This is a genomic window from Actinomyces timonensis DSM 23838 (assembly GCF_000295095.1).
GTDB lineage: Bacteria > Actinomycetota > Actinomycetes > Actinomycetales > Actinomycetaceae > Actinomyces > Actinomyces timonensis.
Genome location: NZ_JH806633.1, coordinates 409,424 through 523,043, shown reverse-complemented (window position 1 = coordinate 523,043; position 113,620 = coordinate 409,424). Strand labels below are relative to the sequence as shown.

Sequence of the window (113,620 nt, the reverse complement as noted above, 5' to 3'; positions counted from 1 at the left end):
TCATGATCGAGGCGCGCCTCGATCACCCGGGAGTCTCACTCCCCCGCGCGCGCCTGCCCGAGCCGGGTGCGCGCGAGCCGGGGCCGCGCGAGGTGCACGGCCTCCATGCCCGCGATGACGATCGCGGCCATCGCCGCCACGATGAGCCACGTCGTGCTCGTGGGCCAGGCGAGGAGGAAGAAGCGCCTCACCGGCGGCACGACGACTCCGAGCACGGCGAGCACGCCCATGAGGATGACGAGGCCGAGCCTCCAGCCGAGCAGCGGCCTGGCCGTGAGGGTGAGCAGGGCGAGTCCCGCGGCGACGAGCACGAGGGTCGCGCCGGTTGTGATCTGCTCGTCCGCGAGCCCTGCCCCCCACAGCCAGGCGCGGGCGGCGAGCGTCCCCACGCCGGCGACGAGGCCAGCGGGGACGGCGAGGGTGAGCACGCGCCCGAGGAAGCCCTCGCGGTAGCGGCGGGCAGACGGCGCCAGGGCGAGGATGAGCGCGGGCACGCCGATCGTCAGCGAGGAGACGATGGTGAGCTGACGGGGCAGGAAGGGGTACGGGATCGCCGTGATCGCCACGACGACGGCGATAAGCGAGGCGTACACGGTCTTGGACAGGAACAGGGAGGCGATGCGCTCCGTGTTCGCCATGACGCGCCGCCCCTCGGCCACCACCCCGGGAAGCGCGGAGAACATACCGGTGAGCAGGACGAGGCGCGCGACGGCCTTGGTGGCGGGCGCGCCGTTGCCCATGGCGATACCGAGGTCGGCGTGCTTGAGGGCCAGGGCGTCGTTGACGCCGTCGCCGGTCATCGCGACGGTCCGCCCGCGCGACTGGAGGGCGGCGACGAGGGCCTTTTTCTGCTCGGGGACGACGCGGCCGAGCACCTGGGCGTCGGCGACGGCGTCGGCGAGGCGCTCCAGGTCGGCGGGGTCGTCGGCGGTGGTGGGCAGCTCGCGGGCGTCGCGGACGGTCAGCTCGGCGCCGTCGGGGCGGGTGATGCCGGCCGCCCGGGCGACGGCCGCGACGGTGACGGGGTTGTCCCCGCTGATGACCTTGACGTCGACGCCCTGGGCCCGGAAGTAGGAGAGGGTCTCGGGGGCGTCGGGGCGGACCTGCTCGGCGAGCATGACGAGCGCGGCTGGGCGCAGCCCCGCGGGGAGGGGGTGGTCGGTGCCTTCAGCGCCGCCCCCGCCGCAGGGCTGCTCGGAGCGCGCCAGGGCGACGACGCGGGCGCCCGTCGAGGCCTCCTCGCGGACCTGGCCGAGGGCGCGATCGCGCTCGGGCGCGTGCTCGTGGCAGGCGCCGAGGACGATCTCGGGGGCGCCCATGACCCACGTGGTCCCACCCACCGTGACGGCCGACCACTTGCGGCGCGAGGAGAAGGGCACGCGCGCCTCGACCGCGGGGGCTCCGGGGCGGGCGGGCTCAATGGTGGGCAGGCCCTCCTGGAGGGCGAGGGCGGTGGCATTGGCGTCACCGCCGGCGGCGAGGGCGTCGAGCGCGGCCAGGGCGTCGGCGTCGGGGCTGGCGCCATCGGGGGCCGTGACCTCGCGCAGGACGATGCGGCCAGTGGTGATCGTGCCGGTCTTGTCCAAGCAGAGGGTGTCGACGCGGGCGAGGACCTCCACGGCGGGGAGCTCCTGGACGAGGACCTTCTGGCGGGCCAGCTTGAGGGAAGCGGTGGCGAAGTTGACGCTGGTGAGGAGGACGAGCCCCTGGGGGACCATGCCGACGACGCCGGCGATGCCCGCGACCATGGCGGTGCGCCAGGCGCCGGAGTCGATGGCGGTGGAGATGCCGCCGGCCTGGCGCATCTGGGACCAGATGAGCACGAGCGCCACAGGAACGATGACCCAGGAGATCCAGGTGAGGACCCGGTTGGTGCCGTCCTGGAGCTCGGAGCGGACGGTGGAGAACTGGCGGGCCTCGCGGGCGAGCCGGTGGGCGTAGGCCTCCGCCCCCACCGCGGTGGTGCGCATGAGCGCTGTGCCCGCGGTGACGGTGGTGCCGGACAGGACCCGGCCGCCCTCCTTCGGCCTGACCGGGTCGGATTCCCCAGTGAGGATCGATTCGTCGACCTCGAGCCCGTCGGTGTCCAGGATGGTGCCGTCGGCGGGGATCTGCTCGCCCGAGCGCAGGCGGAGGACGTCGTCGAGGACGACATCGGCGACGTCGATCTCGCCCTCGGCGCCGTCGCGCAGGGCATGGGCCCGGGGCGCCTCCAGGACGGCGAGGCGGTCGAGGGCGCGCTTGGCGCGGATCTCGGCGATGGTGCCGGTGGAGGTGTTGAGGATGAGGACGAAGCCGAACAGGGCGTCGGCCCAGTGCCCGATGAGGAGGATGAGGACGAGCGCGGCGCCGAGGATCGCGTTGAAGATCGTGAGCACGTTGGCGCGCAGGATGTCCAGCGCCGAGCGCGAGGTGGTCTCCTCGTAGGCGTTGGTGAGGCCGTCGCGGACACGGGCGGCGACCTCCTGGGAGGTGAGGCCCTGGGGGGCGCTGGCGGTGGGCGCCTGGGTCGGCGTCGTCGTCTCGCTCATGCCCGAAGGCTAATCATTCCGCGGGCCTTGATTCCACGCGGCTCTGCCTGCGCGCCTGGACGACGGAAACGAGGGCGACGGTCAGGAGGCTGACGACGATGACGGCGAGGGAGACCACCGTGGAGGGCTCGGGGATGGCCTCCACCGGGCGGCCCCCGTTGATGAAGCCGAGCTCGTTCTCGTGCAGGGCGTGGTTGATGAGCTTGAAGCCGATGAAGCCGAGGATGACGGCCAGGCCGTAGGAGAGGTAGGCCATGCGGTCGAGCAGCCCGTCGATGAGGAAGAAGAGCTGGCGCAGGCCGAGCAGGGAGAACGCGGTGGCGCTGAAGACGAGGAAGGGGTCTTGGGTGATGCCGAAGATCGCGGGGATGGAGTCGAGGGCGAACATGACGTCGGCGCTGCCCAGGGCGACGACGACGATGAGGAGCGGGGTGATGAAGGTGCGGCCGGCGTGGCGGTGGATGAGCTTGTTGCCCACGAAGCCGTCGGTGGTGGGCATGAGCCGGCGCACGAGGCGCGTCATCCGGTTGTCGACGAACTCCTCGGCCTCCTCGGCGGCGTCGTCCTCATCGCCGCGGGCCTCGATGACCTGCTTGATGGCGGTGTAGATGAGGAAGGCGCCGAAAAGGTAGAACACGGCGCTGAAGCGGTTGATGATGGCGATTCCCGCGAGGATGAAGAGGAATCGCATGACGAGGGCGATGACGATGCCGAGCAGCAGCGCTTTCTGCTGGAAGTCGCGCGGGACGCGGAACGTAGTGAGGATGATGATGAAGACGAAGAGGTTGTCCAGGCTCAGCGACCATTCGAGCGCCCAGCCCGAGTAGAAGCTCAGCGCGGCCTCTCCCCCGCCGAAGACGAGCAGGCCGAGGCCGAAGAGCGCGGCGAGGGCCATGTAGCCGACCGTCCAGGTGGCGGCCTCGCGGATGCTGGGCGGGTGGGGGTTGCGGGCGTGGCCGACGAAGTCGACGGTGATCAGGCCGATGACGACGACGATAAGGCCGGCCCAGGCGAGGGCGTGGACTTCCATGGGGACTCCTCCGGTACGGAACGGGTACCGAAGGTCTCCTCCCGCCAGGTTCCCGCCCGGGGTTCAGGCGGCTGGCCCGCGGCGCCGGGGGCCAGCGGCGAGGTGCCGCGGGTCCTCCGTGATGACGACGCCGCTGTTCGTGGGAGTACTCCCCTCCGACAAGCGCGGTTGCGCGTCGCAGTCTAACCGCCGCCCCGCCGCTGATCGCGCTCCGCCCGCCTATCGGCACTGTGATCCGCGCCGGGTGCGTTCTCCCCCGACAGGTGCCTCCAGCACCGACCGGTGCGGCGAGAACGCACTTCTCGGTGCTAGCGGCAGCCGTCGGTGGTGGAGGCAGCCGTCACGCTCCTTCGGGTGGGGCGCAGCCGTCACGCTGCCCGCTACGCGCCCGCCTCAGGCGGCGTCGTCGAAGCGGTAGAGGCGCCAGGTGAGGCCCCGGCCGTCCTTCCACTCCTTGACCAGCGTGGCGACCCCACCGCCGTCGTCCCAGATACCCGGGTAGCGCAGCTCGATCGCATCCGCGGGCGAGATATCCGGCGAGGTGATGAGGGCGTGCGTGACCCGTCCCGCGCGCGGGGCCGCGAGTCGGTCCTTGAAGTCCCGATCCGTCGTGATCGTGTAGACGTCGGGGTTGTCGGCCATGAGGACGATCGGGAAGGAGTAGGCGACGTCTGTGACGACGGCGCCCTTCCCCAGATCCATATCGCTGATCTCCCGCGCGACGTCATCCTCCATCGCGTACTGGCCGCCGGCGGCCGAGGCGCGGGCGAGCGCCTCCTCGCGCGCGAGCCTCGGGTCGCCCTCCGTCGCCCATGCGAGCGGGATCGTCAGCACCCCGAGCGCCACGAGAAGCGCGACGGCCGACTGGCGGATATGGGGAGCCCACTGCGCCCTCGACGCGGAGGCCACGAGATAGCCGACGGCGATGACGCTCAGCGGCACTGCGGCGATCTGGAAGCGGAGCCAGCCGAAGGACATGCTCCGCAGGAAGGTGAGGTTCTGGAAGAGCAGGACCGATCCGAGGACGAACATCGGCGCGAGGAAGGCCGGCTCCCGGCGCCACCAGGCGACCAGCAGCGCCAGGACCGCCAGCGGGATCGCCAGCGGCGCGGTGCGGGCGAGCTGCTCGGCGAGGTAGACGGCCTGCGCGTGCGGCCCCGTGCCCACGATCCCGTCGATGGTCGCCAGGAAGTTCCCGACCTGGGCCGAGTTGCCGTACTGGGAGCTGAAGGTCTCCAGCCAGGACCCGACGACGATCTTGCTCGCGAGCGCCCACAGCCCGAAGGCGGCCACGATGGGCGCGGTCACGAGGGCCACATCGAGCGAAACGATGCCGATCGCGCCATCGCGCCCGCGCGACCTCCACCATGAGGCCCCCGCCACGAGCACGGCGATCGCGGCGCCCGCCGCCAGCGCCTCATAGCGCACGAGGTAGGCGAGCCCGGCGCCCACCCCCACCTGGACCAGCGGCCAGGGCTTGGGGTCGTTCAGCCACTGCGCCAGCCGCACGGCGATGAAGACGCAGGCAAGGAGGAGCATGGCCTCGCTGGCTCCCGTCGTCGCGCCGAGCAGCACGAGGGGGTGGAGGGCGAAAGCCGCCGTGAGCAGCAGGCGAGCCGTGCCACGGGTCCCCAGGATCCCCAGGAGGCGGTGCGTGAGCCCCACCGCGATCGCGCCGCAGAGCGCGGACACGAGGCATCCCGCCACGGCCTTGGAGGCGAGCGCGGGCCAGATGGGCGTCAGCAGGAGCAGGGGGATAACGGCCAGCGAGGGCAGCGGGTTCCAGACGAAGCCGATCGCCGCAAGGTGGGGATCGCGGCTGTGCATCGTGTAGTACCCGTTGGCGACGCGGCTCATGGCGTCGGGGAAGATGAGGTCGTGGGCGCTCAACCACCATCCCGCCCCGAGGTAGACGACGAGCGCCGCGGCGACGACGCCCAGTTCGATCCTCCGCTGCCTCGTCCTGTCAGGATCACGGCGCCGCCGGCTCATGCCGCCACTCCTGACGGCTGCTCCCCTGCCTGGGATTCTTGCGGTTTGTGGAGGCCGTGCGCGGTTTTCTCCCAGTAGGACGGCGCTGTGATGAGCTGGAGCACCGCCTTGACCGCTGCTAGCCACATGAGGATCCAGTACAGCGGCATGAGCAGCGAGGGGATGAGGAGCCCCGGGCGCTCCATCTGGCGGGCGGTGAACAGCCCCATGTAGAGCACGGCGAGATTGCCGACGATGAGGCTGACCATGCCCACGTAGTAGACGGCCGGTGGGAACAGGGCGGCCACCGCCGGGTTGTGGGAGGTGAACCAGACGATCGTCAGCGCCCAGAAGAACCCGTTGAGCGCGGAGAGCAGGGGCGTGCCCGCGATGAAGATGATGAGGCCGGTCATGCCCCTCACACCGAGCTGGCGGCGCACGAGCCCGGGTGCGCGCATATGGACGAGGAAGGTCTGAAGGTAGCCCTTGTACCAGCGGCTGCGCTGGCGCACCCAGTTGATCGCGTCGGGGTTGGCCTCCTCCCCCGTGTCCGAGTCGAGGACGCCCACCTGGTACCCGGCACGCGCCAGGCGCAGGCCCAGGTCCGCGTCCTCGGTGACGTTCCAGGGGTCCCAGGCCCCGACCTGCCGCAGCACGTCGGAGCGGAAGTGGTTGGAGGTGCCGCCCAGCGGGATCGGCGCGCCGAGCGCCACGAGCCCGGGCAGGAGGTTGCCGAACCATGAGCCGTAGTCCAGGGCGAACCAGCGGGTGAGGAGGTTCTGATCGGCGTTGTAGAAGCCGAGCCGCGCCTGCACGCAGGCGTAGCGGGGCCCGAGCCTCCTCATCGCGACGACGGCGCGGAGCAGTTGGAGGGGGTCGGGCGAGTCCTCGGCGTCGTAGATCGTGCACATGCCGCCCTCGGAAGTGAGGAAGCCGTAGTTGCAGGCCTTCGGCTTCGTGCGCGGCTCGTGGGCGGGCACCCGCACGATCGTCACATGCCGCCCGAGGACGAGCCCGGCGGCAGCGGCGTTGGTCTCCTCGTCGTCGGCCTCCAGGAGCAGGCGGATGTCGAGGAGGTGGCGCGGGTACTCCAGGCGCTCCAGCCTCGCCACGAGCTCGCCGAGCAGCGGCTCGTGGAAGACGGGGACGAGGACGGTGTAGCGGGGCAGCTCGCCGTCGGGCATGGACCGCGCCTCCTCGTCACTCACCGTGACCACGTTGCCGCCCTTGGCGCCCAGCTGGAACAGGGCGAGCCGGTAGACGAGCGCGATGGCGTAGACGGCGGTGACGATGGCGACGACGGCGATCCCCGTGGCCCGCGGGATGAGGGCGAGGCCGAGGATGAGGAGGACGGCGGCGGCGATGAGCGCCACCCGCTGCCAGACCACGAGCACTCCCCTGGCGGAGTACGCGGGCGCCGCCTCGGACAGGCCGTAGCAGGCCAGCTCGAGCTGCCGCTCCTGCTGCCCGGCGAGCTCGAGTGGCTCGGGCAGGTCGAGGATGCGCCTGTCCCTCCTCGGCAGGAGGCTCACGTTGCTCACGCGATCCACCCCCTGGCGACGGCGGCGAGGGCAACGGCGGCGAGCGCGGGGATGATGAGCCGCGCGGGCACGATCCGCTGGAACTGCCCCCGTGGGGCGAGGCCGTTGGCCACGAGCAGCGCCAGGGCGGCCAAGGAGCACAGCGCCAGGGCGATCATCCCGAGCATCACCGAGCACAGTGAGGGGACGAGGCTGAGGCACAGGGGGAGGATCGCGGGGGCGAGCCAGGAGATCTCCCTGGTTCCCACGATCCACAGCGCCAGGCCCAGGCTGAGTGAGACGGCGGCGAATACCGCGGCGGCGGGGTGCGCCGAGGTGTCCCATTGCCTGATGATCCATAAGGCGGTCACGAGGCCGCCGACGGCGAGAATATGGTCCAGGTCCCGGTCATCAATGCGGGGCTGCTTGCGGCGCGTGATCACGAGGGCCAGCGCGAGGACGGCGGCGCCGATCCGCCACATTCGCGCCCCCGCGGTGACGACCGGCCCGGGAATGAGAAGAATCGCTGTCAGGGCGATCGCGGCGAGGATGAGGAGATGCGGCACGAGCCGCGGGATCCTGAAAGCGCGTGAGGGCGGGCGCACTGCCGCCAGCGCGGGACTGCTCATAGGAGGGGTTTGCTCTTCCGTAGGTGGGGGAAGCCGTCAGGGAGCAGCAGGTGAGGGGCGGTCAGGGCCCACGCCCAGATGGAGAGTACCCGACGAACCCGCATATGGCGAGCATTCTGTTATCGTCTTTTGATTCCTCCGCCTTCCCCGTGGAAATCCGTCTCCCAGACACGGTCCCCGGGCCGCGGCGGTCTCATCATCGGCGGCGCCTCAGCTCGTTTCCCGCATGGCGCGCAGTTCCTTCTTCAAATCCTGGATCTCATCGCGCAATCGGGCGGCGAGCTCGAACTGGAGATCAACGGCGGCGGCGTGCATCTGCTCAGTGAGCTCGGTGATGAGCTCGGCGAGATCGCCCTGCGCGGCGCCGGCCAGGCGCTCCCGGACGGTCGCCTCGGCGGCCTTCTTCCGGCCCTTGCGCACGGAAGTCTCCTCATGGCCGCGGTACCCGCCGGCGAGCAGTTCCTCGGTGTCGATGTCCTCGCGCGCGAGCATGTCGGTGACGTCCGCGATCCTCTTGCGCAGGGGCTGGGGGTCGATGCCGTTGGCCTCGTTGTAGGCGAGCTGGAGGGCGCGGCGGCGCTCGGTCTCACCGATGGCCTGGGCCATGGCGGGGGTGGTCGTGTCGGCGTACATGTGGACCTCGCCGGAGACGTTGCGCGCGGCGCGGCCGATGGTCTGGATGAGGGACCTCGTCGAGCGCAGGAACCCCTCCTTGTCCGCGTCGAGGATGGACACGAGGGAGACCTCGGGAAGGTCCAGGCCCTCGCGCAGGAGGTTGATGCCGACGAGGACGTCGAAGCGCCCCTGCCGCAGCTCGCGCAGCAGCTCGACCCGCCGCAGCGTGTCGACGTCGGAGTGCAGGTACTCCACGCGCACGCCCCGCTCGGCGAGGTAGGTGGTGAGATCCTCGGCCATGCGCTTGGTGAGCGTGGTGACGAGGACGCGCTCGTCCTTGTCCACCCGCAGGCGCACCTCCTCCAGGAGGTCGTCGATCTGCCCCTGGGTGGGCTTGACGACGATCTTGGGGTCCACGAGCCCGGTGGGGCGGATGATCTGCTCGACGACGCCGTCGGAGCGCTCCATCTCGTAGTCGCCGGGAGTGGCGGACAGGTAGACGGTCTGGCCGATGCGGCTCTCGAACTCCGTGAAGGTCAGCGGCCGGTTGTCCAGGGCACTGGGCAGTCGGAAGCCGTGGTCGACGAGGGTGCGCTTGCGGGAGGCGTCCCCCTCGTGCATGGCGCCGATCTGGGGGACGGTCACGTGGGACTCGTCGATGACGAGGAGGAAGTCCTCGGGGAAGTAGTCGAGCAGCGTGTTGGGCGGGGTGCCGGGGCTGCGCCCGTCGATGTGCATCGAGTAGTTCTCGATGCCCGAGCACATGCCGATCTGGCGCATCATCTCCAGGTCGTAGGTGGTGCGCATGCGCAGGCGCTGGGCCTCCAGGAGCTTGCCGTCGCGCTCGAAGACGGCCAGGCGCTCGGCGAGCTCGGCCTCGATGCCCTCGATGGCGCGGTTCATGCGCTCGGGCCCGGCCACGTAGTGGGAGGCCGGGAAGACGAAGACCTGCTCGGCGGGGGCGATGACGTCCCCGGTGACGGGGTGGAGGGTTGCCAGGGACTCGATCTCGTCGCCGAAGAACTCGATGCGGATGGCGAGCTCCTCGTACATGGGGATGATCTCGACGGTGTCCCCGCGCACGCGGAAGGTGCCGCGGGTGAAGTCGATGTCGTTGCGGGTGTACTGCATGCCGACGAAGCGGCGCAGGAGCTCGTCGCGGTCGATCTGGTCCCCCACGGCCAGGGGCGTCATGCGGTCGACGTACTCCTGGGGCGTGCCCAGGCCGTAGATGCAGGACACCGAGGAGACGACGACGACGTCCCGGCGTGTGAGCAGGGAGTTCGTGGCGCTGTGGCGCAGCCGCTCGACCTCGTCGTTGATGGAGGAGTCCTTCTCGATGAAGGTGTCCGTCTGGGGGACATAGGCCTCGGGCTGGTAGTAGTCGTAGTAGGAGACGAAGTACTCCACCGCGTTGTTCGGCAGGAGCTCGCGGAACTCGGCGGCCATCTGCGCGGCCAGCGTCTTGTTGGGCTCCAGGATGAGGGTGGGGCGCTGTGCCTTCTCCACGAGCCAGGCGGTGGTGGCGGACTTCCCGGTTCCGGTGGCGCCGAGGAGGACGATGTCCTTCTCCCCCGCGTTCAGGCGCTCGGCGAGCTCGTTGATGGCGGTGGGCTGGTCGCCGCTGGGCGTGTACTGGCTGACGACCTCGAAGGGCTTGTCGGTTCGACGCAGGTCGGTGACGGGGCGCATGGGCGCTAGGCTACGCCGCCTCGATCTCCGGGTCCTCGGCCCGCGCCTGCTCCAGGACCTCGCCCGCCGCCCGCAGGTTGACCACGGCCATGACGGCGCCCACGACGACGTCGGGCCAGACGCTGGGGCGCGCCAGCGTGAGCAGGCCAGCGCCGATGATGAGGGCGTTGCCCAGGACGTCGTTGCGGGCGGCGAGCCACGCCCCGCGCACGAGGGAGCCTCCCGTCCTGCGCAGCCCCATGAGGAGGAGCGCGCACAGGGCGTTGAGGATGAGGGCGAGCCCCGCCGTGAGCGAGAGGCTGATGGGCTCGGGGGGCTGACCGGTGGCGAGCCGCCAGACGGCGGTGGCCAGGGCAGCCAGGGCGGGGATGAGGATGAGGGCGGCGAGCCATCTGGCGGCCCGGCGCCGGGAGGCCACCGGCCAGCCGAGGGCGAGGACGACGAGCGCGTTGATGAGAAAGTCCTCGAGGAAGTCGGCGGCGTCGGCGAGGAGGGAGGCCGAGCCGATGCGGGCCCCCACGGCGATCTCGATGACCATGCCGGCCAGGTTGATGAGCGCCACCCAGGCGACGACGCGCCTCGCGCGGGAGCCGAGGCTGGAGGCGGTCAGCTCCTCGTCGGCCTCCCTCTCCTGGTCGTCCTGTGGCTCAGTGGCGCTCATGGCTTCTCTCCTTGGGAGGCGGGGCGCAGGCGATCGTCCCACAGGCGCCCGACGGCGTCAGCGAGGTCCCGCTCGCTCCCACTGTTGGGCAGGATGAAGTCCGCCAGGCGGCGGCGGTCGTCGTCGCCGGCCTGGACGGCGATCCGGCGCCGCGCGTCGGCCTCGTCCACGCCGCGCCGGGCGAGGCGGGCGAGCCGGGTCGCCAGGGGCGCCTCGACGACGATGACGCAGTCGAAGAGGTCGGCGATGCCGCTCTCGGCGAGGAGGGGGACGTCGTAGACGGCGATCCCTCCCGCCGGGACCGCCTCGAGGCGGCGGGCGGCGAGCTCGGCGATCCGAGGCAGGGTGATGGCGTCGAGCCGGGCCCGGGCGGCGGGGTCCCCGAAGACACGGGATGCCAGCGCCGCCCTGTTGAGGGAGTCGTCGGCGCCCAGGACATCGCGTCCGAAGGCCGCGGCCACGGCCGCCAGGCCCTCGCTTCCGGGTGCGAGGACCTCCCTGGCGACGGCGTCGGCATCGACGACGCTCGCGCCGCGCTCGGCGAGGCGGCGGGCGGCTGTCGACTTGCCGGTGCCGATGCCCCCAGTGAGCCCCACGCGCAGGGCGCGCCGGCCCCGTGGGACGGCGAGCCGGCCCGCGCCGTCGGCGAAGGAACGGCGGCGGGCGATGATCCCGGTCATCTCACCGATGAGGGTGAGCAGGGCGCGCTCGGGAGCGCCGGGCGGAAGGGAGCCGGGTGCGGGGAGACTGAGGGCGAGGCCAGGGGCAGCGGGCACGGGAGGCGCAGCGGATGCCGGGCGCGCCGCGGGATCAGCGAGGGCGAAGGGGTGTCCGTGGGCTCTCAGCCGGCCCACGAGGGAGGCCGCGATCTGGCCCTCCCCCAGCCTGATCGCCCCCTCAGGCCGGTGAGTCATCGGTGGCCGCTGATCCGGCGGCGCGGTGGCGGCCTCCCCGGCCGCGGCCATACGGGGCGATCCTCTCCTCGACGGCCGTCAGGCGGGCCTCGACGCCGTCGGGGACGCGGCCGACCTTGCCGAGCTCGGAGCGGGCTTTCCGGCAGACCTCGCGCGTGGGCGCGGCGAGGGTGTTGTCCTCCTCGACGTTCTGGGAGGTCCGCTCGGCGAGGTCGGTGAGGAGGAGGACCGAGCTGGCGTGGTCGCCGATGGCCTCGACGAGGATCGTGAGCCGCTCGCTCATACGGCTGGTGCCCCAGTCGGCCAGGATGGCGGTCACCTGGCCCGTGTGCTCACGGGCGGCAAAGATCTCGTGGCGCTCGGAGGCCGCCCGTCCGGCCGTCACGAAGGAGGCGCAGGCGATCTCCTGCCAGCCCTGGGACAGGCACAACTCCGCCGTGCGCAGCGCCTCGCCCTCAGCGCGCTCGGAGGCGCCCAGGGCGAGGAGGAGACGGGCGAAGACGACGCGGAGCTCGATGATGACCTCGAGCTGGGTCTCATCAATGCCCGCCGACAGGGAGTCGCTCACCATCTCCGCGGTGCGCATGGCCCGCTCGCGCACCGCGCCGAGGCCGTAGCCGCGCGCCAGGACGAGCAGTTCCTGGGTCTCCTGGACGAGGGCGGCGCGGTTGGCAGCGGTCTCCGCCTGCATGCCGAAGCCGCCGGTCATGGTGCCGTAGGAGCGGTTGCGCAGGCTGGAGGCCTCGGCGGCCATCCGCGTCTCGATCCGCTCCGAGACGCCGTTGCCGCCGTTGCGCTCGTCGAAGATCCGGGCGAGGACCCGCGCGAAGGTGGTGGCCATGTCATAGGCGTGGGCGACCGTGTCCCAGCCCGTCAGAGCGAGCTCGGGGCCGAGCTCCGAGCGCAGCTGCACGGCGGCGCCGAGGGCGTTCTGGCCATAGCCGGCGCGCACGGCCTCCCGCAGGACGAGCGCCATGCAGGCCGCCGTGTTCATGAGCGTCCAGGCGGTGGACTGGCTGCCGTCCTTGAGATCGGTGTGCCGCATGACGGCCATGGCCCGCTCCCACTGCCCGGCGAGCGCCATGTACTCCAGGCGCCGGCCGAGCACGCGCAGGCGCTGCCAGGCGGGGGGCTCGATGGTGTCGAGCGTGGCGAGGGCGTCCTCCCCCTCGACCCGCCGCTCCTGGGCGAGGTAGGGCAGGAGGCTGGAGGACAGTCCCTCCGAGACCGCGGAGGGGTCGGCGATCTTGCGCAGCGTGGCCGAGGAGGCCGTGCGGATGACACCGGAGAAGTCGTCATTGAAGGTGGCCGCCGCGAGGGTCACTCGCGGGTCGATGTCCCCCATGGAGAAGAGCCTGGCCTCGCGCAGCTCGCTGAGGGCCTCGGCGCGCTGGCCGAGCGCCGCGCACATCTCGATGCGGGCGTAGCGGGTGGGGACCTCGGAGACGCCCGCCGCGCGGCGGATACCGATGCAGTGGCTGATGGCGGCCTCGATCTCGTCGCGGCTCAGGCGGGGGTCCTCGGCGAGGGCCACGAGCGCGTCCCGGTCGACCTCGGCCAGGGCCTCGCCCAGACCGGAGCGGCGCAGCTCCTCGTGGCTGCCGGGATCCGCGGGGTCGGAGCCGTCGAAGGCCGAGGTGACCGCGGCGAGGAACGCGGCGGCCCCCGCGGGGGATCTCGGCTCCTCGATGCCGCGCAGGGCCTCGGAGTCGTCGGACCAGCTCATCATCCTGCCTCTCAGGGGTCGACTGCGGCGGCAGGGCACCGCCCTGGTTCAGCCTCGCATAGAGACTAGAGCATTCGCGATGGGGAGCACTGCCAGACATGACACGCTCCTGACGTGGGGCGCCCCCGGCCGGTGTGGGCCGGGGGCGCCGTCGGAGTGCTACACGCGGTGGCCGATCAGTTGCCGGTCAGCTTCTCGCGCAGGGCGGCAAGGGCCTCGTCGGAGGCGAGGGTGCCGGTGGCCTCCGTGGAGGTCGAGGAGTAGGAGGTGGAGCCAGCGGGGACGGTCTCGCCGGAGTCCTGGTCCTCCTCCTGGGCCTTGGCGACCTGGGCCTTGTGGGCCTCCCAACGGGCGTGGGCGGCCGCGTACTCGGCCTCCCAGGCCTCGCGCTGCGCCTCGAAGCCCTCGAGCCACTCGTTGGTCTCCGGGTCGAAGCCCTCGGGGTACTTGTAGTTGCCGTTCTCGTCGTACTCGGCGGCCATGCCGTAGAGCGAGGGGTCGAAGTCCTCGCTGGCGGGGTCGACGCCCTCGTTGGCCTGCTTGAGGGACAGGGAGATGCGGCGGCGCTCGAGGTCGATGTCGATGACCTTGACGAAGACGTCCTCACCGACCTTGACGACCTGCTCGGGCACCTCGACGTGGCGCTGGGCGAGCTCGGAGATGTGGACGAGGCCCTCGATGCCGTCCTCGACGCGGACGAAGGCGCCGAAGGGTACGAGCTTGGTGACCTTGCCGGGGACGACCTGGCCGATGGCGTGGGTGCGGGCGAAGGCCTGCCACGGGTCCTCCTGCGTGGACTTCAGCGACAGGGAGACGCGCTCGCGGTCGAAGTCGACGTCGAGGACCTCGACGGTGACCTCCTGGCCGACCTCGACGACCTCGGACGGGTGGTCGATGTGCTTCCAGGACAGCTCGGAGACGTGGACGAGGCCGTCGACGCCGCCCAGGTCCACGAAGGCGCCGAAGTTGACGATGGAGGAGACCACACCGGTGCGGACCTGGCTCTTGCCGAGGGTCTGCAGGAAGTTGGTGCGGACCTCGGACTGGGTCTGCTCGAGGAAGGCGCGGCGGGAGAGGACCACGTTGTTGCGGTTCTTGTCCAGCTCGATGATCTTGGCCTCGAGCTCGCGGCCCACGTAGGGCTGGAGGTCGCGCACGCGGCGCATCTCGACCAGGGAGGCGGGCAGGAAGCCGCGCAGGCCGATGTCGAGGATGAGCCCGCCCTTGACGACCTCGATGACGGAGCCGGTGACGACGCCGTCCTCCTCCTTGACGCGCTCGATGGTGCCCCAGGCGCGCTCGTACTGGGCGCGCTTCTTGCTCAGGAGCAGACGACCCTCCTTGTCCTCCTTCTGGAGCACAAGGGCCTCGATCTCGTCGCCGACGGAGACGATCTCGTCGGGGTCGACGTCGTGCTTGATGGACAGCTCACGAGCGAGGATGACGCCCTCGGTCTTGTAGCCGATGTCGAGGAGGACCTCGTCGTGGTCGACCTTGACGACAGTGCCCTCGACGATGTCGCCGTCATCGAAGTACTTGATGGTCTCGTCGACGGCGGCGAGAATCTCCTCGGTCGAGCCGATGTCGTTGACGGCGACCGGGGCAGGGCTGGGCGTGTTGTTGGTCATGTAGGGGTTGCTCCGAAACGGACTTGGGGGTCGGGACGATAGATGCCATGCGTCCCCCGCAAGACGGGCCAGCCCGGACTGGCACGGCGTGCGGTTGGTCAGATCATCGAATGTCACCGAATGTTTCACAATCGTGATCCGCCCGCGGGGCGCACGCATCGAACTCTACCAGCCAGTGGCCGTTTCGGAACCCTGAGGTTCCCACAGCCCTGGCGCGCGCCTCGTCATGGAATCCCTCACAGACGGGGCTCAGTGAGCGGCGTCGCGCCAGGTGCTGCCGCGCCCCACGGAGACGTCAAGGGGCACGGACAGTGAGACGGCCCGGCCCATGCGCTCCCTGACGAGGGCCTCGACGGCGTCGCCCTCCCCCGGCGCGATCTCCAGGAGGAGCTCGTCGTGGATCTGCAGGAGGATGCGGCTGGCCAGGCCCTGGGCGGTGAGCGCCTCGGCGACGTCCACCATGGCGCGCTTGACAATGTCGGCGGCCGAGCCCTGGATGGGGGCGTTGAGGGCGGCGCGCTCGGCCATCTCGCGGCGCTGGCGGTTGTCGCTGCCCAGGTCCGGCAGGTAGCGGCGGCGCCCGAGCATCGTCTGGGTGTAGCCGTCGCGGCGCGCCTGGTCGACGACGGCCTCGAGGTAGTCGTGGACGCGACCGAAGCGGGCGAAGTAGGCGTCGCGCAGGGCCATGGCCTCGGCGTTCTCGATGCCGAGCTGCTTGGCCAGGCCGTAGGTGGACAGCCCGTAGGCCAGGCCGTAGCTCATGGCCTTGACGTGGCCGCGCTGCTCGGGGGTGACGTCGTCGACGTCGATGCGGTGGACGAGGGCGGCCACGTAGCGGTGCAGGTCCTCCCCGGAGCGGAAGGCCTCGATGAGGGCCTCGTCCCCGGACAGGTGCGCCATGATGCGCATCTCGATCTGGGAGTAGTCGGCCGTCATGAGGCACTCGTAGCCCTCGCCGACGGTGAAGGCCTCGCGGATGCGGCGCCCCTCCTCGGTACGGGCGGGGATGTTCTGCAGGTTGGGGTCGATGGAGGACAGGCGGCCGGTGGCGGCGATGGTCTGCTGGAAGGTGGTGCGGATGCGGCCGTCGGGCTGGATGGCCTTGCGCAGTCCCTCGACGGTCTGGCGCAGTTTGATGGCGTCGCGGTGCTCCAGGAGCTGGGCGAGGAAGGGGTGCCCGGTCTTGGCGTAGAGCTCGGCCAGAGCGCCCGCGTCCGTGGTGTACCCGGTCTTGGTCTTGCGGGTCTTGGGCATGCCGAGCTCGTCGAAGAGGACGGTCTGGAGCTGCTTGGGGCTGGAGAGGTTGAGCTCGTGGCCGGCGGCCTCGAAGGCGGCGGCCTGGGCGTGGTTGACCCGCCCGTCGAGCTCGGCCTCGCGGGCGGCCAGGACGTCGTCGTCGACGGCGATGCCCAGGGCCTCCATCCTGCCCAGGCACTCCGAGACGGGCATCTCGAGGCCGGTGAAGAGGGCGGAGGCCCCGCGCTGCTCCATCTGGGCGTCGAGGGCGTCCTGGAGGGGCAGGAGCGCGGCGGCGCGGCGCGCGGCGCGCAGGGCCTCGGTGGGAACCGCATCCGCGGCGAGGGCGTCGAGGTCGAAGCCCTGCTGGCCGCCGTCGGCGCTGGCATCGTCCTCCATGCCGGCCAGGTCGATGCCGAGCCAGCGCTGGACGAGGCTGTCGACGTCGTAGCTGCGCTGCTCGGGGCGGCACAGGTAGCCGGCCAGGGAGGGGTCGGCGGCGACGCCCCGCAGCTCGAAGCCCCGGGCGGCCAGGGCGTGGGAGGAGCCCTTGGCGTCGGCGACGACGAGGCGGCGCGCGGGATCGGCCAGGAGGGCGCCGAGGGCCCGCTCGTCGCCCGGCAGCAGGAGGGAGGGGTCGGCGACGACGGCCCGCTCGCCGTCGGACAGGGCGACGAGTCGCGGGTCGCCGAGGCCCGGGCGCAGGTCCCCGATGATGTGGAGGCCGAGGGCGCCGTCGGCGAGCTCCTGGATCGCCTCGGCGAGGCGGCCGGGCTCGATGCAGTGGCCGAGGACCGCGGGCGCGAGGGCCTCCAGGGCGGCGGCGGGGCCCTCGGGGGCGGCCGAGCCCTGTGGGCCGTGGTCGGAGGTGTCGGCGAAGGGCAGGACGCGCTGGGCGCGCTGGAGGATCGTGCGGAACTCCAGGGCCTCCATGACGCGGGTGAGGGCGGCGCGGTGGGCGCCCAGGTACTCCAGGTCCCGGGCGGGGTCGATGCCGAGGTCGAGGTCGGTGAGGAGCCGGTTGAGACGGCGGTTGCGCAGGACGTCGTCGAGGTGGTCACGCAGGGACTGGCCGGCCTTTCCCTTGATCTGGTCGGCGCTGGCGACGATGCCGTCGAGGCCGTCGTACTGGGCGATCCACTTGGCGGCGGTCTTGGGGCCGACCCCGGGCACGCCGGGCAGGTTGTCGCTCGTCTCGCCGACGAGGGCGGCCAGGTGCGGGTAGCGCTCGGGGGTGACGCCGTAGCGCTCCTCGACCTCGGCCGGCGTCATCCGGCGCAGGGTGGACACGCCCTTGATGGGGTAGAGCACGGTGCAGCGCTCGGTGACGGTCTGGAAGGAGTCGCGGTCGCCGGAGCACAGGAGGACCTCCATGCCCGCCCCCTGGCCGGTGGCGGCCAGTGTGGCGAGGATGTCGTCGGCCTCGTAGCGGTCCTTGGTGAGCCAGCGGATGCCCATCGCGTCGAGGACCTCTTGGATGAGCTCGACCTGGCCGATGAAGGGCTCGGGCGTGGCGTCGCGGGTGCCCTTGTACTCGGAGTACTCCTCGGTGCGGAAGGTGCCGCCCGCGAGGTCGAAGGCCACGGCCACATGCGTGGGGGCCTCCTGCTCGATGAGGGAGAGCAGCATGGAGGCGAAGCCGTGGACGGCGTTGGTGGCCTGGCCGGTGGAGGTCGTGAAGTTCTCCACGGGCAGGGCGTAGTAGGCCCTGAAGGCCATGGAGTGGCCGTCGATGAGGAGCAGGCGGCGAGGGGCTCCGTCCGTGGATGACGGCGCGGGTCTGGTCGTGGAGGTGCTCACCGTGCCAGCCTACGGGGTATGAGCGACATGAGCCCCAGCGCCCTCCCGACCGACCGCCCCTCCTCCGACGCGGAGACGGCTCCCAGCCCGGTCAGCCCCGACGCGCCCGCATGGCCGGGTGAGACCGGTGGTGCGGGCGCCAGTGGGGAGTCGGCGGAGTCGCCCGAGGTGACGGCGGCCTTCCCTCCTCGCCGGGTGAGGCAGTTCCCCGTGCCCATGCCGGCTGGCTCGGCGGTGTCGGCGGCCTCGGCCGTGGGCACGGCGATGGAGGACCGCGAGGCGGGCACTCTCATGGCGACGCTGGGGATGCAGGTGGTCATGCTGGGCGCCCAGCGCACGGTCATGCGGATGCCCGTCGAGGGGGCCCGCCAGGTCTCGGGGGTGCTGCACGGTGGCGCGAGCGCCTCGCTCATCGAGACGGCGGCGTCGTTCGCGGCACGGCGGGCGGCTCCGGAGGGGATGCTCCCGATGGGCGCCGAGCTGCAGGTCAGCCACCTCCGCCCGGTGCGCCAGGGCTGGGTGACGGCGGTGGCGCAGCCGGTCCACGTGGGCAGGAAGACCTGCGTCTACGAGGTCGTCGTCAGTGACGACGAGGGCAGGACGACCGCCCGGGGGACGCTGCGGAGCATGTTCGTCTGAGCGCCCGGGGCGGTTGGGCGCCTGGGGCAGGCTGGCGCCCCCGCCGCTCAGGCGTCTGGGGCGGGCGTCCGCTCAGGCGTCGGCGTCCTCGCTCTTGGCGCTCTTGCCCGCCTTGGGGGCCTTGGCCGTCTTCCCGCCGCTCTTGGCCGTTGAGCCGACCTGCTCGATGACGGCGTCGGCGACCTCGCGCATGGTCAGGCGGCGGTTCATGGAGGTCTTCTGCATCCAGCGGAAGGCCTCGGGCTCGGACAGGCCCATGCGCTCCATGAGGAGGCCCTTGGCGCGGTCGACCCGCTTGCGGGTCTCGAAGCGCTCGTTGAGGTCGGCGATCTCGGACTCGAGGGAGGCGATCTCCTCGTGGCGGGAGAAGGCGATCTCGAGGGCGGGGAGGAGGTCGGCCGGGGTGAAGGGCTTGACGACGTAGGCCATGGCGCCGGCGGCGCTGGCGCGCTCGACGAGCTCGGCCTGGGAGAAGGCGGTGAGCATGACGACGGCGCAGCCGTGCTTCTCGATGATCTGCTCGGCGGCGGTGATGCCGTCCATGACGGGCATCTTGACGTCCATGACGCAGAGGTCGGGCTCATGCTCGCCTGCGAGGCGGACGGCTTCCTCGCCGTCAGCGGCCTCGGCGACGACCTCGTAGCCGGCCTCGGTGAGGGTCTCGACGATGTCGAGTCGGATGAGGGTCTCGTCCTCGGCGACGAGAACCCGACGGGCGCTAGTGCTGGACTCGGTACTCACGGGGGCGAGTCTAGTATGATCGCCGTACGTAGTGGGCCAAACGCGGCCAGACACGAACACTGCGTCGCATCACCGTGTGGCGGCCGCGCGCCGCCCGCGCCTCCGTAGCCCAACTGGCAGAGGCATCCGACTCAAAATCGGAGTGTTGTGGGTTCGAGTCCCACCGGAGGTACTCCCTCATCAGCCCAACGATGCGCGCCCGGCGGCTGTTTGCGGCCCTGCCCGGCGGGGAAGGTCGAGCGATGGCGCCTACTGGAAACACGAAACTGAGCGAGGCGATCGGCGACCTCACGACCATCGCGGTGGCGGCGCTCGTTGGAGGAGCAGGTCCCGCTGCCACTGCGGCGACAGCGGCAGGCGTCAAGCGGCTCAAAGCCATGATCGACAGCCAGGCAGAGCGTAAGCGCCTGCAGTCTGAGGTGGAGAGCACCATCTCCGCATGGGGCCATGGCGAGGGTTTCTCCGACGACGAGCTGATTACGGGGCTCGCCATCGCGCGCGATGTAGTGGAACAGCATGGGCCGAGCGACCGTGAACTCGGGCAGTCGCGACTGAATGCGACCACGGTGGCTGATCGGATCGTTGGCAAGGCCAAGCAGCGCGCGGCCGATGCCGGTTCCTCGTGGGCGGACGCGGACTGGGGCGACAGCGAGCACGCCATCGCCCGCGAGGCTTTGCGCGCCACATATGAATATCTGATCCAACGGTACTACACCTCTCATCAGGTATTTGTCGGGGCGTCTGAGGCGGCATTGAGAGAAGAGGTCACGCCGTCGCTCAATTGCCTTGAGGCTGGCAACGCTGCAATCGAGCGCTATGCCCATGGCTTGCATGCGCGTCTCGTTGCCCAGGCGACCCGGAAGGACCTCATCGTCTACTTGGAGGCCCGAGTAGACGACTGGGACCGCTCGTCATTCGTTGGGGACAGGCAGACTGTTCTGGAGCAGCGGCTCTCCTTAGAGCAGGGCGATGGCGGATCGGACAGCCACCGTCAGGCCTCGGCCACACCGACGATCGTCTCCTCTGAGGAGGCTCTGGCGGGCGCCTCCTCGCTTGTCATCCTTGGCGGCCCAGGATCGGGGAAGTCATGGCTGGCCAGGAGGTACGCCCGTGAGGCGGCCCAGGCCGCACTGGAGTCGCTTCGGAACGGCGCCGATCCTACAGAGGTCGAGATCCCGATCCTGACGACGTGGAGCTTCTGGGCGCCCGACACCTCAGGCGACCCCCGAACGTCTTTGGTGGAGGCGTCCTTCGATTCCCGCCTTGGTCTCAGCGATCTTGGTGGCGCGGAGAGGATTGATGGCTCTTCCGGTTTGTGGGTGTAGGCGGGGTGGTGGGCGCGCGGGGGTAGACGGCGGGGCGTCGGGGCCCTTGGTGGGCATGATGGGTGTCGCTGAACTATCCATCGCCTGCCGGAGGACCCCGACGCCATGTTGAAGCCTACCGCGCGCCCTGGCCGGGGAGCGCTTCGAGCCGATCGATCCCGACGCCGTGCTGGGCCTGGGGCCCCTGGGCCTGCGCGCCACGGGCCAGCGCCTCGCCGATGGCGGCGAGCTGGTCGTCGAGGCCCGCCCCGTCATCGCCCCTGTTGACGAGCGGCTGTTCTGCGCCTCGTGCGCGGCGATGGGGCGGCGGGCCGGCACGGTGGCGCGCTTACTGGCCCACGCCCCCACCGCGGGCAGGGTCACGCGCCTGCTGGTGAGGGTCCCCAGGATCGCCTGCCAGCTCGGCCGCCGGACCTGGAGGGTCGACATCAGCGCCGCGGCCGAGCCCCGGAGCATCCTGACGCGCTCGGCCGCCGCCTGGGCGCTGGAGGCGGTCGCGGTCGACAATATGGCCGTCTCGCGGGTCGCGGCGCGCCTGGGCGTGGGGTGGGACGCCGCCAACGACGCCGTCCTGAAAGCCGGCATAAAGGCCCTGAGGCCCCTGGAGGACCGCCCGACGGGGGCTCGCGTGATCGGGATAGACGAGCATGTGTGGCGCCACCGGGGTCGCCAGCGGTGCGTGACGGTCATCATCGACCTGACCCCCGCGCGCGACGGCGCCGGGCCGGCACGCCTGGTCGACATGATTCCCGGCCGATCCAAGAAGGCCCTGGCCTGCTGGCTGGCCGACCGGCCCCCCGCCTGGCGCCAGCAGATCGAGATCGTGGCGATGAACGGCTTCACCGGCTAACAAGACCACCACAACCGAGCAACTACCAGACGCCAGGGCAGTCATGGACCCCTTCCACGTGGTGCGCCTGGCCGCCGACGCCCTCGATGAGACCCGCCGCAGAGTCCAGCAGGCCACCACAGGGCGGCGCGGGAGAGCCAGCGACGCCCTGTACGCGGCGCGCCGAGCCCTGCTGACCAGGGAGGGCCTGCTCACCGAGAAGCAGGCCGGGCGCCTGGAGGCGCTGTTCGCCGACGAGAGGAACACTGCTGTGGAGGTGACCTGGGCGGTCTACCAGAAGATGATCGACGCCTACCAGCACCCCGACAAGGCCCACGGCCGAGGCCTCATGAGCGCCCTGATCAGATCCATCTCCTCTGGGGTGCCAGCCGGGATCCAGGAGATCGCCCGCCTGGGGAGGACCCTGAAGCGCAGGAGCGAGGACACCCCTGGCCTGCTTCGACCACCCCGGCTCATCCAACGCCCCCACCGAAGCCACGGGCGGCAGGCTCGAGCACCTACGAGGCATCGCCCAAGGATTGCGCAACCCCACCCACTACATCACCCGATCCCTCATCCACACCGGAGGCCTCAGGCACCGACTGAGCACCTGACCACACCCCCAAACCGGAAGAGCCCGCAAACCCCAGGTACGTCCGCAACGGGTCCAGTCCTGCGCAGTTGCGCGGTGACGCTCGTGGAGACTGCGTCGAAAGCACCTGGAGACCGATTGGAGCATCCCCAGACCGTCGCATCCCATAGCAGGGTGCTCAAGACGGCTTGGGGATGCTTTCAACGGTCTGGGGATGCTCTCGACGACGAGTCCGCAGGCGTCACCGCCCCGCACCACGAAGCGGAGGTTGGGTTCGGGCGCCTCTGGTGCGTTGAAAGCAGCGCTCCCCGCGATGCTCAGGACGGCCCAGCGCTGCCCAGGACCTCCCAGGGTTGCTCTGGACAACTTGCAGGTGCTTTGGACGCGAGCTCCAGGCCGTGGCGCATACGAGAACGGCGCGGCCCCAGCGAATCCTGGGGTCGCGCCGTCGTCCGTCTCCTTGCCGAGGCGCGGGTTCTCCCTCAGCCGAGGTAGTCGGCCGTCTCGCCCACGGTGTGGACGCGGATGGAGTTCGTGGAGCCCGGGGTTCCCGGGGGCATGCCCGCGACGATGACGACGACGTCGCCGACCTGCGCGAGGTGCTTCTCCTGGAGGGTCTTGTCCACCTGGGTCACCATCTCATCGGTGTGCTGGACCTCGGGAACCTCGAAGGTCTGCACGCCCCAGGACACCGAGAGCTGGTTGCGCGTCGTCGACAGCGGCGTGAAGGCCAGCAGCGGGATGGGCGAGCGCAGGCGGGACAGGCGGCGGGCCGTGTCACCGGACTGGGTGAAGGTGACGAGGTAGTCGGCGGCGAGCTGCTCGCCCATCTCCGCGGCGGCGCGGGTGAGCGCCCCACCGCGCGTCTGCGGGAAGGAGCCCAGGGGCGCGATGCGCTCCCCGCCGTTCTCCTCGACGTTCTCAATGATGTTGGCCATCGTGCGCACGGCCTCGATCGGGTACGCGCCCACCGAGGTCTCCCCCGACAGCATGACCGCGTCGGCGCCGTCGAGAATCGCGTTGGCGCAGTCCGAGGCCTCCGCGCGCGTCGGACGCGGGTTCTGGATCATCGACTCCAGCACCTGGGTTGCCACGATGACGGGCTTGGCGTTGCGGCGGGCCAACTCGATCGCGCGCTTCTGCACCAGCGGCACCGCCTCCAGGGGCATCTCCACGCCGAGGTCGCCGCGGGCCACCATGATGCCGTCGAAAGCGTCCACGATCTCCAGGAGGTGCTCGACCGCCTGCGGCTTCTCGATCTTCGCGATGACGGGGATGCGCGTGCCGACCTCGTCCATGATCTCGTGGACGTCCTTGACGTCATTCGCGTCGCGCACGAAGGACAGCGCGATGACGTCGGCGCCAACCTTGAGGGCCCACCGCAGGTCCTCGCGGTCCTTCTCGCTCAGCGCCGGCACAGAGACGGCCACGCCCGGCAGGTTGATGCCCTTGTTGTTGGAGACGTACCCGGGGACCTCGACCTTCGTGACCACATCCGTGTCCGTGACGGCGGTGACGCGCACGGCCACGTTGCCGTCGTCGATGAGGAGGCGGTCGCCGGGGCGGCAGTCACCCGGCAGGCCCTTGAACGTCGTCGAGGAGCGCTTGACAGTGCCCAGGACGTCATCGGTGGTGATGGTGAACTCATCGCCCTTGTTGAGCATGACCTTCTGGTCGCCCACGAAGCGGCCGAGGCGGATCTTGGGGCCCTGGAGGTCCACGAGGATGGCGATGGAGCGGCCCGAGGCCTCCGCCGCCTCGCGCACGCGCGCGATGACCTTCTCGTGGTCCTCGGCGCTGCCGTGGGAGCGGTTGATGCGGGCGACGTTCATGCCCGCGTCCACGAGCGCCTGTACCTGCTCGGGGGAATCTGTGGCGGGACCGAGGGTGCAGACAATCTTGGCTCTACGCATGGCCCATATTCTAGCCGAGTTCAGTTCCCGCCACGGTGAGGATCACGCGGATCGTCAGCCTTCTCACGGGACGGCGCGTCAGGTCCACCGGCGGGCTTCTCGGCTCCACCGGCCTCTCCCCCGGCCTGCCCGCCGTCGGCGCGGATCGCGTCACTGGGGCCGCGGCGGGTGACGATGATGAAGCCGATGAGCCCGACGGCGAAGACCACGAGCGAGGTCCACTCGTTGAGGCGCAGGCCGAGGATCCGCTGGGCGTCATCGATCCTCAGGTGCTCGATCCAGGCGCGCCCCAAGGTGTAGACCATGAGGTAGGCCCACAGGAGCCGCCCACCGCTCGCTCCCCCGCGGCGCAGGCGCCGCTCGAGCCAGAGCAGGGCGCACACGCCCGCGGCGGACCACAGCGCCTCGTAGAGGAAGGTCGGGTGGAAGAGGGTCCCGGGCGCGTAGCCGGCGGGCAGGTGGGCGCGGTCGATCTCGAGTCCCCAGGGCAGGGTGGTGGGGCCGCCGAAGAGCTCCTGGTTGAACCAGTTGCCCAGCCTGCCGATGGCCTGCGCCGCGAGGATCGCGGGGGCGACGGCGTCGGCGAAGGGGGCCAGGCGCACGCCCCGGTGGTGCAGGAAGAGGGCGCCGCTGATGAGGCCCCCGGCCACGCCGCCCCAGATGCCGATGCCGCCCTCCCAGATGCGCGGGATGCGCGCCAGGTCGCCGTTCGGCCCGAAGTAGGCGTCCGGGGAGGTGATGACGTGGTAGAGGCGAGCGCAGATGATGCCGATGGGCACGGTGAGCATCGCGGTGTCGAGGGCGAACTCGGCCTGGCCGCCGCGGGCCCGGTAGCGCCGATCCGTCCACCACACGGCCAGGGCGACCCCGGCGAGGATGCAGAACGCGTAGGCGCGGATCGGGAGCGGGCCCAGGTGCCAGACGGACTGCGAGGGGCTGGGGATCGACGCGGGGGCGAGCGCTGCGCCGACGGCGGCGGCGATGGTGGGCGGCACTCAGCTGACCTCTCGGTTGGTGGCGTTCTGGAGCGCGGGGTGGTTGCCCGCGGCGACGAGCTCGGCAACGAACTGCTGGGGGTCCTGCGAGCGGATGATGGCCTCCCCCACGAGCACCACGTCCGCGCCCCGGCGCGCGTAGGACATGACGTCCCTCGGGCCGGCGACGCCGCCCGTGGCCACGCGCAGCACGGAGGAGGGAAGGACCTCGGCGACCTGCTCGAAGCGGCAGTGGTCCACCTGGCCGGTGAGGGGGTCGCGGGCGTCGGCGGCCACGCACAGCGCGCCGGTCTCCACGGCGGTGATCGCCTCCCTGCGGGAGTGGGCCTCGACGACGGCGAGCATCCCCAGCGAGTGCGTGCGCTCGATGAGGGCCTCCAGGACGAGGGGCTCGAGGCGGGCGTCGAGGAGGAGGAGGTCGCCCCCGTGGACCCTCGCCTCGTGGACCTGGTAGGGGGTGACGACGAGATCGTTGACGAGGATGGGGATATCGACGGCGGCGCGCGCGGCGTCGAGATCCGCCAGGCAGCCGTGGGAGCGCACGGGCTCGGTGACCACGGAGACGCAGGCGGCGCCGCCGGCGGCGTAGAAGCGGGCCAGCACGGCCACGTCCCCCACCCCGCTGAGGTCGGCGAAGGTGGCGGTGACGCGCTTGACCTCCGCGATGACGGAGATCGAGCCGCTGCGGGGGCGCAGGGCGTCGAGGGCGTTGGTGGGGCTGTCCGCCTCACGGACCCGGTCGCGCATCTCCTCCAGGGGCACCTGCGACTCGCGCTCCGCGACGACGGCGCGGGCCGATGCCACCATCTCCTCGAAGGATGTCACCGCGCACCTCCTCGCGCCTGAGTGGGGCCCGCTGCGCCGGTTCCCATTTCGTTACCTGCTCCCATGGTCCCTAAGGCGGCGCCCGGCGCGCAAATCCTCAGCGCATGCTGGGATTCGCGCGCCGGGCGGGCGTGTGCGCGTGAGTCGGGCGACGGGCCGATCAGGCCCGGCGGGCCGCCTTGCGGGAGTACCAGTACATGGCGGCGGTCACGGCGGCGAACACCACCGGGCCGAGCCAGTAGGCGATGCTCTCGAAGCTGTCGGGCACGAAGGCCAGCGGCGACTCCTCGCCCGAGAAGCCAACGATCCCGGCGTAGACGACGCCCCACAGGGACTCGCCGACGATGAGGCCCGTGGCCGCCAGGGTGCCCATGCGCTTGGCGCCCTCCGGGTCCGCCTGCTTGGCGGCCCAGCGGTCGTGGACGACGCCCAGGAGCGCGCCGATCGGGATCATGATGGTGACGGCCATGGGCAGGTACATGCCCATGCCGACGGCCAGGCCGGGCAGGGACATGCGCTTGGTGGTGCGCTTGAGGACCTCGTCGATGATGACGACGACGACGCCGATCCCCGCGCCCAGGCCCAGGAGGCCCCAGTTGAGGCCTCCTCCGAAGACGCCCTTGATGAGCTGGGAGATGAGCGAGGCCTGCGGGGCGGCGAGGGCGTTCTCCCCCGCGCCGGGGGTTCCGGCGAATCCGAAGGCCTTCTGCATGAGGTTGAGGACCGGCGGGATGACGATCGCGCCGAAGACGACGCCGATGATGAGGGCGACCTGCTGCTTCCACGGCGTCGCCTTGACCAGTTGGCCCGTCTTGAGGTCCTGGAGGTTGTCGTTCGAGATCGTGGCGATGCCGAAGACGACGGCCGCGGTGAGCAGCGTGTAGGCGATGAGCGCGTCGATCTGGTCGCCCTGGACGCTGCCGTGGACGACCTTGACGACGAGCGCCGCGGTGATCGCCACGATGATGCCGACGCCGGAGATCGGCGAGTTGGAGGCGCCGATGAGACCGGCCATGTAGCCGCAGACCGAGGCGACGGCCAGGCCGGTCAGCAGCACGAAGACGATCGAGACGAGGACCAGGCCGATGACGGAGTGGGCGATGCTCGTGCCCTGGACGAAGAGCCACAGGAGCACGCCGATGGGCAGCATGGAGGCGAGCGTTACGCCGATGACGACCTTGGCGGACAGGTCGCGCTCGGTGAGGTCGACCTCCTCGCCGGCCTGGCGCTGGGAGGTGGAGCGGATGGAGTCGCGGATACCGGCGACGATCGGGCCGATGAGCTTGATGAGGGTCCACACGGCGGCGATGGCGATGGTGCCCGCCCCGATGAGGCGCACATCCTGCTTGAAGATGGTGCCGACGACGTCGGCGAGGTCGCCGTCGATGTTGCCCCAGGTGCGCATCGGCAGGAGCACGCCGTAGGAGATGACGAGTCCGACGACCATGGCGATGCCGACGCCGATGCCGACCAGGTGGCCCACGCCGATGAGGGCGAGGGAGAGGGAGCCGGCCGCCGTCGTGCCGCCCGAGCCGATCCGGAAGACCCCGGACAGCTCGGTGGACACGGCCTTGAGCGAGCCCAGGATGGCGAAGCCCGCGGAGGAAAGACCGCCCCAGATGATGGCCATGAGCCCGCGGCGGGACTCCTCGGCGCCCTCGTGGGTGTCACCGACCTTGAGGACCTCGGCCGCGGCCACGCCCTCGGGGTAGGGCAGGTCGGAGTGGGTGACCAGCGCGCGGCGCAGGGGGATGGAGTACATGACGCCCAGCAGGCCGCCCAGCGCGATGACGAAGACCGACTGCCAGTAGGGGAAGCCCTGCCACCAGCCGATCATGACCAGGCCCGGCAGGACGAAGATGATCGCGGACAGCGTTCCCGCCGCGGACGCGATGGTCTGGACGATGTTGTTCTCCTGGACCGTGTGGTCCTTGAAGTAGCGCAGGATGGCCATCGAGATGACGGCCGCGGGGATCGATGTGGCGAATGTCAGGCCGACCTTGAGGCCGAGGTAGACGTTCGCGGCGGTGAAGACGATCGTGATGATCCCGCCGATGACGATGCCGCGGAGCGTGAGCTCCTTGATGGGATGGGATGCGGAGGGCTGGGCGCCCGCCGCCGCGCCCGTAGTGGACGAGGGGGACATGCGATTCTCTCGTTGCTCGGTAGACAGTGGAGCATTCCCGTGCCGCGCGAGCGCGCGGAAGATGGAGATGCCGTCGCACCGTAGCACTGGCGCCTGGAAACGCGCGCCTCCGGCTCAGTGGGGCCTCAGTGGACCGGGCGGCTTCCGACGACGGCGCGCAGGTCGCCGCCGGTGGCGAAGCATGTCCGCTCGCCGGTGTGACAGGCGGCACCCACCTGGTCCACCTCGACGAGGAGGGCGTCGCCGTCGCAGTCCAGGCTGACGGCCTTGACGTACTGGGCGTGCCCGGAGGTGTCCCCCTTGCGCCAGTACTCCTGACGGGAACGGGACCAGAAGGTGACGCGCCCCTCGGCGAGGGTGCGCCGCAGCGCCTCGTCGTCCATCCAGCCGACCATGAGCACCTCGCGGGAGTCCCACTGCTGGACGACGGCGCACACGAGGCCCCGCTCGTCCCGCTTGAGGCGAGCGGCGATGCCCTCATCGAGGACGGACGGGAGGGCCGGGGACGCGTCGTGGCTCATGGGCGCATCCTGCCACGGGCGGCGGGCGGTCGGCCGCGCTCGATCGAAGGTGAGCGCCAGTGCGAAGGGGACGATCCCGCCTAGTTCATCTCATCGGGCCGCCTGTAGCCCGGCGGGTAGACGATCACGGGCACGACGGGCTGGGCGTGGGGCAGCGCGGATTGATCGGATCCTGGGGCGGGTGCGCCCCGCGCACCGGTCTCAGCGAACGGGGTGTCCCGCGGCGCGCAGGGCGTCCTTGGCCTGGCCGATGGTCATCGTGCCGTAGTGGAAGACGCTGGCGGCCAGCACGGCGTCGGCGCCGTGGTCGGCGGCGGCGGCGAAGTCCTCGGGCTTGCCGGCGCCGCCCGAGGCGATGAGGGGCACGCGCACCGCTCGGCGGACGTCGTCGAGCATCTCCAGGTCGAAGCCTCCGGTGACGCCGTCGGCGTCCATGGAGTTGAGCAGGATCTCGCCAGCGCCGAGCTCGGCGGCGCGCACCGCCCACTCGATGGCGTCAATGCCGGTGGAGCGGGTTCCGCCGTGGGTGGTGACCTCGTAGCCGGAGGGCGTGCTCACGCCGTCGGGGCAGCGGCGGGCGTCCACGGACAGGACGATCACCTGGTTGCCGAAGCGCTCGGCGACCTCGGAGAGGAGCTCGGGGCGGGCGATGGCGGCGGTGTTGATGCCGACCTTGTCCGCGCCGGCGCGAAGGAGGCGGGCGACGTCGTCGGCGCTGCGCACGCCCCCGCCGACGGTCAGCGGCACGAAGACCTGCTCGGCGGTGGCCGAGACGACCTCCATCATGGTGGCCCTGCCCTCGGAGGAGGCGGAGACGTCGAGGAAGGTGATCTCGTCGGCGCCCTGGGCGTCGTAGCGGCGGGCGAGCTCGACGGGGTCGCCGGCGTCGCGCAGGCCCTGGAAGTTGACGCCCTTGACGACGCGCCCGTCCTTGACGTCGAGGCACGGGATGACGCGGACGGCGACGCTCATGGGATGACTGCTCCTGGGTTCGGGTGGGTGGATGGCCGTGTCAGTTCCCGGCCGCGGCGGTCGTGGGCGCGGCGCTCGATATCTCGGGATCGGTGCCGACGGTCGGCGTGGCGCCCGGGCTCGCGCCTGAGGCACTGGCCTTGGGATCCTCGATGGCGAGGATATCGACGACGACGGCGACGGGCCTGTCACCCCGGGCCTGGTCGGCGGGCAGGGCGAGGACCATCCGGCTGCCCACCGGTACATCCACGAGGTGGTTCCTCAGTCCTGCGTAGGTCTTGGCGTTGCTCATGTCGACGGCGATCGGCAGGGCCGTGGCGCCGTAGTCGTCGGTGATGACGCTCCCGTCGGCCCAGGAGACGGCCTGGACGCGGGCGATGATGCGGCTGTCGGAGTGGACCTGCTCCCCTGTGCCCTGGATGAGCATGGCGGCGGTGGAGCGCGTGGGGGCGGGGAGCCCGGAGGTGGAGAGCGTGAGCGCTCCGGCGTCGCCCGGGGTGACGGTGGGCATGCCCGCCGCGGGCGCGACCTCGGTGCCCGAGGCGGTGGTCGGCAGGACGTCGATGACGGTGATCTCCGTCGACGGCGTGCCATCGACGACGAGCGGGCCGCGCAGGACGAGCCGGGTGCCCTCGGTGGTGCCGGTGATGATGTCGGTGAGGTCGTTGAGGGAGGCCTGGTCGACGCTCACGCTCACCAGGCGGCGGCCGGTGTGCTCATCGCCCGAGGAATCGGCGCCGGGCGAGGTCGTGTTCGTCCCGTCCGTGCCGGAGAAGGTCGCGATGGAGAGCAGCGCGGCGTCCCCGGCTTGGAGGGTGCGGCCCTCGCCGGTGATGAGTGTGTCCGTGATGAGGGAGGACGGCGCGCTGAGCGGCGCCGTCAGCTTGACCACCGGTGTGGCGCCGACGCGCCCGGACACGCTCATCGCCTGGTCCAGCGGGGTGTCCGCCGGGAGCATAGTGGAGGCGACGGAGCTCGCCGCTCCCCTGCTGGCTGGCGACTTGCCGTTCATGGTGGACAGGGCGAGCGGGATGATGATGATCGCGGCCACCGCGAGGCTGATGAGGATGAGGGCCGCGCGGCCCCTGGGCCGGGACCGGTTGAGCGCTGCGCCGAGCGCCCGCTGCCCTCCTGTGGTGGGGGGCGGCTCCGAGGCCCCTGCGGAGTCCGTGGACTCAATGGGCTCCATGGGCCGCAAGGGCGCCGAGGAGTAGTCCTCCGCCCCCGCGTCCGCCGGGGCGCCGTCGGAGGCGCTGCGCCAGCGGCCAGCCAGGCTCCGGGGGTGCTGGCCCTCGGAAGCCGGAGGCATGGAGTAGTGGGGGGCGGATGACGGGGGCTCAGGGGCTTGGGCCTCGGCGGCCAGGCGCGCGGCCTCGATCCTGGCGGCCTGCGCGCGGGACTCCTCCCGGCGCTGGGCCTCGAGTCGCTGCGCCTCCAGGCGCGCGGCCTCGGCGCGGGCCGCCTCCGCCCGCTCAGCCTCACGGCGTTGGGCCTCCTGCGCGACCCGGCGCTGCGTCGCGAGGCGCTCGGCCTGCAGCCTCTCGGCCTCCCGGCGCTGGGCCTCGAGTCGTTGAGCCTCCCGGCGCTCGGCTTCTCGGCGCTGCGCCTCCAGGCGCGCGGCCTCGGCGCGGGCCGCCTCCGCCCGCGCGGCCTCCAGACGACGGGCCTCTTCAGCGGCACGCCGCTGGGCAGCGAGGCGCTGCGCGGCCAGCCTCTCGGCCTCCTGGCGCTGTGCCTCCTGGCGCGCGGCCTCGGCGCGGGCCTCCTCGATGCGGGCGGCCTCAGCGCGCTGGGCCCTCAGGCGGGCCTCCTCGGCGGCTCGCCGCTCCGCGGTCTTCCTCTGCTGCTCAGCGCGGAACTCCGCCGCACGGCGCTCGGCCTGCGCCTCGCCCAGCCGCTCCAGTCCCCGGCGCTCACGGCGGGTCAGCGGGCGGGTGCTCTCGAGCCCGTCGTTGTCATCGTGGTTCGTCATAGGGGGACCTCTCGGGCGCCCGGGAGGGAATCCGCCACGGGACGGCGCCTCATCGCGTTCAAGGAGGAGATGAGGGTATCGACTCTCTCGTCGTGGGTGGCGAAGGGATCGCGAAGCGCGATCGCCGGCACGGGCTGCCCGCCGGAGCCAGCGTCGAGGCGGAGGTTGACCCAGTCGGCGGCGAGGTCGGCGCGCAGGTCCTCGGCCAGGCCGATCGCCGCGCCCCGCAGGGCGGCCCGCGTGGTGGCTGGCGGCGTGGTGATCGCGGCGCGGCAGGCGTCGTCGTCGACGTAGCGGCGCAGCATCCCGGCGGCCTCGAGGCGCGGGCGCAGTCCCTCCTCGGGGCTGACATCGTGGTAGGCCAGGACGAGGCGGGTGACGCGCGGGTCGTCGAGCCCGGTGCCCGCGCGCTCGGCGTAGCGGGTGAGGAGCTGGTGCTTGGCGGCCCAGTCAAGCTCGGTGGCCACGGCGCCCGGGTCCTGGGCGCGCAGGGCCTCCAGGCCGCGCTCCCACAGGTCGAGGACGGCGGCCTGGAGGGGGCTGAGGTCGAGCTCGGCGTCGGCGTGGGCGCGAACCCGCGCCAGGTGCTCGCCCTGCAGGTCGAGGGCGGTGATGGTGCGGCCGTCCTTGCGCTCCAGCAGCGCGGTCCCGGTGAGGTCGTGGCAGGTGTCCCGGATGGCGCGCATGGGCTCGGCGAGCTCGAGGTCCGCCAGGTCTCCCCCGGACTCGAGGTAGTCCAGGAGGAGGTCCATGGCCCCGGTCTTGAGGAGGGTGGAGCCCTGGGCGATGTTGGAGTCCCCGACGATCACGTGCATGCGCCGGTAGAGCTCGGCGTCGGCGTGGGGCTCGTCGCGGGTGTTGATGAGGGGGCGGGTGCGGGTGGTGGCCGAGGAGACGGCGTCGTGCATCTGGTCGGCGCGCTGGGAGAAGACGTAGCGGGCGGGAGCGCCGGTAGCCGGATCGGCGGGGAGGATATGCCCGGCGCCGACGAGGATCTGGCGGGTGACCAGGTGCGGGACGAGGGTGCGGGCGTCGTTCCAGAAGTCGCCGCGGCGGTGGACGAGGTAGTTCTCGTGGCAGCCGAAGCCGCTCCCCTCGGCGTCGAGGTTGTTCTTCAGCAGGTGGATGCGCCCGGGGACGCCAGCGGCTTCGAGGCGGGCGTTGGCCTGGGAGGCCAGGTCCGCCATGGTGAGCTCGCCGGCGCGGTCCTGGGCGAGGAGGTCGGCGAGGCGGTCGCACTCGGCGGTGGCGAACTCGGGGTGGGAGCCGACGTCGAGGTAGAGGCGCGCGCCTCCCCGGGTGAAGACGTTGGAGGAGCGGTGGGAGGCGATGACGGGGGCGAAGAGCTCGCGCGCGGCGTGATCGGCGTCGAGCGGCGCCGCGCCGCCGGTGGTGGAGGCGCAGGTGATGCCGTACTCGGTCTCGATGCCGATGATCCGCCGGGATGGCGGGCGGCGCTCGCTGTCAGCCGCCGGGTCCACTCACTGACCGCCCTTCTGGACGAATCCCTGGACGAAGGCCGCGGCGTTGGTCTCCAGGACGGAGTCGATCTCGTCGAGGATCGCGTCGACCCCGCTGGTCTGGACCTGGCCGCCCGCGCCGGTGGCCGCGGCGCCGGCGTCGCCCTCGCCGCCGGAGGGCCGGATCTGCTGCGCGTCCTGGCTGGTCATGAGCGTTCCTTCGCGTTGGCCCAACGGATGGGGCGGGTGGGTCGGGAGTGACGGGCGGTCACGGGGCCCAGTCTCCCCCACCACGGGCCGCGTTCCCAATCGCCGTGAGAAGTGCCTCAGTCTCGGCCTCGGTGACGGCGACGGCGCCCGGCAGGGCGACTCGGACGAGCCGGGAGCGCTGGGGGGCGTCGATGACGAGGCTGGTCCACGAGGCGGCGGCCACCTCTGGGATCGTGGCGATCGCGCGCCCCCGCACGGCGGCACGCGTGCCGGCCGGCGGAATGTCGGCGGCGGCTTCGACGCTGGCGGGATCGACGAGGCGGCGAATGCGGCCCGCGGCGTCGAGGCGATCGACGATCGATCCCGCGCGCAGATCGCCCCAGGTGATGTCGAGGGCGGCCAGGCGCGGGTCCTCCCAGCCGGTGCCGGAGCGGGCGCGCAGGCCCTCGCAGAGCTGCATCTTGGCGGCCCACTCGATCATAGGGGCGGCGGCCGCCAGCGCCTGAAGATCGCCCGGCGCCGCAGCGATCGCCTCGAGGAGGCCCAGCGATTCCTCCCACAGGGCCAGCGCCCGGGCAGTCTCCTCGCCGAGGCTCCCGGGGCCGGTGCCGCCGAAGTCGGCGTCGAGCGCGGCGGTGATGGTCTCCAGGTGCGCGCGCTGGATGGCGAGGGCGCTCATGGGACCGCCCTGGGTGGTGAGCTCGTAGGCCAGGGAGGTGTCATGAGAGAGGGCCCACTGCTGCTCGACGGGGTCTCCCTCGATCCGCAGGGGCGCCAGCGCGCCGAGGCCCTCGCCGCGCTCGTGGCAGCGCTCCAGGAACCACAGGAGGAGGTCGGTGGTGGCGGCCTTGAGGTAGCCGGGGACGTCGAAGCGGTTGGCGTCGCCGTTGATGACGTGGAGGCGCCGGTAGAGGGCGGCGTCGGCATGGGGCTCGTCGCGGGTGTTGACGATGGGCCGGTTGAAGGTGGTCTGCAGGCCGATGGCGCAGCCGATGAAGTCGGCGCGCTGGCTCATCTGGAAGCCGGGCCGCTCGCTGCGCTCCCCCAGCCCCACGCGCCCCGCGCCGACGATGATCGGCCGGGTCATGAGGAAGGGCGTGAGGGCGGCGGCGAGGGTGTCGAAGGGCAGGTCGCGGCGCACGAGGTAGTTCTCGTGGGTGCCGTAGGCGGCGCCCTTGCCGTCGGTGTTGTTCTTGTACAGGACGATCTCGGGGCCGCCGGAGCGGGCCCGCGCCTCCATGGCGCGCCGGGCGATGACCTCGCCGGCGCGGTCCCAGGCCAGGGCGTCCATGGGGGTGAGGGCCTCGGGGGCCGAGTACTCGGGGTGGGCATGGTCCACGTAGAGGCGCGCCCCGTTGGCGAGGACGGCCGTCGTGGCCCTGGGCAGGGCTGCCTCCTCGGCGCTGGGCCGAGGGCGGGTCCCCCAGGGCGGGGCGAGCGGGGCGTCCCCGGAGGGGGCGGGGGCGGTGGGGTCGTCGGTGAGCTGGCTGGGGTGGGCGGCGGCGCGGTCGATGCGGCCGCCGCGCAGGTCCGCCAGGGGGTCCTCCCCCTCGTAGTCCCAGGTCACCGGGGCGGCGCCGGGCAGGCCCGGGCGGGACCGCGCGGCGTAGGCGTCGACGATGAGGCTGGAGAGGACGACGGGGTTGGCGTAGGAGTTACCGGGCTCGGTGACGCCGTACTCGGTCTCGACGCCGACGGGCCGCGTGGTGGGGCCGAAGGCGCCCGGTGCGGGGCAGGAAGCGCCCGGCCCGCTGGGGGCCGAGGCGGGGGCGGTGGGGGTCATGCGTTCTCCCGCGTCTCAGGCGACGGCGCCGGACTGGAGATGCTGCGGGGCGCGGCGCTGCCGGCACTGCCAGCGGGGGCGCCGCCGTCGGTGGCGCTGGCGAGGAGGCGCCGCGCGCTGCGGATCGGCTCGGAGTGGGTGCCGACGAGCCTGGCCCAGCCCTCGGGGCTGGTGGCGCCGGTGATCTCCTCGTTCTGACGGGCCTCCGCGGCGACGGCGTCCAGCACGCGTGCGGTGGAGAGCCCACCGGTACCGCCCGAGAGCTCATCCTTGATGGCGGTGGTCTTGGCACGGGCGACGATCTGGGCGAGCATCGCCCCACTGACGAGGTCGCCGAGGTGCAGGGTGCGGGTAGCGCCGGAGGCGTAGACGACCTCGAGGACGGCGGTGGCGGGCGTGCGGGCGTAGAGGGCGTCGACGGCGGCGGCGCGCATGGCGGCGGCGGTGGCCTCGCGGTCGCCGTCGTGGGCGGCGAGCTCGGCGGCGTCCAGGGGCAGGTCCGCGGTGAGGTGGCGGGCAAGGATGTCGAGGGCCTGGGCGGCGTCGGGGCGCGAGACGCGGATCTTCACGTCGAGGCGGCCGGGGCGCAAGATGGCGGGGTCGATCATGTCCTCCCGGTTGGAGGCGCCGATGATGACGACGTTGCGCAGGGACTCCACACCGTCGATCTCGGAGAGCACCTGCGGGACGATCATGGTCTCGACGTCGCTGGAGACCCCGGTGCCGCGGGTGCGGAAGAGGGCCTCCATCTCATCGAAGAAGATGACGACGGGCCGGTCCTCGGCGGCGGCCTTGCGGGCCTGCTCGAAGATGGCGCGGATCTGACGCTCGGTCTCCCCGACGAACTTGCTGAGCAGCTCAGGGCCCTTGATGTTGAGGAAGGCGGCGGTGCGGCCGGTGGCGCGGGCGCCGTCGGGCCCCTCCCCGCCGGCGGCGAGCGAGGTGGCGACGGCCTTGGCGATGAGGGTCTTTCCGCAGCCGGGCGGGCCGTAGAGGAGGAGCCCCTTGGGGGCGCGCAGGCCGTAGGCGCGGTAGAGGTCGGGGTGGGTGAAGGGCAGCTCGAGGGCATCGCGGATCGCCTGGATCTGGGGGCCGAGGCCACCGATGTCCTCCCAGGTGACATCCGGGGTCTCGGCGACGACGAGCTGCTCGACGCTCGTGCGCTCGATGACGGCGGTGGCGACGTCGGCGCGCAGGTCGGCGGCCAGCGTGGCGCCGGGGGCGAGGGTGCTGGCGTCGAGGGCGCCGCCGAGGCGCAGGACGCGGGTGGCGCCGGAGCCGGTGGTGACGAGTGCGCGGGTGTCATCGAGGACCTCGTCGAGGATGACGGCCTCGCCGGTGTCGGGCTCAGGCAGGGCGTCGACGACGAGCATGGCGTCGTTGACGGCGACGAGCTGGCCGACGCGCAGGTCGACGGGGTCGAGGCCGGGGCGCAGGCCGAGGCTCATGGTCCGCCCGCCGAGGAGCACGAGGGCCTCGGGGGCGGGGGCTGCTGCGGCGCCCTCAGAGGGGGCGCTGGCGGGCGGGGCCTCGTCGTCGTCCTGGCCGGGGCGGGTGTGGAGGCCGGTGAGGAGGGCGAGGGTGACGGGCGGGTGGGTGACGGCGTCGAGCTGGGTGCCGAGCTCGGCGATCCGCTCGCGGGCGGCGGTGAGAGCGCGGGTGAGGCGCTCGTTCTTCTCTGCCAGGGAGATGGCCTCGGCGCGGGCCTCGCGCAGCTGGTGGCTGGTGAAGGAGGGGGCGGGCATGCCCAGGTTGGCGGCGTCAGTCATCGTGGGGCTCCTGGGCGGCGTCGGCGTTCACAGCACTGCCAGCACCGGCGGCACCGTCAGCACTGTCGACGCTGGGGGCGCTGCAGCTGGGCACGCCGGGCAGGACGGGGGTGGCGTCGTCGGGCTGTTTGGCGCGGCAGTCGCGCAGGACGCGGCGCACTTTCTTGTCCGTGCTGGTGCGCTCGCGCACGTCCTCGGGGATCCAGTAGCCGCCGTCGTCGTAGGCGCCGCGCGCGGGCGGGCGCTTGCGGGTCAGGGGCGCGCTGCCGGGGGCGAGGCGGCGGGCGGTGAGGAGGAAGCCGGTGTGGGCGACCATGCGGTGGTCGGGGCGCACGGACAGGCCGTCGACGTTCCAGGTGCGCACCATGGACTCCCATGCCTCGGGCTCGGTGAAGAGGAGGGAGTGGCGCAGGGCCTCGACGGTCCGGGACATCTGGGTGGTGGTGGCGACGTAGGCGAGGAAGAGGCCACCGGGGGCGAGCGCGCGGGCGGCGGCCTCGATGTTCTCCCAGGGGGCGAGCATGTCCAGGACGACGCGGTCGATGGAGGCGTCCTCGACGCGGGCGGCGACGACGTCGTTGAAATCGCCGGTGCGCAGCTCCCAGGCGGGGTGGTGGCGGCCGAACCAGGAGTCGACGTTGGAGGCGGCGATGGCGGCGAAGTCCTCGCGCCGCTCGATGGACATGAGGTGCCCGGTCTCCCCGATGGCGGACAGGAGGTTCATGGTCAGGGCCCCGGAGCCGACGCCGGCCTCGAGGACGCGGGCGCCGGGGAAGATGTCGCCCATCGCGATGATCTGGCCGGAGTCCTTGGCGTAGACGACCTGGGCGCCTCGGGGCATGGACAGGACGTAGTCGGCGAGCAGGGGGCGCAGGAGGAGGAGCTCGTGGCCGGACTCGGTGGTGAGGACGGCGCCCTCCTCCTTGCCGACGACGTCGCGGTGGTGGAAGGAGCCGCGCACGGACTGGAAGTAGCCCTGCGGGTGGAGGTGGAAGGTGTTCTTGGCGCCCTTGACGTCGGTGACCTGGATGCGCTCCCCGTACTGGAAGGGGCCGCGCCGCCCGGCCTGGCCCAGGACCTCCTGGGTGACGTGGCGCGGGGGGAGCTTCGGGCCGGCCTGAGGCTTGGGAGTGTCCTGCTCGCTCATCGCCCCCAGTCTAAGCGCCCCCTCCCCCTCACCTCTTCCCTCCTCCCAGCCCGCCCCTCTTGCCGAGACCGGGCGAACAGCACGGCGAAACCGGGCGATCAGCACGGCGAGACCGGGCCTGATTCACATCCGCCACTCCTGTCACAGCGCTGAGCGCCCCTCCCCAGCGGAGTTGGCCAGGTTTGAGGATTGCTTTTCTCCCGCGGCCACCAGCCAGTGAGCAGATCCGCAGAATCATGCGGTCCTTGATCCATCAACCACAGCGATTCAGGAAAGCAATCCTCAAACCTGGCCATTTCTCCCGGGGCGCGGCCCGCACGCCAACGCCGTGCACCAGCACTCCCCCAAGACGGCATCCAGCAAGAGCCCAGGTCGGCGTGGTGAAGTATCCAGGTGTCCTTCTTCATCTTCACCTTCGGAGTCAAGAATCAAGGCGGGAGGCCTGGAGGCGGCGACGCTTTTCTCTCCCGCCTGCAATGGTTCATGGACGAATCAGGCAATCTCGCCATGCCCGACGGATCGGTCGAGTTCTACCCGGACGACGATGGCGCCGCACTGACTCATATTCATAGCGGTCTGGTCTTCGATTACCTCGTCGAGGCCGCGCGGGACGCCGATTGGATCATCGTCCCCCAGGGATGCAGGACCTGCCTGACCAGCGAAAAGCAGCGTCGTCATCTTCCTCCGGAGATCGCTGATGGCGCCGTCCTCGTCTCCCGAGGGCAGGACGTCCTCGATGTCATCTATGAGGAATGACGGCTCCTCCTCCCGCAGCCCACAGGTCAATCGCGGCCCTCACGCCCCGGGCAGGCGCCTTTCTGACGGTGCGCGCCCCACGAGCCGGGAGTTGGTCAGCGCCATGAGCATGTTGGCCCCGGCGGTGCATCCGAAGAAGACGGAGTACTGCATGGGGGTGAGTCCCTTGATCTCCTGCAGCACGAAGGAGGAGGCGGAGATGTAGGCGAACATCGCGAAGCCGGAGAACGCGGAGGTGAGCATGTAGCCCATGAATCGCTTGTGGCGCACGAGCTCGGCGAATCCGGCGGCGAATCGGCGCAGTCCCCCGCGCTGGCGATCCGCGGGTGCCAGGGTCTCGGGGATGACGAGGGCGGCCATGGCCATCATGAGCAGCCCGAATCCGGCGAGGCACCAGAAAATCATCCGCCAGGTCGACAGGGAGAGGACGGCGCTGCCGGTGACGGGCGCGAGCATGGGCGCGAGGCCGCCGACGGCCATGAGGATGGACATGATGCGGGCGAGGCGGTCGCCGTGGGCGACGTCGACGAGGACGGCCCGCCCGACGACGGAGGCCACTCCCCCGCCGAATCCTTGGAGGAGCCGCCCGGCCAGGAGGATGCCGATGCCGGGGGCGAGGGCGCAGACGATGCCGCCGAGGGTGCAGATGAGCCCGCCGGTGATCATGGGGTGGCGGCGCCCGTAGCGGTCGGAGGCGGTGCCGCCCACGAGCTGGCCGGTGCCCATGCCGATGAAGAAGGCGGTGAGGGTGAGCCCGACGGCGGTGGCGGAGGCGCCGAGGTCGGCGGCCACTTGGGGGAAGGCGGGCGAGTACATGTCCGTGGCGAAGGGCGGCACGGCGTTCTGGATGGCGAGGGCGATGATGAGGCCGACGGTGATGCGGGCCTCGGGGCTGCGGGGTGTGCTCATGGGTCGTGGTCAGCGGGCTCCGGTGGGGACGGCGCCTGCCATGCGCCCGTTGTCGACAACGATGAGCCAGCGGGAGACGGCGCGCGCGGCTTTGAGGGCGTTGGCGGCGTCCTGGCCGGTGAGGCTCGTGGTGATGGCGGCGGCGGGTAGGACGGTGCAGACCTGGTCGGCGGTGACGTCGTCCCCCACTGCCCCCAGCTCGGCGAGGCCGGGGGCGTCGATGGTGCCGAGGAGGTTGGGGCCGTCGACGACGAGGGCGAGGGCGGCGCCGTCGTCGAGCGCGGCGCGGACGCTGGCGAGCGTGGTGGCGGCGGGGAGTGTGGCGATGGGGCGGGTGAGGGTGCGCAGGTCGAGGCGGGCGGCGGCGCGCTGGGCGCCTCCGAGGCCGAGGACGCGCCAGCTGGTGGAGCCGATGGTCCAGCCGACCATGGCGGCGAGGATGAGGCTGGTGGAGCTGGGGCGGTGGTGGTCGATGAGGAGGGGTTGGAGGAGGTAGAGCCAGGTGATTCCGGCGACGACGGCGAGCCCGCCCCAGGAGGCGGTTTTGAGTCCGGCGGCGCGGTTGCCTGTGGCTTGGGTGATGAGGGAGGCGAGGGCCTGTCCGCCATCGAGGGGAAGGGCGGGCAGGGCGTTGAAGACGGCGAGGGCGAGGTTGAGCCAGGTGATGGCCCAGGTGGCGACGTAGATGGCGGGGGTGGTGATGGCGCCGGAGTCGAGCGCGGTGCGGCCGGCAATCCAGAGGAGGGCGTTGGTGGCGGGGCCGGCGAGGGAGCAGGCGGCGTCGCGCCAGGGCGACCAGGCGCGGCGGGCCGGGCCGAAGCTGGTGCGCCCGCCCCACAGGAGCAGTTCGTAGCGGATGGGTGGGCGGCCGAGGGCGGCGCCGGTGAGGCCGTGGGCGAGCTCGTGGAGGAGGATGGAGATGGCGACGCCGATGACGGTGGCGGCCACGGTTCCCAGAACAACGACGATGCCGAGGTACCCGAGAGAGCTGTTGACCAGCGGGTACCAGGAGGCGGCGATGATGAGTCCGAGGAGCAGGGAGGTGGAGGAGACGACGACGGGCGCTCCGCCGACCCGTCCCAGGGTCATCTCCCCGTTGCGCGTGGCTGCAGGTGACATGCGCCCGAGACTACCGGGGCCCGCTCCCCTCAGCCGACGGCGTCCGGCGGGGGCACGCTACTCGTCAGTGACCGCTGTTGAGGACGGCGTGTCCGATCAGCTGGTCAAGCTTCCTGACATCGACTCCCTTGCCGAGTTTGATCTTGATGTGGCCAGCACGGGTCCACATCTCGATCTCAGCATTGAAATCCAACGTACCAGCGTTCTCTGAGGACCACATATTGATCGCCGAGTAAGGAAGGGAATACATCTCGATTTTCCTGCCCGTTATCCCTTGCGAATCCTTGACAATCAGGCGCTTCGACGTGAAGATCGCGGTATCACGAAATGTCCTGTAGGCAGCCCAGGGTCGCTCTCCTTCGACGAGGAGCTGACCGACCTCCGGGGGGATGGGAACTTCAGCCTGGAAGGTCCAGGCGGTGATGGAAGCAGTTTCCATGATTCTCCTCAACAATCTAAGCATTCGGTCTTCAGCGAAAACCATGTGCAGCATAATCTTGCATGAGACCGCCCGCACGCGGCAATTTCATATCAGCGATCCCAGTCTTTGTGATGGAATCGAGGCCATCGCGGCGCGAGTTTCCAGCCCGCACTGTCACCCACGCACCCGCAGCCCCGCCAAGCCCGCCCGGATTCGTGTCAGTGGCCCGGGGTACGGTGCCACCATGACAGCAGACGGCACAGCCTCCGCAGCGCCTCCTTCCCCCGCGCCCTCCCCTGCGGCGCCCGCCACCCCGGCCACCGCCCGCTCCCGGGCCACGGGGCCGGGCTCCAGGCGGCCCGCGCGCAAGGGGCCGCGCCGGGCGGCGCTCTCGCCGTCGCGCGCGAAGGACTTCCTCCAGTGCCCGCTGCTCTTCCGCCTGCGCACCGTGGACGGCCTCACCGAGCCCGGCTCGCTCGCCACCCACAAGGGCACGCTCGTCCACGCGATCCTCGAGCGCCTCTACGACCTACCAGCGCGCGAGCGCACGCCGGACGCCGCCATCGCCATGCTGCCCGAGCAGTGGGAGGCGCACCGCGCCAAGAGCCCCGAGGTCATGGGCCTGTTCGAGGAGCCCGCGCAGATCGACACCTGGCTCGGCGAGTCTCGCGACCTCATCTCCTCCTACTTCCACATGGAGAACCCGCAGCGCCTCGCCCCCGCCGAGCGCGAGCTCTTCGTGGAGACCGAGGTCGCCGACGGCCTGCTCATCCGCGGCTTCGTCGACCGCCTCGACATCGCCCCCGACGGCGCCATGCGCGTTGTCGACTACAAGACCGGCAAGTCCCCCTCCCCCAGGTTCCAGGAGGAGGCGCTGTTCCAGATGCGCTTCTACGGGCTCGTCCTATGGCGCCTGCGCGGCCAGGCCCCCGCCCGCCTCCAACTCCTCTACCTCAAGGACGGCCGCACCCTCACCCATGACCCCCGCCTGCCCGAGCTCCAAGCCACCGAGACGCGCCTGGCTCGCATCTGGGACGAGATCGAGGACTGCGCCAACGCCGGCGACTTCGCCCCCAAGCGCGGGCCCCTGTGCAACTGGTGCGCCTTCCAGACCCACTGCCCCCTCTTCGGCGGCGAGACTCCCCCACTGCCGGACGACGGCGTCGCCCGCCTCCTCACCGCCCGTGCCAGCACCTCCGGCTCAGGCCCCCGCTGACACGGCCAGCCCGCTCGGCGATTGAACGCTTAGGGCGGTGCCTCCCGGCTATGCCGTATTCCATCGATCCCATTTTCGTTATACGATATTTCTGTGGTTACTGAAGACCAGATCGCACAGTGGGTCGCTGAGGCCGAGGCAGGGTACGACGTCGACGAGATGCAGCGACGCGGTCGCGGTCGGCCAGGCAGAGGCGCCCAACCCATGCAAGTCGTCGCCGTCAGGCTGAGTTCAGATGAGATCGCCGCCCTCGATGCCATCGCGAGCCAGCAGCAGATCTCGCGTTCCGAGGCGATCCGCCAAGCACTCAGCGCCTATGCCGCATGAAAGTACACGACAGTGCTCTGAAGCACGGGATCTCAGCCGACGACGCAACCCACGCCGCATACTGGTCCCAGTGGATCGAACCACTTGACGATGATGATTGGCCGCGTCGAGAACTACGCCTTGGGTTCGATACTCATACTCGACTCCTCGAGATCATTGTGCTCGTCTTCGAAAGCGGCGATGAACTGATCATTCACGCCATGCCCGCTCGTAAGCAGTACTGGGCCCTTCTCCCATGATCCAGCCCGCCCAGTGCGCGGGGTCACGTGGACGCGGCTTGCCACGGCGGCGGCCGCACCGATAACGTCCGGGCACGGCGCCGCAGGTCGCGGCGCCACGACTGAACGGACGATCGCATGAGCACGGACCACGCACGCCGCAACCGCACCGCCCTCGGCGGGGTTGCCATGTGTATGCGCTGCCTGGTCCAGGCGATCTGAGGCGCGGCCACACCACCGGCAACCCCGACCGGCACACCCACCGGCACCCGCCAAGCACCGCCCCTCACCGGCCGCCGCGCGCCACCCGCGCCCGAACAGCGGCCTCCCCGGACCAGGCACACCGCCCACCCGACCCCCGGGTGACGGCACCGTGCGCCCCCGCGAGCCCTGACCGCGCCGCGCGTCATCACTGCGTCACCGCGGCACCACCGCCGCATCCCAGCGCCCCCGCGCTCCGACGCCGCACCGCTCGTCACCCGGGCCCTCCCACCAAGCCAGGCGCCGCACCAGCGGCCGCCCCAGGAAGGACCCCCATGATCATCACCGGCCTCCTCACCGGAGCCGCCCTCGGCTTCATCCTCCAGCGCGGGCGCTTCTGCATCACCGGCGCGTTCCGCGACCTCTGGGTCTCGCGATCCTCCTTCTGGCTCACCGCCTTCCTCGTCGCCATCGCCATCCAGGCCGTCGGCGTCCTCGCGCTCACCCTCACCGGCGCCATCGCCCCCGAAGCGCCCCAGCTGTCCGTCGTCGCCACCGCCGTCGGCTCCCTCCTCTTCGGGGTCGGCATCGTCCTCGCGGGAGGCTGCGCCACCGGCACCTACTACCGCGCCGGAGAAGGCCTCGTCGGCTCCTGGTTCGCCCTCATCGCCTACGCCCTGTCCGCCGCCGCGGCCAAGACCGGCATCCTCGCCGGCCCCACCCGCTGGGTGAAGGGCCTGTGGACCACCGAGCTCACCACTATCCCCGCCACGCTCCACCTGCCCCAGTGGGTGGGAGTCGCCGCCCTCGCCGCCGGCGTCGCCCTCCTGGCCCGCAGGCAGCTGCGCCTGACCGCCGCGCGCGGCCCACAGTTCGCCCTGACCGCCCGCCGCACTGGCGTGGCCCACCTGCTCCTCGAGAAGCGCTGGAACCCCCTTGCCACCGGCGCCGTCGTCGGGATCGTCGCGGCCGCCGCCTGGCCCCTGTCCTGGGCCACCGGCCGCGAGGACGGCCTGGGCATCACGACGCCGTCGGCCAACCTCATCGGCGTCATCGTCACCGGGGACACGAGCCGCTTCGACTGGGGCGTCCTCCTCGTCCTGGGCATCCTCCTCGGCTCCTACATCGCCGCCAAGGCCTCCGGCGAGTTCCGCGTGCGCGTCCCCGACGCCACCATCATCATCCGCTCCATCCTCGGCGGCCTCCTCATGGGCGTCGGCGCCGCATGGGCCGGCGGCTGCTCCATCGGCAACGCCCTCGTGCAGACCTCCCTGCTGTCCTGGCAGGGCTGGATCGCGCTCGTCTTCCAGATCCTCGGAGTCGGCGCCGCCGCCTGGGTCCTCCTCATCCGCCCCCGCCAGAAGCGGCGCGCCGCCCGAGCCGCCCGCGCATCAGCGGCCGCCGACGCCGAGCCCACCCCCGCCCGCGAGGCCGCGCCCGCGCCCGTCCCCGCCTGATCCACCCGACGACGGCGCCCACGACCGCGCCGCTCCCTCAACCACACTGAAAGGACCCATCATGCGCACCATTCTCGAGACCAACGGCCAGGTCTGCCCCTTCCCCGTCATCGAGGCGGAGGAGGCCATGGAGGACCTCGACGCCGGCGACGAGCTCGTCATCGCCTTCGACTGCACCCAGGGCACGGAGACCCTCCCCGCCTGGGCCGCCAAGAACGGCTACACCGTCACCGAGTTCGAGACCGTCGGCCCCGCCTCCTGGACCATGACCGTGCGCAAGTAGCGGAGCCAGGCCCCGGGGCAGGTACCTTTGGCGGCATGGAGTACAGGAGACTGGGCCGCACCGGCCTGCGCGTGTCCGCCGTCGGCCTCGGGACGATGACCTGGGGACGGGACACGGACGAGGTCGAGGCCAAGGACCAGCTCGGGATCTTCCTCGACGCCGGCGGCACCCTCCTGGACACCGCCGCCACCTACACCGAGGGCCTGGCCGAGCGCACCATCGGCACGCTCCTGCGCGACTACGTCAACCGCCAGGACCTCGTGCTCGTCTCCAAGGCGGGCGTGCGCACCTGGCGCACCGGCGGCGAGCCGGCCAGCGCCGACGCCTCGCGCGGCACGCTCCTCGACAGCCTCGACTCGACCCTGGAGAACCTGGGCACCGACCACCTCGACCTGTGGCTCGTCCAGGTGCCCGACCCCGCCACGCCCCTGGAGGAGACGGCCGACGCCCTGCGCCGCGCCGTCGCCTCCGGGCGCGCCCGCTACGTGGGCCTGTCCAACCATCCCGCGTGGGCGAGCGCGCGCGTCGCCAGCCTGCTCGCCGAGGGGCCCGGCGCGCCGGGCATGGCCGCCGTCGAGGTCGAGCACTCCCTGCTCAACCGCGGCATCGAGCGCGAGGTCATCCCCGCCGCCGAGGCCATGGGGTTCGGCGTCATCGGCTACGCGCCCCTGGGCCGGGGGGTCCTCAGCGGCAAGTACCGGGCCACGATCCCCGCGGACTCGCGGGCCGCCTCCCCCCATCTGCGCTCCTACGCCTCGGCGTACCTGGGTGATCAGCACCGGGGCATCGTGGAGTCGGTGGCGACGGCGGCCGCCGGCCTGGACCGCAAGCCCGTGGAGGTGGCGCTCGCCTGGGCGCGCGACGCCGAGGGCATCGCCTCCACGATCGTCGGCGCCCGCACCCCGGCGCAGCTCCAGGGGGCGCTCTCGGCGCAGGACCTCGACCTCCCGCCGCAGATCCGCCACGCCCTTGAGGAGGTCAGCGCGCCGCAGGTCGGCTACCCCGAGAGGTTCTGAGCCCCCAGCCCCGGAGTCCCCGCCGCGGCGGGAATCCGACGACGACGCGGCTGGCGGCACCGCTCGCCGCTACAGGCGCTCAGGCCCTGCGGACGGGCGAGGGCTGGTCGTCCTCATCGTCGTCGTAGTCGTCGTCATCATCCTCATCGTCGTCATAGTCGACGTCGTCGATGTCGTCGTCATCGATCTCGACGATGTCGTCGTCATCGTCGTCCCCGTCGTAGGTGTCGAAGGGGAGCTCGATGCCGTAGGCGGTGAAGAGGACGTCGTCATAGGTGAAGAAGGCGTCCTGGAGGGCGTTCTCCGCCGCGACCACGGCCGGCGAGTTCTCGTCGCCCGTCGCGGCGGCGTCGAGGTGGGCCTCGAAGGCGGCGATGAGTCGGTTGAGCGCGGACCGCGGGTCGTTCGTCATGGCGCCAGCCTACCGGCATCCCCCGGCGGCGCGCACCACAACAGCGTCCTTGCCCCGCACGTGGCGGGACCAGGACGCTCGCTCCGGGCGCTCGCGCTCGGCCAGGGGTCAGTCGGCCAGGCCGAGCTGCTTGCGGAGGTTCTCGGTGAAGAGGTCCTCGCCCTTGATGCGGTTGGTGAACTCCGGGCCCTCGACCACGCGCATCCCGTCCTTGAGGACCTGCGAGGCGCCACCGACGGGGCCCAGCGGCAGGACGACGAGGTCCGACTGGGGCGTGTAGGAGGCGGAGGGCTCGCGGCCGGCCATGATGTCCTGGATGTTCTGGGCGACGACGACGGCGTGGGCGCGGGCGTGCTGGGCGCGGTCGGACTCGCGGGTGTCGGCGATGTCCCCGATGGCCCACACGCCGGGGTGGTCGATGACCCGCATCTTGTCATCCACGCGGATCGTGCCGTTGTAGTGGCGGATCTCGTCGTAGTCCTCACCGAGGAAGCCCGTGGCGGCCGAGGCCCCGTAGGCGCGGAACCAGATGTCCGCCTCGATGGTGCGCCCGCCGGTGGTGGTCACGCGGAAGGGGGCGAGGCCGCCGATGTCGATGGGCGGGAGGTAGGCCAGGGTGTCCCCGGTGATGATCTCGACGCCGCGCTCGGCCAGCTGGGCGGCGATCGAGTCGCGCAGCTCGGCCTTGTAGTCGCCCTGCGGGAGGATCGTGGGGCCGGCCTCGACGATCGTCACACGCAGGTCCGGGAAGGCGGAGGTGAGCTCGCCGGCGAACTCCAGGCCGACGGCGCCCGCTCCCAGGATGAGGGCGCGCTTGGCGGACTCCAAGGAGGTGCGCACGCGCTCGATGCGTGCCTTGGCGATCGCCGCCGTGGACTCCAGGTGCTTGGCGGGGAACGGGTAGTTGGTGCCGGTGGCGAGCACGAGGTGGTCGGCCTGGATGTCGCCCTCGCCGGAGACCTGGACGGTGGTGCCCTTGACCGCCATGGCGGTGCCGCGCACGACGCGGCCGTTGGTCAGGAGCTTGTCGTAGGGGAGGAAGATCCTCTCCGACCACTCCCGGTCCACCGCCGCGCGCAGGGAGGCGGCGTGGTGGACGAAGGCGTCCTTCTGCTCGACCAGGGTGACCTCGGCGACGTCGTCGAGCGCCTTGGCCAGCGTGATGCCGCCGTAGCCTCCGCCGACGATGGTGACACGTGCCATGGGAGTCCTCTCACGGGGGCCGGGCGCGGGTCCGTCCTCGGACCGGGCCGGCTGTTTCTGCTGTGGGCCGGACCAGGCTATCCCGTACCCGGTGCCCATCCCAAGAGCGGGCCCTTGGACCCGGCGCGTCTCGGCTCACGGCCGATGAGCGCTGGCGCGGGCGCCTGTCTCCCCCGCACCTGCTCCTGGGCCGTCAGTCCCGCACACGCCGAGGAGTTGTGGGGCCGGGCCCTGTCACTCGACGGGGAGCGCTGACCCGGGAGATTCCCACCGCGAATGCTCGCGCGCCCTTATGCTCGGGGCGGTCCTGTCCCCTGCCAGGAGAAGCACGAGACGATGAGCGCGCCCGAGCACCCACCTCCTAACGCCGTCGGAAAGCCACTGCCGGCCTGGCGCCTGCCGACCATCACCGTGGAGGACCACACCACGCCCCACGGCGTCATCGTCTCCGTCACCCAACGTGTCCCCGCGCGAGTCGCCGAGGTCGAAGCCCGCCAGGAGATCACCACTATGGGGCGCAAGAAGATCAGGGTGACCGAGAGCTACGAGTCCGGGCTCGGCGCGGCGAGCAGGATTCCTCTTGTTCCCGAGCGCCTCACCGTGCTGGCGCCTGATGGCGATGCCCAGGCGATCCACGATGCCGTCGAGCGAGCCCGCAGCGCCTTCAAGCCGCGCGGCCACGCGCGCAGCAGATCTATCCCGCGCCCGGCGCTGGTGGCGCTTGGCGAGTCCGTGTTGTTCTTCATCAGCGGCGCCGCGATCGTACCCGCGACCATGAGCGGCCGCGGCCCCTTCGGCGCTCCCGGGACGGATCTGAGCGACTCACCCGTGATGGCGGTGATCCTGTTGGGCTTCTTCGCGCTCGCATGCGTTGTCATGGCGGTGGCCACATCGAGGAGGGCCTGGGTGCTACGAACGCCCCCTTGGGCAGCAGAGGGCCAGTGGCTCCTTCTTCGCCAGGCGCTCACCAGAGCCACGGGCGCGGCTCCGGGAACGTCGCGCCCCAGGGAGATCGACGCCGGAATGCGCTGCGATCTTCTCCTCTACCCGCCATCGGGCGCGCCCAGGAGCAGCACGCCCTCCGACGGAATCGTCAGCGCCGAGGCTCCTGGTGCCGACGGCATCGTCGGCCCGCCCCGCATCCGCGATCGCATGAAGATCCTCGCGTTGCTTCTCGCCGTGCTCTCGGTGCCACTCGCGCTCGTCCTGTCACCTGTCCTCGAGGGGCTGGACGGCTCAGCGATATCTGGGAGCGCGCCCCTCGCCAGTCTTGCCATCGGCATCGTGTTCCTCTTCCTCAGAAAAGCGGATCCTGTCATCGCCGCTTTCCCCCGCACAGTCGTGTCGCCGAGCGGCGCCTGGCGTGTGCGGATGGAGGAGCTCGACCTAGCGGATCTTCATGGCTGGTGCGAGGCGCGGCACCGGGAGGACCTCTGGCGGGCGCCTGAGCGCGCGTTCTTCGTTGGCTTCGCCGCTGGCCTCATCTACGCGCTGTGCGGGCGCTCGCTTGGTCTTGCCACCCTCCCGCCGTCCAGTGGCGATCTGGTGCCGACCGCGGCGGAGGTGGCGCGCGCCAATCACATCAGCGTTGCCGTCATGGCCGCGGCGATCGCCCTGACGATGCTCGTCGGTCTCCTCATCACGCGCGCCCGGCACCGCTCACGGCGCGCGCACGCCGAGGAGCTGTGGGGCCGGGCCCTGTCGCTCCACGGGGAGGGCTGACCCGGGCGGCTCGCCCCATGAGTGCTCGCGCGCCCTTATGCTCGGGGAGGTCCTGTCCCCTGCCAGGAGAAACATGAGGAGCATGATGAGCGCGCCCGAGTACCCACTGCCCAGCGTCGTCGGAAAGCCCGTCCCCACCTGGCGCCTGCCGACCATCACCGTGGAGGACCACACCACGCCCCACGGCGTCATCGTCTCCGTCACCCAGCGTGTCCCCGCGCGAGTCGCCGAGGTCCACACCCATACGGAAAGGGATAAGTACGGCCATGAGACCACCAGGGTGACCCGGCGCTTCGAGTCCGGGCTCGGCGGCACAGGAGCCCTGTCCCTCATGCCCGAGCGGTTCACCGTGATCGCCCCGGGCGGCAACGCCCAGGTGATCCACGACGCCGTCGAGCGGGCCCGCTCGTCCTTCCAGCCGCGCGGGTACCGGATCACCCAGGCGATGACGCCCGGAGCCACCAACGCGGTGGTGGCGACCTGCTTCGGGCTCGTGTTCTGCTGCATGGGCGCCGGGATGCTGGGCGCCCTCATCATGGCGGCCCGCCCGGCCCTGTCGGCCCAGACGCCTTTCAGGGCCGGGATCGTCTTCATCGGCGCGATATTCGCCGTGTTCATGCTTATCGGACTGGGCGTCGCGGCCGTGTCGGCGCGCCGCTTCTGGCACCTGCGCACTCCGCCGTGGGTGGCCGAGGACCAGTGGCTCGCACTGCGCCAGGCGCTGGCCAGCGCCACCGGCGCCGACCCGGCTTCCTCGCGGCCCGTCGACGTCGAGGCCGGTATGGTCCGCGACCTCCTCATGTACCCCGCCGGTACCCGCCTCGAGCGCGGCACCACGGCTGATGGCCGCATGGGCCCCGCCTGGCCGGATGCGGGGGACATCACCCGCATGCGCCGCTCCGCCATGGGCCGCGCCATCGGAGGAGGCCTGGCCGTCTGCTTCTTCGCGGTGGTTATCTCACTGATGGCCGGTCTCATCCTCGGGGCCATGGGCTCTACCGCGCTCCCGATTCAGATAGCCGTGGCCTGCTTCGCCGTCGGCTTCCTGCTCATGCTCCTCAAGGGCACGGACCGCGTCATCCTTGCCTACCCGCGCGTCATGCCGACCGAGCGCGACCCGCACGAGCTGCGCATCGAGGAGGTGGACCTGGAGAATCTTCGGGGCTGGTGCGAGTCCCGGCGTCGGGAGGACCTCTGGGGCATTCCCACGTTCTCATTCCTCGTGGGCTTCGGCGCCGCCGTCCTCTACTCGGTACTCGGCTCCATCCTCGGCCTCCCCATCTTCCGCGTGCGCGGCCTCGATGACGGGCCGACCTCCGCGGAACTGGCGCGCGCGAGCCTCATCGGCATCGCCGTCATCGGCGGGGCGATCATCCTCACCGCGATCATCGCCGTGGCCGTGACGCGCCACAAGGACGCCTCCCGGCGCGCGCGTGCCGAAGAGCTCATGGCCGCCTCACAGGCGCCGCGGGCTGCGCAGGCGATGCCCGCCGCCGGGCCCTGGGCTCAGGCCTGATCGGCCCGCGCGGCCGCGTCCCGCTGCTCGCGCAGCACGCGCGCCACATCGGGCGGGAAGTAGCCGGCGCCCTTGAGGACCTTCCCGTCCTCGCGGTAGATCGGCTTGCCGTCCTCCCCCAGCTTGGACATGTTGGAGCGCTGCACCTCGGTGAGGACCGCGGCCAGGTCGATGCCCGTCTCCAGCGCCATGCCGTAGATGACGTAGACGAGGTCGGCGAGGGCGTCCGCGGTCTCGACCGTGTCGCGGGTGCCGTCGTCAGCGGCCACGGCGCGCTGGAAGGCGGCGTCGACCTCGGCGCGGGCGTCGGCGCCGTAGACGGAGCCGACGAGCTCGCCGAACTCCTCGGCGATGAGGCTCATGCGCATGCCGAGGCTCGCGCGGTCGAGGCTGGGGCCGTCGGTCTGGATCGGCAGGCCGTAGACGTGGTGGAAGCGGCGGACGAGGGCCTCGGGGTCGTCGCCCTCGCGCTCGCCGACGCCGTCGTGCGCGACCAGCGGGGTGCTGGCGCCGGTCGCGTGGGCGGAGCCGTTGCCGCGACCGGTCGGCGCGGCGGAGGCGGGGGTCGGACCGTCCCAGGGGGCGCGGGGCTCGCGAGGGTCGCCGGGCAGGAGCGCGGCCGTCCACTCGTCGTAGACCCGGCCCTTCTGCGTGAAAGCAGCTCGACGCAGCCCTTCCTTGACAAAGCCGAGCCGCCAGGCAACGCGCCAGGAGGCCCAGTTCGGGACGCCGTCGTCAATGAGGCAGGCCCACCCGACGCCCGGGAGCGCCAGGGGCCCGGACGGGTCGAAGGCGACGTCGAGGAGGGCGTTGAGGGCCCGGTGGAGCGTGCCGCGGCCACGGGCGGCGGGCGCAAGCATGAATCCGAGCTCACCGCGCCGAGCACGCGCCAGGACGAGATCCACCGTGCCGACGTACGTGCTCGTCCCGTCCTCGGCGACCTCGCGGATCCCCCAGGTCAGGTCGGTGTCGTCCCTCCAGCCGTCGATGACGACGTGGTCCACGAAGAACGAGGCGTCCGAGGCCGCGTACGGCTCGGGGACCGTGGTCCAGCGCCGGATCTCCGGGTCCTGGCAGATCTCGGTGATGCGGTCGACGTCGTCGGCCGTGGGCACGGACAGGAGGAGCTCAGGCAGGGGGCGGCCGTCGTGCGCAGTGTTCTCAGTGGCGGGGACGCGGATCTCGAAGGGCTGCATGCGGGTCACCCTACCGAGGCGGTCTGTCGTCCCGGCCCGCCGGTCCCCCGGCGTCCGGGGCGCTCAGGACGCGGCGGACGTGGCGTTCGGCCGGGGCCCGGCGGCGAGGGCCGGCCAGGACACCGCGAGGACGAGGCCGCCCAGGAGCCCGTAGACGAGGGCGACCCAGGTGCCGTGGGCGTCGGCGAACCAGCCGACGATAGGCGGGGCGATGAGCATGATGGCGCGCGCGAGCCAGCTGACGATCGTCAGGCCCGCCCCGGGTGGAAGCCCCGGGATGTCGTCCGCGGCCGCGTAGGCGACGGGGACGGCGACGGCGCATCCCGCCCCGGCCAGGACCATGCCCGCGAGGATCCCCCAGACGGTGCCCGTGGCGAGCCCCGCGCCCATGCCCAGCGCCACGAGGGCGCCGCCCGCGCCGATGACGCGCCGGGGCCCGAGTCGGTCGATGATCCGATCCCCGATGAGGCGGCCGACGATCATGGTGGTCTGCATCGCCACGAGCCCCATGCCGACCATTCCCGCAGGGGCACGGAGCTCGGCGAGCAGGAGGGAGGACCAGTTCGCGCTCACATCCTCGGGGAACATGGCCGCCGCGCACATGGCGCCCAGGACCACGACCATGGCGACCATCCCCAGGCGGGAGGCGCGCGCGGGCGGGGCGGAGCGGGCCGGCACGATGGGCCCGGTCGGCACAGGCGGCTCGGTCGGCTCAGTCGATGCGGGCGCGGTGGGCGGCGCCGTCGGCGAGGCGGAGGGCTCCACCGCCTCGTCAAGGCGGTCGTCGGCGTCGGGCCCGGGGATCATCCAGCGCAGCGCCGCCAGCGACAGAGCGGTGAGGATGAGGACGACACCGCCCAGGTGCCAGGCGATCGGCACCCCTGAGGCCGCCATCCGCTGGCCCATGAGCGCGCCGCAGACGGCGCCCAGCGACCACGCGGCGTGGAAGGAGGTGATGATCGAGGATCCCCAGCGCCTCTCGACCCTCAGCCCGTGCGCGTTCTGGGCGACGTCGATGATGGCATCCAGTCCCCCGCCGAGCGCGAGGCAGGCGGCGAGCACGAGCCAGTTGCCCGCGGTGCCCGCGCCGAGGTAGGCCAGGCCCGCCAGCGCCATGCCGAGGGTGGCCACGCGCGCGGAGGTCCACCGGGTGATGAGGGCGGAGGCGGCGAGCCCGGCGATGAGCGCGCCGATCGACCCGGCCATGATCGCCTGGCCGAAGGCGGCCTTGGTGATGGCAAGCCGCTCGACGATCTCGGGGTAGCGGGGCACGAGGTTGGAGAACGCCAACCCGTTGCAGAAGAAGGTGAGGCAGACGGCCGCGCGGGCGCGGACGACGGCATGGGGACGGCTGCTCATCACCGCTCGGATCGGAGACACGGCAGGACGATACAAGTCCGTTACGATGTTCGCCGATCCTCGCGATGATCCGCATGTCAGCGCAGGCCAGCGATCGTTGCCCTCCACCCACAGGAGTTATCGTCTCCGTCCCCTACGGGAACAGCCAGCCTCCTCAGGACCCCTCCTTCCAGCCCAGCTACCCGCAAGGCGCCCCCGGCTACGCCATGGCCTCTCGCGGCTACGGCGCTGTCCAACTCGTCATGCTCCCCCCTGAGCTCGCCGCCCTGCCCGGGGCGTCGTTCGGCCAGTCCGTGCGCCGCTTCTTCCGCCGCTACGCGCAGTTCGGCGGCGCCGCCTCGGTCTCCGAGGTGATGTGGGCCTGGCTGATGAACATCCTCATCGGCCTCGGGTGCATCATCGTGGGCGGCATCGCGATGACCGCCGGCGCGATTCCCGCACGAGACGGCGCGGGGAGCAGTGCGGAGACGTGGACCATCACCGTCACAGTGATCTACGTGACGATTGGGCTTATCTACATCCTCGCCGTCATGGTCCCCACCATCGCCGTCATGGTCCGTCGTCTCCACGACACTGGCAAGTCCGGCGGATGGTGCCTCATCAGTCTCATCCCCGGCGGTGGTCTCGTCCTGCTCATCCTGCTGCTCATGCCCCCGCGGCCAGAGCTGTTCCAGCCCGAGTGGGTCTGAGCCGCCTTGCGCTGAGCACCTTCGGCTGCGTTCCCACCGCACCCCACGGTGCTGGAGGCAACCACCGGTGCAGGAGGCACCCCGCAGCGGGCTCCGGTCGCTGCCCGACGGCGCAGCATCGCCGACGACTCCCACGCCCCACTCCAGCCGGCCTGCCTGTACGCGGGTTCGCGGATCATGCCGGGGGCTCGGGGCACTGGACGGGGGTAGCGCCCCCGTCCAGTGGGGGAAGACCCCGTCCAGAGGGGCGAACCCGCGTCCAGAGGGCCACGATGGCCACCTATCGGAGGAGGCTTCTCCTGGGCTCCCTCATGGGCTCACACGGTTGACGCCCCGCCCCACGGGCAGCACGCGCGGGATCGGGAGGTGTGGGCGGGGCTCATGGCCCCTGACTTCATCACACCGATTTCGGCGCCATCGCAACGAGAACCCGGCGTCGAACCAACACAAAGCGTCAAATTAGCCCAGTGCCGGGGGACCGACCCGGGAGGCATGGAGAAGGGCGGGGCCCAGGATCGCTCCTGGGCCCCGCCCTCATCGTGTCCGAGGGGGGACTTGAACCCCCACGCCCGTTTAATAAGGCACTAGCACCTCAAGCTAGCGCGTCTACCAATTCCGCCACTCGGACTTGTTCAGTTGTGCTGGCCGCCCCGGTCTCCCGCGTCGGCAACGCAGAGAAAGTTACCCAGGAGGGGCGCTCGCGCGCAAATCACCCCGCGGTGCTTCATCTCACAGCGCTGCCGCGCCCGCTCGCGCCCCAGTCCCGGCCCGCCCTCGCAGCCCTCCTCACAGGGGCTCGACGGCGATCCTCGTCCCCATCGCCATGGTCTCCCCCGGTCCGAGCAGGGGCGCGGAGTGCCCCAGCCGGGCGGTCTCTACGCAGACCATCGTCGGGAACTCCTCCTCGGCCATGTCGGCCAGGGCGGCGGCGCCGGTGCTCCACGGGTTCCAGACGACGGTCTGGGCAGCGCCGGTGGGCGAGACCCGCACGCGGCGGCCGAGCGCGGGATCGAAGACCGTCGTCGGCGAGCCGGACTCGTAGATCCTGTCCACCGGGCCGCGCACGCCCAGCGGGCCGGACTGCACCGAGGTGGCGCCCCCGGCGACCTTGTCGATGTACTCGCAGCCCTCCAGCCCGATGATCCGCACGGCGGTGACGTCGCCGACCCGCAGGTAGGTGTGCAGGGCGGCCTCCACACTCCTGGGCGCCTGCCCCCGGTTGCTGATCGACAGGGACAGCCCCAGCTCCTCCCCCACGCTGATCTCGTAGAGGAGGCTCAGCCCGTCGTTCTCGAGCGCCATGAGGACGCGCACCGAGCCGTCGGGCTGTGTCTCGACGCAGCGCAGCTCCCACTCCATGATCCGGGCCCAGCCGTGGGAGGGCCTCCGCGCGCCGTCGGGCCCGGAGGCGAACCACGGCAGGCACAGGGGCACACCGCCCCGGATGGCGCTCTCGCCGTCGAAGACGGCCTTGCGGGAGGTGAACAGGGCCTCGCCGCCGCCCCGAGGGGCCCATGAGGTCAGGTGCGCGCCGTGGAGGTAGATCTCCGCCGCCCCGGAGGGGGCGTCGATGAGCAGGCGGGGCTGGCCTCCCCTGCCCGGGGTCAGGGCCGCGACGCGCGGCAGGCGGAAGGGCGGGCGGGAACCGGCACGGCGTGAGGGACTCATGGCCCCACGCTAGTAGGCTGACCGGGCCCCGTCAGCGAGAGCGAGACGTAAGGATCATGACGAGTCCCCGAACCCCGGCGCCCCATGAGGAGCCTGACACCCCCGACGACGCCACGGGCGCCCCCGACGCCCCTGACGCGGAAGGCACGACGCCTCCCGCCAAGGAGCCCCGCGACGGCGCGGATCGCGCGACCGCCACAGCAGCCACGGGCGCCGCTGACCCGGCAGGCTCGCAGCCCTCGCCGACCGTCGTCGTCGCCTCGAGGCCCACCATCCTGGACGCACTGCCCCACTGGCTCGTCCGCGGAGGGCTCGCGGCGTGGCTGGGGCTCGGGCTCCTCATCATCATCGGCCTCGTCTTCATGGCGGCTTTCAAGCTCGTCCCCGTGGTCGTCGGGCTGTTCATCGCCCTCGTGTTCACCACGCTCCTGCAGCCCCTCGTCACCTTCTTCGCCCGCGTCATGCCCCGCTACGCGGCGACCTTCCTGGCGCTGGGCGTGTTCAGCGGCATCGTCGCCGGGCTCATGTTCTACGTCATCACCTCGGTGACCGACCAGTGGAACAGCCTCGCCAACCAGTTCAACACCGGTATCGACACGATCGTCAACTTCCTCGAGCACGGCCCGCTGCCCCTGCACCTGACCGAGGACCAGATCTTCGCGCAGATGCACAGCCTCGTCCTCAAGGGCCAGGAGTACCTGCGCACCAACGCCCCCACCCTCGTCTCCGAGGCCCTGGCCAACGCGGGCGCCGTCGTCGATGTCTTCGCCGTGCTCGCCCTGGCCCTGTTCTGCACGATCTTCTTCCTGGCCTCCGGGGGCCGCATGTGGCGCTGGTTCCTCAACGAGCTGCCCGCCCACCTGCGCGAGCCCGTCCACCGCGCGGCGGGCGCGGGCTGGTACACCTTCGCCGGCTACGCCCGGGGCACCGTGCTCGTGGCGGGCACCGACGGCATCATGGCGGGGATCTTCCTGCAGCTCATCGGGATCCCACTGGCCGCTCCCCTGGGGGTGCTCGTGTTCATCGGCGCGTTCATCCCGCTGCTCGGCGCGCCGGCCGCCATGGCGGTGGCCATGATCGTCGCCCTGGCCTCCAAGGGCTTCCTCACGATGATCATCGTGTGCCTGGGCGTGGCGGGCATCGGCCAGATCGAGGGGCACATCCTCCAGCCCCTCATCATGGGCAAGCAGGTCTCCCTGCACCCGGTGGTCGTCATCATCGGCGTGGCCGTGGGCACCTACTCCGCGGGTCTGCTGGGCGCCGTCATCGCCGTGCCGCTCATCAGCGTCGCCTGGTCGGTCTACTCCGAGCTCCATGTCAAGGACGCCCCCGTCATCGGGGAGCTGCCCGCCTACTCCGAGATCCGCATGAAGCCCTGAGCGAGGGGCGTCCGCCGCGCGCCTCAGGCCCAGTCGCGGCTCGACGGCGCGACGATCCCGCCCAGGGCCTCCAGGTGCTCGCCGATGAGGGCCACGACGCCGTCGCCGACCTCCACCGTCCCGCGCGCCACGAGGGCGCTGGCCCGTCGGCCGATGCTCCGGTAGCGGCGCCACATGCCCGCGGAGCAGACGACGTTGAGCAGTCCGGTCTCATCCTCCAGGTTGAGGAAGATCATCCCCGACGCCGTATGGGGCCGCTGGCGGTGGGTGACGACGCCAGCCACCCGCACCCGCTGCCCCGCACGGCTCGCCACCTCGGCGATCGTGAGGACGCCGTCCTCGGCCAGCGCGGGGCGCGCGAGGGCCATCGGGGAGCGCGATGAGGCGACCCCCGTGAGCCGGATATCGGCGACGGCCTCCTCCGCGGGGGTCATCGGGGCCAGCTCGGGCGCGCTCGCTCCGACGGCGGTGCCCGGCAGCGGGGGCTGGAACCAGGCCTCGCCCGGAAAGGAGGCATGGCGCTGCCCGTTCTCCCCGGCGAGCGCCCCCGCCGCCCAGAGGGCCTCGCGCCGGTCCACCCCGAGCGAGCGCAGCGCCCCGGAGGCGGCCAGGGACTCCAGCCTCGCCGTCGTCAATCGCACGCGGCGGGCCAGGTCCGCCAGGTCCGCGAAGGGGCCATTCTCATGGCTCTCGGCCACGATCCGCTCCGCGGCGCCGCCCAGGCCCTTGACGCGCCCCAGGCCGAGGCGCACCGCGAGATCGGGGTGCGCGTCGACGGGGGCCAGGGCATGCGGGGAGGCGGTCACGGGCTCCCAGTCGGGCCCGCCCGTATCGGGGCGCTGCTCGACCCCGGCCTGGACCGCCGAGGCGTTGACGTCCGCGGGCAGGACCCGCACCCCGTGGCGGCGCGCGTCGGCCACGAGCGAGGCGGGCGACCAGAAGCCCATGGGCTGGGCGGCCAGGACGCCGGCGTAGAAGTCCTCGGGGCGGCGGGCCTTGAGCCAGGCGGAGGCGTAGACGAGGTAGGCGAAGGAGAAGGCGTGGGACTCGGGGAAGCCGAAGTCCGCGAACCCCCTCAGCTGGGCGAAGACGGACTCGGCGTCGGTATGGCTCACCCCGCGCCGGGTCATGCCGTCCACGAGCCGGGCGTGCAGGGCCTCCATGCGCTCGGCCGAGCGCTTGGCGCTCATCGCCTGGCGCAGGGCGTCGGCCTCGGCGGGGGTGAAGCCGGCGGCGTCGATGGCGATCTGCATGAGCTGCTCCTGGAAGAGCGGCACCCCGAGGGTCTTGGCCAGGGCGGGCTTGAGGGAGTCGTGGAGGTAGGTGATGGGCTCGCGGCCGAGGCGGCGCCGGATGTAGGGGCTCACGGCGTTGCCCTGGATGGGGCCGGGGCGGATGAGGGCGACCTCGACGACGATGTCGTAGAAGGTCTCGGGGCGCAGCCTGGGCAGGGTGGCCATCTGGGCGCGCGACTCCACCTGGAAGACGCCCACGGTGTCCGCGGCCCGCAGCAGCCGGTAGACGGCCGGGTCGTCCTCGGGCAGGGTGTGCAGGTCCCAGGGACGCCCGACCTTCGCGGCGCGCAGCTCTCCCCCGGGCGCGAGCTCGGGAACGGTCTGGCCGCGGGCGGCGAGGGTGGTGAAGGCCAGGCGCAGGGCGGTGAGCATCCCCAGGCCGAGCAGGTCGAACTTCACCAGTCCGGCGTCGGCGCAGTCGTCCTTGTCCCACTGCAGGACGGTGCGCCCCTCCATGGCGGCCCAGCGCACGGGGCAGACCTCGGTGATGGGGCGGTCGGCCAGGACCATGCCGCCGGAGTGGATGCCCAGGTGGCGGGGCAGGCGCAGGAGGGACTCGGCGACGTCGAGGACCTGGGCGGGCACGCCCTCGCCGCCTCCCTGGGCGCCGGGAGCACCGCCCGCCGCGCCCGGACTGCCGCTTCCCGGTGCGCCGGGCGCCCCCTCGGCCAGGTCCGTTCGCACGGTGGACCAGCGGTCCATGAGTCCCGCCCACCGGTCCTGGAGGCCGGCGGGGTGGCCGAGGGCCCGGGCGGCGTCGCGCACGGCCGAGCGCGGGCGGTAGGAGATGACGTTGGCGACCTGCGCGGCGTACTCGCGCCCGTAGCGGGCGTAGACGTGCTGGATGACCTCCTCGCGGCGGCAGGCCTCGATATCCAGGTCGATATCCGGGTACCCCTTGCGCCCCGGGGACAGGAAGCGCTCGAAGAGCATCTTGTGGCGCACGGCGTCCACCGCCGTGATGCCCAGGGCGTAGCAGACGGCGGAGTTGGCCGCGCTGCCCCGCCCCTGGCACAGGATGCCGGCCTCGGCGCAGAAGTCGACGATGGAGCGCACGATGAGGAAGTAGCCGGGGAAGCCGAGGGACTCGATGACGTCGAGCTCGTGGGCGAGGGTCCTCCAGGCCTCGGGCTCATCCTCCGGGGAGCCGTAGCGCTCCAGGGCGCCGCGCCGGGTGAGCTCGCGCAGCCAGGTGGCGGGCGTGTGCCCCTCGGGGACCGGCGGGATGGGCAGGTCGGGGACGACGAGGGCGAGGTCGAAGGCCAGGTCCGATCCGATCTCCGCCGCGGCGTCGACGGCGCCCGGTTCGCGGCGGTGCAGGCGCGCCATCTGCTCAGGGCCGCGCAGGTAGCGGCCGACGGCGGGCAGGTGGCCGCGGGCGGAGTCCAGGTCGGTGGCCAGGCGGGTCGCGGTGAGCACGTCGGCCAGGCGGGAGTCGGCCGGGCGGGCGCAGCGCACGGCGCCGGTGGCCACGAGCGGCAGGCGGTGGGCGCGGGCCAGCGAGGACAGCGCCTCGGTCAGGGGCGCGTCGGTGAAGGAGCCGTCGAGAGCGAGCTCGACGGCGACGCCATCCGGCCCGAGGAGATCGACGAGCCCGCCCAGGACCGCGTCAGCGGCGGGCAGGCTCCACTGCCCGGGGCGGCGCGGATCCCCCAGGGCCCGGCGCACGGGGCCGTTGGCGGTGCCGGTCAGGGCCAGGAATCCCCCGCCCTCCAGGGCGGCGGCGAGGTCCGGGAGGCGGTGGGCGGGCTCGACCCGCCTGCCCGCGGTGAGGTTGTGGTGGGAGATGGCGGCGGCGAGGCGCCGGTACCCGCGGGCGTCGCGGGCGAGGATCGGCAGGTGGGAGGCGTCGTCGAGGGTGAGCTCGGCGCCGTGGATGGTGGGAACGCCGTGGGCGCGCCCGGCCTGCGCGTGCTTGACGATGCCGGGCATACCGTCGTGATCGGTCAGGGCCAGGGCCTCCAGGCCGAGCTCGGCGGCCGCGGCGGCGAGGTCGGCGGGCTCGTTGGCGCCGTCGAGGAAGGAGTAGGCCGAGTGGGCGTGGAGCTCGGCGTAGCGGTGGCTCATGGGACCGCCCGCCGAGAGACCTCGCGCGGGGCGCGCCACTCACACTTTTCGAACATGTGTACAGAATAGCGGGCCCGCGGCGCCCAGGCGCGGCGGGGCACCTCCTGGGGCGCTCCGGATCCGTGAGATAATCCCGGTCGCTCACACGCGGGGCGGTTATCGTGCCCGCGTTCCCGACGTTGGCGACTCATCCCTGGGCGCCGCGCCACCTCGATCCAGGATCCAGCATGACCGACTCCACACAAGCGGGCCCCGTCGCCGCCGACGGCGAGCAGTCCGAGCCCCAGGAACTGCGCCGCAGCCTGCTCAGCCGCCACCTCACCATGATCTCGATCGGCGGTGCGATCGGCACGGGCCTGTTCGTCGCCTCCGGGGCGACCATCTCCCAGGCCGGCCCCGGCGGCGCCCTCGTGGCCTACGCCGCCGTCGGCATCATGGTCTGGCTCATCATGCAGTCCCTGGGGGAGATGGCCGCCTACCTGCCGGTGGCCGGGTCCTTCGGCGAGTACGGGACGCGCTTCGTCTCCCCCTCCTTCGGCTTCGCCATCGGCTGGAACTACTGGTTCAACTGGGCGATCACCGTGGCCGCGGAGCTCGTGGCGGCGGCGCTGGTGATGAAGTACTGGCTGCCGGACGTCCCCTCCCTGGTGTGGTCCGCGCTCTTCCTCGTCATCCTGTTCACCATCAACGCCCTGAGCGCCCGCGCCTACGGCGAGTCCGAGTTCCTCTTCGCCTCGATCAAGGTGGTCGCCGTCATCGTCTTCCTCATCCTCGGCGTGGCGATGATCGCCGGAATCCTGGGCGGCCCCAGCCCGGGGACGGAGAACTGGACCACGGGCGAGGCGCCCTTCGTGGGCGGCGGCGAGGGCATCCTCCTCGTCCTCCTCGTGGCCGGCTACTCCTTCCAGGGAACCGAGCTCATCGGCACGGCCGCGGGCGAGGCGGAGAACCCCGAGCGCACCATCCCCCGCGCCATCCGGACGATCTTCTGGCGCATCCTGCTGTTCTACATCGGCGCGATCGCCGTCATCGGCTTCCTCATCCCCTACACCGACCCCAACCTGCTCAACTCCGCGGAGGACAACGTCTCGGTCTCCCCCTTCACGCTCGTCTTCGAGCGGGCGGGCATCCTGGGCGCCGCCTCGGTCATCAACGCGATCATCCTCACCTCCGTGCTCTCGGCGGGCACCTCCGGCCTGTACTCCTCTACCCGGATGCTCTTCGCGCTGGCCGAGCGCGGGCACGCCCCGCGCTTCCTCACGCGCCTGTCCTCCCACCAGGTGCCGATGAACGCGCTCGTGGCCACGACCCTCGTGGGACTGGCGGGCTTCATCACCTCCCTGGTGGGCGACGGCGCCGCCTACGAGTTCCTGCTCACCCTGTCCGCCCTGGCGGGCTTCATCACCTGGGCGGGCATCTCCTGGTGCCATTGGCGCTTCCGCATGGCCCTCAAGGCGCAGGGCCAGCCGCTGACCGACCTGCCCTACCGCGCCCGCTTCTTCCCGGCGGGCGCCATCGTGGCCCTCATCGCCTGCATCGCGATCATCATCGGCCAGGCCTACGGGCCGGTGACCTCGGGCAAGTCCCTGGGCGAGATCCTCATGCCCTACATCGGCATCCCGGTGTTCCTGGCCCTGTGGTGGGGGCACAAGCTCGTCACCCGCGCGCCCACCGTGGACCCCGCGACGGCGGACCTGGAGCGGAAGTAGGCGGAGCGGCGCGGGAAGCGCGCGAAGCACGCGCGGGCGGTTCAGGAAACGCGCGCGGGTAGCGCAGGCGACGCGCGCAGCTCGGGCAGCGCCCGCCCAATCCCCGCATGGCGCCCGCACAGCGGGGCCACAGCGCCCGCCCCTAGGGTGAGCCCGTGCGATTCTCATTACCGATGCTCCCGGAGTCCTCCGTGCGGGCCCTGCCCTCCAGGAGGGCCATCGCCTGGACGATGGCGGCGGCGCTCGCGCTCTTCGCCATCATCGCGACCGCCACACTCGTCATCACCGGCGGCAGGGGCGCTGGCGCCAGCGCGTCCGGGCCGAGCCTGGGCCTCGACCTGTGGGCGGCCCGGCATGTGGCCGCTCTGCGCGCCCCTGCCGTGACGCCGGTCGCCTGGTTCTTCACGGAGACGGGCAGCACCGTCGGCCTGACGATCCTCACATCCGTGGTGGTCGTCGCCCTGGCCCTGCGCGGGCGCCGAGCCGAGGCGCTCATCCTCGCCCTGTCGATCAGCGGATCGGCGATCCTCACCACCGCGCTCAAGGAGCTTTTCAACCGACCGCGCCTGGATCATGAGCTCCTCCTGGGCTCCCCCGCGCACAGCGCGGCCTTCCCCTCGGGCCACTCGCTCAACACCGTGGTCTTCTCCGGCCTGCTGGCGGGATTCGCCCTCATCTCGGCGTCCTCGCGAGGGGCGCGGGCCGGGGCCGTGGTGGCGGCCGTGGCACTGCCGGCCGCCGTGGGCGCCTCCCGCCTCTACCTGGGCTACCACCGCCTCACGGAGGTCCTGGCGGGATGGGCCGTCGGCCTGGCGTGGGTCTGCGCCACAGCGCTCGTGGTCATCGCGCTGAGCCGCCAGCGGGAGCGGGCCATCGACCGGACGCCGCGCGTCCCCGCTCAGTCGTAGACGGCGTCGAGCCACCACCTCCCGGAGCGCTCCAGGAGCAGGGGCGGGCCGGATCGCCGGGTCACCTGCAGGTAGGCGCACCGGTGGTGCCCGGGCCCCCACCATCCCTCGTCGATCGCCCAGGGACCGGCCCAGGAGAGGACGTCGTCGCTCCCGTCCCACGGCGAGCGCGGGGCCCCCGCCTCCCCGATGCGGATGGTGGCGGGAGCGCCGTCGAGGAGCCCCTGGGCGTCGACGCCGATCTCCGCCCCCGCGGCATCGACGAGGAGCGCGGGCACGCGCTGGGCCGGGACGACGGCGGGGCCCGGCTCCGGGAGCATTCCCGACCAGGGCGCCGGTCCCCCTCGCGGGGCGCCGCCCGAGCGCTCCCCCGCCTCGGGCCCGCCCAGGGGCTCGTCCCAGCCGACGAGGCGGACGCGGGAGCGCGGGTCCCGCCCGGGGACGAGGTGGGGGGAGACCACCCCGCCGGCCCCGAGGAGGGATTCGACGCGCTCGGCGGCCCTGCGGGCCAGGCGCCGCCCCCGCTCGCCCGGGGAGCCCCACAGCCCCTCCTGGTAGGCGCCGGCGATGACGGGCTCGAGGGCGGTCAGGCGCAGGAGGGTCAGGGGCGCGGCGGGCGGGCGGCCGGAGCGGCCGGCCAGCCATCCCTCGATCTGCCAGCGGACGCGGTCCGTGGTCTGGGATGGGTCGGGGAAGGAGTCGAGCATCCAGGAGCGGGCGAGCTCGGAGCCGTCCTCGCAGGCGGCCTCGATGAGGAGCCTCCCGGCGCCCAGGCCCGCGCCCGTCAGCCGCGCGGCCAGGCGCTCGCCGAGCCCGCGGGCCACGAAGGCGGCGGCGTCGGCCCGCTCGATGGGCGGATCGAGGCTCTCCTCGACGCTGAGGTCCGCCTGGGGGCGCGGGGCCCGCGGGGTGTCATGCGCGGCGGCGCTGGCCAGGAGGTGGAGGCGCTCCCCGGCGAGCCCGAATCTGGCGGCGATATCCCGGCGCGGGAGGCGGGCCAGGTCACCGAGACGGTGGATGCCCAGGCGCGAGAGTGTCTCGATGACGGCCCCGGCCTCCTCGCGGGCGGCCCGGGAGGTCAGGCAGGCCAGGGCGGAGCTCATCGGCCAGGGGGCGAGGAAGGCGGCGGTCTCTCCGGGGGCGACGATGATGCCGCGCCGGGCGGCGAGGACGGCCCCGAGGATGGAGTCGGCGATGCCGACCTGGCACTCGACGCCGATCCCCTGGGTGACGGCCTCGACGATGGCCTCGGCGAGGGGCTCCTCTCCCCCGGCCCAGGCGGCGGGGCCGCGAGCGCCGGACAGGGCCAGGCCGGGCCGCATGACCGAGGGGTCGGCCAGGACGGTGCTCAGGGCCTCCATGACGCCTTCGAAGGCGCGGGCCTCCCGCTCCGGGTGCGGGGGGATGATGGCCAGGCCCGGGCACAGGGACCGGGCCAGGCGCAGGCGCATGCCGACGCCCACGCCCGCGGCCCGGGCGGCTGGGGAGGCGGCGACGACGCCGCGCCCGCCGATGACGGCGACGGGCCCGGTGGCCGGATCGGGCAGGTCCTCCCCGGAGCCCTCGTGGGCGCGGGAGGGCTCGCGCCTGTGGAGGGTGAGGGCGACGACAGGCCAGTCGGGGACCCATGCGGCGAGGAGGCGCGGGGCGGCGGGGACGGCGGGGGCGGCCGTAGCGGGCCCCGAGGGAAGTGGGGACGACGGGCTCATGCGCTCCCCCTGCGGGCGGCGAGGAGCGTGGGAGCGGTGAGGCCGGTGAGTTCCATGCCGGAGCCTCCCAGGCGCAGGTCGAGGGAGGTCCCGCGGGCGTCGTCGTGCAGGCGCCAGGCTAGGGAGTCGAGGTACCCGGTGGGCATCTCCTGGGCGCCCTGGGCGGCGGCGCGCAGGGGGACGAGGGCCCCGCGGGGCTCGGCGCGCAGGAGGCGGGCCCCCTCCCAGGGGATGGGGCTGAGGATGAGTGCGCCGCGGTCCCGGGCGCGGGCGGTCAGGGTGGCGCGGTCCCGGGGGCGGAGCCGGGAGGTGGGGCCGGCGGTGATGAGGAGGGCGTCGACGCCGTCGAGCAGGGCGGCGGTGACGGCGAGGATGCTGGCGGGGGCGAGCCGCCGCTGCGCCGCGCGGGGCCTCGGGCCCTCCTGCGCCCTGCTCTGCGCGCTGGTCCCCGGGCTGCTCCCCAGGCCGGCCCCCTCCGAGCCGGTGGGGACGGCGAGCACGCGCTCCAGGGCGAGGCCGAGGTGGGCGGCGGCGCACCAGCCGAGGTCCTCCCCGCCGACCACCGCGCACCATCCCTGGGGGCCCTGGCGGTGGGCGAGGAGGGCGAGGAGGGCGCTGGTGGAGCCTGTGAGGGCGACGGCCCCGCTGGTGGCGGCGCCCACGCCGAGCCAGGGGCCGGGCTGGGGATCGCCGAGGGCGCCTCCTGGGCCGCCCCGGCCCCCTGGGGCGAGGGGTGCGCGCGCGGGTCGCAGTCCGGTGCGCTCCTCAGCGCTGGCCAACGCGCTCCTGGCCGCCAGGAGGCGCGCGAGGTGGTCATCTCCGCTCATGGCGCCTCCTTCCCACAGCACGGATCGAACATGTGTTCGATTCTTGGCATGAGGGTAGCGCGCGGGGCCGACAGGAATGAACCCCGCTTGTCAGGCGCCTTCAGGACAGGGTGGTCGGCGTCTAGAGTGGCCCCATAGTCTCGACCGAGAACGGAGGCATCCATGACCGATCTGCGACGCCCGCGCCCCCCTTTCCCTTATGACCTGCTTCCCGCTGTCCCCGCGTTCACCCTTGAGTCGACGGACATCGCCGCTGGCGCGCGCATCGCGGACCGTTTCACCGCCGCCGCGGGAGAGAGTCTCTCGCCGGACCTGTCGTGGTCGGGCTTCCCGGAGGGCACCGCCTCCTTCGCGGTGTCCTGCTTCGATCCCGATGCCCCGACGCCGTCGGGCTGGTGGCACTGGATGGTCGTGGATCTCGATGCCTCCACGACCTGCCTGCCGCAGGGCGCGGGGGCCTCGGACCTCATGCTCGACGGCGCCGCCTTCCACCTGCGGGTGGATTCCGGCGACCACGCCTGGTTCGGCCCCTATCCCCCGGCGGGCGACGGCGACCACCGATACGTCTTCGCGGTGCATGCCCTGGATGTGGAGACCCTGGGGCTCGACGACGAGGCGACGCCGACGATGGCCGCCTTCCAGATGGCGCAGCACACGCTGGCCCGCGCGACGCTGACCGCCGTCTACTCGATCCCCGGCGAGGCCGGGGCCGAGCCCTTCCTCCAGGGGCCGGCATGAGCCGGCGGGCGGCGGGACCGCCCATCACCACGCCGCTGGCCACCCCCTCCTCCCCCACGGGCGCGGCGAGTCCCTCGCAGGGGGCGGACACGCGCCGCGGCCGCCGGGACGCGGCGCGCGGCGAGCTCGTGGAGGCGGTGACCGGGGCGTTCCCGGCGGCGCCGATCGGCCGTCACCAGCGCCGGCCGATCGCCGTCGTCACGGGGGCGACGTCGGGGATCGGGCTGGCGATCGCCCAGGACCTCTCCCGGGACCACGACCTCATCCTCATGGCCCGCACGCAGTCGGACCTCGACGACCTCGCCGTCGCCCTGAGCCAGCACGCGGGCGCCCGGGTGCGCACCGTGGCGGTGGATCTGACCGACGACGAGGCGCTGGCCCGCGAGGTGGCGAGCCTGGGTCTGCCGCGCCTCGATGTGCTCGTCCACTCGGCGGGGGTGGAGGCGCCCGGCCGCGTGGGGGATCTGGAGCCGGCCCAGTGGCGCTCGGCGCTCGACCTGGACCTGGTGGCGGTCGCGCATCTGACGAAGCTGCTGCTGCCGGCCCTGCGGGTGCGCAAGGGCCTGGTGGTCATGATCAACTCGGGGGCGGGGCACCGCTCCTTCGTGGGCCAGGCCCTGTACTGCGCGGCGAAGCACGGGCTGCGGGCCCTGGCGGACTGCCTGCGGGAGGAGGAGCGCGGGGACCTGCGGGTGACCACGGTCTACCCGGGGCGCGTGGACACCCCGCTGCTCAAGCGCCTTCAGGATGAGGCTGGCGAGGAGTACCGGCCCGCGGAGTACATGACGCCGGACTCGGTGGCCTCGGCCGTGAGGGTCGCGGTGGACATGCCCCAGGGCGCGGCCGTGGAGGACCTCATGGTGCGCCCCTCCCAGCTCACCTGAGGGGCGGAAGCAGGCTCGGCGCGCGGCCGGAACCGGACCCCCGCGTCCCCGCCCGCGCGCGGCTTGGCTTCCCGGCCGGGCTCGGCCTCCCTAACCCGGCCTCTGGCAGCGGCTCAGCGCCCGCCGGGGAAGCCGAGGACCCGCCAGGCCTCATAGAGACCGATGGCGGCGGAGTTGGCCAGGTTGAGGGAGCGGTTGCCCTCGACCATGGGGATGCGCAGGTGGCCGCTCACCCGCGGGTGGTCGAGGATCTCCTGGGGCAGGCCGGTGGGCTCGGGGCCGAACAGGAGGGCGTCGTCGTCGCGCCAGTCGACCTGGGTGTAGAGGCGCTCGGTGTGGGAGGTGAAGGCGAAGATGCGTCCGGGGACCTGCTCGAGGCACTCCTGCCAGGTGGCGTGGACGCGCGTGTTGGCCAGGTCGTGGTAGTCCAGGCCGGCGCGGCGCAGCTTGGCGTCGTCCATGTCGAACAGGGGGTCCACGAGGTGGAGCATGGAGCCGGTGTTGGCGCTCAGGCGGATCGCCGCCCCGGTGTTGCCCGGGATGCGCGGCTCAAAGAAGATGACGTGCAGCACGGGGACAATGAGACCACATGCTGAGGCGTCCCGACGACGTCCGCACCCCGGCTGCCATGCTCGAGGCATGAGCTCCACTGAGTCGCACACCACCTCCCCCGTTCTGACCTGTGGCGCGCTGGCCGGCAACATCGTGCGTCTGGAGCCGCTGACACCTGAGCACGTGCCGGGGCTGCAGTTGGCCGCAGAGGCGGCCGCGACCAGCCCCTTCGCCACGGTGCCGTCACCGGAGACGGTCGAGGACTACGTGGCCCATAGCCTGGCCCGCCGGGACACGGGTGCATACGCGCCCTTCGCTCAGGTGGAGGTCGCCACCGGCCGCGTCGTCGGGCACACCGCCTACCTGACGCCGCGATGGATGCCGGACGGGCGGCTCTTCGCCGTCGAGATCGGTTCCTCCTGGCTCTCCCCCACTGCTCGCGGCACCGCCATCAACCCGGCCGCCAAGCTCCTGCTGCTGACGCAGGCCCTCGAGGACTGGGGCGTGGACCGTGTGGACATCAAGACCGATGCGCGCAATGAGGTGGCTCGCGGCGCGATCGCAGCGCTAGGGGCGACCTTCGAGGGGGTCCTGCACGCCTGGCAGCCCTCCCTGACTCCCGGTGAGGAGGGGCGGCCACGCGACACGGCCATGTTCGCCATCACCCCGCAGCAGTGGCCCGGGGTCAGGACCCGTCTGGTGGAGCGCATCGAGAGACGCTCGACGTCGTCGAAAGGATGAGAGGAATGACTGAGCTGCGTGATCCGGCTGAGGTCTTCGCCGTGGAGATCGGCTGGCAGCCGGCACTGGAGCGTACCGATCTGCTCGCTGAGCCCGTGGCCTCCGCGCTGCGGGCGCTGGCGGCAGCCTCATCCGAGGGCGCGGACCTGGTCCGTCAGGCGCAGGTGGTTCCCATTGACCCGGCCCACTCCGACACCGACGCCCTCAACGCGCACTATCACCTGGACCCCGAGGCGACCGGGAACTGTGTGCTCGTGGCCGGCAAGCGCACAGGCGAGGAGCGCATCGCCGCCTGCGTCGTGCGCGCCACCGACTTCGCCGATGTCAACCACGTCGTCAAGAAACGCATCGACGTGCGCAAGGCCTCGTTCCTACCGGTGGAGCGGGCCGTGGAGATGAGTGGCATGGAGTATGGCGGGATCACGCCGGTCGGTCTGCCCGCGAGTTGGCGGCTCTTCGTCGACGGTACTGTGGCGGACCGGGACACGGTGCTCATCGGCTCGGGCGTGCGCAGCTCCAAGCTTCTGGTGCCCGGGGCGCTGCTGGTGGCGCTGCCGGGGGCCGAGCGCATCGAGGATCTGGGGGTACGCCCCGCCTGAGCAGGTCGGTCAGACCGTTCAGGCGGGGCCAGTCCTCAGGCTCTCAGCCCAGGGAGTCCAGGACGATGTTGAGTCCCTCGCTCATGGTGGGGTGGGTGATGACGGCGTCGCGCACCTGCTGCCACGTCAGGTCGCCCAGCATCGCCATCTGGATGCTGGTGACGACCTCGCTGGCCTCGGCGCCGATGATGGCGGCGCCCAGGATGAGGTCGGTGCGGGCGTCGATGATGACCTTGAAGAAGCCCTCGGTGTGGCCCAGGGTCTTGGCGCGCGGGACGGCCGCCGTCGGGGTCTTGGCGACGCGCACCTCGTAGCCGGCCTCGCGGGCCTCGGCCTCGCTCAGACCCACGTGCCCGAGCTCGGGCGTGGTGAAGACGGCCCACGGGATGAGGCGTCCGGTGGTGGATGCCTCCTTGCCTGCGAAGAGGTCACGCAGGACGCGGAAGTCGTTCCAGGAGGCGTGGGTGAACTGGGGCGTGCCGGCCACGTCACCGGCGGCAAACACGTTCTCGGCGGTGGTGCGCAGGTGGTCGTCGACGCGCACGAAGCCGCGCTCGGTCAGCTCCACGCCCGCGGCCTCCAGGCCGAGGCCGGCGGTGACAGGAGTGCGTCCCAGGGCGACGAGCAGGTGGGATCCGCTCACCTCGTGACCGTCGGCGGTGGTGACGACGACGCCGTTCCCGTCGGCCGCGGCGGCGACCTTCGAGGCGGGCGCTCCGGCCAGGACCGTGACTCCCAGAGCCTCCAGGCCGGCGGTCACCTCAGCGGCGACGTCCTCGTCCTCGCGGTCCAGGATGTGCGGCCCGGCGTGGACGATGGTGACCGGGACACCGAGGAGCCCCATGAGGGAAGCCATCTCGACACCGATGACGCCGCCACCCAGGACGATGAGGCTACTGGGCAGCTCGGGCAGGGTGAGCAGGTCCTCGCTGGTCCAGTAGCGCACGTCGGACAGGCCCTCGATTGAGGGAACCGACGGCGTAGTGCCGGTGTTGATGAGGACCTTGGCGCCGCGCACGCGCCGCAGGCCGCCGTCGTTCAGGGCGATCTCGACGGTGCGCTCCCCCACGAAGCGGGCGGTGCCCTTGACGAAGTCCATGCCGGAGGCGGGGAACATCTTCTCGTGAGCGGCCACCATGCCACCCACGACGGCCTCCTTGCGGGCGCGGAAGGAGGCCAGCTCGATGCGGGCCTGGGCCAGGGCGCCGGCGCCGCCGTCCTGCTCGGACAGGGTGACGCCGTAGGCCTGTGAGCCCTGGACCTCACGAAGGACGCGGGCGGCGGAGATGAGGGTCTTGGTGGGGATGCAGGCGACGTTGATGCAGGTGCCGCCCACCTTGTCCCGCTCCACCATGACGACCTTGTCGCCGGCCTTGGCGCGCAGCATCGCCAGGGACTTGCCCGCCTTGCCGCCTCCAACGACGAGAAGGTCAACCTCCTCGACCGGGACGTCTGTCTGGTTGGTCGCGTCACTGTTGACGGTGGACTGGGACATGAGTACGCATCTCCTTCGGCGGTCGCCGCTCGGCATGATCTGAACGTCAGGGCAACGGGAAGCGCAGGGCCGCTATTCCGGGGCGACTGCGCAAGGTCTCAGCGAATCGGTGACAGCCGGGCTCGCACCAATCCACCCCCGCTCGCCCAGCCAATTCAGCACTCCCAACCCCTTGGCCGCTCTCGAGAGCGCGCACCATATGGCGGCCGAGATGGCGGCCGCCCGACGCACCGCTACCCGCCTAGCATCGTCCGCCCAGGGGCACGCCCCCAGCCGCGCGGCGCGGCAGCGACGGAGCACGGCGCCGGGGCGGCGGGGGCTGCAGATCTCGCCGCTCCCCAGCCCTCGCTGTCCGGCGCCCACTGCGGCGCCCGTGGCACCGATCACGCCCTCCTCTATTCAATCGTTTGACTCCCTGCTATTCTTGACATCGCGTCCACCCCACCCCTGTCCCTGAGGCACTGCCGCCGCTGCGTCGTGGCATCGGCGGCCGGACGCCCGCCTCGGATACCGACCTCTGACCCCAAGGAGAGGCTTCAATGAAGAAGCTGCTGAGTTCCTTCGGCTTCGCCCCCAGGACCTTCATCCAACTGCTGTTCATCACCGTCAACGCCCAACTGCTCTACGCCTTCTGGGATATCCGCAACACGCTCCCCAAGGACTTCCCCATCGCCATGGGGGTGACGGACGCTCAGGCTGGGCGCCTCTACTCCATGCAGGGCCTGGTCATCATCCTGGGCACGATCCTGCTGGGATGGATCGGCGACCGCTTCCAGGTGCGCACCATCATGGTGCTCACCACGCTCGGCGTCGGCGTGATCTCCCTATTCATCTCCGTCTTCTCGCCGAACCTGTCCTTCGGCGTACTGCTCGCCTGCTTCTTCCTCATGCTGCTGCTGAGCGAGGTGCTCTTCAAACCCGCCAACTTCAAAGCCGTGCGCACCTCGACCAGCGAGGAGCACCAGGGCGCGGCCTTCGGCTTCTTCGAGTTCGGCCGCGGCCTGCTGGCCTTCCTCGTCTCCCTGGTGTGGACCGCGCTCATCGCCATGGGAGCCGGCCCCCGCGTCATCATGCTCACCGGCTCGGCGATCGTGCTGGTCACGGCGATCATGGTCTTCTGGGCCGCGCCGAAGGACACCCGCGTCGCCGACGAGGACGAGACCACGAACGCCTCGACCATCGACGCCATCAAGGGAATCGGCCAGGTCGCCAAGCTCCCCGTCGTGTGGGTCGTCGGCCTCAATGTCTTCTGCGTCTACGGCACCTTCGTAGCCGCTGGCACGTACTTCGCGCGCTTCCTCCAGGCGGGCTACGGCTCCTCGGCCCTCGTCGCCGCCGTCTTCTCCACTGTCGTCATCGGGCTGAGGATGCTACCCCTGGTCTCCTCCGTCCTCGTGGAGAAGGTCTTCCGATCGACCTCGCACTTCATGCGGTTCATGTCGGCGATCCTCGTGGTTATCCTGCTCGGCATCGCCGCGATCTTCCTGACCCACCCGGCGTCCGTCTCGAGCTTCCCCGCGGGCGAGGCCCCCGAGGGCATCATCTCCAAGGGACTGCTCATCACCCTCATGGTGCTCATGCTCATCGCCTCGGGGTGCTGCTTCATGATCCGCGGTGTCTACTACGCGCCTATCGGCGAGTTCAACGTCCCGCCCAAGCAGTCCTCGGCCGCCATGTCCTTCGCGATCACGCTGGGCTATGTCCCCGCCCTGCTCGGGCCGATCGTCTTCGGCGGGCTCATCAAGCCCTCGATCAAGGACGACGCCGGTGAGGTCGTCACAGAGATCCTCACCCCCACGTCCACCCTGGGAGTGGCCTTCCTCGGCCTGGCCGCCCTGACCGCTGTCGCCTTCTGCCTGTCCACCGCCCTCATCCGCCTCAAGGCGCGCCAGGACAGCCGGGACCAGGCGGAGAAGGCCGAGGCACGCGCATGAGCGCCCTCTCCCCCGAGCCCGCCCAGGGCCTCGTCTCCCAGGTCATCGGCCCGATCTGCGTCGACATCAATGTCGACGCCGAGGGCCGGGCCTCGCGGGTCGTCGGCGGCGCAGCGATCTGCGCCGCCGCGGCCGCCGCATCCCTCGGGCACGAGGTGGAAGCGGTGGTGACCGCGGCGCAGGAGGACGCCGAGCTGCTGTCGCGATTCCCCGCGGCGGTGCGCCACGTCGTCGCCGTCGACTCTGAGAGGACCTCCTCGATCCGCAACGTCTACGCCACAGCGGACCAGGAGCGCCGCGTCTCCACCGCCCTGGCGCAAGCGGACCCGATCTCGGCGCGGGACATCCCGTCCCGCGAGGTCACGGTGCGCCACCTCGCCGGCCTCATGGTGGGCGACTACGCCCCGGATATCGTCGACGAGCTCTCGGCCAGGGGCCCACTCGCCGTCGATATGCAGGGATTCCTCCGGCAGCCCGACGGCGCCACCGGCGAGCTCCGATTCCGCCGCTTCGAGGGCGGGCAGGAGTTCTACAGCCGTATCCGCTTCCTCAAGGTCGATACCGCCGAGGGCGAGCATCTCACCGGGCGCAGCGATCGCCGGGAGATCGCCCGTGCCCTGCGTGACCTGGGCGCGCGCGAGATCATGGTCTCGAACGCCGCCGAGATCCTCATCTTCGACGACGACGGATTCCACACCTGTCCCCTGCGCCCCCGCAGCCTGGCGGGCAGGACCGGGCGCGGGGACACGGTGTTCTCCGCCTACATCACTGAGCGCGCCAGCCACAGCGCTGACGACGCCCTGCTCACGGCGTGCGCGACAGTGTCGTTGAAGATGGAGACGCCCGGCCCGCTGGACTGCGGGCGCGCGGATGTCGAGGACTATCTCAGCCGCTTCTACGCGGATATCCGCGATCACGCCGACCGGCGGGGCTGTGAGGAACGGGGTTGTGAGGAAGGAGCCTCCCATGGAAAGTGAGACCGTCGGTTCCCTCATCGCGTCCTTGCCGGATAGCACTCCCCTGTGCTCGCTGGTCATCCCGGGAACGCATGACACGATGACGAGCGCCTGCGAGCACCCGTACTACCGCACCCAGAAGCTGTCCCTCACCGAGCAGCTGGAGCGCGGAGCGCGCTTCCTCGATATCCGCCTGCGCGCCTCGATGGTGGCGGCGCACCGTGAGTGGATCAGCGATATCACGGCTGAGTCGATCCTCGGGGCGCTACGGGACCACCTGGAGCGCAATCCCGGGGACGTCGTGCTGGTGAGATTCCAGAACGCCAATGAGGCGAAGGATGATTTCGCCGAGTACGGCGATGCGCTCCTCTCCCTCATCGAGGCCCATCGCGACCTGTTCTGGACCCCCTCCGCGCGCGACGGGGCGACGCTCTGGCCCACCCTCGGCGAGGCGAGGGGCAAGGTGATCGCCTTCGAGTGCGCGCCGGAGGAGTTCGGCCTGACGAGCCTCCATGGTGAGCCGTGGGCCGTTCCCTGGCATGGCAACCCGGGAATCGCCCTTCAGGATGATTGGGACGGCCCGACGGCGCGGGGCAAGCTCTCGCAGATCGTCGAGCTCTACCGCCGGGATGGGGATCCGGGGGCGCTGGTGCTCAACCACGTCAGCGCCACCAATGGGGATCTGGGAAACCCCCGCGCCTATGCCGACAGGCTCAACCCCCAGGTGCTCGCCATGATGGAGGAAGGCCGGGGCCGGGGAGTCCTCATCTTCGATTTCATCGATCCTGAGATCATCGACGCCGCGTGGCGGGCAAGCCTGCGGGCGGTCTCCTGACGGGGACGACGACGGCGCGCCTGGTGCGCGGGCACGGCTCAGGCCGTTCGCCTGCGCACCAGGCGCGTGTCCACTTGCGCGTGGGTGGCTGGGGAGTCATCGCCCTCAGCGCGCAGGATCGCCCGCTCGACGGCGAGCGCCGCGACACCATGGGGGTCTCGGTCGACGGAGGTGAGCTCGAAGGCCGCCGAGCTCGCGATACGGGAGTTGTCGAAGCCGACGAGGCGGATGTCGTCAGGGACGACGAGGCGCTCGCGGGTGAGCGCCGCCATGACGCCGAGCGCGCACTGGTCGTTGTAGCAGACCGCCGCTCCCGCCGTGAGGGGGCCGTCGGCGAGAACAGATCGCATCGCGGCCCAGCCGGCGTCCATGGTCGCGCCGGAGGCGACCACGCGGACGTCGGCGCGCGTGCGACTCATGGCCGCCAGGAAGGACTGGCGGCGGTAGCGGGCGGAGGCGGTGGGGCCGCCGTCGAAGCAGATCACCTGGCTCTCGTCGGCGAGCAGGTCCGCCACCTGCGCCATGCCGCTGTCGTTGTTGGAGATGATGAGATCGGCGTCGGGCGAGGGAGAGGCCTGACCGATGACGACAGCGGGGATGTCGAGGCCCGTCAGGGCCTCGGCTGGCACGGATCCGGGGTCGACGACGATGACAGCCTGGGCCCGCAGCTGCATGATGCGCCCCAGTGCGGCGGCGCCGTCGCCAGCGGCGGTGTCCTCCATCATGATCAGCCAGCCGCGGGCCTCGGCGACGGCGATGATCTCCCTGCTGTAGGCGACGTGGAGCTCCTGGCCGATATCGCAGACGAGCCCGATGATGCGCGGCTTGGCGGTTCGCAGGAGCGCGCCGGCGAGGTCGGTGCGGTAGCCCTGGGCAGCGGCCTCCTGGACGACTCTCTTCCTCATCGCGGAGGAGATGCGGTCCGAGCCCCTGAGCGCGAGGGAGACGGTCGATGGTGAGACGCCGAGCGCGTCGGCGATGTCGCGCAAGGTCACCCTCGACATGCAGTTCCTCCCCTCCCGCGTCCGACGAGCCTGACGGGCCCGGACGCCGCTGCCTGGCCGAGATGATCCTAGGCCCACCGCCTCCTGGAGGCGCAACAGGAGCGGCGCCGAGCGCCCACAGGCTGTCAGCACTCCACCGAGCGTTTCTCTCGAGCCCACCCGTCCGCATACTCGAGAGCACCGCTCCCACTCAGCGCACCGCTATCCGCCATCCGCCCAGGGCGCTCGCCCGCTCACCGGGCGGAGCACCGGGGAGCACCTGGGGAGGTCGAAATAGCTGTGCGAGCGCTGGCGAATCTGGGCGATGAGGGCTCGCGCGGATTCTCGGGCGCTCGCATACGTCGCGCTCAGCGAGATTCCGTCTCGCTCAGCGCGACAATGCGAGCGGCGGCGAATCGGTGACATCCGGGCTCGCACCAATCCACCGCCGCTCGCACAGCCGTATCAGCACTCCCAACACCCCCGGCCGCTCCGGGAGGTTCCCCGGAGCGCGCGGCATAGGACGGCCGAGATAGTCGCCAGCCGTGCCCCGCTCCCCCTGGCCCACGCCAAGCGGACCCGCGGGAGCGTCCGTGCTTCCGTCGGGAGCCAGAGCGGCATCGGCCACGGGTTCCTGCCCCGGCGCGCCCCACGCGAGGGCGGAAGCGCCGGGGCACTGGCCCGGCTCAGCCCCGGGCCAGGGAGCGCAGGACGTACTGGAGGATGCCGCCGTGGCGGAAGTAGTCGGCCTCGCCGGGGGTGTCGATGCGCACAACGGCGTCGAAGGAGACCGCCGAGCCGTCGGCCTTCTGCGCCGTGACCGCGACGGTGCGCGGGGTGGTGCCCTCGTTGAGCGCGGTCAGGCCCGTGATGGAGAAGGTCTCGGTGCCGTCCAGGCCGAGCGACTCGGCGCTCTCTCCGGCCGGGAACTGGAGGGGAACCACGCCCATGCCGATGAGGTTGGAACGGTGGATGCGCTCAAAGGACTCGGCGATGACGGCCTTGACGCCCAGCAGGGCCGTGCCCTTGGCCGCCCAGTCGCGTGAAGAGCCCGAGCCGTACTCCTTGCCACCCAGGACCACCAGCGGGATGCCGGCGGCCTGGTAGGCCTGGGAGGCGTCGAAGATCGACTCCTGCTCGCCGGTGAGGAAGTTGCGGGTGTAGCCGCCCTCGACGCCGTCGAGCAGCCGGTTGCGCAGGCGGATGTTGGCGAAGGTGCCGCGGATCATGACCTCGTGGTTGCCGCGGCGCGAGCCGTAGGAGTTGAAGTCCGCGCGGGCCACGCCGTGCTCGGCCAGGTAGCGCCCGGCCGGAGAGTCGGCCTTGATGGCGCCGGCCGGGGAGATGTGGTCGGTGGTCACCGAGTCCCCCAGCAGGGCGAGCACCCGGGCGTCCTCGATGTCGGCAACCGGGGTGAGCTCCATGGACAGGCCCTCGAAGAAGGGGGCCTTGCGCACGTAGGTGGAGTCCTTGTCCCAGGCGAAGGTGTCCCCCTCGGGGGTGTCCAGGCCCTGCCAGCGCTCGTCACCGGCGAAGACGTCGGCGTAGTCGCGCGTGTACATCTCCCGGTCGATGGTGGAGTCGATGACGGCCTGGACCTCGGTGGGGTCGGGCCAGATGTCGGACAGGAAGACGTCGCGGCCCTCTGGGTCCTGGCCCAGCGGCTCGGTGGCGAAGTCGATGTCCATGGTCCCGGCCAGGGCGTAGGCGATGACCAGGGGCGGGGACGCCAGGTAGTTCATCTTGACGTCGGGGTTGATGCGCCCCTCGAAGTTGCGGTTGCCCGAGAGCACCGACACCACGGCGAGGTCGGCGTCGTTGACCGCCTGGGAGACCTCGGCCGGCAGGGGCCCGGAGTTGCCGATGCAGGTGGCGCAGCCGTAGCCGACGACGTTGAAGCCCAGCTCGTTGAGGGCGGGCCACAGCCCGGCCTTCTCGTAGTAGTCGGTGACGACCTGGCTGCCCGGGGCGGTGGAGGTCTTCACCCAGGGCTTGGAGCGCAGGCCCCGGGCGACGGCGTTACGGGCCAGCAGACCGGCCGCCATCATCACCGAGGGGTTGGAGGTGTTGGTGCACGAGGTGATCGAGGCGATGGCGACGTGCCCGTGGTCCAGGTCGGTGGCGGTGCCGTCGGCCAGGGTCACTGGCGTCGGCTTAGAGGGCTGGGAGGCGTAGGTGGGCAGGACCTCCTGGAAGGACTCCTTGGCCCGTGACAGGACGATGCGGTCCTGAGGACGCTTGGGGCCGGCGATCGAGGGCACCACGGTGGACAGGTCCAGCTCGAGGTACTCGGAGTAGACGGGTTCGCGGGCCGGGTCGTGCCACATGCCCTGGGCCTTGGTGTAGGCCTCCACCAGGCGCACGCGCTCCTCGGAGCGGCCGGTCAGGCGCAGGTAGTCCAGGGTGATCTCATCAATCGGGAAGATCGCGGCGGTGGAGCCGAACTCGGGGCTCATGTTGCCGATGGTGGCGCGGTTGGCCAGCGGCACCTCGGCGACGCCCTCGCCGTAGAACTCGACGAACTTGCCCACCACGCCGTGGGCGCGCAGCATCTCGGTGATGGTCAGGACCACGTCGGTGGCGGTGGCGCCGGCGGGGATGGCGCCGGAGAGCTTGAAGCCCACCACCTTGGGAATGAGCATGGAGACGGGCTGGCCCAGCATGGCGGCCTCGGCCTCGATGCCACCCACGCCCCAGCCCAGGACGCCCAGGCCGTTGACCATGGTGGTGTGGGAGTCGGTGCCCACGCAGGTGTCGGGGTAGGCCCGGGTGACGCCGTCGGCCTCGTGGGTGAAGACGATGCGGGCCAGGTACTCGATGTTGACCTGGTGGACGATGCCGGTGCCCGGGGGGACGACGCGGAAGTTGGACAGCGCCCCCTGCCCCCAGCGCAGGAACTGGTAGCGCTCAGCATTGCGCTCGTACTCGCGCTCCTTGTTGCGCTCCAGGGAGCCGGGCAGGCCGAAGGAGTCGATCTGCACGGAGTGGTCGATGACCATCTCGGCCGGCGCCAGGGGGTTGATGACCTCAGGGTCGCCTCCGAGCTCGGCGACCGCCTCACGCATGGTGGCCAGGTCCACGATGCAGGGCACGCCGGTGAAGTCCTGCATGACGACGCGGGCCGGGGTGAACTGGATCTCCGTGTCCGGCTCAGCGGCCGGGTCCCAGGCGGCCAGGGCTCGCACGTGGTCGGCGGTGACGTTGGCGCCGTCCTCGGTGCGCAGCAGGTTCTCCGCCAGGACCTTGAGGGAGTAGGGCAGGCGCTCCAGTCCGGGGGCGGCGTTGAGCCGGTAGTACTCGTAGGCGGCGCCGTCGACGTCGAGGGTGGCGCGGGATCCGAAGGTGTCGATGCTGGTCAACGTCGCTCCTGTTGCTCGTGGATCACCGGCGGGGCCGCGGCCTGGGGCTCCAGCGCGGGCCCGCCCGGTACGGCGCCCACGCTAGATCACGGGCCGTCATCACGCCGCAATCTCACGCCCTCCCAGGAATCGAGCCGTGAGCGGTTCCCGGCATTTCGAGGACGCGCGGCGTTCCAAAGCCGGACAAGGCGCTGGGGCGGCCCGGGGCCGAGCCGGCGCGAGGCCGAGCCGCCCCAGGGCCGCCCCGTCGATTCAGCCTCCAACGGCCCATCGGGTCACGGACATGGAGCCCGCCGAGTAGGTGACGAGGTCGATGTGATCGGCGCCCCAGGTGGGCTGGCCCGCGAAGCCGATGGTCGAGACGCCGGTGGGAGCCCCATTGGCGCCCGCGAGGGCGTCGCCGAGGTCCTGGCTCCAGGCCTCAGGCAGGGCGAGGATCGCCTTGTAGGTCGTCGCGTTCCACGTGGAGGTGTCCACCGCCTTGTAGCCCGTGCGCGCCACGAGCCTGGCCTTGCCGTCCTTGGTCTCCAGGAGCACTATCGCATCGCTGGAGGAGTCGTGGGCGAGGGGCGAGAACGCGCCCACCTGCGCCGCGAGGTCCTCGGTGACCGCGTCGCCGGAGCCGGCGTCCGGCAGGGAGGCGACCGTCGGGGATGGGCCGATGAGGCAGGCCTTGTGCTCCGGGTCGGCCACGACCGCCTTCGCGTCCTCCCCTGTGGCGCAGGACGAGGCGAAGGGGGCCCTGGACCCCGAGACAACATTCATGAGCGGCTGGCCCGCGGAGTCGAGGACGGTGGCGAGAACAGCTGGCGAGCTCGGGGCGGCGTCTTTGTAGTAGGGCGCCATGGTCACCAGGAGCGAGCCATCCGCAAGGGCGCTCATCGTCGTCTCAATGCCATCGGCGCCCGTCTCCGGCACAACGAGGGTCGATACCGTCGCACCGGTGGTGGCGTCAATGACCTTGTCGTCGACGATCATGAGGTCCGTGCCCGGCGCTGTGGCCATGGAGCCCGACCCGTCCATGGATCACTTCTCCTCGCCGGTCACAGGATCGATGCCCTTGGAGGATTGAGCGGCGGCAGTCGTGCTCGCCGCCCCGCCGGAGGAGGAGTCCTCGCTCGAGCAGGCGGAGATGGCCAGGAGCAGCGTCGCGGCGGCGAATGCCGCGAGGACGCGCGAGCGGGCGGGCAGGGGCGCGGGCAAGAGAGAAACCATGCCTCCAGGCTATGGGCCAGATCTCAATCCCGCAGCCATATCGCAACGCTTATTCCCATATGACTCGCCGTCATGTCCCCCAGCCACTCACAGCCCCATCCATGATCGGGCAGCGGTCAGGACCGGTGGAGCACCGCGATCGTCTCGAAGTGGTGGGTGTGGGGGAACATGTCGAGGGCGCGCAAGCCCTCCAGGCGGTAGCCGCCGCGCAGGAGGGAGCCCAGGTCCCTCGCCAGGGCGGCGGGGTCGCAGGCCACGAGGACGACCCGCTCGGGCCCGACCTCGACGATCGCCTCGACGACGTCCTTGCCGGCCCCCTGGCGGGGAGGGTCGAGGACGACGACATCGGCGCCCTGGTCCCTCCCGAGGCCGAAGGAGCGCCCGAGCTCGGCCACCGACGCGGCCGTCACCCGGCCCGCCATGAGCCGGGCCGACGGGGCCGGGCGCAGGTTGCGGTCGGCGTCGCGCACCGCGCGCTCGGAGCCCTCCAGGGAGATGACCTCGCCTGCCAGCAGCGCCAGGGGGAGGGTGAGGAGGCCGGAGCCGGAGTAGAGCTCCAAGACGCGGGGCCCGCCACGCCGCTCGGCTCCGGCGGCGCCGGGCGCGGCAGCCTCATCGCCCAGGGCGCCACGGGCGACCGCCTCCACGAGCACACGCGGGGCGTCGCGGTGGATCTGCCAGAAGGCGTCGGCGCGCACCGCGTAGCGCAGCTCGCCCAGGCCCAGTCCCGAGGCGTCGACGGACTCGTCGACCCGCTGCCTGCTCATCGGGCGCCCGGCGGCGGACAGGACTTTGCCGTCGACGATGACCACGGGCGCGCTGGCGCTGGGGGCGACGGCCTCGACGTGGCGGGCCCTCGCCAGGCAAGCGCGCCAGGAATCGCGGGTGGTCAGGCCCAGGTCCCGGATCGCGGGGACTGCCAGGGGGAGGTCGCGCACGGGCAGGATCTCCGCGGAGCGGAAGACGTGCATGCCGGGGGCGCCGCCCTCGCCGATGGCGAGCTCGATGCGGGTGCGGGTGCCGGTGCCCGCCAGGGCGCGGGTCTGGGGGTCCTCGCTGGCCTCGGCGGCGGCCTCGGAGGGCATGGGCTCGACGGGCACACCCCCGGGGGGAGTCGATGAGGGCAGGGCCCGGACAGCGTCGGCGACCTCGGGCCCACCGATGCGGCGCAGGCAGTCGGCCAGGACCCAGCGCTTCCAGGTGCGCTGGGCCGGCAGGGCGACATGGGACAGCTCTCCCCCGCCGACGCCGCCGGGCCCGGCCTCGGGCCAGACGGGCTCGACCCGGTCCGGGGAGGCGGTGAGCACCTCGATGGCGTCGGCCCGCCACATCTTGGAGGTCTGAGCGGTGATGCGCGCCCGCACGGTCTCCCCCGGCAGGGCGTGGCGCACGAACACGACTCGGCCATTCGGCTCGCCCTGGGGGCGGGCCACGCAGTGCCCACCGTGGGCGGGAGGCCCGACGACGAGGGTCATCTCCTCCGGTGCCTTCCCGGCGCCCGGGGCGCCTGCCCGGCGGTCGGGGCGGCGCCCCTGCGCGCTCGACGCGCTCGGGGCGCTCATGGCCTCTCCCCCGCGCCGCGACGGCGGGCTCGCGAGCCGCGGCGCACCGCCTCATCGGCGTCGACGATGCCGGTGGTGGGGGCCAGGCGCCGCTGCTGGCGGGCCTGCCTCAGGCCGGGCGCCCCCAGCTGCCATGGCACCGAGGCCACGACCACCCCGGGGGTGAACAGGAGCGCCGTCTTGATGCGCAGCGCCATCTGGTTGTGCAGGGCCTGCTCCCACCAGTGCTTGACGAGGTACTCGGGGATGAAGACGACGACGAGGTCGCGCGGTGACTCCCGGCGCACCGAGCGCACGTAGGCGATGACCGAGCGGGTGATGTCCCGGTAGGGCGAGTCGAGGACGGTCAGGGGCACCTGGAGGTCCGCCTCGTCCCAGTCCTCCAGGAGCTGGTCGGCCCGGTCGTCCCCGATATCCACGGTGAGGGCCTCGATGGAGGTGGGGTTGGTGGACATCGCGTAGGTGAGGGCCCGCAGGGTGGGCTTGTGGAGGCTGGAGGCGAGCACGATGGCGTGGACGTGGGCGGGCAGCACCCGGGAGTCGTGCAGGTCGGTGATGGCGAGCTCGTCGTGGACCCTGTCGTAGTGGCGGCGGATCCGGTTCATGACGAGGAAGATGATCGCCATGATCGTCAGCGTGATCCAGGCGCCGCGGGTGAGCTTGGTGATGAGGACGACGACGAGGACGATCCCTGTCGCCACCAGGCCGATGCTGTTGACGATCCGGGAGCGGCTCATCTGGGAGCGCTGCCGGGGGTCGGAGGCGGTGGCCAGCTCGCGGGTCCAGTGGCGCACCATGCCGATCTGGGACAGCGTGAAGGAGATGAACACGCCCACGATGTACAGCTGGATGAGGCGGTTGGTGTCGGCCTCGAAGCCGACGATGAAGGCGATCGCCCCGAGCCACAGGGCGATGATCCCGTTGGAGTAGGCCAGGCGGTCGCCGCGCTGGGTGAGCTGGCGGGGCAGGAAGCCGTCGGCGGCGAGCACGCTGGCGAGCACGGGGAAGCCGTTGAAGGCGGTGTTGGCGGCGAGGACAAGGATGAGTCCCGTCACGGCCGTCACCAGGTAGAACATGGGTGTGAAGTTGGCGAACACGGTGGCCGCCAGCTGGCCGATGACCGGGTCCTGGTGGTAGTCCTCCCCCACGGGCAAGCCGTGCGAGGTGAGCTGGGTGACGGGGTCCTCCACCATGTGGATGCCGGTGGCGCCGGCCAGGTGGATGATCGACATGAGCATGGCCGCGGCGATGGCGCCGAGCATGAGCAGCGTCGTCGCCGCGTTCTTCGACTTGGGGCGCTGGAAGCTGGGGACGCCGTTGGAGATGGCCTCCACGCCGGTGAGGGCCGCGCAGCCGGAGGAGAAGGCCCTCAGGATGAGGAAGGCCCCGGCGAGCCCGGTCAGCCCGGAGTCCCAGCCGGGCCCGGCGACGACGTCGAAGGCCGCGGACTGGGCCTGGCCCAGCGTCCCCATGGCCTCCTGGACGAATCCGGTGACGGCCAGGGCGCCGATCGCGATCATGTAGATGTAGGTGGGGATGGCGAAGGCGCCGCCGGCCTCGCGGGTGCCGCGCAGGTTAAGCACGGCGAGGATCGTGGACACGCCGACGGCGATCTCCACCTTGTAGGGGGCGGCCGCGGGCAGGGCGGTCACGAGGTAGGACGAGCCCGAGGAGATGGACACCGCGACGGTCAGGACGTAGTCGGCCAGCAGCGCGGAGGCCACGGTGAGGCCGGCGTGCGAGCCGAGGTTGGTGGAGACGACCTCGTAGTCCCCGCCGCCCGAGGGGTAGGCGTGGACGGTCTGGCGGTAGGAGGCCACGACGATGAGCAGCACGCCCACAACCGCCAGCGCCACCCAGGGCGACAGAGCTGTGGCGGCCACGCCCGCCAGGGCGAGGGTCACGATCACCTCGTCCGGGGCGTATCCGACGGATGACAGGGCATCCGAGGCGAAGACCGGCAGGGCGATCCGCTTGGGCAGGAGGGTCTCGCCGAGGGCCCCGCTGGGCACGGGGCGGCCGACGAGGAGCCGCTTGACGCGGTCGGCGAAGTCACGCACGAACCCGAATGCTATGCCCGCGCTCGGCATCGGCCAAGAATGAGGGTACGGTTCGGTCGTGCACTTCGTCATCATGGGCTGCGGACGGGTCGGCGCCACCATGGCCGCCCAGCTGGACCGCATGGGCCATTCCGTGGCCGTCATCGACAGGAACTCCGAATCGTTCCGGCGCCTTCCCAAGGATTTCAACGGCCGCAAGGTCAAGGGCGTGGGCTTCGACCGCGACGCCCTGGAGCAGGCCGGGATCGACGAGGCCTACGCCTTCGCCGCCGTGTCCAACGGGGACAACTCCAACATCGTCTCGGCCCGCGTGGCGCGCGAGACCTTCGGCGTCGAGCACGTGGTGGCCCGGATCTACGACACCAACCGCGCCGACGTCTACGAGCGCCTCGGCATCCCGACGGTGGCCACCGTGCGCCGCACGGCGGACCAGATGATGCGCTGGATCCTTCCCGGCGGATCGGCCAGGGAGGCCGAGGATCCCTCGGGCGCGGTCTCCCTCGTCCAGCCCGACGCCTCATCGGGCTGGGTGGGCACGTCGGTCGCGACCATCGAGGAGCGCGTGGGCGGCCGCGTCGCCTGGATCTCCCGGGGCTCGGGGGCGCTCGTGCCCGAGCCGACCACCCTGCTGCAGGAGCACGACCGCCTCCACCTGGCGGTCGCCACCGAGCGCATCGCCGCCGCGCAGCGCGTCCTGTCCCGCCCGCCCGTCCAGGAGGCCTGAGCCATGAAGATCCTCATCGCCGGAGCCGGCAGCGTGGGGCGCTCCATCGCCCGCGAGCTCATCAGCCACGGCCACGAGGTCACGCTCGTGGACCGCTCGGCGGAGGCCATGCGCCTGTCCGCCGTCCCCGACGCCGACTGGCAGCTCGCCGACGCCTGCGACGTCGAGGCCCTGGAGGACGCCGGGGCCGGCGAGTGCGACGTCGTCGTGGCCTGCACGGGGGACGACAAGGCGAACCTCGTCATCTCCCTGCTGTGCAAGACCGAGTACGGGGTCCCCCGCACGGTGGCGCGCGTCAACAACCCCAAGAACGAGTGGCTCTTCGACGAGACCTGGGGCGTGGACGTGGCCGTCTCGACGCCGCGGATCATGACGGCGCTGGTGGAGGAGGCCGTGAGCGTGGGCTCGCTCGTCTCCCTGTTCACCTTCCACCAGTCCGGGGCCTTCATGCACGAGCTGACGCTGCCGGACGACTCCCCCATGATCGGCGAGCTCGTCCCCTCGGTGGTCCTGCCCCCTCACACGGTGCTCACCGCCATCCTGCGCGAGTACCGGCCGATCACCCCCGATGAGGATGAGCGCTTCGAGCGGGGGGACGAGCTCATCTTCCTCACCGCCAAGGAGGGCGAGGCCACGCTCGTGGAGATCCCCGAGATCTTCAACGCCTGAGCCGGTCCTCGCGCGCGGCCGGGGCGGGGCCCTCCCCTAGTCGCGGGGCAGCACCAGGAGCCAGACGATCCACAGGGTCAGCGCGTACAGCGGCACCCCCAGGATGATCCTGGCGACCCCGAGGGGCCCGACGGCGCCCGCGAGGTAGAGGGGGAGCTCGACGACCAGCCGCAGGGCGAACATGCCCGCGAGCACGGCGGTGCCCCAGGTGTAGCGGCGCCGGTCCCCCTTCAGCGCGGGGTCCTTGCGCCAGGCGGCCCAGCCCTGGCCGTCGCCGGAGTCGGTGGTGGCGCGCCACAGGCCCATGAGGACCCCGACGAGCGGCCAGCGCAGCGCCAGGGAGCCCGCGGTGACCGCGAGCCAGCCTGCGTTGATGAGCAGGCCGGTGATGTAGAAGTCCTCCGCCTTGCCCGTGCGCCACGCCCAGGCGGCGGAGATGAGGGCGAGGACCGCCCCGCCGATCACCTGGGTGAGGCCCTGGCGGGCGGCCAGGCGCGCCACGAGGGCGACGGCACTGATGGCCAGGGAGGCCACGAGCGCGGGGACGAGCGCGCTGGGGCGCAGGGCGACGACGGTGACGAAGACGAGCGTCGGCGCGACGGATTCGATGATGCCGCGCCAGCCGCCCACGGCGGCCGAGACGTCGAAGACCTGGCCGCCGATCGCGCCCAGTCCGCCCGTGGGCCTGGCCAGGCCGTCCTCGCGGGCGCCGGGTTCTTTTTCCGGGGAGAGTGCGTGGCTCATCGGCGGGCGCTCAGCAGCTCGTAGGCGGGGTTGAAGATCGTGGGCCTGGTGCGGCCGGCGACGACCATCCCCTCCACGGACAGGCGCGCGCCGGGCTCGATGCCCACGATGCGCCGGCGCCCCATCCACACCAGGTCGACGCTGCCCGTCCCGTCGAAGAGCTGGCCGACGAGAACCGGCCGGGCCTCGGAGGGGCGGTAGGTGACGGCACGCAGCACGCCTGTGACGCGCACGCGGTGGCGGGGGGCGATGCTGGCGATCTCCACCGCGCCGAGCCGCGCCAGGCGCTCACCCGTGGCGCGGGCCTCGTCGTCGGCGTCGAGGTCCTCCCGGCTGCGGCCGAGGGAGCGCAGGCGGGCGAGCAGGCCCGAGGCCGGGCTCATCGGACCTCGGCGATGGTGGGGCCGGGGGCGAGCGGGTCAAGGCCGGGAAGATCCTCGGCCTGGGGGGACACCGCGGCGCCCGGGATGTGGAGGGGGAGGATCTCGCGCGGGGGCCGGGCCTGGCCGTCGCGCACGACGACGACGCCCCGGAAGACGTCGCGCAGCTCGCGGGCGGCGGCCTCGTCGACGGCGGCGGGGCCCTGGAGCACGCCGCGCAGGAACCAGCGGGGGCCGTCGGCGCCGAGGAAGCGGACCTGGACCGTGCCGGTGGCGCCCTCGGCGTTGCGCACGGGGACCTCGGCGATGATCTCGATGCCGTTCTCGCCGTCGACCTCCTGGGTGCGGGCCTGGGCGCGGCCGAGCTCGTCGAGGATGTCGGCGCGCAGCTCGTCCCAGATGCCCTCCGTGCGCGGAGCGGCGAAGGCGCGCAGCTCCAGGGTGGAGCCGCCCAGGACGAGGGAGACGGCCTGGATGCCGCCGCCGGGGCCGGGGGACTCCATGCGCAGCTGCATGCCGTCGATGGCGGGGACCCTCAGGGAGCCGAGGTCGATGCGGGTGTCGTCGCCGTCGTCGTCGACCTCCTCGGAGTCCCAGGGGCCGTCGGCGGGCACGGCCGCGCCGGAGCGCGGGTCCTCGCCGCTGTCCTCGGGGAAGCCCGCGGAGCCCCCGGAGAGGGCGTCATCAGTGCCGCGCTCGCTCTTGCGGCGGGAGAACAGTGCCATGTGGGGCTCCTTCGGTACGGGGATTCTTCGCCGGGGTCAGCCGACGGCCGGGCGGCGGTCGCCGGGCGCCAGCCGGCAGTCAGCCGGCGCAGTCAGTGCACACCGGCAGGCCGGTGGCGTCGTCGATGTACGCGAGCTGGCTGCGGTGGTGGACGAGGAAGCACTCCGAGCATGTGAACTCGTCCTCGAGCTGGGGAACCACGTGGACGCTCAGCTCCTCGCGGGACAGATCGGCGCCGGGGAGCTCGAAGCCCTCGGCGACCTCGTTCTCATCCTCCTCGATCGCCTCGGAGGACTGATCCTTCTGCCGGGCAGCGGTCAGTTCCTCGATGGAATCGGCTTCGGGCTCGTCATCGTGCTTACGCGGGGCGTCGTAGTCAGTCGCCATGGGCCACGTCACTCTCTCTCGTCGACGGCTCGTCACGCGGGGTCCGGCAGCAGGGGCACTACCGGGCAGGCCCGCCTCCACGCAGAGGCGGTCCCGTTCAGAGCAGGGCACGCGCACCATAGCACCGCTGAGGATCTGCGCAACCCCCTGCGAGACGGGGCGTCCTGCCCACTCCGGAAGCGGCTCACCGGCGGGCCTCCCCGGCATCCTCGCCGCGTGATGGCAGGCTGTGCCCTGGAACGAGAGATCCTTGAGGAGGCACATTGCCATGATCGAGCTCGAGCTCCTGGGCGCGAACGGCGACACGGTCGTTCTGACGGATGCTGACGGCGAGCGCTACAGCGTTGTCATTGACGACGCCCTGCGCGCCGCGGTGCGTCGTGACCGAATCGCCGCCTTGCCTCAGCCCACGGACGCCGCGCCGACGGACTCCCCTGTGCGTCCCAAGGATCTCCAGTCCCTCATGCGGGCCGGTGCCTCGGCGGAGGAGGTTTCCGCCGCCACTGGTATGGACCTGGAGCATGTGCGCAAGTACGAAGGCCCGGTCATCGCCGAGCGCCGGTGGGCGGTCCAGCAGGCGCAGGCCTGCCGCATCGGCTGGGGCAAGGACTCCCCTGTCCTGGGCGACCTCGTCGTCGATCGCCTGGCCACACGCGCCGTCACGCCCGCGAGCCTGGAGTGGGACGCCATGCGCGAGGGCCGCGATCCCTGGCGCATCTCCCTCACTTTCGTCCAGGGCGCCCAGGAGAAGCAGGCGCGCTGGCTCCTCGACCTGTCCGCGCGCACGGTGACCGCTCTCGACGACGAGGCCCGCTGGCTGACCGAGGCGGCATCGCCGTCGTCGTGCCGCGCCGATGTCTTCGATCAGGACAGCGCCTCCGAGCCCGCTCCCTCCCGCTCGTCGCTGCGCACCAGCCGGACGGTGCCCACTGGCCTGCCCACGGTGGAGAGGCCCCTGGACAGCGCCCGGCCCGAGTCCTCACCCGCGATGGACCCCACCGACGCGCTCCTGGCGGACCTGGCCTCCAGCCGCGGCCGGCGCGTGGAGGTCGAGATCCCCGACGACGAGAACCCGGCTGACGCCGATAGCGGCGACCCCGCCGCGTCCCAGGACCAGCCCCAGGGCGAGGCCCAGGTGCTGTCGATGGAGGGGCGCCGTCGCCGCGCCAAGGGCTCGTCCAACCACCCTGCCGGCAAGCGCAGGGCAGGCGCCCAGGGCGCCGGCGAGGGCCAGGAGGAGGGCCCCGACGCGAAGGACTCGACGGGCTCGGGCAAGAAGGGCGCCAGGTCCCGGCGCGGCAAGGCTGTCGAGCCCGACGACGTCTCCGATCCCACCACGGAGGTCTCAGCGGTGGCCCGCGTCAGCGGCGTCCGCCAGGAGGCGCTGCCCGAGATGCCTCAGGCCCCCGCCAAGCCCAAGCGGCGCGCGCGCCGCTCCGTGCCCTCCTGGGACGAGATCGTCTTCGGCGCCAAGCCCGAGTAAGCGCCACGTCCTCAGGCGCGCGTGATGAGCAGGGGGATGCGCGTCTCGGCGCCGGTGAAGGAGCCGTGGACGCCGGGCATCCCCAGGACGGTATCGGTGTGGACGCGCGGGTCGAGCACCACCCAGGCGCCCGCGGCCGCCACGAGGACATCCCCGGTCACGCCGCGCGCCCTCTCGCCGAGGGGGCCGAGGTGCTCGCCGGCCTCGTCGCGAGTCCCGACCCAGAGCGCCCTCTCCCCCAGCTCGGCGCGCCAGCGCTCGGCGACGGCGCTGGCCCGCTCGGCGCGCTCGGCGTCGTCCCGGCCGCCGACGTAGAGGTGGGTGAAGCGCGGTTCCCCGGCCACGCAGACGACGTCGCGCATGAGGCCCGGCGAGTCGGTGATGAGGAGTCGGTGCTCGTCGTCGGTGTCCACCATGCCGTGGTCGGCGGTGAGCATGATCCGCGTGCCGCGCGGGACGCGGCGCTGGAGCTCGGCCACGAGGGCGTCCAGGCGCTCCAACTGGGCCAACCACTTCTCCGAGCGCCACCCGTGGGCATGCCCAGCATGATCGAGCTCCCCCACGTAGAGGTAGACGAGCGGGACGCCGCGCCGCAGGGCCTCGGCGGCGCGCCCAGCGCGCTGCTCCATGGCGTCGGCGCCGATATGGGGGGCGCCGCGAAGGCCCGCCTCGGTCAGGCCCGATCCGGCGAAGCGGGCGGGCCCGATGGTGATGGCCAGGGGCGCCTCCGCCGAGGAGCCGTCTGGGAGGCGCAGGCGCTCGAAGATCGTGGGCACGTCCTGCCAGGCGCGAGGGTCCGGGCAGCGCCCCTCCCAGGAGATGAGGCTGATGAGGTCCTCACTGCTGGGGGCGCCACCGGCGGAGGCGGGGGGCAGCAGGGGGTTGCGCACCGAGTAGCCGACCATCCCGGTGGCCCCGGGCAGGGCGCCGGTGCCGAGGGCGGTGAGGGCGGCCGCCGTCGTCGAGGGACGGCAGGTGACGGCCTCGGGGCCAGGTCCGCTGCCCGCGCTGGCGGCGGCCTCGGAGGCGGCGAGCAGGCCCCGCAGGGCAGGGGCGTGCCCGCGGCGCTCGCGCAACTGGTCCAGGCCAAGCCCGTCGACGAGCACGACGACGGTCGGCGCGCAGGAGTCCGCTCCCGCACCGGCTGCCCCGCCAGTGGGGAGGAGCCCCCAGCGCTCGGCGGCCTGGAGGGCCTCGTCTTGCGTGAGCGCGCCGTCGGGCCCCTCGGCGAGGGCCGGCCCGGAGGCAAGGGCGGCCGCGCCCAGGACCTCGCGCACGTGCGGAACGGGTGAGGCCACTGGCCGATCCGCCGGGTCTCTCGCCGTCGTCATGCGGTCATTGTGCCACCGGGCACGGGTGTCGCTGTTGGAGCGAGGGGCAGGGGGACCGGAGAATGCCCCCATGCCGAAGTCCGCCACCCAGACGCCCCCTCCGACCGACGGCGCGATCGTCGAGCAGGATCTCTCCAGCGAGATGCGCTCGAGCTTCCTGGAGTACGCCTACTCCGTCATCTACTCCCGCGCCCTGCCGGACGCGCGCGACGGCCTCAAGCCCGTCCAGCGCCGCATCCTGTTCCAGATGGACCGCATGGGACTGCGCCCGGACCGCCCGCATGTGAAGTCCTCGCGCGTCGTCGGCGACGTCATGGGCAAGCTGCACCCCCACGGCGATGTGGCGATCTACGAGGCGCTCGTGCGCCTGGCCCAGCCCTTCACCATGCGCCTGCCGCTCATCGACGGGCACGGCAACTTCGGCTCCCTCGACGACGGCCCCGCCGCCCCCCGCTACACCGAGGCGCGCCTGGCCGCGCCCGCCCTGCCGCTGACGGCGGATATCGACGAGGACACCGTCGACTTCGCCCCGAACTACGACTACACGCTCACCGAGCCGGAGGTGCTTCCCGCGGCCTTCCCGAACCTGCTGGTCAATGGGGCCTCCGGGATCGCCGTCGGCATGGCGACGAATATGCCGCCGCACAACCTGGGCGAGGTCGTGAGCGCGGCCCGCCACCTCATCGAGCACCCGCAGGCCACGCTGGAGGACCTCATGGCCTTCGTGCCGGGCCCGGACCTGCCCGCGGGCGGCATGATCGTGGGCCTGGACGGCATCCGGGAGGCCTACCGGACGGGCCGCGGCAAGTTCCTCACGCGCGCCACCGCGCGCATCGAGAACGTGACGGCCCGCAAGAAGGGCATCGTCGTCACCGAGCTGCCCTACCTCGTGGGCCCGGAGAAGATCATCGCGGCCATCAAGGACAAGGTCGCCTCCAAGAAGCTCCAGGGCATCACCGACGTCGCCGATCTGACCGATCGCAAGAACGGCACCCGCCTGGTCATCGGGGTGAAGAACGGATACAACCCCGAGGCGGTCCTCAGCCAGCTCTACCGCCACACCCCGCTGGAGGACTCCTTCGGGATCAACAACGTGTGCCTCGTGGATGGCCAGCCCCGCACCCTGGGGCTGCGCGAGCTGCTCGAGGTCTTCGTGGGCCACCGCCTGACGGTGGTGGAGCGGCGCACCCGCTTCCGCCTGGGCAAGCGGCGCGAGCGCGCGCACCTCGTGGACGGCCTGCTCATCGCCATCCTCGACATCGACGAGGTCATCGCCCTCATCCGCTCCTCGGAGGACGCCGCGACGGCCCGCACCCGCCTCCAGCAGGTCTTCGACCTGTCCGAGGCGCAGGCCTCCTACATCCTGGAGCTCCAGCTGCGGCGCCTGACGAAGTTCTCCGTCATCGAGCTGGAGAAGGAGCGCGACGAGCTGGCCCGGGAGATCGAGGCCCTGGAGGCGATCCTCGCCGACGACGTCCTCCTGCGCCGGGTGGTCTCCCGCGAGCTGGCGTCGGTCTCCGAGGAGTTCGCCACGCCGCGCCGCACCGTGCTGCTGGAGGCGGCGGGCGCCGCTGGCCCCCAGTCCGCCGCCAGCGCGGGGAGCCCGGACGGGGCCGCCTTGATGGGCCTCATGGCCGGGGGCAAGGATGTGCCCTTGACGATCCCGGACGACCCGTGCCGGATCCTGCTGTCCGCCACGGGACTCGTGGCGCGCACGGCGGGGGCCGAGCCCGTGGCCCGCTCGGGGGCGAGGCAGTCCCATGACGCCCTGGCCTCCCAGGTGGCGACGACGGCGCGCGGCCGGGTGGGCGCGGTGACCGACACCGGCCGCCTCGTTCGCCTCGACGTGGTCTCCGCCCCCGAGGTCCCGCGCCTGGAGGGGGCGCCCTCCTTGGCGGGGGGCACCCCTGTGCGCCTCCTGGTGGAGATCGAGCCGGAGGAGCGCGTCGTGGGGCTCGTGCCGGTGGGCGATCCCGCCGCCGCCCCGATCGTCCTGGCGACGGCGGCCGGCGTCATCAAGCGCGTCAAGGTGGGCGATGAGCCCGCCCGCGGGGATTCCTGGGAGGTCATCTCCCTGGCCGACGGCGACTCCGTGGTCTTCGCGGGCACGGCCGCCGACACCGATGTGCTCGTCCTCGTGGCCTCGGACGCCCAGCTGCTGCGCTTCGAGGCCTCGAAGGTGCGCCCGCAGGGCCGCGCGGCCGGCGGCATGGCGGGGATCAGCCTGCACGACGGCGCCCGGGTGGTCGCCGCATCGGCGGTGAGCGCCGACCTGCTGGCCGAGGCGGTCGTCGTGACCGTGGCCGCCAGCGCGGGCGCCCTGCCCGGCACTGGCGGCAGCGTCAAGGTGACGCCCCTGGACCGCTACCCGGCCAAGGGCCGGGCGACGGGGGGCGTGCGGGCGCAGCGCTTCCTTCGCGGCGAGGACGAACTGGTCCTGGCCTGGGTGGGCGTGGGCCCGGCGCGCGCCGTCGGCTCGGGCGGCCAGAGCATCACCCTGCCGGGCCCCGACGAGCGCCGCGATGCCTCCGGCATCCCGACCGTCGCCCCCATCACCGCCATCGGCTGATCCCTCGACCGGCGACGCCCGCCGCCTCGTGGGACTTCGGCGCAGTAGCACTGTAGTAACGTCTCGCGTTACTATGGTGGCATGATCCAGTCCTTCACCGACAAGCGCACGGAGAAGGTCTGGCTGCGTCAAAGGGTTTCGAGCATGGGTCCTGACCTGCAGAGGAGCGCGCACCGAAAACTGTTGATTCTCAATCGATCCGCCTCCCTCAATGATCTCCGGGTCCCCCCGGGCAATCGCCTGGAGCGACTTCAGGGAGATCGCACTGGCCAGCACTCAATCAGGATCAACGACCAGTTCCGCATCTGCTTCGTCTGGACCGAGTCGGGCCCACACGAGGTCGAAATCATCGATTACCACTAGGAGGAACCATGAGCGCACGAGCGCATGAGCCGGTTCACCCTGGGGAGATCCTCCTGGAGGAGTTCCTCGTCCCAATGGGGATCTCCCAGTACCGCCTCGCTCACGCCATCGGCGTGCCCGCCCGTAGGATCAACGAGATCGTCCATGGCAAGAGGCGCATCACTGCCGACACCGGCCTGCGCCTCTCCCGTGCCCTTGGGATGAGCGACGGCTTCTGGACAGGACTTCAACTCGACTACGACACCGCGGTCGCTATCGACTCCCTCGAGGACGAACTGCGCGGCATCCCCGTGCTGGTCTGATCCTGGTCCGCCGATTCCGCTGCTCGGCCGGATCGACGCGCGTACGGTCCTGCTATGACTGGACTCCTCATCCGCGGCGCGCGCCCGGTCCGCTTCCGCAGCCGGAGTGACCTGGGGCGCCTGCGCGCCGCCGGTGCCGCCGCACGCGCGGAGCTGGGCGCTCCCCCGGCTCCGGGCGAGCCAGTGGATCTGCGGATCAAGGACGGAGCCGTCGTCGAGATGGGGACGGGCCTGGCGCGCCACGACGGCGAGGAGGTCCTGGACGCGGGAGGCGCCTTCCTCATCCCCGGTTTGTGGGACGCGCACGCGCACCTCGACCTGGAAGCCGCGCGCGTGGCGCGCCTCGACCTGGGGCGGACCGCCTGCGTGGAGGACGCCCTGGAGATCGTCGCCGCCGAGGCGCAGCGCCTGCGCTCAGCCACCGGCGCTGGGGCTGCGCGCGGCCCCGCGCTCATCCAGGGCTTCGGGCACCGCCTGTCCCACTGGCCGCGCGTGCCCAGCGTGACCGAGCTCGACGCTGTCACCGGTCCCATCCCCACCGTCCTCGTCTCGGGCGACGCGCACTCCGGGTGGGTGAACTCGGCGGCGCTCGTCCTGCTCGGCCTGCCTCCCGCGAGCGACGCCGACCCCGGTGCTCCCCTCACCGAGGGCGAGTGGTTCGCCGCCCTCAACCGCCTCGACGACATCTCCGGCTCGCGCGAGCTCGTTGAGTCCGGCTACCGCAGGGCCCTGGAGGATATGGCCGCTCGCGGCATCACCGGCGTCACCGATATGACCTGGGGGCAGGACTCCCCCGCATGGGTCGCCCGCCTGGGCCGCATGAGCGCCACCGGTCCCCTGCCGGGACTGCCCCGCATCCGGGTCTCCACCTACCGCGAGGGGCTGGAGGAGCGGATCTCCGCCGGACTGCGCACGGGCGATCCCCTGCCGGACTCCCCCGTGGGAGGCGACGGCGCGGCACTGCTGACGCAGGGACCCCTCAAGATCATCTCGGATGGCTCCATGGGCACGGGCACGGCCTGCCTGTGCAGCACCTACCCCGCCGACCTGGGCCTGGAGCACCCCCACGGGGTGATGAGCGTGAGGCTGGACGAGCTCGTGGAGCTCCTGGGCCGCGCCCACGAGCACGGGATCGCGGCGGCCGTCCACGCTATCGGGGACGCGGCGCTCAGCGACGTCGCCCGCGCCTTCGCCCGCACCGGGGCCCGGGGCCGGGTGGAGCACGCGCAGCTCCTGCCCGCCGACGCCACCGGGCCGCAGGGCGCGCTCACCACCCTTGTGCGCCTCGGCATCGAGCTGAGTATCCAGCCCGCGCATCTCATCGACGACTGGGCCGCCGTGGGGAAGGTGTGGCCGGGGCTGGAGTCGCGGTCCTACGCCTTCGCGGATATGGCGGCGGCCGGGCGCATGCTCGCCCTGGGCTCGGACGCGCCGGTGGCGCCGCTGGACCCGTGGCTGGCGATGAGCGCCGCCGTGGGCAGGCGCGCCCCGGATGGCTCGGTGTGGTCCCCCGATCAGTGCCTCACGGCCGAGGAGGCCCTGGCGGCGAGCGTCGACGGCGCGGCGCCGATCTCAGTGGGCTCGACCGCGGACCTCGTGCTTCTACCGGCCAGCCCGCTGGTGCTCGCCCCGGACGAGCTCCGGGACATGCGCCCCCTGGCCACCGTCGTCGCCGGCACCCTCACCGCCCACCGCTGAACGGCACGGCCCTCCCGGGAGGGGTCACACGTCCAGGCCGTAGAGGATCGTGCCGCGCGTGGGCTGGTAGCCGAGCTGCTCGTAGAGGCTGCCGGCCCCCGTGGGGCTGGCGGAGTCGACGCCGGCGGCGGCGTACTCCATGCCGGAGGCAGCGTAGGCGCGCATCGCCGCGGTCAGCAGGGCCGGGCCGAGGCCTCGGTCGGCGTACTCGGCGAGGGAGCCGAGCACGTCGGTGTACCCCTCCTTCCAGCCCAGGGCGTCCCAGTCCTGCTCGTAGCGGCTGGACAGGAGGTATCCGGCGATCCGGGCACGGTCACTGGAGCGGTCCAGGGCCACGAAGGACCACTCCGGGGCGAAGAAGGCGCGCCCTGCTGCCCATTGCTCAGGGCTCATCGGCTCGGCGCCCGCGCCCGCCGACGCCCGGTTGTGCGCCCGCAGGATCGCCTCGTCCAGATCCTTCGACCACGGCTCGATGCTGAGGAAGCGGTCCACGGGCGCCTCCGGGATCGGGTCGCTCAACGGGCGGCGCACCTCCCGGTACCAGCGCTGGGGCGAGTAGCCGAGGTTGGCCAGGTGCAACTGCATCCGCTGATCGTCCTCGAGCACCGTGGTGATGATGTGGGCGGGGGCGAGCGCGGCGTCGCCCCGCCTCCCGGCGCGCTCGGCCCCGATGAGGTGGCGCGCGCGCTCGGACTGCCAGTGCAGGATCGCCCCGCCGATGCCCTGCCCCCGCCACAGCGGGTCGACGACGCCGAGCACGGAGGCGAAGATCTCCGCCGCCGGGCGCACCCGGACGAGCCCGAAGGCCCGCATGACGCCGTCGGCGTCCCTCCCGGCGACACCGGAGTAGGTGGGATCGAGGAAGTACTCGGCGGTCTCCTGCTCCGTGGTGCGGTACGGGGGATCGTCGACCTCCTCCGCGCGGGCCACCAGCGCCGCCAGCTCGGCGTTGTCGGTGGGCCCCAGTGGCCTCCAGGACAGGGTGAGGGGCAGGGCGGAGCGGGCGCCGGGGCGCATCATCGACCATGCCGTTGCCGCTGTGGCCTTGGGCCGTCCGTAGTAGGCCATCGCCGCCTCCTCGCCGCTTTGTCGCCTCCCTGGGAATCGCCGCGATCCGGCGTCATCCGGGCCCGGCAACGGGTCGTGCCGGCTGCGGCAAGGCTACCGGAGGAGGAGCCCCGCCCCCTCCTCCTGCAGGTGGAACTCGGGACGGCGGCCCCACAGCAGTCCCACGGAGGCCTCAGGACTACCCCCGGGCCGGGCTCAGGCGTCGATGCGCTCGCGGTCCACGGCGTCGGCCCCGGCGATGATGAAGTCGCGGCGCGGCTCCACACTGGATCCCATGAGGAGCTCGAAGACGTCCTCGGCGTGGGTGAGGGCGGCCTCGTCGGCCAGCGTGATGCGGCGCAGGGTGCGGTGCTCGGGCTCCATGGTGGTCTCGGCGAGCTGGTGGGCGTCCATCTCCCCCAGGCCCTTGTAGCGCTGGGGCTCCTTGAAGGAGCGCCCCTGCTTCTCCAGCCGGCGCAGGGTGGTGACGAGCTCGTCGTCGGAGTAGGTGTAGATGATCTCCTTCTTGCGGCGCCCGGAGCCGGAGACCTCGATGCGGTGCAGCGGCGGCACGGCGGCGAAGACACGGCCAGCCTCGATCATGGGGCGCATGTAGCGGAAGAAGAGGGTGAGCAGGAGGGTGCGGATATGGGCGCCGTCGACGTCGGCGTCGGTCATGAGGATGACCTTGCCGTAGCGGGCCTGCTCCAGGTCGAAAGTGCGCCCGGAGCCAGCGCCGACCACCTGGATGATCGCCGAGCACTCGGCGTTGCGCAGCATGTCCGCCTGGGAGGCCTTCTGGACGTTGAGGATCTTGCCGCGGATGGGCAGGAGCGCCTGGTACTCGGAGTTGCGGGCGTTCTTCGCGGTGCCGAGCGCGGAGTCGCCCTCCACGATGAACAGCTCGGAGTGGGAGACGTCGTTCGAGCGGCAGTCGGCGAGCTTGGCCGGCAGGGTGGAGGTCTCCAGGGCGGTCTTGCGGCGGGTGATCTCCTTGTGCATGCGCGCGCTCACGCGGGCGCGCATCTCCCCGACGACCTTCTCCAGCAGGGAGCGCGACTGGGCCTTGAGGTCCCGCTTGGTGGAGGTGAGCAGGGCGGTGAGCTCCTTCTCCACCACGCGGGCGACGATCTGGCGCACGGGGGCGGTGCCGAGGACCTCCTTGGTCTGCCCCTCGAACTGCGGCTCGGGCACGCGCACCGTGACCACGGCGGTCAGGCCCGCCATGATGTCGTCCTTCTCGATGCGCGGGTCCTTGGCAGTCATCTTCAGGGCGCGGGAGTTGGAGTCGATCTGCTTGCGCAGGACCTTGACGAGGGCCTGCTCGAAGCCGGTGAGGTGGGTGCCCCCCATGGGGGTGGCGATGATGTTGACGAAGGAGCGCTCCAGGGTGTCGTAGCCGATGCCCCATCGCAGGGCGACGTCGACGGTGCAGGTGCGCTCGACCTCGACGGGGCGCAGGTGGCCGGTGGATTTGTCGAGCTGCTGGACGGTCTCGGTGTAGGCGCCCTCGCCGGTGAGGCGGAAGGTGTCGGTCACGGAGGCGTCGGTGGCGAGGAACTCGACGAAGTCGGCGGTGCCGCCGCGGGCCTGGAAGACCTCGACGCCGTCCTCGGCGCCGGTGTCGAACAGGTCCCCCGAGCCCTCGACGGCGTTCTTGGCGGCCGCCCGCAGCGAGACCTCGGCGACGGCGTCGTCGGTGGCCCCGGCGTCGGCGGCCGGAGTGGTCGAGGCGGCGATGGCCTCGGCCTCGGGGCGCTGGTCGTCGAGGGACAGGGTGAGGCCGGGCACGAGGAAGCTGGTCTGGCGCAGGCGGGCGCGCAGGGCGCCGGCGTCGTACTCGGTGGGCTTGGGGAAGATCTGGGGGTCGGCCCAGTAGCGCACGCGGGTGCCGGTGACACCCCGCTTGACCTTGCCGATGACGCGCAGCTCGGAGGCGTCGGTGAACTCGGTGAAGGGCGAGTCGGGGCCGCGTCCGGCGGAATCGTCGAAGGTGCCGGGCTCGCCGCGGTGGAAGCTCATGGCGTAGGTCTTGCCGCCGCGGTCCACCTCGACGTCCATGCGGGAGGCCAGGGCGTTGACGACGGAGGCGCCCACGCCGTGCAGGCCGCCGGCGGCGCCGTAGGAGCCGCCGCCGAACTTCCCGCCGGCGTGGAGCTTGGTGTAGACGAGCTCGACGCCGGTCAGGCCGCTGGAGGGCTCGATGTCCACCGGGACGCCGCGCCCGTTGTCGCGCACCTCGATGGAGCCGTCGTCGTGGACGATGACGGAGATGGAGTCCCCGTGGCCCTCGAGGGCCTCGTCGACGGCGTTGTCCACGATCTCCCACACGCAGTGCATGAGGCCGCGCTGATCGGTGGAGCCGATGTACATGCCGGGGCGCTTGCGCACCGCCTCGAGCCCCTCCAGGACGGAGAGGTGGCGCGCTGAGTAGTCGCCGCGGCTGGTCGTGTTCTCGGATGCGGGCACGCCCGGAATCTAGCCGATACCGAGGCCGCGGCGCTTCTGCCGCGCCGCCGGAGGGGCAGGCCGGCGCCTGTCCGGGACGAGGATCACAGGCGGCCCAGCGGCATGGGGCAAGGGCCAGTGGCCTGGGAGGACTCGCCGGAGCACGAACATAATGACGAGAGGTCTATAAAACTAGTGGAATTAAAAGGATTGTCCGCACGTTGTGGGCGTCGAACTCGCCAGGGCCAGCACCCGCTGCCCATCCGCGACGGCGTACCGACCACAGCGGCCCCGTACCTCCCCGATCACGAGGTTCCACCACCCCTATGCACGACTCGACCACATCCGACCAGCCCCCCCCCAGGCCGCCGTCCGCACCGGCGCTGACATCGTCACCTCCCGCGGCGCCCGTCGCGCCCTGGCAGCCTCGCGCATCGTCGTCGGGGCCTATCTGCTGTGGGCATTCTTCGACAAGCTCCTCGGCCTGGGCTACGTGGTTCCCCCGGAGGGCGCCTGGATCCGCGGCGGCACGCCGGCCCAGGGCTTCATCAACCACATCGAGGGCCCCTTCGCCGGCGTCTTCTCCGTCTTCGCCAACCCCGTGGGAGACGCCCTGTTCATGGCCGCGCTGCTCGGCATCGGAGCCGCGATGGTCCTGGGGATCGGCCTGCGCGTGGCGGCCGTCAACGGCACCGCCCTCATGACCATGCTGTACCTGGCGGAGTTCCCGCTGACCAACGGCGGCACGAACCCGATCATCGACGACCACTGGCTCTTCGCCGCCATCATGATCACCTCGGCGCTCACCCTTGCGGGCGACACCTGGGGACTGGGGCGCGCCTGGGCGAGGAAGGTGGGCGACGGGTGGCTGCGGTGAACGACGGCGTCCAGCGCCCCGGAGTCGAGGATGGTGCGGCCGAGGCCTGCGGGCCCGCGCTCATCTACGACCCAGACTGCTCGGTGTGCACCGCCTTCGTGCGCCAGCTGGGCAAGCGCGTCCATCCCTCGGCCGGGCTTCGGCTGACGCCCTCGTCCCACTGGGAGGGGCCTGGCGCCGAATGGACGGATCGCTCCGCGGTGTTCCACGACCCTAGGGAGGGGGATGCGTTCCACGTGGAGGAGCAGGCCATCGGGCGCGCGCTCATGACGGCCGGCCCCCTGCCCCGGGCGGTGGGGAGCCTCATTATCCGTCAGCCCCTCAAGCCGCTGGCCAGAACGGTGTACCGCACGATCGCCCGCAACCGGCACCAGCTCGGCTGCCAGGGCTCGTGCGCGATCCCCCAGCCGCGGCCTGGCGCCTCGCCTCGCTCGCGCTGAGGCGCCCGGGGCCGGGTCGGCCGGTCGGGAGCGTCGGGTTGGGCTCGTGGGGCCGGGAATCTCGCGCCCCTGATCGGCTGAGGGCGAACGCGCTGCGCCCGGGGCGGAAACCACCGTCCACAGGGCGGATCAGGGGCTCGTGCGTGGTCCAATCGAGTCATGACAACTGCGAGCACGTCCGTCGTCGAGCGCCCGGCCACCGCGCCCGAGGCCGCCTCCGCCACTGAGGACACCGCTGCCGAGACCCGTCCCCTGACCACGGCGGACCGCTGCGACGCCTGCGGCGCACAGGCCTGGGTGCGTGTGGTCCTCGCCTCCGGGGAGCTGCTGTTCTGCGCCCACCACGGGCGCGCGCACGCCCCGGCCCTCGCCGAGCGCGCCCTGTTCATCCAGGACGAGAGCTCCCGCCTCACCGAGGGGGCCTGACCAGCCCTCCCCCGTCGTCGAGCGCGCCCGATCCCCCATGGGAATCGGGCGCGCTCGTCGTTGTCAGCCGGGGGCGGCCAGCGGTCCGCCAGCGCTCAGCCTGCCCTCAGCCAGCGCCATGCTCGGGCCACAGGCGGTAGAAGTGGTGGACGGGGCCGTGGCCGTGACCGATGCCCAGGGCGTCGGCGTGCTCAAGGGCCCCCGTGAGGTAGGCCTTGGCGTCGGTGATCGCCTCCAGCCAGGAGGACCGCTGCGGCCTCAGGGCCGCGATCGCCGAGGAGAGGGTGCAGCCCGTCCCGTGCGTGGACGTGGTGTCCACGCGATGCCCACGCAGGAGCTCCAGGCGCTCGCCGTCGGCGTAGACGTCGGTCGCCTCGTCATCAAGATGGCCGCCCTTGACGAGGACCCTGCGGGCGCCGCGCTCCACGAGGCGGCGCGCCTGTGCCGCCAGGCCCTCCAGGTCCCGGGCCGGCTCCTCGTCAAGCAGGACGGCGGCCTCATGCAGGTTGGGCGTGATGAGATCGGCGCTAGCGCACAGGCGCCGGACGGCGTCGACGGCGTCGGCGTCCAGCAGCCTGTCCCCCGAGGTGGCCACCATGACCGGGTCGAGCACAGTGGCGCTGAGAGCCGGCAGGTACTCCCCCACCGTGCTCGCGAGCTCCGCGGTGGCGAGCATGCCGATCTTCGTGGCGTCGGGGACGATGTCGTCCAGGAGCGCATCCAGCTGGAGGCGCGTGAAACCAGCGTCCACGGCCCGCACCCCCGCGACGCCGCGCGTGGATTGCGCCGTCAGGGCGGTGATGACGCTCATCCCGTAGGCACCGAGCGCGCTCATGGCCTTGAGGTCTGCCTGGATCCCGGCGCCGCCGCTGGGGTCCGAGCCGGCGATGGTCAGGGCTGTGATCGTCATAGAAGGTTTCCTTCTTCCCAGGCCCGCCTCAGTCGTGCGGCGGCCTGTCGCGGATGGTCGTCCAGGCAGATCGCTGAGACGACGGCGGCCCCATCGAGCCCGGCGGCGCGCAGTCCGGGAAGGTCGTCGACGCCGATGCCGCCGATAGCGACCGCCGGGAGGCCTGTCAGTCGGGCGAGGGCCGCGACGCCGTCGACGCCCAGGCCCACCGGCGCGTCGGTCTTCGTGCTGGTGGCGCGCACGGTGCCGATGCCGACGTAGTCGCAGGCGCCGCTCCTCTCCGCCGCGCGCAGCTCGCCCGGGGTGGCGGCCGACAGGCCGATGCGGGCCTCCTCGCCGATGAGGCGCCGCACGACGTCGGCAGGCAGATCCGATTGCCCCAGGTGCACGCCCGCCACGGGCGCCCCGAGGCTGCGGGCGGCGAGGAAGACATCCACCCGGTCGTTGACGAGGATCGGGATCCTGGCGCCCACGGCGTCGGCGATGTCGAGGACCTCGGCGAGGAAGGATCCGCCGTCGGATTCCTTGGCCCGCAACTGGACGCAGGTGGCTCCCCCATCGACGGCGGCCAGGACGATCTGCCTCGTGGTGCGCCCCTTGCTCCGGCACTGGGCGTCATCGGTGACGAGGTAGAGGGACAGGTCGAGGGGCGGCCTCATGCCGGGGCCTCCGTGATCGCGACCGCGCCGAGGTCGCCGGCGCCCACGCTGTCCAGGGCGTCGAGGAAGGCGGGCTGGAAGGAGCCCGGGCCGGTCGAGCGGGCCGCGGCCAGTTCCGCCGCCGCGCTGTTGACGGCGTGGCAGGCGGCTGTGGCGGTGTGGGGGTCGTGCCCCGAGGCGCGGCCCGCGGCGACGAAGGCGGCGATGAGGGCGCCCAGGGCGCAGCCGCCGCCGGTGATCCGCGTGAGCATGGGCGAGCCCCCGGCCACGCGGGTGATCCGATCGGCGCTGACGACGGCGTCGATGGGCCCGGAGACGGCGACGACCGCGCCGTGGCACGTGGCGATCGCCCGGGCCGCGTCGAGCGCGGCGTCGACGTCGTCCGCCGTCTCGGGGCCGCGCCCGCCGCCGCCCTGGCCGAGCAGGGCGATGATCTCCGAGGCGTTCCCGCGCACCACCGTGGGGCCCATCTCGACGAGTCTGTGAGCCAGGGCCGTCCTATGCGTGAGGGTCCCGATGGCGACGGGATCGAGGACCCAGGGGGTTCCTGCCGCCCGGGCGCTGGTGGCCGCCTCGATCGCCGCCTCGCGCTGCTCGGGCTGCGGGGTGCCCAGGTTGATGAGGACTCCTGAGGCGAGGGCGGCGAAGGGCCCGGCCTCCCCCGTGATGTCGACCATGGCGGGCGCTGCTCCGGCGGCGAGCAGGACATTGGCGGTCAGGCCCGTGACCACGGAGTTCGTCAGGCACTGGACGAGCGGTGAGGTCTCGCGCACCGCTTCCAGAATGGTCAGGGCGGAGTCGTGGAGCGGCATCGTGACATCCCTTCGCCAGCATTGTCTGAGCAGGTTCGACGGGTGTGATCTCAGCCGTGCGGCACCCCGTGTCGCCGGTCACAGTAGCATGGTGGCCAGGGGCCGCACAGCCCCTGGCCACCATGAACGATCGCTCGCGAGTGGGGAGTGTCAGCCCGCGTCCGCGGCCTGGGTCCCCTGCCCGTAGAAGTTCGACTGCGAGACGGTGCGGCTGCCGAGCGCGGAGGCGAGGGTGACCCTCACGGTCGCGATCTCGAGGATCGCTGGGCACTCGGCGGGAGCGCCGGGGATAGTGCCCTCGGTGAGGTTGATGTCCACGGCGTCGGGCGACTCGCCGACGTCGACGTGGACGCCCATGCAGGTGGAGGAGCCCCCGGAGAAGCCGAGCTCGATAGTGGTGTCATCGATGGCGCGCCAGGTGTCCCACGCCAGGGGCTGCGGGTTGATGAGATCGTCCCGGGAGGTCCACTGCCCGGCCGTGGTGGTCTGGACGGCGGTGGGGTCCGCCGTGGCGGCCTGCTGCGCCGAGGAGGATCCGGAGTCCTTCGAGTCCTTGGACTGGGAACAGGCGGCGGCCAGCAGGGGAAGGCCGACGGCGCCGAGGCCGAGCACCAGCCGCCGGGCGGGGAGCCCGGAGCGGGAGGGGTATGTATTTCTCATGCCCCCATCCTCCCCCGGACCACCGCCCAGCGTCCAGAACACGGCAGGTCAGTTGCCCTCGCCACGCCGACCGCGTCCGGAGGTCAGTCGAGGTAGTCGCGCAGGACCTGGCTGCGAGAGGGGTGGCGCAGTTTCGACATGGTCTTGGACTCGATCTGCCGGATGCGCTCGCGCGTGACCCCGTAGACCTTGCCGATCTCATCAAGGGTCTTGGGCTGGCCGTCGGTGAGCCCGAAGCGCATCGAGACCACGCCGGCCTCCCTCTCGGAGAGGGTGTCGAGCACCGCGTGCAGCTGCTCCTGCAGGAGGGTGAAGCTGACGGCGTCGGCGGGGACGACGGCCTCGGAGTCCTCGATGAGGTCGCCGAACTCGCTGTCCCCGTCCTCGCCCAGAGGGGTGTGCAGGGAGATGGGCTCGCGGCCGTACTTCTGGACCTCGACAACCTTCTCCGGCGTCATGTCCAGCTCGACGGCGAGCTCCTCCGGGGTGGGCTCGCGGCCCAGGTCCTGGAGCATCTGGCGCTGCACGCGGGCGAGCTTGTTAATGACCTCCACCATGTGGACCGGGATGCGGATCGTGCGGGCCTGGTCCGCCATGGCGCGGGTGATCGCCTGGCGGATCCACCAGGTGGCGTAGGTGGAGAACTTGTAGCCCTTGGTGTAGTCGAACTTCTCCACGGCGCGGATGAGGCCGAGGTTGCCCTCCTGGATGAGGTCGAGGAAGAGCATGCCGCGGCCGGTGTAGCGCTTGGCCAGGGAGACCACGAGGCGCAGGTTGGCCTCCAGCAGGTGGTTCTTGGCTCGCTGGCCGTCCTGGGCCACCCAGTGCAGCTCGCGGCGGTACTTCGAGGGGAGGTCGTTGCCCTCCGTGGCCAGGAGGTGCTCGGCGTAGAGGCCGGCCTCGATGCGCTTGGCGAGCTCGACCTCCTGCAGGGCGTTGAGGAGCGCGACCTTGCCGATCTGCTTGAGGTAGTCCTTGACTGGGTCCGCGGTGGCGCCCGCGGTGACGACCTTCTGGGCGGGCTCGTCGGCGTCGTCGGAGTCGGAGACGGTGAAGGAGCCATCCTTGTCCCGCTCCTTGGAGCGCTTGCCGGCCTTCTTGGCGGCGGCGCGCTCGGCCTCCTCGCGGCGCATCCTCTCCAGCTCGCCGGTGAGGGCGGCGATCGAGGGCTCCATCTTGATGCCCTTGATGACCCAGCCGCGGAAGATATAGCCGTTCTCGGCCAGGAACTCGCGGGCCACCAGGGGCGCGGAGTCGCCGATGGTGAAGCGCGGGACGGGGCCGTGCCCGTAGGGGGCCAGGGTGATCGGCTCCTCGAGCGTGCCGTTGCCCGCGATCTCCAGGCCCTCGACGATCGTGTGGGAGCGCACGTAGAGGGTGGCGCCGGGGGCGAGCTTGACGCCCTTGAGGGAGGCCGGGGTGTTGAAGGGGTGCTTCTTCGTGCCGTCCCCGTTCTCCTCCAGGTTCACATCCAGGTAGTAGTCGCGCAGCTCCGGGGCGGGGCCGTCGTCCTCCTGGGCGCCGTCGGCGTCCTGGGAGTCGCCGTCATCGTCAGCGTCCTCGTCGTCCCCCGACTCGTCCCCATCGGAGTCCTCATCGGAGTCATCCTCCGAGTCGTCGTCGAGGTCGGCCTCCTGCTCGTCGGAGTCATCGGCGTCGTCGGAGTCCGCATCGAGGTCGAAGACGTCCTCGGGGACCTCGTCGGCGTCGTCGATCTTCTGAGCACGCTTGCGCAGGGCAGTGGAGGAAGCCACGGGGCACCTTTCACGTGGGGAATCTGCTCGGCGGCGGGCCAGCCCCGCGCATCCCCCTCATCTCCATGCAGGGAAGCGGGCGCAGTCCACCACCATCGCAGCGGGCAACCCCGAGATTGTAGCCTTTATTCCCGGCTCGCTCAGCATCGGTCCAGCGCAGCCCCAGCGACGCCGAGGGCGGCGGCCTGACCACTCCAGCCCGCCCTACCTCGTCCCGGCTCGTGCGCCGCCCCGTCCCGGGCCGAGATGCCACTACCCTGGCGCCATGACGCAGATCGACCGCACGATGAGCCTCGTGCGCCAGGCCGTGGACGAGCGCATCTCGCAGGCGATCGCCGAGCGGAGGGACGAGTGGGCCGACGCCGGACCCGCCGCGCGCGAGCTCCTCGACGCCGCCGCTGATCTGCTGGGGGGCGGCAAGCGGATGCGCGCGGTGCTGGCCGCCATCGGCCTGGCCGCCACGGCCGAGGGCGCGCGCCGCGAGGAGATCCTGTCCGGACGGGCCAGCGCGGGGCTGGGCGCGGCCCTGGAGCTCTACCAGGCGAGCGCCCTCATCCACGACGACGTCATCGACGCCGCGCTCACCCGCCGGGGCCTGCCCGCTGCCCACCGCCGCTTCGCCGCCGCGCACCAGGGAGCCGGCTGGCTCGGCGACGCCGAGGCGCACGGCCGCAGCGCGGCGATCCTCCTGGGCGACCTGCTCCTGTCCGCCGCGGGCTCCGAGCTCGGGGCCGCCCTGGCCCAGTGCCCTCCCGCGACCCGTCCGGCGGCGCGGGCCGCCTTCGACGCCATGACGGAGGAGGTGGCGCTCGGCCAGTACCTGGATGTGCGGGCCGAGTCCCTGCCCCTGCCCGACGAGGATACCGACCACATTGCCGCCGGCGAGGCAATGGAAGCGGCCGCCCTGGCGGTGGTGCGCCGCAAGTCGGCCCGCTACTCCGTCATGCGCCCCCTGCTCATCGGCGCGATCCTGGGCGGGCTCCCTCCCCAGGGCGAGGCCGCCTCCCGGCTCGCGGAACTGGGCGAGGCCACCGGGATCGCCTTCCAACTGCGCGACGACGAGCTCGGCGTCTTCGGCGACCCGGCCCGCACCGGCAAGCCCGCCGGTGATGATCTGCGCGAGGGCAAGAGGACGGTGCTGCTGGCACTGGCCTGGCAGCGCTGCGACGCCGATGGCAGGGCGCTCCTCGGCAGCGTGCTGGCCAACGCCCAGGCCGATGCTGACGAGATCGCCGCGGCCGCGGCCCTCATCGAGGACTGCGGGGCCCGGGCCGCGCACGAGGAGAGGATCGACGAGCACGCCGAGCGGGCGCGCCGGGCCCTGGAGGCGCTCGCCGCCGCGAGCCCGGGCGTGTCCGCATCTGCTCTCGCCGACCTCGCCTCCGTCATCTCCCTCCTGACCGACCGCAGGGCCTGACCCACGTGGGGAGCCCGCCCCGGCGCTGCGGTCCGGCGCGGGCGCTCGGGCCCCATAGAATGCCGTCGTGTCCCACGACCCCCTGACTGGCCGGATCGTCGACTCTCGCTACGAGGTCGGCCAGCGCGTGGCGCGCGGCGGGATGGCGACGGTCTACAAGGCCTACGACCGCCGCCTCGAGCGCGATGTCGCCCTCAAGCTCATGCACGCCCACCTGGCGGACTCCCCCGACTTCGTCGCCCGCTTCCGCCGCGAGGCCCGCGCCGCCGCGCGACTGTCCAATCCCGGCGTCGTCGCGGTCTACGACCAGGGCGCGATCGACGGCGTCGCCTACATCATCATGGAGTACGTGCCCGGCCCCACCCTGCGGGACCACATCGCCTCCGGACCGCTGACGGTGGCCGACGCCCTGGAGATGACCAGCCATGTGCTGCGCCCCCTGGGCGCCGCGCACCGCGCCGGGCTCATGCACCGGGACATCAAGCCGGAGAACGTCCTGCTGCCGGCGGACGGCTCCGTGCCGAAGGTCGCCGACTTCGGCCTGGCCCGAGCGGTCACCGAGGCCACCCAGACCTCCACCGGCAACATCCTGGGGACGGTGGCCTACCTGGCCCCCGAGCTCATCACCTCCGGGGCCTCCACGCCGCGCGCCGACGTCTACTCGGTGGGGGTCATGCTCTTCGAGCTGCTCACCGGCGAGCAGCCGTTCAGCGCTGACACGCCGATCCAGATAGCCTTCCGCAATGTCCACGAGGACATCCCCGCGCCCTCGACGCGCGCCGAGGGGATCCCGGCCCCCGTCGATCGGCTCGTCGCCTCGATGACGGCGCGGGACCCGCAGGAGCGGCTCGCCAACGCCGACGACGCGCTGCGCGCGGTGAGGGAGGTGGCCGAGGAGGTCGTGGGCGAGGCCGAGCCAGCATCCTCGGCGGCCGCGATCAGCGCCGCGGCCATCGGCGCCGCCCTGGGCGGAGTCGCGGGCGCGGACGGCGCCAACAGAGCGGGGGCCGACGACGGATCGCTCTCCCCGAGCAGCGCGGGCAGTGCCCCGGATCCGACGAGCCCGGATGACGCTGGCAGCGCGAACAGCGGTGGCAGCGCCGCCAGTACTGCCAGTGCCGCCAGCGCCAGCAGCGCAGGTCGTGCGGCTGATTCGACCGACGAGGCCAGCGCGACGAGCCCGGCGAGCGCGCGGAGCGCGGCCGGTGCCCCCAGTCCTGCCAGCGTCGGGGGCTCCGCCAGCGCGGCCACGCCCGCCGAGGCCTCCCGGACGGTCCGTCTGCCCCGCAACCCCCTCGATCCGAGCGCCGTCACCTCCAGCGCGGGCATGCGCACGGTCTCCCTGCCGATCGGCTCGATCTCGTCGACCAGCGGTGATGACGCCAACGGCGAGGAGGACCCCGACGCCCGCGCGGCCGGGCTCCTCGGGCGCCGCCTCCTCATCACAGGCGGCGCGCTCGCCGTCCTCAGCGCGCTGGGCGGCACGGGCGCCTGGTACTTCCTCGCCGGCCCCGGCCGCCGGGTCAGCGTGCCCAGGATCGAGGGCATGACCGCCGAGGAGGCCAGCGCCGCCGTCTCCGGCGCGGACCTGGTGTGGGTCGAGCCGACCACCGCCTACTCCGACTCGGTCCCGGCCGGCACGGTCATCTCGGCCACGCCCGCGGGCGGCACCTCGGTGACCGTGGGCGCGCGCATCCAGACCGTCGTCTCCCTCGGCGTCGAGCAGAAGACCGTCCCGGACGTCGTCGGCAAGACCGAGCACGACGCCCAGACCGCGATCATCGACGCCGGCCTGACGGTCGGCCAGACCTCGAAGGACTACTCCTCGTCCGTGGCCACCGGCATGGTGATCTCCACTGATCCGGCCGCGGGCCAGTCCCTCGACAAGGGATCGACCGTCAACATCACGATCTCCAAGGGCCGCGCCTCGGCCAAGGTGCCCGACGTCGTCGGCAAGACCGAGGAGGAGGCCCGCAAGGCGCTCAAGGACGCTGGCCTGGAGATGAGCACCCCCACGAGGGCGAACGACAAGTCGGTCGAGGAGGGCCATGTCATCTCGCAGTCGCCGAAAAAGGGCGCCAGCGGCGTCTACAAGGGCGACTCCGTGGCGATCGTCATCTCGCAGGGGCCGAAGATGGTGACGGTCCCCGATGTGACGGGGAAGTCCGAGAGCGAGGCGAAGAAGGCCCTCAAGGACGCCGGCTTCGAGGTGGAGGTGGACAAGGCCTGGACAGGCCTTGTCTTCGGCGAGGCCGATTACACCAAGCCCGCCAAGGGCGAGCAGGCCGCGGAGGGCTCGAAGGTGGTCGTCCACATCAAGTGAGGCCGCGCTTGACGGCGGGCTCGGCAGGGCTCGGCGCGGCGCCGCGGCCGGGCTCAGCCGGGCAGCGCCCGCCGGGTCAGGTGGCGCTCGTGCGCGCCCGCCGCGCCAGGAGGGCGACGATCCCCGTGGCGCTTCCCCGCAGCTCGCGCAGGCGATCGCGCCAGGGCTCCGGCCAGCCGAGCGCCCGACCCTGCGCTATGACGATGGCCAGGGCGAGCGCGGCGCCTGCGGCGTCCTCCCGGTCCATGAGGGCGTCGGCGGCGGACACGGGGAGGCCGGACTCGGGCAGGAGCCGGAGTCGGCGGGCGCGCTCCAGGGCCGCGCTCGTCGTGGCGGCGAGCTCCCCGGCAAGGCTCGCGTCGTCAACGGCGCCGGCCAGGCGCTCCAGGGAGGCCAGGCAGGCCGCCTCGTCCTCCCACTCGGTGGCGGCCAGGCGGCTCGCCCAGGGGGCGGTGGGCGGGCAGGCGGTGCGGTCGAGGCCCTCGAGCTGGGCGCTCATGGCCTCCAGGTGGTCGCGGTGCCAGCGCAGGGAGGCGCCGTCGTCGGGGATCATGGCGGCCGCCAGGCACTGCAGGCGGCGCAGGTGGGGAAGGTCGGCCTCGGCCTGGGCGTTGGGCTCGGCCTCGTCCGCGGCGCCGCCCGCGAGCCCGCGCAGGACGGCCAGGTGCCCGCTCCAGTCGGCGGAGCGCGAGGAGTGCCGGGCGATCGCGCCGATCGCGGCGGCGGACTCGGCGGGGGCGCCGTCGCGCACGATGTCCTCCAGGAGGCTGGGCAGGTCCGGCAGGACGTCGCTCCACTCCCCCAGCGCGGCGATGAGCTCGGGCTCGCGGGCGGCCGCCAGGAGGAGGCGGGCGTAGCGCAGGCGGTGGCGGTCGGCGATCTGCCGGGGGGAGGTGGAGGCCAGGGCGAGGGCGGCGTCGCGGCCCTCGGTGGCGACGTGGGCGAGGATCGTCCAGGCCTCGGGGGCGTCGAGCCAGGCGATCATGGCGCGGGCGGCGGCCAGGCGCACGTCGGGGCGGGTGTCGCGGGCCATGGCGGCGCCGATCAGCGTGGGCAGATCCGCGGGGCGGTGGAGGCGGGCGAGGACGCGCAGGGCCTCCTTGCGGGCGCTCATGCGGATGGGGCCGGCCAGCGCGCCGGTGAGGATCTTGGAGGCGGTGGCGGGGTCGAGCCTGGCGGCGCAGGCCATGGCGCCGTCGAAGGCGGCACAGGCATGGTCGCCCCCGGCGTGGCGCACGATCTTGCGCAGGGCGGCCTCGGGGTCGGACAGGTGCGCGAGGGCCTCGAGGGCGGAGGCGCGGGTGTCGGGGGCGTCGGCGTCGAGCCAGGGGCGCAGGTCGGTGACGGTGGTGGTGGGGATGCGCGCGAGGGTGGTCAGGGCGCGGTGGCGCTCGGCGCGGGTGGTGGCGCGCGCGTCGATACGGCGGCGCAGGGCGTCGGCGTAGGCAGCGAGGTGCTCGGGGTCCCAGCCGTGGGGGCCCGCGGGCAGGAGCGCGAGGTAGGTGTGCTCGCGGTGCCAGAAGCGGCCCCGCAGGGGGCGGTCGAGGAAGAGGATCCCGACGAGGTCCTGCCGCGCGCTGCTGATGGCCTCGGTGACGGGGCGCAGGGCGGCGAAGGACTCATCGCGGCGCACGAGCTCGGCGACCTTCTCCCCGCGGGTGGCGGGGTCGGCGAGCCAGGCGACGGCGGCCCCCTGGCGGTCGGCGGCGACCGGGGAGCCGAGGGCCGCCACGAGCAGGGAGTCGAGGAGGGGGCTGCCGCCCGCCTGGCGGCCGAGCGCGGAGTGGAGGTCGAGGAGGAGCCCGCACTCGCCCGCGAGCGATTCTTCGCCGAGGCGCTTGGCGAGGGCGTCGATGACGGCCAGGGAGAGGGCCCGCCCGGGGGTCAGCGGCGGGTGCCAGAGGTGGGGCTCGTCGCCGACCGCGGCCGCGAGGAGCCGGGCCGGGCCCGAGGGGGCATCCCCGGTGGACACAGCGTGGTCGGTGAGGCTCCAGGCGAGGCTCTGCAGCGTCCACTGGGTGGCGGTGGAGGCGTCCTGGGCGCGCAGGGCCGCCCGGATGAAGCCCTCGAGGGGTGTCAGTGGGCAGCGGGACAGGACGGACAGGGGGATGGAGGCGAGCGCGCGGGCGACGATGAGCCTCACCACGTCCTGCTCGTGGTCGAGGGCGCCCAGGCGCAGGAGGACCTGGGTGAGGGCATCGGCGTCGCGACTGCGCCCAGCCGAGCAGATGAGGGCGCTCCATGCTTGCCCGCGCTCCTCGGCGCCGAGCGCGTGGAGGCGGGGGCCGGCTAGGAATGCTGCCTGATCCGGGGCGAGGAAGCCGGCGATGGCGAGTTGGCCGAGGGCGCTGGCGAATTCGGGGAGGGAGGCCATGCGCCGTGCCTCGCGCTGGCGTCGGGCGCGCGGCAGGACCTCCAGGAGCGCCTCGGAGTAGTGGCGGCGGGTGGTGTCGACGCCGTCGAGGGCGCCGTCGAGGACCTCCTCGCGATCCCGGGGGGCCAGGGCGGCGAGGATGGCGGCGAGGCGGCCGTCGTCGTCGCGCCCGGCGCGGGCCAGGGCGATGCGCTCGGGGACGGTGAGCAGGTGGAGGGAGCGGTGGAGGCTCTTGACCAGGCGGGCGCTGGCGGTGGTGAGGTGGCGCTGGCCGACGTCGTGGGGCGCGCGGGCCAGCAGGCAGGCGACGGCGCGGGGGTTGTGGCGCAGGAGGCACCCGAGGTGGGGGTCGAGGCCGTCGGGGATGACGCGCGTGGGGCCGGCGGTCAGCAGCAGGGCGATGAGCCCGCCGGGGAGGCTGGCGGCGAGCGGGGCGTAGGCGGTGCGGGCCCAGGCCCAGGCGTGGTCGCGCTGGATGGGGGCGGCGCCCTCGAGACGGCGGGCGAGCTCGTCGAGGACGACTCCGGGGTGGCGGCGGGCCAGTGGGGCGAGGCTGGGCAGGAGGTCGCCGAGGTCGGGGATGAGGGAGCGGGCGGTGGGCTCGTCGGCGGAGGCGAGCAGGCGGGCGCGGTCGGCGTCGGCCAGGGGCAGGCCGAGGAGGATGGCGGCCATGTCGGTGCGGCGCGTGGCGCGGATGCGGTGCTCCAGGGCGCGGCGCTGCTCCAGGGGCAGGCAGAGGTAGCGGGTGGCGAGGTCGTCGGTGCCGGGGACGGCGGCGTGGCTGAGGGCGCGCACGCGCTCGGCGTCGCCGGCGGCCCTGGCCGCGGCGAGGGCGAGGCCGGCGTGGTAGTCGGAGCGGGCGGCGAGCGCGTCGAGGAGGGGGCCGAGGGCGGGGTCGGCAGCGTGGTCGCGGGCGAGGCGCACGAGGGCGCGCACGCGCTCGACGTGCGGGAGGGAGGGCAACTGCCGAGCCAGGGATTCGGCGTCGGGAAGGGTCATGGGGCGAGGCTACCGGGTGGCCTGCCGTTTCCCGGCGCTGAGGGCGAAGCCTTGTCCCCTTCGAGACCTTGGGGGCCGCTCAGGCACGCAGGGCCTGGAGCATCTCGGCGACCTCGAAGGCCATCTCGAGGGACTGCTGGTGGTTGAGGCGGGGGTCGACGAGGGTCTCGTAGCGCTCGGCGAGACCGGCTTCGTCGATCTGCTCGCCGCCGCCGAGGACCTCGGTGACGTCGCCTCCGGTGAGCTCGACGTGGATGCCGCCGGGCACGGTGCCCAGCGAGCGGTGGACCTCGAAGAAGCCGCGGACCTCATCCATGATCGCCTCGAAACGGCGGGTCTTGTAGCCGTTGTCGGAGGTGATGGTGTTGCCGTGCATGGGGTCGGTGATCCATGTGACGGGGCGCCCGTCGGCGCGGGCGGCCTCGACGAGGGGCGGCAGGGCGTCGCGGATGCGCCCCGATCCCATGCGGGTGATGACGGTGAAACGGCCGGGCTCGCCCTCGGGGTTGAGCCGGTCGATGAGGGAGGTGAGCTCGGCGGGCGTGGTGGTGGGGCCGAGCTTGACGCCGATGGGGTTGCGGATGCCGGCCAGGAGGGCGGCGTGGGCGTCGTCGGCGCCGCGAGTGCGCTCGCCGATCCACAGCAGGTGGGCGCTGGTGCCGTAGAGGTCGCCGGTGCGCGAGTCGCGCCGGGTCATGGCGTCCTCGTATTCCAGGAGGAGGGCCTCGTGAGCGGCGTAGAAGTCGACCTGCTTGAGGGCGTCGAAGTCGACCCCGGCGGCCTCCATGAACCGCATGGCGCGGTCGATCTCCTCGGCGAAGGCCTCGAAGCGCTTGTAGGCGGGGTTGTCGGTGAAGCCGCGGTTCCAGGAGTGGACCTCGCGCAGGTCGGCGTAGCCGCCCATCGTGAAGGCGCGGATGAGGTTGAGGGTGGTGCCGCTGCGCAGGTAGGCGTCGAGCATGCGGGCGGGGTCGGGGGTGCGGGCCTCGGGGGTGAAGTCGTGGCTGTTGACGGAGTCGCCGCGGTAGGCGGGCAGGGTGAGGCCGTCGCGGGTCTCGGTGTCCGCGCTGCGGGGCTTGGCGTACTGGCCGGCCATGCGCCCGATCTTGATGATGGGCATGGAGGCGCCGTAGGTGAGGACGGCGGCCATCTGGAGGATGGTCTGGACCTTGAGGCGGATGTCGGTGGCGGTGTTGCCGTCGAAGGACTCGGCGCAGTCCCCGCCCATGAGGGCGAAGGCGCGGCCCTCGGCGGCCTCGGCCATGCGCTCGCGCAGGGAGTCGACCTCGCCGGCGAAGACGAGCGGGGGGCGGGAGCGCAGGTCGGTGCCGACGGCGGCCAGGGCCTCGGGGTCCGGGTAGGTGGGCTGCTGCGCGGCGGGCCGGTCCCGCCAGGTGCCGGGGCTGGCGGGGGCCTCAAGCTCGTTCATCACGCCGGTCAGCATAGGTCAGCGCGCGGCGGGGCCCGGCTCCCCCACCGCATGCCGGGATCGGGGCACCCGGGTGGGACGGCATATCGACTCGCCATTCGAGAGCCGCGGCAACGTCGGCCCGTTGCCGGCACCCGCCGAGGCGCGGAGTTGCACGCTCAGAGGAGACCGCGAGATCCAAAACGTTGGAATCACGCGAAGCGACCTCGAGCCGTTGAGTCTCCCGTGTGCATTCGAAGCCCGGATGCACACGGGAGATTTCCCGCGCGTGCGACGCCTACGCAATTCCAACGAAAAGTCGGAGCCCTCGCGTTCCGAGCGTGCAACTCCTGCTCCGCGCGCCCGTGGTGGCGCCCCTCGGTACCGAGGACGGGCCTGGGGC

The 113,620-nt window shown here is 72.2% G+C and carries 90 protein-coding genes, 2 tRNA genes, 1 pseudogene and 1 riboswitch; of the genes and pseudogenes, 35 read left to right on the top strand and 58 right to left on the bottom strand.

Going from position 1 to position 113,620, the window contains the following annotated elements; all coding sequences use genetic code 11:
* Positions 1-35: 35 nt before the first annotated feature.
* From A1QA_RS0108770 to polA, 11 genes are all read right to left on the bottom strand, one after another.
* Positions 36-2,531 carry an HAD-IC family P-type ATPase gene (locus tag A1QA_RS0108770; RefSeq protein ID WP_017178539.1) on the bottom strand — a complete coding sequence of 832 codons (2,496 nt, stop codon included), beginning with the start codon at positions 2,529-2,531 and terminating at the stop codon, positions 36-38.
* 13 nt (positions 2,532-2,544) lie between these two features.
* On the bottom strand, positions 2,545-3,561 hold the full coding sequence (locus A1QA_RS0108765) for a TerC/Alx family metal homeostasis membrane protein (RefSeq protein WP_017178538.1): 1,017 nt from the start codon (positions 3,559-3,561) through the stop codon (positions 2,545-2,547).
* Positions 3,562-3,954: 393 nt separating this feature from the next.
* On the bottom strand, positions 3,955-5,553 hold the full coding sequence (locus tag A1QA_RS0108760) for a hypothetical protein (protein WP_017178537.1): 1,599 nt from the start codon (positions 5,551-5,553) through the stop codon (positions 3,955-3,957).
* The gene (locus tag A1QA_RS0108755; protein ID WP_017178536.1) at positions 5,550-7,073 is read right to left on the bottom strand and encodes a glycosyltransferase family 2 protein; all 1,524 of its coding nucleotides are present in this window, start codon (positions 7,071-7,073) and stop codon (positions 5,550-5,552) included. Before A1QA_RS0108755 ends, A1QA_RS0108760 begins: the two co-directional genes overlap by 4 nt.
* The gene (locus A1QA_RS0108750) at positions 7,070-7,618 is read right to left on the bottom strand and encodes a hypothetical protein (RefSeq protein ID WP_017178535.1); all 549 of its coding nucleotides are present in this window, start codon (positions 7,616-7,618) and stop codon (positions 7,070-7,072) included. The genes A1QA_RS0108755 and A1QA_RS0108750 overlap by 4 nt, the downstream gene beginning before the upstream one ends.
* Positions 7,619-7,891: 273 nt before the next feature.
* A complete protein-coding gene (gene uvrB, locus A1QA_RS0108745; RefSeq protein WP_017178534.1) occupies positions 7,892-9,988 on the bottom strand; it encodes an excinuclease ABC subunit UvrB in 2,097 nt (698 codons plus the stop codon).
* Positions 9,989-9,998: 10 nt separating this feature from the next.
* A complete protein-coding gene (locus tag A1QA_RS0108740) occupies positions 9,999-10,649 on the bottom strand; it encodes a cation efflux transmembrane domain-containing protein (protein ID WP_017178533.1) in 651 nt (216 codons plus the stop codon).
* Positions 10,646-11,425 (bottom strand): dephospho-CoA kinase, encoded by a 780-nt coding sequence (gene coaE, locus A1QA_RS14125; RefSeq protein WP_341858228.1) that lies wholly within the window; start codon positions 11,423-11,425, stop codon positions 10,646-10,648. The genes A1QA_RS0108740 and coaE overlap by 4 nt, the downstream gene beginning before the upstream one ends.
* A gap of 121 nt (positions 11,426-11,546) precedes the next feature.
* The gene (locus tag A1QA_RS14120; RefSeq protein ID WP_017178531.1) at positions 11,547-13,289 is read right to left on the bottom strand and encodes a hypothetical protein; all 1,743 of its coding nucleotides are present in this window, start codon (positions 13,287-13,289) and stop codon (positions 11,547-11,549) included.
* Positions 13,290-13,465: 176 nt separating this feature from the next.
* The gene (gene rpsA, locus A1QA_RS0108725; RefSeq protein ID WP_017178530.1) at positions 13,466-14,917 is read right to left on the bottom strand and encodes a 30S ribosomal protein S1; all 1,452 of its coding nucleotides are present in this window, start codon (positions 14,915-14,917) and stop codon (positions 13,466-13,468) included.
* Between the two features lie 249 nt (positions 14,918-15,166).
* Positions 15,167-17,953 (bottom strand): DNA polymerase I, encoded by a 2,787-nt coding sequence (gene polA / locus A1QA_RS0108720; RefSeq protein WP_017178529.1) that lies wholly within the window; start codon positions 17,951-17,953, stop codon positions 15,167-15,169.
* A gap of 18 nt (positions 17,954-17,971) precedes the next feature.
* Between polA and A1QA_RS0108715 the strand changes: the two genes are divergently transcribed.
* Positions 17,972-18,592 carry a PaaI family thioesterase gene (locus A1QA_RS0108715; RefSeq protein WP_017178528.1) on the top strand — a complete coding sequence of 207 codons (621 nt, stop codon included), beginning with the start codon at positions 17,972-17,974 and terminating at the stop codon, positions 18,590-18,592.
* A gap of 72 nt (positions 18,593-18,664) precedes the next feature.
* On the opposite strand, the gene A1QA_RS14115 is transcribed toward A1QA_RS0108715, so the two are convergent.
* Positions 18,665-19,333: an ANTAR domain-containing response regulator gene (locus A1QA_RS14115; protein ID WP_017178527.1), complete on the bottom strand. Its 669-nt coding sequence runs from the start codon at positions 19,331-19,333 to the stop codon at positions 18,665-18,667.
* A gap of 98 nt (positions 19,334-19,431) precedes the next feature.
* On the opposite strand from A1QA_RS14115, the gene A1QA_RS0108705 reads away from it, so the two are divergent.
* From A1QA_RS0108705 to A1QA_RS14100, 3 genes and pseudogenes are all read left to right on the top strand, one after another.
* Positions 19,432-19,505, top strand: a tRNA-Leu gene (locus A1QA_RS0108705).
* Positions 19,506-19,575: 70 nt separating this feature from the next.
* Complete coding sequence (locus A1QA_RS15420; RefSeq protein ID WP_154652336.1) at positions 19,576-20,658, top strand: NACHT domain-containing protein; 1,083 nt, start codon at positions 19,576-19,578, stop codon at positions 20,656-20,658.
* A gap of 127 nt (positions 20,659-20,785) precedes the next feature.
* A pseudogene (locus tag A1QA_RS14100) lies at positions 20,786-22,101 on the top strand (ISL3 family transposase).
* Positions 22,102-22,561: 460 nt separating this feature from the next.
* Here A1QA_RS14100 and pyk read toward each other — a convergent pair.
* The 12 genes from pyk to A1QA_RS0108635 all read right to left on the bottom strand — a co-directional run bounded on the left by pyk (position 22,562) and on the right by A1QA_RS0108635 (position 37,792).
* Positions 22,562-23,992, bottom strand: coding sequence for a pyruvate kinase (pyk, locus tag A1QA_RS0108690; protein WP_026048822.1), 1,431 nt, complete (start codon positions 23,990-23,992; stop codon positions 22,562-22,564).
* Between the two features lie 20 nt (positions 23,993-24,012).
* Complete coding sequence (gene lgt / locus A1QA_RS0108685; RefSeq protein WP_017178522.1) at positions 24,013-24,987, bottom strand: prolipoprotein diacylglyceryl transferase; 975 nt, start codon at positions 24,985-24,987, stop codon at positions 24,013-24,015.
* Positions 24,988-25,812 (bottom strand): indole-3-glycerol phosphate synthase TrpC, encoded by an 825-nt coding sequence (locus tag A1QA_RS0108680; RefSeq protein WP_017178521.1) that lies wholly within the window; start codon positions 25,810-25,812, stop codon positions 24,988-24,990.
* 160 nt (positions 25,813-25,972) lie between these two features.
* On the bottom strand, positions 25,973-27,958 hold the full coding sequence (locus A1QA_RS0108675) for an OPT family oligopeptide transporter (protein WP_017178520.1): 1,986 nt from the start codon (positions 27,956-27,958) through the stop codon (positions 25,973-25,975).
* Between the two features lie 125 nt (positions 27,959-28,083).
* The gene (gene hisI / locus A1QA_RS0108670; protein WP_017178519.1) at positions 28,084-28,479 is read right to left on the bottom strand and encodes a phosphoribosyl-AMP cyclohydrolase; all 396 of its coding nucleotides are present in this window, start codon (positions 28,477-28,479) and stop codon (positions 28,084-28,086) included.
* A 201-nt stretch (positions 28,480-28,680) separates the two neighbouring features.
* Positions 28,681-29,451: an imidazole glycerol phosphate synthase subunit HisF gene (gene hisF / locus A1QA_RS0108665; RefSeq protein WP_017178518.1), complete on the bottom strand. Its 771-nt coding sequence runs from the start codon at positions 29,449-29,451 to the stop codon at positions 28,681-28,683.
* Positions 29,452-29,491: 40 nt separating this feature from the next.
* Complete coding sequence (locus tag A1QA_RS15040; protein ID WP_017178517.1) at positions 29,492-31,423, bottom strand: FKBP-type peptidyl-prolyl cis-trans isomerase; 1,932 nt, start codon at positions 31,421-31,423, stop codon at positions 29,492-29,494.
* Complete coding sequence (gene pafA / locus A1QA_RS0108655) at positions 31,420-32,904, bottom strand: Pup--protein ligase (protein ID WP_017178516.1); 1,485 nt, start codon at positions 32,902-32,904, stop codon at positions 31,420-31,422. Before pafA ends, A1QA_RS15040 begins: the two co-directional genes overlap by 4 nt.
* Positions 32,905-33,093 (bottom strand): ubiquitin-like protein Pup, encoded by a 189-nt coding sequence (locus A1QA_RS0108650; RefSeq protein WP_017178515.1) that lies wholly within the window; start codon positions 33,091-33,093, stop codon positions 32,905-32,907.
* A gap of 58 nt (positions 33,094-33,151) precedes the next feature.
* Positions 33,152-34,876, bottom strand: a complete 1,725-nt coding sequence (locus A1QA_RS0108645) for a proteasome accessory factor PafA2 family protein (protein ID WP_017178514.1) — start codon at positions 34,874-34,876, stop codon at positions 33,152-33,154.
* The gene (gene arc / locus A1QA_RS14095) at positions 34,873-36,645 is read right to left on the bottom strand and encodes a proteasome ATPase (protein WP_017178513.1); all 1,773 of its coding nucleotides are present in this window, start codon (positions 36,643-36,645) and stop codon (positions 34,873-34,875) included. The genes A1QA_RS0108645 and arc overlap by 4 nt, the downstream gene beginning before the upstream one ends.
* Positions 36,638-37,792 carry a tRNA (adenine-N1)-methyltransferase gene (locus A1QA_RS0108635; protein WP_017178512.1) on the bottom strand — a complete coding sequence of 385 codons (1,155 nt, stop codon included), beginning with the start codon at positions 37,790-37,792 and terminating at the stop codon, positions 36,638-36,640. Before A1QA_RS0108635 ends, arc begins: the two co-directional genes overlap by 8 nt.
* A 393-nt stretch (positions 37,793-38,185) precedes the next feature.
* Here A1QA_RS0108635 and A1QA_RS0108630 point away from each other — a divergent pair, with 393 nt between their 5' ends.
* Positions 38,186-38,548 carry a hypothetical protein gene (locus A1QA_RS0108630; protein ID WP_017178511.1) on the top strand — a complete coding sequence of 121 codons (363 nt, stop codon included), beginning with the start codon at positions 38,186-38,188 and terminating at the stop codon, positions 38,546-38,548.
* Between the two features lie 39 nt (positions 38,549-38,587).
* Here A1QA_RS0108630 and A1QA_RS0108625 read toward each other — a convergent pair whose 3' ends face one another.
* From A1QA_RS0108625 to A1QA_RS0108615, 3 genes are all read right to left on the bottom strand, one after another.
* Positions 38,588-39,457: a multidrug effflux MFS transporter gene (locus A1QA_RS0108625; RefSeq protein WP_017178510.1), complete on the bottom strand. Its 870-nt coding sequence runs from the start codon at positions 39,455-39,457 to the stop codon at positions 38,588-38,590.
* Positions 39,458-39,466: 9 nt separating this feature from the next.
* The gene (locus A1QA_RS0108620; protein WP_026048819.1) at positions 39,467-40,576 is read right to left on the bottom strand and encodes a site-2 protease family protein; all 1,110 of its coding nucleotides are present in this window, start codon (positions 40,574-40,576) and stop codon (positions 39,467-39,469) included.
* A 64-nt stretch (positions 40,577-40,640) separates the two neighbouring features.
* A complete protein-coding gene (locus A1QA_RS0108615; protein WP_026048818.1) occupies positions 40,641-41,015 on the bottom strand; it encodes a PH domain-containing protein in 375 nt (124 codons plus the stop codon).
* A 226-nt stretch (positions 41,016-41,241) separates the two neighbouring features.
* Here A1QA_RS0108615 and A1QA_RS0108610 point away from each other — a divergent pair, with 226 nt between their 5' ends.
* From A1QA_RS0108610 to A1QA_RS0108590, 5 genes are all read left to right on the top strand, one after another.
* On the top strand, positions 41,242-42,213 hold the full coding sequence (locus A1QA_RS0108610; protein ID WP_017178507.1) for a RecB family exonuclease: 972 nt from the start codon (positions 41,242-41,244) through the stop codon (positions 42,211-42,213).
* A gap of 93 nt (positions 42,214-42,306) precedes the next feature.
* Positions 42,307-42,540: a ribbon-helix-helix protein, CopG family gene (locus tag A1QA_RS0108605; protein ID WP_017178506.1), complete on the top strand. Its 234-nt coding sequence runs from the start codon at positions 42,307-42,309 to the stop codon at positions 42,538-42,540.
* A 754-nt stretch (positions 42,541-43,294) separates the two neighbouring features.
* The gene (locus A1QA_RS0108600) at positions 43,295-44,416 is read left to right on the top strand and encodes a YeeE/YedE family protein (RefSeq protein ID WP_017178505.1); all 1,122 of its coding nucleotides are present in this window, start codon (positions 43,295-43,297) and stop codon (positions 44,414-44,416) included.
* Positions 44,417-44,477: 61 nt separating this feature from the next.
* Positions 44,478-44,699, top strand: a complete 222-nt coding sequence (locus A1QA_RS0108595; protein ID WP_017178504.1) for a sulfurtransferase TusA family protein — start codon at positions 44,478-44,480, stop codon at positions 44,697-44,699.
* A gap of 35 nt (positions 44,700-44,734) precedes the next feature.
* Entirely contained in the window at positions 44,735-45,715 is a 981-nt protein-coding gene (locus tag A1QA_RS0108590) for an aldo/keto reductase (RefSeq protein ID WP_017178503.1), read from the top strand.
* A gap of 79 nt (positions 45,716-45,794) precedes the next feature.
* Here A1QA_RS0108590 and A1QA_RS0108585 read toward each other — a convergent pair whose 3' ends face one another.
* Positions 45,795-46,127, bottom strand: a complete 333-nt coding sequence (locus A1QA_RS0108585) for a hypothetical protein (RefSeq protein ID WP_017178502.1) — start codon at positions 46,125-46,127, stop codon at positions 45,795-45,797.
* 108 nt (positions 46,128-46,235) lie between these two features.
* On the bottom strand, positions 46,236-47,330 hold the full coding sequence (locus A1QA_RS0108580; protein WP_017178501.1) for an NAD(P)/FAD-dependent oxidoreductase: 1,095 nt from the start codon (positions 47,328-47,330) through the stop codon (positions 46,236-46,238).
* A 336-nt stretch (positions 47,331-47,666) separates the two neighbouring features.
* Between A1QA_RS0108580 and A1QA_RS0108575 the strand changes: the two genes are divergently transcribed.
* The gene (locus A1QA_RS0108575; protein WP_017178500.1) at positions 47,667-49,052 is read left to right on the top strand and encodes a hypothetical protein; all 1,386 of its coding nucleotides are present in this window, start codon (positions 47,667-47,669) and stop codon (positions 49,050-49,052) included.
* A 73-nt stretch (positions 49,053-49,125) separates the two neighbouring features.
* Positions 49,126-50,568 (top strand): hypothetical protein, encoded by a 1,443-nt coding sequence (locus A1QA_RS0108570; RefSeq protein WP_154652335.1) that lies wholly within the window; start codon positions 49,126-49,128, stop codon positions 50,566-50,568.
* Here the strand turns inward: A1QA_RS0108570 and A1QA_RS0108565 are convergent.
* Complete coding sequence (locus A1QA_RS0108565; RefSeq protein ID WP_017178498.1) at positions 50,559-51,764, bottom strand: bifunctional GNAT family N-acetyltransferase/nucleoside triphosphate pyrophosphohydrolase family protein; 1,206 nt, start codon at positions 51,762-51,764, stop codon at positions 50,559-50,561. The genes A1QA_RS0108570 and A1QA_RS0108565 overlap by 10 nt on opposite strands.
* Positions 51,765-51,827: 63 nt before the next feature.
* Positions 51,828-53,123: an MFS transporter gene (locus A1QA_RS14090; protein ID WP_017178497.1), complete on the bottom strand. Its 1,296-nt coding sequence runs from the start codon at positions 53,121-53,123 to the stop codon at positions 51,828-51,830.
* Positions 53,124-53,188: 65 nt separating this feature from the next.
* On the opposite strand from A1QA_RS14090, the gene A1QA_RS14085 reads away from it, so the two are divergent.
* On the top strand, positions 53,189-53,812 hold the full coding sequence (locus tag A1QA_RS14085) for a DUF805 domain-containing protein (protein WP_082181183.1): 624 nt from the start codon (positions 53,189-53,191) through the stop codon (positions 53,810-53,812).
* 540 nt (positions 53,813-54,352) lie between these two features.
* Here the strand turns inward: A1QA_RS14085 and A1QA_RS0108550 are convergent.
* Together A1QA_RS0108550 and A1QA_RS0108545 are read right to left on the bottom strand one after the other, a co-directional pair.
* Positions 54,353-54,440, bottom strand: a tRNA-Leu gene (locus A1QA_RS0108550).
* A 158-nt stretch (positions 54,441-54,598) separates the two neighbouring features.
* Entirely contained in the window at positions 54,599-55,480 is an 882-nt protein-coding gene (locus A1QA_RS0108545) for a D-hexose-6-phosphate mutarotase (protein ID WP_017178495.1), read from the bottom strand.
* A 56-nt stretch (positions 55,481-55,536) separates the two neighbouring features.
* On the opposite strand from A1QA_RS0108545, the gene A1QA_RS0108540 reads away from it, so the two are divergent.
* Positions 55,537-56,859, top strand: a complete 1,323-nt coding sequence (locus A1QA_RS0108540; RefSeq protein ID WP_017178494.1) for an AI-2E family transporter — start codon at positions 55,537-55,539, stop codon at positions 56,857-56,859.
* A 23-nt stretch (positions 56,860-56,882) separates the two neighbouring features.
* On the opposite strand, the gene A1QA_RS0108535 is transcribed toward A1QA_RS0108540, so the two are convergent.
* Positions 56,883-60,221 (bottom strand): error-prone DNA polymerase, encoded by a 3,339-nt coding sequence (locus A1QA_RS0108535; RefSeq protein ID WP_017178493.1) that lies wholly within the window; start codon positions 60,219-60,221, stop codon positions 56,883-56,885.
* Between the two features lie 227 nt (positions 60,222-60,448).
* On the opposite strand from A1QA_RS0108535, the gene A1QA_RS0108530 reads away from it, so the two are divergent.
* Together A1QA_RS0108530 and A1QA_RS14080 are read left to right on the top strand one after the other, a co-directional pair.
* Positions 60,449-61,930, top strand: coding sequence for an amino acid permease (locus A1QA_RS0108530; RefSeq protein WP_017178492.1), 1,482 nt, complete (start codon positions 60,449-60,451; stop codon positions 61,928-61,930).
* Positions 61,931-62,085: 155 nt separating this feature from the next.
* Positions 62,086-62,838, top strand: coding sequence for a phosphatase PAP2 family protein (locus A1QA_RS14080; protein ID WP_154652334.1), 753 nt, complete (start codon positions 62,086-62,088; stop codon positions 62,836-62,838).
* Here A1QA_RS14080 and A1QA_RS0108520 read toward each other — a convergent pair.
* Both A1QA_RS0108520 and A1QA_RS14075 read right to left on the bottom strand, forming a co-directional pair.
* On the bottom strand, positions 62,829-64,547 hold the full coding sequence (locus A1QA_RS0108520) for a DNA polymerase Y family protein (protein ID WP_017178490.1): 1,719 nt from the start codon (positions 64,545-64,547) through the stop codon (positions 62,829-62,831). The genes A1QA_RS14080 and A1QA_RS0108520 overlap by 10 nt on opposite strands.
* The gene (locus tag A1QA_RS14075; RefSeq protein ID WP_017178489.1) at positions 64,544-65,374 is read right to left on the bottom strand and encodes a hypothetical protein; all 831 of its coding nucleotides are present in this window, start codon (positions 65,372-65,374) and stop codon (positions 64,544-64,546) included. Before A1QA_RS14075 ends, A1QA_RS0108520 begins: the two co-directional genes overlap by 4 nt.
* 162 nt (positions 65,375-65,536) lie before the next feature.
* Between A1QA_RS14075 and A1QA_RS0108510 the strand changes: the two genes are divergently transcribed.
* On the top strand, positions 65,537-66,112 hold the full coding sequence (locus A1QA_RS0108510; protein WP_017178488.1) for a YbhB/YbcL family Raf kinase inhibitor-like protein: 576 nt from the start codon (positions 65,537-65,539) through the stop codon (positions 66,110-66,112).
* A complete protein-coding gene (locus A1QA_RS0108505) occupies positions 66,109-66,996 on the top strand; it encodes an SDR family oxidoreductase (RefSeq protein WP_017178487.1) in 888 nt (295 codons plus the stop codon). The genes A1QA_RS0108510 and A1QA_RS0108505 overlap by 4 nt, the downstream gene beginning before the upstream one ends.
* Positions 66,997-67,109: 113 nt before the next feature.
* On the opposite strand, the gene A1QA_RS0108500 is transcribed toward A1QA_RS0108505, so the two are convergent.
* Positions 67,110-67,568, bottom strand: coding sequence for a tRNA (cytidine(34)-2'-O)-methyltransferase (locus A1QA_RS0108500; RefSeq protein WP_017178486.1), 459 nt, complete (start codon positions 67,566-67,568; stop codon positions 67,110-67,112).
* Positions 67,569-67,635: 67 nt separating this feature from the next.
* Here A1QA_RS0108500 and A1QA_RS0108495 point away from each other — a divergent pair, with 67 nt between their 5' ends.
* Both A1QA_RS0108495 and A1QA_RS0108490 read left to right on the top strand, forming a co-directional pair.
* On the top strand, positions 67,636-68,289 hold the full coding sequence (locus A1QA_RS0108495) for a GNAT family N-acetyltransferase (protein ID WP_017178485.1): 654 nt from the start codon (positions 67,636-67,638) through the stop codon (positions 68,287-68,289).
* 5 nt (positions 68,290-68,294) lie between these two features.
* Positions 68,295-68,888 (top strand): YbaK/EbsC family protein, encoded by a 594-nt coding sequence (locus A1QA_RS0108490; protein ID WP_017178484.1) that lies wholly within the window; start codon positions 68,295-68,297, stop codon positions 68,886-68,888.
* A gap of 43 nt (positions 68,889-68,931) precedes the next feature.
* Here A1QA_RS0108490 and A1QA_RS0108485 read toward each other — a convergent pair whose 3' ends face one another.
* On the bottom strand, positions 68,932-70,383 hold the full coding sequence (locus tag A1QA_RS0108485; RefSeq protein ID WP_017178483.1) for a dihydrolipoyl dehydrogenase family protein: 1,452 nt from the start codon (positions 70,381-70,383) through the stop codon (positions 68,932-68,934).
* A 539-nt stretch (positions 70,384-70,922) separates the two neighbouring features.
* Here A1QA_RS0108485 and A1QA_RS0108480 point away from each other — a divergent pair.
* From A1QA_RS0108480 to A1QA_RS0108470, 3 genes are read left to right on the top strand one after another with little or no spacing between them, the layout of a single operon-like run.
* Entirely contained in the window at positions 70,923-72,317 is a 1,395-nt protein-coding gene (locus tag A1QA_RS0108480) for an MFS transporter (protein ID WP_017178482.1), read from the top strand.
* Positions 72,314-73,294 carry a PfkB family carbohydrate kinase gene (locus A1QA_RS0108475; protein ID WP_017178481.1) on the top strand — a complete coding sequence of 327 codons (981 nt, stop codon included), beginning with the start codon at positions 72,314-72,316 and terminating at the stop codon, positions 73,292-73,294. The genes A1QA_RS0108480 and A1QA_RS0108475 overlap by 4 nt, the downstream gene beginning before the upstream one ends.
* Positions 73,284-74,108, top strand: coding sequence for a phosphoinositide-specific phospholipase C-related protein (locus tag A1QA_RS0108470; protein ID WP_017178480.1), 825 nt, complete (start codon positions 73,284-73,286; stop codon positions 74,106-74,108). Before A1QA_RS0108475 ends, A1QA_RS0108470 begins: the two co-directional genes overlap by 11 nt.
* Before the next feature lie 38 nt (positions 74,109-74,146).
* On the opposite strand, the gene A1QA_RS0108465 is transcribed toward A1QA_RS0108470, so the two are convergent.
* The 6 genes from A1QA_RS0108465 to A1QA_RS0108435 all read right to left on the bottom strand — a co-directional run bounded on the left by A1QA_RS0108465 (position 74,147) and on the right by A1QA_RS0108435 (position 83,287).
* Positions 74,147-75,112 (bottom strand): LacI family DNA-binding transcriptional regulator, encoded by a 966-nt coding sequence (locus tag A1QA_RS0108465; RefSeq protein WP_017178479.1) that lies wholly within the window; start codon positions 75,110-75,112, stop codon positions 74,147-74,149.
* Between the two features lie 665 nt (positions 75,113-75,777).
* Entirely contained in the window at positions 75,778-78,450 is a 2,673-nt protein-coding gene (acnA, locus tag A1QA_RS0108460) for an aconitate hydratase AcnA (protein WP_017178478.1), read from the bottom strand.
* Between the two features lie 252 nt (positions 78,451-78,702).
* Positions 78,703-79,473, bottom strand: a complete 771-nt coding sequence (locus tag A1QA_RS0108455; protein WP_017178477.1) for a hypothetical protein — start codon at positions 79,471-79,473, stop codon at positions 78,703-78,705.
* Between the two features lie 3 nt (positions 79,474-79,476).
* Positions 79,477-79,665 (bottom strand): hypothetical protein, encoded by a 189-nt coding sequence (locus tag A1QA_RS15955; RefSeq protein WP_154652333.1) that lies wholly within the window; start codon positions 79,663-79,665, stop codon positions 79,477-79,479.
* Positions 79,666-79,781: 116 nt separating this feature from the next.
* Entirely contained in the window at positions 79,782-81,227 is a 1,446-nt protein-coding gene (locus tag A1QA_RS0108445; protein WP_154652332.1) for a class I SAM-dependent RNA methyltransferase, read from the bottom strand.
* On the bottom strand, positions 81,224-83,287 hold the full coding sequence (locus A1QA_RS0108435) for an APC family permease (RefSeq protein ID WP_017178474.1): 2,064 nt from the start codon (positions 83,285-83,287) through the stop codon (positions 81,224-81,226). Before A1QA_RS0108435 ends, A1QA_RS0108445 begins: the two co-directional genes overlap by 4 nt.
* Positions 83,288-83,345: 58 nt before the next feature.
* On the opposite strand from A1QA_RS0108435, the gene A1QA_RS0108430 reads away from it, so the two are divergent.
* Together A1QA_RS0108430 and A1QA_RS0108425 are read left to right on the top strand one after the other, a co-directional pair.
* On the top strand, positions 83,346-84,011 hold the full coding sequence (locus A1QA_RS0108430; RefSeq protein WP_017178473.1) for a potassium channel family protein: 666 nt from the start codon (positions 83,346-83,348) through the stop codon (positions 84,009-84,011).
* 3 nt (positions 84,012-84,014) lie between these two features.
* Complete coding sequence (locus A1QA_RS0108425; RefSeq protein WP_017178472.1) at positions 84,015-84,680, top strand: potassium channel family protein; 666 nt, start codon at positions 84,015-84,017, stop codon at positions 84,678-84,680.
* Between the two features lie 36 nt (positions 84,681-84,716).
* On the opposite strand, the gene A1QA_RS0108420 is transcribed toward A1QA_RS0108425, so the two are convergent.
* From A1QA_RS0108420 to A1QA_RS0108405, 4 genes are all read right to left on the bottom strand, one after another.
* Positions 84,717-85,424: a DUF3159 domain-containing protein gene (locus tag A1QA_RS0108420; RefSeq protein WP_017178471.1), complete on the bottom strand. Its 708-nt coding sequence runs from the start codon at positions 85,422-85,424 to the stop codon at positions 84,717-84,719.
* Complete coding sequence (locus A1QA_RS0108415) at positions 85,421-85,807, bottom strand: OB-fold nucleic acid binding domain-containing protein (RefSeq protein WP_017178470.1); 387 nt, start codon at positions 85,805-85,807, stop codon at positions 85,421-85,423. The genes A1QA_RS0108420 and A1QA_RS0108415 overlap by 4 nt, the downstream gene beginning before the upstream one ends.
* Positions 85,804-86,529 (bottom strand): DUF3710 domain-containing protein, encoded by a 726-nt coding sequence (locus A1QA_RS0108410; RefSeq protein ID WP_017178469.1) that lies wholly within the window; start codon positions 86,527-86,529, stop codon positions 85,804-85,806. The genes A1QA_RS0108415 and A1QA_RS0108410 overlap by 4 nt, the downstream gene beginning before the upstream one ends.
* 79 nt (positions 86,530-86,608) lie before the next feature.
* On the bottom strand, positions 86,609-86,917 hold the full coding sequence (locus tag A1QA_RS0108405) for a DUF4193 domain-containing protein (RefSeq protein ID WP_017178468.1): 309 nt from the start codon (positions 86,915-86,917) through the stop codon (positions 86,609-86,611).
* A gap of 268 nt (positions 86,918-87,185) precedes the next feature.
* Here A1QA_RS0108405 and sepH point away from each other — a divergent pair, with 268 nt between their 5' ends.
* Positions 87,186-88,400 (top strand): septation protein SepH, encoded by a 1,215-nt coding sequence (sepH, locus tag A1QA_RS0108400; protein WP_017178467.1) that lies wholly within the window; start codon positions 87,186-87,188, stop codon positions 88,398-88,400.
* 11 nt (positions 88,401-88,411) lie between these two features.
* On the opposite strand, the gene A1QA_RS0108395 is transcribed toward sepH, so the two are convergent.
* A complete protein-coding gene (locus A1QA_RS0108395; protein ID WP_051000577.1) occupies positions 88,412-89,731 on the bottom strand; it encodes an alkaline phosphatase family protein in 1,320 nt (439 codons plus the stop codon).
* A 70-nt stretch (positions 89,732-89,801) separates the two neighbouring features.
* Here A1QA_RS0108395 and A1QA_RS0108390 point away from each other — a divergent pair, with 70 nt between their 5' ends.
* The 4 genes from A1QA_RS0108390 to A1QA_RS0108375 all read left to right on the top strand — a co-directional run bounded on the left by A1QA_RS0108390 (position 89,802) and on the right by A1QA_RS0108375 (position 94,663).
* Entirely contained in the window at positions 89,802-92,300 is a 2,499-nt protein-coding gene (locus tag A1QA_RS0108390; protein ID WP_017178465.1) for a DNA gyrase/topoisomerase IV subunit A, read from the top strand.
* 81 nt (positions 92,301-92,381) lie between these two features.
* Positions 92,382-92,663: a type II toxin-antitoxin system RelE/ParE family toxin gene (locus A1QA_RS0108385; RefSeq protein ID WP_017178464.1), complete on the top strand. Its 282-nt coding sequence runs from the start codon at positions 92,382-92,384 to the stop codon at positions 92,661-92,663.
* Between the two features lie 8 nt (positions 92,664-92,671).
* Positions 92,672-92,965, top strand: coding sequence for a HigA family addiction module antitoxin (locus A1QA_RS0108380; protein ID WP_017178463.1), 294 nt, complete (start codon positions 92,672-92,674; stop codon positions 92,963-92,965).
* A 54-nt stretch (positions 92,966-93,019) separates the two neighbouring features.
* Entirely contained in the window at positions 93,020-94,663 is a 1,644-nt protein-coding gene (locus A1QA_RS0108375; RefSeq protein WP_017178462.1) for an amidohydrolase, read from the top strand.
* A gap of 24 nt (positions 94,664-94,687) precedes the next feature.
* On the opposite strand, the gene A1QA_RS0108370 is transcribed toward A1QA_RS0108375, so the two are convergent.
* Entirely contained in the window at positions 94,688-95,731 is a 1,044-nt protein-coding gene (locus A1QA_RS0108370) for an N-acetyltransferase (protein ID WP_017178461.1), read from the bottom strand.
* 195 nt (positions 95,732-95,926) lie between these two features.
* Positions 95,927-98,179: a DNA gyrase/topoisomerase IV subunit B gene (locus tag A1QA_RS0108365; RefSeq protein ID WP_017178460.1), complete on the bottom strand. Its 2,253-nt coding sequence runs from the start codon at positions 98,177-98,179 to the stop codon at positions 95,927-95,929.
* Between the two features lie 202 nt (positions 98,180-98,381).
* Here A1QA_RS0108365 and A1QA_RS0108360 point away from each other — a divergent pair, with 202 nt between their 5' ends.
* The 3 genes from A1QA_RS0108360 (at position 98,382) to A1QA_RS0108345 (ending at position 99,901) form a co-directional block, all read left to right on the top strand.
* The gene (locus A1QA_RS0108360) at positions 98,382-99,035 is read left to right on the top strand and encodes a hypothetical protein (RefSeq protein WP_017178459.1); all 654 of its coding nucleotides are present in this window, start codon (positions 98,382-98,384) and stop codon (positions 99,033-99,035) included.
* A complete protein-coding gene (locus tag A1QA_RS0108355; protein ID WP_017178458.1) occupies positions 99,023-99,475 on the top strand; it encodes a DCC1-like thiol-disulfide oxidoreductase family protein in 453 nt (150 codons plus the stop codon). The genes A1QA_RS0108360 and A1QA_RS0108355 overlap by 13 nt, the downstream gene beginning before the upstream one ends.
* 159 nt (positions 99,476-99,634) lie before the next feature.
* On the top strand, positions 99,635-99,901 hold the full coding sequence (locus tag A1QA_RS0108345) for a DUF7455 domain-containing protein (protein WP_017178457.1): 267 nt from the start codon (positions 99,635-99,637) through the stop codon (positions 99,899-99,901).
* A gap of 106 nt (positions 99,902-100,007) precedes the next feature.
* Here A1QA_RS0108345 and thiD read toward each other — a convergent pair whose 3' ends face one another.
* The 5 genes from thiD to A1QA_RS16690 all read right to left on the bottom strand — a co-directional run bounded on the left by thiD (position 100,008) and on the right by A1QA_RS16690 (position 104,696).
* The gene (gene thiD / locus A1QA_RS0108340; protein ID WP_017178456.1) at positions 100,008-100,811 is read right to left on the bottom strand and encodes a bifunctional hydroxymethylpyrimidine kinase/phosphomethylpyrimidine kinase; all 804 of its coding nucleotides are present in this window, start codon (positions 100,809-100,811) and stop codon (positions 100,008-100,010) included.
* On the bottom strand, positions 100,808-101,470 hold the full coding sequence (gene thiE, locus A1QA_RS0108335; protein ID WP_017178455.1) for a thiamine phosphate synthase: 663 nt from the start codon (positions 101,468-101,470) through the stop codon (positions 100,808-100,810). Before thiE ends, thiD begins: the two co-directional genes overlap by 4 nt.
* Positions 101,467-102,282 (bottom strand): hydroxyethylthiazole kinase, encoded by an 816-nt coding sequence (thiM, locus tag A1QA_RS0108330; protein ID WP_017178454.1) that lies wholly within the window; start codon positions 102,280-102,282, stop codon positions 101,467-101,469. Before thiM ends, thiE begins: the two co-directional genes overlap by 4 nt.
* A riboswitch (TPP riboswitch) is annotated at positions 102,273-102,361 on the bottom strand. Its footprint overlaps the gene before it by 10 nt.
* Before the next feature lie 71 nt (positions 102,362-102,432).
* The gene (locus A1QA_RS15035) at positions 102,433-102,942 is read right to left on the bottom strand and encodes a hypothetical protein (protein ID WP_017178453.1); all 510 of its coding nucleotides are present in this window, start codon (positions 102,940-102,942) and stop codon (positions 102,433-102,435) included.
* Between the two features lie 83 nt (positions 102,943-103,025).
* Positions 103,026-104,696: an RNA polymerase sigma factor gene (locus A1QA_RS16690; protein ID WP_017178452.1), complete on the bottom strand. Its 1,671-nt coding sequence runs from the start codon at positions 104,694-104,696 to the stop codon at positions 103,026-103,028.
* 265 nt (positions 104,697-104,961) lie between these two features.
* Between A1QA_RS16690 and A1QA_RS0108315 the strand changes: the two genes are divergently transcribed.
* Together A1QA_RS0108315 and A1QA_RS0108310 are read left to right on the top strand one after the other, a co-directional pair.
* A complete protein-coding gene (locus tag A1QA_RS0108315; RefSeq protein WP_017178451.1) occupies positions 104,962-106,113 on the top strand; it encodes a polyprenyl synthetase family protein in 1,152 nt (383 codons plus the stop codon).
* Positions 106,114-106,180: 67 nt separating this feature from the next.
* Positions 106,181-108,436, top strand: a complete 2,256-nt coding sequence (locus A1QA_RS0108310; RefSeq protein ID WP_017178450.1) for a PASTA domain-containing protein — start codon at positions 106,181-106,183, stop codon at positions 108,434-108,436.
* Positions 108,437-108,512: 76 nt separating this feature from the next.
* On the opposite strand, the gene A1QA_RS0108305 is transcribed toward A1QA_RS0108310, so the two are convergent.
* Both A1QA_RS0108305 and A1QA_RS0108300 read right to left on the bottom strand, forming a co-directional pair.
* Positions 108,513-111,809: a hypothetical protein gene (locus A1QA_RS0108305; RefSeq protein ID WP_017178449.1), complete on the bottom strand. Its 3,297-nt coding sequence runs from the start codon at positions 111,807-111,809 to the stop codon at positions 108,513-108,515.
* A gap of 79 nt (positions 111,810-111,888) precedes the next feature.
* The gene (locus tag A1QA_RS0108300; protein ID WP_017178448.1) at positions 111,889-113,253 is read right to left on the bottom strand and encodes a class II 3-deoxy-7-phosphoheptulonate synthase; all 1,365 of its coding nucleotides are present in this window, start codon (positions 113,251-113,253) and stop codon (positions 111,889-111,891) included.
* Between the last annotated feature and the right edge of the window lie 367 nt (positions 113,254-113,620).

What these genes read in the sequence shown, in the direction of transcription:
- A1QA_RS0108570 (WP_154652335.1), top strand. Translation starts at nt 49,126, where the DNA reads ATGAGGAGCATGATGAGCGCGCCCGAGTACCCACTGCCCAGCGTCGTC.
- A1QA_RS0108535 (WP_017178493.1), bottom strand. Translation starts at nt 60,221, where the DNA reads ATGAGCCACCGCTACGCCGAGCTCCACGCCCACTCGGCCTACTCCTTC.
- A1QA_RS0108625 (WP_017178510.1), bottom strand. Translation starts at nt 39,457, where the DNA reads ATGAGCACACCCCGCAGCCCCGAGGCCCGCATCACCGTCGGCCTCATC.
- pyk (WP_026048822.1), bottom strand. Translation starts at nt 23,992, where the DNA reads ATGCGTAGAGCCAAGATTGTCTGCACCCTCGGTCCCGCCACAGATTCC.
- A1QA_RS0108495 (WP_017178485.1), top strand. Translation starts at nt 67,636, where the DNA reads ATGAGCTCCACTGAGTCGCACACCACCTCCCCCGTTCTGACCTGTGGC.
- A1QA_RS14120 (WP_017178531.1), bottom strand. Translation starts at nt 13,289, where the DNA reads ATGAGCTGGTCCGACGACTCCGAGGCCCTGCGCGGCATCGAGGAGCCG.
- A1QA_RS0108585 (WP_017178502.1), bottom strand. Translation starts at nt 46,127, where the DNA reads ATGACGAACGACCCGCGGTCCGCGCTCAACCGACTCATCGCCGCCTTC.
- A1QA_RS0108385 (WP_017178464.1), top strand. Translation starts at nt 92,382, where the DNA reads ATGATCCAGTCCTTCACCGACAAGCGCACGGAGAAGGTCTGGCTGCGT.
- A1QA_RS0108715 (WP_017178528.1), top strand. Translation starts at nt 17,972, where the DNA reads ATGAGCGACATGAGCCCCAGCGCCCTCCCGACCGACCGCCCCTCCTCC.
- A1QA_RS0108590 (WP_017178503.1), top strand. Translation starts at nt 44,735, where the DNA reads ATGGAGTACAGGAGACTGGGCCGCACCGGCCTGCGCGTGTCCGCCGTC.
- A1QA_RS0108490 (WP_017178484.1), top strand. Translation starts at nt 68,295, where the DNA reads ATGACTGAGCTGCGTGATCCGGCTGAGGTCTTCGCCGTGGAGATCGGC.
- A1QA_RS14085 (WP_082181183.1), top strand. Translation starts at nt 53,189, where the DNA reads ATGATCCGCATGTCAGCGCAGGCCAGCGATCGTTGCCCTCCACCCACA.
- A1QA_RS0108565 (WP_017178498.1), bottom strand. Translation starts at nt 51,764, where the DNA reads ATGCAGCCCTTCGAGATCCGCGTCCCCGCCACTGAGAACACTGCGCAC.
- A1QA_RS0108480 (WP_017178482.1), top strand. Translation starts at nt 70,923, where the DNA reads ATGAAGAAGCTGCTGAGTTCCTTCGGCTTCGCCCCCAGGACCTTCATC.
- A1QA_RS0108405 (WP_017178468.1), bottom strand. Translation starts at nt 86,917, where the DNA reads ATGGCGACTGACTACGACGCCCCGCGTAAGCACGATGACGAGCCCGAA.
- A1QA_RS0108635 (WP_017178512.1), bottom strand. Translation starts at nt 37,792, where the DNA reads ATGAGCGAGCAGGACACTCCCAAGCCTCAGGCCGGCCCGAAGCTCCCC.
- sepH (WP_017178467.1), top strand. Translation starts at nt 87,186, where the DNA reads ATGATCGAGCTCGAGCTCCTGGGCGCGAACGGCGACACGGTCGTTCTG.
- A1QA_RS0108380 (WP_017178463.1), top strand. Translation starts at nt 92,672, where the DNA reads ATGAGCGCACGAGCGCATGAGCCGGTTCACCCTGGGGAGATCCTCCTG.
- A1QA_RS0108770 (WP_017178539.1), bottom strand. Translation starts at nt 2,531, where the DNA reads ATGAGCGAGACGACGACGCCGACCCAGGCGCCCACCGCCAGCGCCCCC.
- A1QA_RS0108455 (WP_017178477.1), bottom strand. Translation starts at nt 79,473, where the DNA reads ATGGACGGGTCGGGCTCCATGGCCACAGCGCCGGGCACGGACCTCATG.
- A1QA_RS14075 (WP_017178489.1), bottom strand. Translation starts at nt 65,374, where the DNA reads ATGAGCGGAGATGACCACCTCGCGCGCCTCCTGGCGGCCAGGAGCGCG.
- A1QA_RS0108600 (WP_017178505.1), top strand. Translation starts at nt 43,295, where the DNA reads ATGATCATCACCGGCCTCCTCACCGGAGCCGCCCTCGGCTTCATCCTC.
- A1QA_RS0108540 (WP_017178494.1), top strand. Translation starts at nt 55,537, where the DNA reads ATGACGAGTCCCCGAACCCCGGCGCCCCATGAGGAGCCTGACACCCCC.
- A1QA_RS0108530 (WP_017178492.1), top strand. Translation starts at nt 60,449, where the DNA reads ATGACCGACTCCACACAAGCGGGCCCCGTCGCCGCCGACGGCGAGCAG.
- A1QA_RS15955 (WP_154652333.1), bottom strand. Translation starts at nt 79,665, where the DNA reads ATGGTTTCTCTCTTGCCCGCGCCCCTGCCCGCCCGCTCGCGCGTCCTC.
- hisF (WP_017178518.1), bottom strand. Translation starts at nt 29,451, where the DNA reads ATGAGCGTCGCCGTCCGCGTCATCCCGTGCCTCGACGTCAAGGACGGG.
- A1QA_RS15040 (WP_017178517.1), bottom strand. Translation starts at nt 31,423, where the DNA reads ATGACGAACCACGATGACAACGACGGGCTCGAGAGCACCCGCCCGCTG.
- A1QA_RS0108545 (WP_017178495.1), bottom strand. Translation starts at nt 55,480, where the DNA reads ATGAGTCCCTCACGCCGTGCCGGTTCCCGCCCGCCCTTCCGCCTGCCG.
- A1QA_RS0108740 (WP_017178533.1), bottom strand. Translation starts at nt 10,649, where the DNA reads ATGAGCGCCACTGAGCCACAGGACGACCAGGAGAGGGAGGCCGACGAG.
- A1QA_RS0108675 (WP_017178520.1), bottom strand. Translation starts at nt 27,958, where the DNA reads ATGTCCCCCTCGTCCACTACGGGCGCGGCGGCGGGCGCCCAGCCCTCC.
- A1QA_RS0108370 (WP_017178461.1), bottom strand. Translation starts at nt 95,731, where the DNA reads ATGGCCTACTACGGACGGCCCAAGGCCACAGCGGCAACGGCATGGTCG.
- A1QA_RS0108510 (WP_017178488.1), top strand. Translation starts at nt 65,537, where the DNA reads ATGACCGATCTGCGACGCCCGCGCCCCCCTTTCCCTTATGACCTGCTT.
- A1QA_RS0108520 (WP_017178490.1), bottom strand. Translation starts at nt 64,547, where the DNA reads ATGAGCCCGTCGTCCCCACTTCCCTCGGGGCCCGCTACGGCCGCCCCC.
- A1QA_RS0108505 (WP_017178487.1), top strand. Translation starts at nt 66,109, where the DNA reads ATGAGCCGGCGGGCGGCGGGACCGCCCATCACCACGCCGCTGGCCACC.
- A1QA_RS0108575 (WP_017178500.1), top strand. Translation starts at nt 47,667, where the DNA reads ATGAGCGCGCCCGAGCACCCACCTCCTAACGCCGTCGGAAAGCCACTG.
- A1QA_RS0108375 (WP_017178462.1), top strand. Translation starts at nt 93,020, where the DNA reads ATGACTGGACTCCTCATCCGCGGCGCGCGCCCGGTCCGCTTCCGCAGC.
- A1QA_RS0108580 (WP_017178501.1), bottom strand. Translation starts at nt 47,330, where the DNA reads ATGGCACGTGTCACCATCGTCGGCGGAGGCTACGGCGGCATCACGCTG.
- thiE (WP_017178455.1), bottom strand. Translation starts at nt 101,470, where the DNA reads ATGAGGCCGCCCCTCGACCTGTCCCTCTACCTCGTCACCGATGACGCC.
- A1QA_RS0108650 (WP_017178515.1), bottom strand. Translation starts at nt 33,093, where the DNA reads ATGACCAGCCAGGACGCGCAGCAGATCCGGCCCTCCGGCGGCGAGGGC.
- A1QA_RS0108305 (WP_017178449.1), bottom strand. Translation starts at nt 111,809, where the DNA reads ATGACCCTTCCCGACGCCGAATCCCTGGCTCGGCAGTTGCCCTCCCTC.
- A1QA_RS0108485 (WP_017178483.1), bottom strand. Translation starts at nt 70,383, where the DNA reads ATGTCCCAGTCCACCGTCAACAGTGACGCGACCAACCAGACAGACGTC.
- A1QA_RS0108645 (WP_017178514.1), bottom strand. Translation starts at nt 34,876, where the DNA reads ATGACCCCCACCGCCCCCGCCTCGGCCCCCAGCGGGCCGGGCGCTTCC.
- A1QA_RS0108620 (WP_026048819.1), bottom strand. Translation starts at nt 40,576, where the DNA reads ATGTCACCTGCAGCCACGCGCAACGGGGAGATGACCCTGGGACGGGTC.
- A1QA_RS0108595 (WP_017178504.1), top strand. Translation starts at nt 44,478, where the DNA reads ATGCGCACCATTCTCGAGACCAACGGCCAGGTCTGCCCCTTCCCCGTC.
- A1QA_RS0108420 (WP_017178471.1), bottom strand. Translation starts at nt 85,424, where the DNA reads ATGAGCCACGCACTCTCCCCGGAAAAAGAACCCGGCGCCCGCGAGGAC.
- thiM (WP_017178454.1), bottom strand. Translation starts at nt 102,282, where the DNA reads ATGCCGCTCCACGACTCCGCCCTGACCATTCTGGAAGCGGTGCGCGAG.
- A1QA_RS0108445 (WP_154652332.1), bottom strand. Translation starts at nt 81,227, where the DNA reads ATGAGCGCCCCGAGCGCGTCGAGCGCGCAGGGGCGCCGCCCCGACCGC.
- A1QA_RS15420 (WP_154652336.1), top strand. Translation starts at nt 19,576, where the DNA reads ATGGCGCCTACTGGAAACACGAAACTGAGCGAGGCGATCGGCGACCTC.
- rpsA (WP_017178530.1), bottom strand. Translation starts at nt 14,917, where the DNA reads ATGACCAACAACACGCCCAGCCCTGCCCCGGTCGCCGTCAACGACATC.
- A1QA_RS0108345 (WP_017178457.1), top strand. Translation starts at nt 99,635, where the DNA reads ATGACAACTGCGAGCACGTCCGTCGTCGAGCGCCCGGCCACCGCGCCC.
- A1QA_RS0108470 (WP_017178480.1), top strand. Translation starts at nt 73,284, where the DNA reads ATGGAAAGTGAGACCGTCGGTTCCCTCATCGCGTCCTTGCCGGATAGC.
- A1QA_RS0108415 (WP_017178470.1), bottom strand. Translation starts at nt 85,807, where the DNA reads ATGAGCCCGGCCTCGGGCCTGCTCGCCCGCCTGCGCTCCCTCGGCCGC.
- A1QA_RS0108615 (WP_026048818.1), bottom strand. Translation starts at nt 41,015, where the DNA reads ATGGAAACTGCTTCCATCACCGCCTGGACCTTCCAGGCTGAAGTTCCC.
- A1QA_RS0108475 (WP_017178481.1), top strand. Translation starts at nt 72,314, where the DNA reads ATGAGCGCCCTCTCCCCCGAGCCCGCCCAGGGCCTCGTCTCCCAGGTC.
- uvrB (WP_017178534.1), bottom strand. Translation starts at nt 9,988, where the DNA reads ATGCGCCCCGTCACCGACCTGCGTCGAACCGACAAGCCCTTCGAGGTC.
- arc (WP_017178513.1), bottom strand. Translation starts at nt 36,645, where the DNA reads ATGACTGACGCCGCCAACCTGGGCATGCCCGCCCCCTCCTTCACCAGC.
- A1QA_RS0108315 (WP_017178451.1), top strand. Translation starts at nt 104,962, where the DNA reads ATGACGCAGATCGACCGCACGATGAGCCTCGTGCGCCAGGCCGTGGAC.
- A1QA_RS0108300 (WP_017178448.1), bottom strand. Translation starts at nt 113,253, where the DNA reads ATGCTGACCGGCGTGATGAACGAGCTTGAGGCCCCCGCCAGCCCCGGC.
- A1QA_RS0108395 (WP_051000577.1), bottom strand. Translation starts at nt 89,731, where the DNA reads ATGACGACGGCGAGAGACCCGGCGGATCGGCCAGTGGCCTCACCCGTT.
- A1QA_RS0108425 (WP_017178472.1), top strand. Translation starts at nt 84,015, where the DNA reads ATGAAGATCCTCATCGCCGGAGCCGGCAGCGTGGGGCGCTCCATCGCC.
- A1QA_RS0108410 (WP_017178469.1), bottom strand. Translation starts at nt 86,529, where the DNA reads ATGGCACTGTTCTCCCGCCGCAAGAGCGAGCGCGGCACTGATGACGCC.
- A1QA_RS0108465 (WP_017178479.1), bottom strand. Translation starts at nt 75,112, where the DNA reads ATGTCGAGGGTGACCTTGCGCGACATCGCCGACGCGCTCGGCGTCTCA.
- A1QA_RS14090 (WP_017178497.1), bottom strand. Translation starts at nt 53,123, where the DNA reads ATGAGCAGCCGTCCCCATGCCGTCGTCCGCGCCCGCGCGGCCGTCTGC.
- hisI (WP_017178519.1), bottom strand. Translation starts at nt 28,479, where the DNA reads ATGAGCCACGACGCGTCCCCGGCCCTCCCGTCCGTCCTCGATGAGGGC.
- A1QA_RS0108765 (WP_017178538.1), bottom strand. Translation starts at nt 3,561, where the DNA reads ATGGAAGTCCACGCCCTCGCCTGGGCCGGCCTTATCGTCGTCGTCATC.
- A1QA_RS0108760 (WP_017178537.1), bottom strand. Translation starts at nt 5,553, where the DNA reads ATGAGCCGGCGGCGCCGTGATCCTGACAGGACGAGGCAGCGGAGGATC.
- A1QA_RS0108390 (WP_017178465.1), top strand. Translation starts at nt 89,802, where the DNA reads ATGCCGAAGTCCGCCACCCAGACGCCCCCTCCGACCGACGGCGCGATC.
- thiD (WP_017178456.1), bottom strand. Translation starts at nt 100,811, where the DNA reads ATGACGATCACAGCCCTGACCATCGCCGGCTCGGACCCCAGCGGCGGC.
- A1QA_RS15035 (WP_017178453.1), bottom strand. Translation starts at nt 102,942, where the DNA reads ATGAGAAATACATACCCCTCCCGCTCCGGGCTCCCCGCCCGGCGGCTG.
- A1QA_RS0108610 (WP_017178507.1), top strand. Translation starts at nt 41,242, where the DNA reads ATGACAGCAGACGGCACAGCCTCCGCAGCGCCTCCTTCCCCCGCGCCC.